The 107,567-nt window shown below is 62.1% G+C and carries 118 protein-coding genes (2 of these 118 running past the window's edge); 58 read left to right on the forward strand and 60 right to left on the reverse strand.

The features are described 5' to 3' along the window. From DJFAAGMI_RS08775 to soxZ, 3 genes are all read left to right on the forward strand, one after another. Window positions 1-133, forward strand: the end of a protein-coding gene (locus tag DJFAAGMI_RS08775) for an FAD-dependent oxidoreductase (protein WP_211456854.1). 1,199 nt of this gene lie to the left of the window's left edge; 133 of the gene's 1,332 nt are visible here — the last part of the coding sequence; its start codon lies off the left edge, out of view; its stop codon occupies window positions 131-133. A gap of 159 nt (window positions 134-292) precedes the next feature. Further along, on the forward strand, window positions 293-793 hold the full coding sequence (locus DJFAAGMI_RS08780; protein ID WP_211456855.1) for a thiosulfate oxidation carrier protein SoxY: 501 nt from the start codon (window positions 293-295) through the stop codon (window positions 791-793). 190 nt (window positions 794-983) lie between these two features. Next, window positions 984-1,313, forward strand: coding sequence for a thiosulfate oxidation carrier complex protein SoxZ (soxZ, locus tag DJFAAGMI_RS08785; RefSeq protein ID WP_211456856.1), 330 nt, complete (start codon window positions 984-986; stop codon window positions 1,311-1,313). 70 nt (window positions 1,314-1,383) lie between these two features. Here the strand turns inward: soxZ and DJFAAGMI_RS08790 are convergent, their stop codons facing one another. Continuing rightward, window positions 1,384-2,061, reverse strand: a complete 678-nt coding sequence (locus DJFAAGMI_RS08790) for a YitT family protein (RefSeq protein WP_211456857.1) — start codon at window positions 2,059-2,061, stop codon at window positions 1,384-1,386. A 356-nt stretch (window positions 2,062-2,417) separates the two neighbouring features. Next, the gene (locus DJFAAGMI_RS08795; RefSeq protein WP_211456858.1) at window positions 2,418-2,924 is read right to left on the reverse strand and encodes an outer membrane protein assembly factor BamE; all 507 of its coding nucleotides are present in this window, start codon (window positions 2,922-2,924) and stop codon (window positions 2,418-2,420) included. Window positions 2,925-3,030: 106 nt separating this feature from the next. On the opposite strand from DJFAAGMI_RS08795, the gene DJFAAGMI_RS08800 reads away from it, so the two are divergent. From DJFAAGMI_RS08800 to DJFAAGMI_RS08820, 5 genes are all read left to right on the forward strand, one after another. After that, on the forward strand, window positions 3,031-3,492 hold the full coding sequence (locus tag DJFAAGMI_RS08800; RefSeq protein ID WP_211456859.1) for a hypothetical protein: 462 nt from the start codon (window positions 3,031-3,033) through the stop codon (window positions 3,490-3,492). 62 nt (window positions 3,493-3,554) lie between these two features. Further along, window positions 3,555-3,761, forward strand: coding sequence for a DUF3460 family protein (locus tag DJFAAGMI_RS08805; protein ID WP_003051953.1), 207 nt, complete (start codon window positions 3,555-3,557; stop codon window positions 3,759-3,761). Window positions 3,762-3,831: 70 nt separating this feature from the next. Further along, window positions 3,832-4,689 (forward strand): segregation and condensation protein A, encoded by an 858-nt coding sequence (locus DJFAAGMI_RS08810; RefSeq protein WP_003051948.1) that lies wholly within the window; start codon window positions 3,832-3,834, stop codon window positions 4,687-4,689. A gap of 135 nt (window positions 4,690-4,824) precedes the next feature. Further along, a complete protein-coding gene (gene queE / locus DJFAAGMI_RS08815; RefSeq protein WP_211456860.1) occupies window positions 4,825-5,463 on the forward strand; it encodes a 7-carboxy-7-deazaguanine synthase in 639 nt (212 codons plus the stop codon). 157 nt (window positions 5,464-5,620) lie between these two features. Continuing rightward, complete coding sequence (locus DJFAAGMI_RS08820) at window positions 5,621-5,986, forward strand: 6-pyruvoyl trahydropterin synthase family protein (RefSeq protein ID WP_211456861.1); 366 nt, start codon at window positions 5,621-5,623, stop codon at window positions 5,984-5,986. A 152-nt stretch (window positions 5,987-6,138) separates the two neighbouring features. On the opposite strand, the gene DJFAAGMI_RS08825 is transcribed toward DJFAAGMI_RS08820, so the two are convergent. Beyond that, on the reverse strand, window positions 6,139-7,167 hold the full coding sequence (locus tag DJFAAGMI_RS08825; RefSeq protein ID WP_211456862.1) for a porin: 1,029 nt from the start codon (window positions 7,165-7,167) through the stop codon (window positions 6,139-6,141). A gap of 348 nt (window positions 7,168-7,515) precedes the next feature. On the opposite strand from DJFAAGMI_RS08825, the gene panD reads away from it, so the two are divergent. From panD to DJFAAGMI_RS08840, 3 genes are all read left to right on the forward strand, one after another. Beyond that, a complete protein-coding gene (gene panD / locus DJFAAGMI_RS08830; protein ID WP_003051941.1) occupies window positions 7,516-7,896 on the forward strand; it encodes an aspartate 1-decarboxylase in 381 nt (126 codons plus the stop codon). 38 nt (window positions 7,897-7,934) lie between these two features. Then, window positions 7,935-8,300: a 5-carboxymethyl-2-hydroxymuconate Delta-isomerase gene (locus DJFAAGMI_RS08835; RefSeq protein WP_167004920.1), complete on the forward strand. Its 366-nt coding sequence runs from the start codon at window positions 7,935-7,937 to the stop codon at window positions 8,298-8,300. Window positions 8,301-8,427: 127 nt separating this feature from the next. Then, window positions 8,428-9,111: a tRNA-uridine aminocarboxypropyltransferase gene (locus DJFAAGMI_RS08840; protein WP_211456863.1), complete on the forward strand. Its 684-nt coding sequence runs from the start codon at window positions 8,428-8,430 to the stop codon at window positions 9,109-9,111. A 26-nt stretch (window positions 9,112-9,137) separates the two neighbouring features. Here the strand turns inward: DJFAAGMI_RS08840 and yiaA are convergent, their stop codons facing one another. From yiaA to DJFAAGMI_RS08870, 6 genes are all read right to left on the reverse strand, one after another. Continuing rightward, a complete protein-coding gene (gene yiaA / locus DJFAAGMI_RS08845; RefSeq protein ID WP_211456864.1) occupies window positions 9,138-9,656 on the reverse strand; it encodes an inner membrane protein YiaA in 519 nt (172 codons plus the stop codon). Between the two features lie 252 nt (window positions 9,657-9,908). Then, window positions 9,909-10,481 (reverse strand): DUF4274 domain-containing protein, encoded by a 573-nt coding sequence (locus DJFAAGMI_RS08850; protein WP_043006170.1) that lies wholly within the window; start codon window positions 10,479-10,481, stop codon window positions 9,909-9,911. 49 nt (window positions 10,482-10,530) lie between these two features. Beyond that, on the reverse strand, window positions 10,531-11,163 hold the full coding sequence (locus tag DJFAAGMI_RS08855) for an aminotransferase class IV (protein ID WP_211456865.1): 633 nt from the start codon (window positions 11,161-11,163) through the stop codon (window positions 10,531-10,533). Then, window positions 11,160-12,344 (reverse strand): aminodeoxychorismate synthase component I, encoded by a 1,185-nt coding sequence (gene pabB / locus DJFAAGMI_RS08860; protein WP_211456866.1) that lies wholly within the window; start codon window positions 12,342-12,344, stop codon window positions 11,160-11,162. The genes DJFAAGMI_RS08855 and pabB overlap by 4 nt, the downstream gene beginning before the upstream one ends. Window positions 12,345-12,506: 162 nt before the next feature. Continuing rightward, window positions 12,507-12,806 carry a DUF4148 domain-containing protein gene (locus tag DJFAAGMI_RS08865; RefSeq protein ID WP_211456867.1) on the reverse strand — a complete coding sequence of 100 codons (300 nt, stop codon included), beginning with the start codon at window positions 12,804-12,806 and terminating at the stop codon, window positions 12,507-12,509. Window positions 12,807-12,938: 132 nt separating this feature from the next. After that, a complete protein-coding gene (locus DJFAAGMI_RS08870) occupies window positions 12,939-13,673 on the reverse strand; it encodes a Crp/Fnr family transcriptional regulator (protein ID WP_211456868.1) in 735 nt (244 codons plus the stop codon). A gap of 203 nt (window positions 13,674-13,876) precedes the next feature. On the opposite strand from DJFAAGMI_RS08870, the gene panB reads away from it, so the two are divergent. Continuing rightward, window positions 13,877-14,746, forward strand: coding sequence for a 3-methyl-2-oxobutanoate hydroxymethyltransferase (gene panB / locus DJFAAGMI_RS08875; protein WP_211456869.1), 870 nt, complete (start codon window positions 13,877-13,879; stop codon window positions 14,744-14,746). Window positions 14,747-14,785: 39 nt separating this feature from the next. Beyond that, window positions 14,786-15,625, forward strand: coding sequence for a pantoate--beta-alanine ligase (gene panC / locus DJFAAGMI_RS08880; protein WP_211456870.1), 840 nt, complete (start codon window positions 14,786-14,788; stop codon window positions 15,623-15,625). 118 nt (window positions 15,626-15,743) lie between these two features. Here panC and DJFAAGMI_RS08885 read toward each other — a convergent pair whose 3' ends face one another. After that, window positions 15,744-16,145, reverse strand: a complete 402-nt coding sequence (locus DJFAAGMI_RS08885) for a hypothetical protein (RefSeq protein ID WP_211456871.1) — start codon at window positions 16,143-16,145, stop codon at window positions 15,744-15,746. Window positions 16,146-16,245: 100 nt separating this feature from the next. Here DJFAAGMI_RS08885 and DJFAAGMI_RS08890 point away from each other — a divergent pair, with 100 nt between their 5' ends. Further along, the gene (locus tag DJFAAGMI_RS08890; RefSeq protein WP_043006184.1) at window positions 16,246-16,695 is read left to right on the forward strand and encodes a MaoC family dehydratase; all 450 of its coding nucleotides are present in this window, start codon (window positions 16,246-16,248) and stop codon (window positions 16,693-16,695) included. A 91-nt stretch (window positions 16,696-16,786) separates the two neighbouring features. Continuing rightward, window positions 16,787-18,268, forward strand: a complete 1,482-nt coding sequence (locus DJFAAGMI_RS08895; RefSeq protein ID WP_211456872.1) for a SulP family inorganic anion transporter — start codon at window positions 16,787-16,789, stop codon at window positions 18,266-18,268. Window positions 18,269-18,273: 5 nt separating this feature from the next. Here the strand turns inward: DJFAAGMI_RS08895 and DJFAAGMI_RS08900 are convergent, their stop codons facing one another. Continuing rightward, window positions 18,274-18,645, reverse strand: a complete 372-nt coding sequence (locus DJFAAGMI_RS08900) for a polyhydroxyalkanoate granule-associated phasin (protein WP_003051911.1) — start codon at window positions 18,643-18,645, stop codon at window positions 18,274-18,276. Between the two features lie 86 nt (window positions 18,646-18,731). Next, window positions 18,732-19,658, reverse strand: a complete 927-nt coding sequence (locus DJFAAGMI_RS08905; protein ID WP_211456873.1) for a LysR family transcriptional regulator — start codon at window positions 19,656-19,658, stop codon at window positions 18,732-18,734. 105 nt (window positions 19,659-19,763) lie between these two features. Between DJFAAGMI_RS08905 and lysA the strand changes: the two genes are divergently transcribed. Together lysA and DJFAAGMI_RS08915 are read left to right on the forward strand one after the other, a co-directional pair. Continuing rightward, window positions 19,764-21,011 carry a diaminopimelate decarboxylase gene (gene lysA / locus DJFAAGMI_RS08910; protein WP_211456874.1) on the forward strand — a complete coding sequence of 416 codons (1,248 nt, stop codon included), beginning with the start codon at window positions 19,764-19,766 and terminating at the stop codon, window positions 21,009-21,011. A 254-nt stretch (window positions 21,012-21,265) separates the two neighbouring features. After that, window positions 21,266-22,156 (forward strand): DMT family transporter, encoded by an 891-nt coding sequence (locus tag DJFAAGMI_RS08915; RefSeq protein ID WP_211456875.1) that lies wholly within the window; start codon window positions 21,266-21,268, stop codon window positions 22,154-22,156. 127 nt (window positions 22,157-22,283) lie between these two features. Here DJFAAGMI_RS08915 and DJFAAGMI_RS08920 read toward each other — a convergent pair whose 3' ends face one another. From DJFAAGMI_RS08920 to DJFAAGMI_RS08935, 4 genes are all read right to left on the reverse strand, one after another. Next, on the reverse strand, window positions 22,284-23,294 hold the full coding sequence (locus DJFAAGMI_RS08920) for an NAD(P)H-dependent glycerol-3-phosphate dehydrogenase (protein ID WP_211456876.1): 1,011 nt from the start codon (window positions 23,292-23,294) through the stop codon (window positions 22,284-22,286). 116 nt (window positions 23,295-23,410) lie between these two features. Beyond that, complete coding sequence (gene secB / locus DJFAAGMI_RS08925) at window positions 23,411-23,872, reverse strand: protein-export chaperone SecB (protein WP_003051901.1); 462 nt, start codon at window positions 23,870-23,872, stop codon at window positions 23,411-23,413. A gap of 200 nt (window positions 23,873-24,072) precedes the next feature. Next, the gene (grxC, locus tag DJFAAGMI_RS08930; protein WP_003051899.1) at window positions 24,073-24,330 is read right to left on the reverse strand and encodes a glutaredoxin 3; all 258 of its coding nucleotides are present in this window, start codon (window positions 24,328-24,330) and stop codon (window positions 24,073-24,075) included. Window positions 24,331-24,402: 72 nt separating this feature from the next. Next, the gene (locus DJFAAGMI_RS08935; protein ID WP_043006195.1) at window positions 24,403-24,810 is read right to left on the reverse strand and encodes a rhodanese-like domain-containing protein; all 408 of its coding nucleotides are present in this window, start codon (window positions 24,808-24,810) and stop codon (window positions 24,403-24,405) included. 285 nt (window positions 24,811-25,095) lie between these two features. Between DJFAAGMI_RS08935 and gpmA the strand changes: the two genes are divergently transcribed. From gpmA to DJFAAGMI_RS08955, 4 genes are all read left to right on the forward strand, one after another. After that, window positions 25,096-25,839 carry a 2,3-diphosphoglycerate-dependent phosphoglycerate mutase gene (gpmA, locus tag DJFAAGMI_RS08940; protein WP_087080735.1) on the forward strand — a complete coding sequence of 248 codons (744 nt, stop codon included), beginning with the start codon at window positions 25,096-25,098 and terminating at the stop codon, window positions 25,837-25,839. Window positions 25,840-25,965: 126 nt separating this feature from the next. Next, window positions 25,966-27,477 (forward strand): S41 family peptidase, encoded by a 1,512-nt coding sequence (locus tag DJFAAGMI_RS08945; protein ID WP_167004862.1) that lies wholly within the window; start codon window positions 25,966-25,968, stop codon window positions 27,475-27,477. Between the two features lie 75 nt (window positions 27,478-27,552). After that, window positions 27,553-28,341: a HesA/MoeB/ThiF family protein gene (locus DJFAAGMI_RS08950; RefSeq protein ID WP_211456877.1), complete on the forward strand. Its 789-nt coding sequence runs from the start codon at window positions 27,553-27,555 to the stop codon at window positions 28,339-28,341. A gap of 80 nt (window positions 28,342-28,421) precedes the next feature. Beyond that, on the forward strand, window positions 28,422-28,802 hold the full coding sequence (locus DJFAAGMI_RS08955; RefSeq protein WP_003051888.1) for a response regulator: 381 nt from the start codon (window positions 28,422-28,424) through the stop codon (window positions 28,800-28,802). 57 nt (window positions 28,803-28,859) lie between these two features. On the opposite strand, the gene DJFAAGMI_RS08960 is transcribed toward DJFAAGMI_RS08955, so the two are convergent. Then, window positions 28,860-29,492 carry a response regulator gene (locus DJFAAGMI_RS08960; RefSeq protein ID WP_003051886.1) on the reverse strand — a complete coding sequence of 211 codons (633 nt, stop codon included), beginning with the start codon at window positions 29,490-29,492 and terminating at the stop codon, window positions 28,860-28,862. Window positions 29,493-29,625: 133 nt separating this feature from the next. Between DJFAAGMI_RS08960 and DJFAAGMI_RS08965 the strand changes: the two genes are divergently transcribed. From DJFAAGMI_RS08965 to DJFAAGMI_RS08985, 5 genes are all read left to right on the forward strand, one after another. After that, on the forward strand, window positions 29,626-30,975 hold the full coding sequence (locus DJFAAGMI_RS08965) for a sensor histidine kinase (RefSeq protein WP_211456878.1): 1,350 nt from the start codon (window positions 29,626-29,628) through the stop codon (window positions 30,973-30,975). A gap of 170 nt (window positions 30,976-31,145) precedes the next feature. Continuing rightward, window positions 31,146-31,307, forward strand: coding sequence for a DUF1328 domain-containing protein (locus DJFAAGMI_RS08970; protein WP_003051882.1), 162 nt, complete (start codon window positions 31,146-31,148; stop codon window positions 31,305-31,307). Between the two features lie 161 nt (window positions 31,308-31,468). After that, the gene (locus DJFAAGMI_RS08975) at window positions 31,469-32,011 is read left to right on the forward strand and encodes a hypothetical protein (protein WP_211456879.1); all 543 of its coding nucleotides are present in this window, start codon (window positions 31,469-31,471) and stop codon (window positions 32,009-32,011) included. Window positions 32,012-32,082: 71 nt separating this feature from the next. Beyond that, a complete protein-coding gene (locus DJFAAGMI_RS08980; RefSeq protein WP_003051870.1) occupies window positions 32,083-32,403 on the forward strand; it encodes a BON domain-containing protein in 321 nt (106 codons plus the stop codon). Between the two features lie 120 nt (window positions 32,404-32,523). After that, a complete protein-coding gene (locus DJFAAGMI_RS08985; protein WP_211456880.1) occupies window positions 32,524-33,579 on the forward strand; it encodes a zinc-binding metallopeptidase family protein in 1,056 nt (351 codons plus the stop codon). A 4-nt stretch (window positions 33,580-33,583) separates the two neighbouring features. On the opposite strand, the gene coaD is transcribed toward DJFAAGMI_RS08985, so the two are convergent. From coaD to DJFAAGMI_RS09005, 4 genes are all read right to left on the reverse strand, one after another. Beyond that, window positions 33,584-34,078, reverse strand: coding sequence for a pantetheine-phosphate adenylyltransferase (gene coaD / locus DJFAAGMI_RS08990; protein WP_043006208.1), 495 nt, complete (start codon window positions 34,076-34,078; stop codon window positions 33,584-33,586). A 160-nt stretch (window positions 34,079-34,238) separates the two neighbouring features. Beyond that, the gene (gene rsmD / locus DJFAAGMI_RS08995; RefSeq protein WP_003051863.1) at window positions 34,239-34,949 is read right to left on the reverse strand and encodes a 16S rRNA (guanine(966)-N(2))-methyltransferase RsmD; all 711 of its coding nucleotides are present in this window, start codon (window positions 34,947-34,949) and stop codon (window positions 34,239-34,241) included. Further along, window positions 34,946-36,298 (reverse strand): M16 family metallopeptidase, encoded by a 1,353-nt coding sequence (locus DJFAAGMI_RS09000; protein ID WP_211456881.1) that lies wholly within the window; start codon window positions 36,296-36,298, stop codon window positions 34,946-34,948. Before DJFAAGMI_RS09000 ends, rsmD begins: the two co-directional genes overlap by 4 nt. A 177-nt stretch (window positions 36,299-36,475) precedes the next feature. Continuing rightward, entirely contained in the window at window positions 36,476-37,909 is a 1,434-nt protein-coding gene (locus tag DJFAAGMI_RS09005) for a M16 family metallopeptidase (RefSeq protein ID WP_211457400.1), read from the reverse strand. A 64-nt stretch (window positions 37,910-37,973) separates the two neighbouring features. On the opposite strand from DJFAAGMI_RS09005, the gene ftsY reads away from it, so the two are divergent. Then, entirely contained in the window at window positions 37,974-39,140 is a 1,167-nt protein-coding gene (ftsY, locus tag DJFAAGMI_RS09010) for a signal recognition particle-docking protein FtsY (protein WP_211456882.1), read from the forward strand. A 107-nt stretch (window positions 39,141-39,247) separates the two neighbouring features. On the opposite strand, the gene cutA is transcribed toward ftsY, so the two are convergent. Then, window positions 39,248-39,622 (reverse strand): divalent-cation tolerance protein CutA, encoded by a 375-nt coding sequence (gene cutA / locus DJFAAGMI_RS09015; RefSeq protein ID WP_211456883.1) that lies wholly within the window; start codon window positions 39,620-39,622, stop codon window positions 39,248-39,250. Window positions 39,623-39,664: 42 nt separating this feature from the next. Beyond that, window positions 39,665-40,669, reverse strand: a complete 1,005-nt coding sequence (locus DJFAAGMI_RS09020) for a 2-dehydropantoate 2-reductase (protein ID WP_211456884.1) — start codon at window positions 40,667-40,669, stop codon at window positions 39,665-39,667. A gap of 227 nt (window positions 40,670-40,896) precedes the next feature. On the opposite strand from DJFAAGMI_RS09020, the gene DJFAAGMI_RS09025 reads away from it, so the two are divergent. After that, window positions 40,897-41,109, forward strand: a complete 213-nt coding sequence (locus DJFAAGMI_RS09025; RefSeq protein ID WP_043006220.1) for a hypothetical protein — start codon at window positions 40,897-40,899, stop codon at window positions 41,107-41,109. 81 nt (window positions 41,110-41,190) lie between these two features. Here DJFAAGMI_RS09025 and DJFAAGMI_RS09030 read toward each other — a convergent pair whose 3' ends face one another. The 5 genes from DJFAAGMI_RS09030 to DJFAAGMI_RS09050 form a co-directional block, all read right to left on the reverse strand. Beyond that, entirely contained in the window at window positions 41,191-42,639 is a 1,449-nt protein-coding gene (locus DJFAAGMI_RS09030) for an aldehyde dehydrogenase family protein (RefSeq protein WP_211456885.1), read from the reverse strand. Window positions 42,640-42,753: 114 nt separating this feature from the next. Further along, on the reverse strand, window positions 42,754-43,683 hold the full coding sequence (locus DJFAAGMI_RS09035) for a dihydrodipicolinate synthase family protein (protein WP_211456886.1): 930 nt from the start codon (window positions 43,681-43,683) through the stop codon (window positions 42,754-42,756). 11 nt (window positions 43,684-43,694) lie between these two features. Continuing rightward, complete coding sequence (locus DJFAAGMI_RS09040; RefSeq protein ID WP_211456887.1) at window positions 43,695-44,867, reverse strand: L-rhamnonate dehydratase; 1,173 nt, start codon at window positions 44,865-44,867, stop codon at window positions 43,695-43,697. A 60-nt stretch (window positions 44,868-44,927) separates the two neighbouring features. After that, a complete protein-coding gene (locus tag DJFAAGMI_RS09045; RefSeq protein ID WP_211456888.1) occupies window positions 44,928-45,977 on the reverse strand; it encodes a 4-hydroxythreonine-4-phosphate dehydrogenase PdxA in 1,050 nt (349 codons plus the stop codon). Window positions 45,978-45,979: 2 nt separating this feature from the next. Continuing rightward, the gene (locus DJFAAGMI_RS09050) at window positions 45,980-46,957 is read right to left on the reverse strand and encodes a Bug family tripartite tricarboxylate transporter substrate binding protein (RefSeq protein ID WP_211456889.1); all 978 of its coding nucleotides are present in this window, start codon (window positions 46,955-46,957) and stop codon (window positions 45,980-45,982) included. Between the two features lie 115 nt (window positions 46,958-47,072). On the opposite strand from DJFAAGMI_RS09050, the gene DJFAAGMI_RS09055 reads away from it, so the two are divergent. From DJFAAGMI_RS09055 to DJFAAGMI_RS09065, 3 genes are all read left to right on the forward strand, one after another. Beyond that, a complete protein-coding gene (locus DJFAAGMI_RS09055) occupies window positions 47,073-48,017 on the forward strand; it encodes a LysR family transcriptional regulator (protein ID WP_043008695.1) in 945 nt (314 codons plus the stop codon). 571 nt (window positions 48,018-48,588) lie between these two features. After that, on the forward strand, window positions 48,589-49,506 hold the full coding sequence (locus tag DJFAAGMI_RS09060; RefSeq protein ID WP_249334203.1) for a 3-hydroxyacyl-CoA dehydrogenase family protein: 918 nt from the start codon (window positions 48,589-48,591) through the stop codon (window positions 49,504-49,506). Beyond that, on the forward strand, window positions 49,506-50,321 hold the full coding sequence (locus tag DJFAAGMI_RS09065; protein WP_211457402.1) for a beta-keto acid cleavage family enzyme: 816 nt from the start codon (window positions 49,506-49,508) through the stop codon (window positions 50,319-50,321). Before DJFAAGMI_RS09060 ends, DJFAAGMI_RS09065 begins: the two co-directional genes overlap by 1 nt. Before the next feature lie 8 nt (window positions 50,322-50,329). On the opposite strand, the gene DJFAAGMI_RS09070 is transcribed toward DJFAAGMI_RS09065, so the two are convergent. Continuing rightward, window positions 50,330-51,016: a GntR family transcriptional regulator gene (locus DJFAAGMI_RS09070; protein ID WP_211456890.1), complete on the reverse strand. Its 687-nt coding sequence runs from the start codon at window positions 51,014-51,016 to the stop codon at window positions 50,330-50,332. 6 nt (window positions 51,017-51,022) lie between these two features. Continuing rightward, window positions 51,023-52,780 (reverse strand): IlvD/Edd family dehydratase, encoded by a 1,758-nt coding sequence (locus tag DJFAAGMI_RS09075; protein ID WP_211456891.1) that lies wholly within the window; start codon window positions 52,778-52,780, stop codon window positions 51,023-51,025. Window positions 52,781-52,890: 110 nt separating this feature from the next. On the opposite strand from DJFAAGMI_RS09075, the gene DJFAAGMI_RS09080 reads away from it, so the two are divergent. The 11 genes from DJFAAGMI_RS09080 to DJFAAGMI_RS09130 all read left to right on the forward strand — a co-directional run bounded on the left by DJFAAGMI_RS09080 (window position 52,891) and on the right by DJFAAGMI_RS09130 (window position 64,389). Further along, on the forward strand, window positions 52,891-53,904 hold the full coding sequence (locus DJFAAGMI_RS09080) for a Bug family tripartite tricarboxylate transporter substrate binding protein (RefSeq protein WP_211456892.1): 1,014 nt from the start codon (window positions 52,891-52,893) through the stop codon (window positions 53,902-53,904). A gap of 50 nt (window positions 53,905-53,954) precedes the next feature. Further along, window positions 53,955-54,875, forward strand: coding sequence for a LysR family transcriptional regulator (locus DJFAAGMI_RS09085; protein ID WP_211456893.1), 921 nt, complete (start codon window positions 53,955-53,957; stop codon window positions 54,873-54,875). 177 nt (window positions 54,876-55,052) lie between these two features. Further along, on the forward strand, window positions 55,053-55,997 hold the full coding sequence (rpoH, locus tag DJFAAGMI_RS09090) for an RNA polymerase sigma factor RpoH (protein WP_034404796.1): 945 nt from the start codon (window positions 55,053-55,055) through the stop codon (window positions 55,995-55,997). Between the two features lie 142 nt (window positions 55,998-56,139). Next, complete coding sequence (locus DJFAAGMI_RS09095) at window positions 56,140-57,138, forward strand: Bug family tripartite tricarboxylate transporter substrate binding protein (protein ID WP_211456894.1); 999 nt, start codon at window positions 56,140-56,142, stop codon at window positions 57,136-57,138. A 248-nt stretch (window positions 57,139-57,386) separates the two neighbouring features. After that, window positions 57,387-58,130 carry a sterol desaturase family protein gene (locus tag DJFAAGMI_RS09100; protein WP_211456895.1) on the forward strand — a complete coding sequence of 248 codons (744 nt, stop codon included), beginning with the start codon at window positions 57,387-57,389 and terminating at the stop codon, window positions 58,128-58,130. Beyond that, window positions 58,131-59,051: a fatty acid desaturase family protein gene (locus DJFAAGMI_RS09105; RefSeq protein WP_211456896.1), complete on the forward strand. Its 921-nt coding sequence runs from the start codon at window positions 58,131-58,133 to the stop codon at window positions 59,049-59,051. Between the two features lie 17 nt (window positions 59,052-59,068). Then, entirely contained in the window at window positions 59,069-61,003 is a 1,935-nt protein-coding gene (locus DJFAAGMI_RS09110) for an iron-containing redox enzyme family protein (RefSeq protein WP_211456897.1), read from the forward strand. A gap of 31 nt (window positions 61,004-61,034) precedes the next feature. Next, a complete protein-coding gene (locus DJFAAGMI_RS09115; RefSeq protein ID WP_003051817.1) occupies window positions 61,035-61,973 on the forward strand; it encodes a DUF6999 family protein in 939 nt (312 codons plus the stop codon). Window positions 61,974-61,976: 3 nt separating this feature from the next. After that, window positions 61,977-62,618 carry a DMP19 family protein gene (locus DJFAAGMI_RS09120; protein ID WP_211456898.1) on the forward strand — a complete coding sequence of 214 codons (642 nt, stop codon included), beginning with the start codon at window positions 61,977-61,979 and terminating at the stop codon, window positions 62,616-62,618. Next, window positions 62,615-63,205 (forward strand): immunity 22 family protein, encoded by a 591-nt coding sequence (locus DJFAAGMI_RS09125; RefSeq protein WP_211456899.1) that lies wholly within the window; start codon window positions 62,615-62,617, stop codon window positions 63,203-63,205. The genes DJFAAGMI_RS09120 and DJFAAGMI_RS09125 overlap by 4 nt, the downstream gene beginning before the upstream one ends. 29 nt (window positions 63,206-63,234) lie before the next feature. Further along, window positions 63,235-64,389: a hypothetical protein gene (locus DJFAAGMI_RS09130; protein WP_211456900.1), complete on the forward strand. Its 1,155-nt coding sequence runs from the start codon at window positions 63,235-63,237 to the stop codon at window positions 64,387-64,389. A gap of 14 nt (window positions 64,390-64,403) precedes the next feature. Here DJFAAGMI_RS09130 and DJFAAGMI_RS09135 read toward each other — a convergent pair whose 3' ends face one another. The 5 genes from DJFAAGMI_RS09135 to DJFAAGMI_RS09155 form a co-directional block, all read right to left on the reverse strand. Next, window positions 64,404-66,176: a putative bifunctional diguanylate cyclase/phosphodiesterase gene (locus DJFAAGMI_RS09135; protein WP_211456901.1), complete on the reverse strand. Its 1,773-nt coding sequence runs from the start codon at window positions 66,174-66,176 to the stop codon at window positions 64,404-64,406. Window positions 66,177-66,412: 236 nt separating this feature from the next. Beyond that, the gene (locus tag DJFAAGMI_RS09140; protein WP_019044193.1) at window positions 66,413-67,018 is read right to left on the reverse strand and encodes an SCO family protein; all 606 of its coding nucleotides are present in this window, start codon (window positions 67,016-67,018) and stop codon (window positions 66,413-66,415) included. A gap of 6 nt (window positions 67,019-67,024) precedes the next feature. After that, window positions 67,025-67,948 carry a heme o synthase gene (gene cyoE, locus DJFAAGMI_RS09145; RefSeq protein ID WP_052223800.1) on the reverse strand — a complete coding sequence of 308 codons (924 nt, stop codon included), beginning with the start codon at window positions 67,946-67,948 and terminating at the stop codon, window positions 67,025-67,027. 74 nt (window positions 67,949-68,022) lie between these two features. Continuing rightward, window positions 68,023-68,769 carry a hypothetical protein gene (locus DJFAAGMI_RS09150; RefSeq protein WP_211456902.1) on the reverse strand — a complete coding sequence of 249 codons (747 nt, stop codon included), beginning with the start codon at window positions 68,767-68,769 and terminating at the stop codon, window positions 68,023-68,025. Beyond that, window positions 68,705-69,517 carry an SURF1 family protein gene (locus DJFAAGMI_RS09155; RefSeq protein ID WP_211456904.1) on the reverse strand — a complete coding sequence of 271 codons (813 nt, stop codon included), beginning with the start codon at window positions 69,515-69,517 and terminating at the stop codon, window positions 68,705-68,707. The genes DJFAAGMI_RS09150 and DJFAAGMI_RS09155 overlap by 65 nt, the downstream gene beginning before the upstream one ends. A 14-nt stretch (window positions 69,518-69,531) precedes the next feature. On the opposite strand from DJFAAGMI_RS09155, the gene DJFAAGMI_RS09160 reads away from it, so the two are divergent. Further along, a complete protein-coding gene (locus DJFAAGMI_RS09160) occupies window positions 69,532-69,774 on the forward strand; it encodes a twin transmembrane helix small protein (protein ID WP_003051797.1) in 243 nt (80 codons plus the stop codon). Between the two features lie 131 nt (window positions 69,775-69,905). Here the strand turns inward: DJFAAGMI_RS09160 and DJFAAGMI_RS09165 are convergent, their stop codons facing one another. The 7 genes from DJFAAGMI_RS09165 to DJFAAGMI_RS09195 all read right to left on the reverse strand — a co-directional run bounded on the left by DJFAAGMI_RS09165 (window position 69,906) and on the right by DJFAAGMI_RS09195 (window position 76,581). After that, window positions 69,906-70,787: a cytochrome c oxidase subunit 3 gene (locus tag DJFAAGMI_RS09165; RefSeq protein ID WP_003051795.1), complete on the reverse strand. Its 882-nt coding sequence runs from the start codon at window positions 70,785-70,787 to the stop codon at window positions 69,906-69,908. Window positions 70,788-70,875: 88 nt separating this feature from the next. Next, entirely contained in the window at window positions 70,876-71,073 is a 198-nt protein-coding gene (locus DJFAAGMI_RS09170; RefSeq protein ID WP_003051791.1) for a DUF2970 domain-containing protein, read from the reverse strand. Further along, window positions 71,070-71,684 (reverse strand): cytochrome c oxidase assembly protein, encoded by a 615-nt coding sequence (locus DJFAAGMI_RS09175; protein WP_003075489.1) that lies wholly within the window; start codon window positions 71,682-71,684, stop codon window positions 71,070-71,072. The genes DJFAAGMI_RS09170 and DJFAAGMI_RS09175 overlap by 4 nt, the downstream gene beginning before the upstream one ends. 35 nt (window positions 71,685-71,719) lie before the next feature. Continuing rightward, entirely contained in the window at window positions 71,720-71,830 is a 111-nt protein-coding gene (locus tag DJFAAGMI_RS09180) for a cytochrome oxidase small assembly protein (protein WP_003075487.1), read from the reverse strand. A 10-nt stretch (window positions 71,831-71,840) separates the two neighbouring features. Beyond that, window positions 71,841-73,484, reverse strand: coding sequence for a cytochrome c oxidase subunit I (ctaD, locus tag DJFAAGMI_RS09185; protein WP_003051784.1), 1,644 nt, complete (start codon window positions 73,482-73,484; stop codon window positions 71,841-71,843). 34 nt (window positions 73,485-73,518) lie between these two features. Beyond that, on the reverse strand, window positions 73,519-75,093 hold the full coding sequence (gene coxB / locus DJFAAGMI_RS09190; RefSeq protein WP_211456905.1) for a cytochrome c oxidase subunit II: 1,575 nt from the start codon (window positions 75,091-75,093) through the stop codon (window positions 73,519-73,521). A 579-nt stretch (window positions 75,094-75,672) separates the two neighbouring features. Further along, the gene (locus tag DJFAAGMI_RS09195) at window positions 75,673-76,581 is read right to left on the reverse strand and encodes a class I SAM-dependent methyltransferase (protein ID WP_043003364.1); all 909 of its coding nucleotides are present in this window, start codon (window positions 76,579-76,581) and stop codon (window positions 75,673-75,675) included. Between the two features lie 90 nt (window positions 76,582-76,671). Between DJFAAGMI_RS09195 and DJFAAGMI_RS09200 the strand changes: the two genes are divergently transcribed. The 3 genes from DJFAAGMI_RS09200 (at window position 76,672) to DJFAAGMI_RS09210 (ending at window position 78,438) form a co-directional block, all read left to right on the forward strand. Then, window positions 76,672-77,412 (forward strand): ComF family protein, encoded by a 741-nt coding sequence (locus DJFAAGMI_RS09200; RefSeq protein ID WP_249334110.1) that lies wholly within the window; start codon window positions 76,672-76,674, stop codon window positions 77,410-77,412. Between the two features lie 70 nt (window positions 77,413-77,482). Further along, window positions 77,483-77,977, forward strand: a complete 495-nt coding sequence (trmL, locus tag DJFAAGMI_RS09205) for a tRNA (uridine(34)/cytosine(34)/5-carboxymethylaminomethyluridine(34)-2'-O)-methyltransferase TrmL (protein WP_211456907.1) — start codon at window positions 77,483-77,485, stop codon at window positions 77,975-77,977. Between the two features lie 152 nt (window positions 77,978-78,129). After that, window positions 78,130-78,438, forward strand: a complete 309-nt coding sequence (locus DJFAAGMI_RS09210) for a DUF4148 domain-containing protein (RefSeq protein ID WP_003051774.1) — start codon at window positions 78,130-78,132, stop codon at window positions 78,436-78,438. A 103-nt stretch (window positions 78,439-78,541) separates the two neighbouring features. Here the strand turns inward: DJFAAGMI_RS09210 and DJFAAGMI_RS09215 are convergent, their stop codons facing one another. Both DJFAAGMI_RS09215 and DJFAAGMI_RS09220 read right to left on the reverse strand, forming a co-directional pair. Further along, window positions 78,542-79,006 (reverse strand): MaoC family dehydratase, encoded by a 465-nt coding sequence (locus DJFAAGMI_RS09215; protein WP_034366233.1) that lies wholly within the window; start codon window positions 79,004-79,006, stop codon window positions 78,542-78,544. A 132-nt stretch (window positions 79,007-79,138) separates the two neighbouring features. Further along, window positions 79,139-79,771 (reverse strand): LysE family transporter, encoded by a 633-nt coding sequence (locus DJFAAGMI_RS09220; RefSeq protein ID WP_043003361.1) that lies wholly within the window; start codon window positions 79,769-79,771, stop codon window positions 79,139-79,141. Between the two features lie 205 nt (window positions 79,772-79,976). Here DJFAAGMI_RS09220 and kefC point away from each other — a divergent pair, with 205 nt between their 5' ends. Both kefC and DJFAAGMI_RS09230 read left to right on the forward strand, forming a co-directional pair. Further along, window positions 79,977-81,869 carry a glutathione-regulated potassium-efflux system protein KefC gene (gene kefC / locus DJFAAGMI_RS09225; protein ID WP_043003360.1) on the forward strand — a complete coding sequence of 631 codons (1,893 nt, stop codon included), beginning with the start codon at window positions 79,977-79,979 and terminating at the stop codon, window positions 81,867-81,869. 16 nt (window positions 81,870-81,885) lie between these two features. Further along, window positions 81,886-82,338 carry a DUF1841 family protein gene (locus DJFAAGMI_RS09230; protein ID WP_043003359.1) on the forward strand — a complete coding sequence of 151 codons (453 nt, stop codon included), beginning with the start codon at window positions 81,886-81,888 and terminating at the stop codon, window positions 82,336-82,338. A 60-nt stretch (window positions 82,339-82,398) separates the two neighbouring features. Here DJFAAGMI_RS09230 and DJFAAGMI_RS09235 read toward each other — a convergent pair whose 3' ends face one another. Beyond that, the gene (locus tag DJFAAGMI_RS09235) at window positions 82,399-83,061 is read right to left on the reverse strand and encodes a c-type cytochrome (RefSeq protein WP_043003358.1); all 663 of its coding nucleotides are present in this window, start codon (window positions 83,059-83,061) and stop codon (window positions 82,399-82,401) included. Between the two features lie 116 nt (window positions 83,062-83,177). Here DJFAAGMI_RS09235 and DJFAAGMI_RS09240 point away from each other — a divergent pair, with 116 nt between their 5' ends. Genes DJFAAGMI_RS09240 through DJFAAGMI_RS09270 form a run of 7 tightly spaced genes read left to right on the forward strand, consistent with a single transcriptional unit; the run spans window position 83,178 to window position 92,578 of the window. After that, window positions 83,178-84,020, forward strand: coding sequence for an AAA family ATPase (locus DJFAAGMI_RS09240; RefSeq protein WP_003051760.1), 843 nt, complete (start codon window positions 83,178-83,180; stop codon window positions 84,018-84,020). A 33-nt stretch (window positions 84,021-84,053) separates the two neighbouring features. Next, window positions 84,054-84,275, forward strand: coding sequence for a hypothetical protein (locus DJFAAGMI_RS09245; protein WP_211456908.1), 222 nt, complete (start codon window positions 84,054-84,056; stop codon window positions 84,273-84,275). 11 nt (window positions 84,276-84,286) lie between these two features. Beyond that, entirely contained in the window at window positions 84,287-84,889 is a 603-nt protein-coding gene (locus DJFAAGMI_RS09250; RefSeq protein ID WP_003051756.1) for a GNAT family N-acetyltransferase, read from the forward strand. 18 nt (window positions 84,890-84,907) lie between these two features. After that, window positions 84,908-86,095, forward strand: a complete 1,188-nt coding sequence (locus DJFAAGMI_RS09255; protein WP_003051754.1) for a vWA domain-containing protein — start codon at window positions 84,908-84,910, stop codon at window positions 86,093-86,095. 4 nt (window positions 86,096-86,099) lie between these two features. Continuing rightward, window positions 86,100-88,007, forward strand: coding sequence for an autotransporter assembly complex protein TamA (locus DJFAAGMI_RS09260; protein ID WP_472924646.1), 1,908 nt, complete (start codon window positions 86,100-86,102; stop codon window positions 88,005-88,007). Between the two features lie 2 nt (window positions 88,008-88,009). Further along, complete coding sequence (locus tag DJFAAGMI_RS09265) at window positions 88,010-92,245, forward strand: translocation/assembly module TamB domain-containing protein (protein WP_211456910.1); 4,236 nt, start codon at window positions 88,010-88,012, stop codon at window positions 92,243-92,245. A gap of 57 nt (window positions 92,246-92,302) precedes the next feature. Beyond that, a complete protein-coding gene (locus tag DJFAAGMI_RS09270) occupies window positions 92,303-92,578 on the forward strand; it encodes a hypothetical protein (RefSeq protein WP_211456911.1) in 276 nt (91 codons plus the stop codon). A 45-nt stretch (window positions 92,579-92,623) separates the two neighbouring features. Here DJFAAGMI_RS09270 and DJFAAGMI_RS09275 read toward each other — a convergent pair whose 3' ends face one another. Beyond that, window positions 92,624-92,899 (reverse strand): metal/formaldehyde-sensitive transcriptional repressor, encoded by a 276-nt coding sequence (locus DJFAAGMI_RS09275; protein WP_034353877.1) that lies wholly within the window; start codon window positions 92,897-92,899, stop codon window positions 92,624-92,626. Window positions 92,900-92,970: 71 nt separating this feature from the next. On the opposite strand from DJFAAGMI_RS09275, the gene dmeF reads away from it, so the two are divergent. From dmeF to DJFAAGMI_RS09290, 3 genes are all read left to right on the forward strand, one after another. Then, a complete protein-coding gene (gene dmeF / locus DJFAAGMI_RS09280; RefSeq protein ID WP_211456912.1) occupies window positions 92,971-93,924 on the forward strand; it encodes a CDF family Co(II)/Ni(II) efflux transporter DmeF in 954 nt (317 codons plus the stop codon). A gap of 554 nt (window positions 93,925-94,478) precedes the next feature. Beyond that, a complete protein-coding gene (locus tag DJFAAGMI_RS09285) occupies window positions 94,479-94,661 on the forward strand; it encodes a hypothetical protein (protein ID WP_211456913.1) in 183 nt (60 codons plus the stop codon). Window positions 94,662-94,866: 205 nt separating this feature from the next. Then, window positions 94,867-95,451 (forward strand): YfbU family protein, encoded by a 585-nt coding sequence (locus tag DJFAAGMI_RS09290; protein ID WP_211456914.1) that lies wholly within the window; start codon window positions 94,867-94,869, stop codon window positions 95,449-95,451. Between the two features lie 54 nt (window positions 95,452-95,505). Here the strand turns inward: DJFAAGMI_RS09290 and DJFAAGMI_RS09295 are convergent, their stop codons facing one another. The 14 genes in view from DJFAAGMI_RS09295 to DJFAAGMI_RS09360 are tightly spaced (at most 44 nt apart) and all read right to left on the reverse strand, a layout consistent with a single transcriptional unit that may run on beyond the window. Then, complete coding sequence (locus DJFAAGMI_RS09295; RefSeq protein WP_211456915.1) at window positions 95,506-95,808, reverse strand: hypothetical protein; 303 nt, start codon at window positions 95,806-95,808, stop codon at window positions 95,506-95,508. After that, window positions 95,808-96,203, reverse strand: coding sequence for a hypothetical protein (locus DJFAAGMI_RS09300; RefSeq protein ID WP_211456916.1), 396 nt, complete (start codon window positions 96,201-96,203; stop codon window positions 95,808-95,810). The genes DJFAAGMI_RS09295 and DJFAAGMI_RS09300 overlap by 1 nt, the downstream gene beginning before the upstream one ends. Next, entirely contained in the window at window positions 96,200-96,661 is a 462-nt protein-coding gene (locus DJFAAGMI_RS09305) for a D-Ala-D-Ala carboxypeptidase family metallohydrolase (RefSeq protein WP_211456917.1), read from the reverse strand. Before DJFAAGMI_RS09305 ends, DJFAAGMI_RS09300 begins: the two co-directional genes overlap by 4 nt. 3 nt (window positions 96,662-96,664) lie before the next feature. Further along, on the reverse strand, window positions 96,665-96,958 hold the full coding sequence (locus DJFAAGMI_RS09310; RefSeq protein WP_211456918.1) for a hypothetical protein: 294 nt from the start codon (window positions 96,956-96,958) through the stop codon (window positions 96,665-96,667). 2 nt (window positions 96,959-96,960) lie between these two features. Next, a complete protein-coding gene (locus DJFAAGMI_RS09315) occupies window positions 96,961-97,359 on the reverse strand; it encodes a hypothetical protein (RefSeq protein WP_249334112.1) in 399 nt (132 codons plus the stop codon). 44 nt (window positions 97,360-97,403) lie between these two features. Beyond that, window positions 97,404-97,823, reverse strand: a complete 420-nt coding sequence (locus tag DJFAAGMI_RS09320; protein WP_211456919.1) for a hypothetical protein — start codon at window positions 97,821-97,823, stop codon at window positions 97,404-97,406. A 9-nt stretch (window positions 97,824-97,832) separates the two neighbouring features. Beyond that, the gene (locus tag DJFAAGMI_RS09325) at window positions 97,833-99,335 is read right to left on the reverse strand and encodes a phage major tropism determinant (RefSeq protein WP_211456920.1); all 1,503 of its coding nucleotides are present in this window, start codon (window positions 99,333-99,335) and stop codon (window positions 97,833-97,835) included. Next, window positions 99,332-102,259, reverse strand: coding sequence for a phage tail protein (locus tag DJFAAGMI_RS09330; protein WP_211456921.1), 2,928 nt, complete (start codon window positions 102,257-102,259; stop codon window positions 99,332-99,334). Before DJFAAGMI_RS09330 ends, DJFAAGMI_RS09325 begins: the two co-directional genes overlap by 4 nt. After that, window positions 102,260-102,682, reverse strand: coding sequence for a C40 family peptidase (locus tag DJFAAGMI_RS09335; RefSeq protein ID WP_211456922.1), 423 nt, complete (start codon window positions 102,680-102,682; stop codon window positions 102,260-102,262). After that, window positions 102,679-103,557 (reverse strand): DUF2163 domain-containing protein, encoded by an 879-nt coding sequence (locus tag DJFAAGMI_RS09340; protein WP_211456923.1) that lies wholly within the window; start codon window positions 103,555-103,557, stop codon window positions 102,679-102,681. The genes DJFAAGMI_RS09335 and DJFAAGMI_RS09340 overlap by 4 nt, the downstream gene beginning before the upstream one ends. Continuing rightward, window positions 103,554-104,165 carry a DUF2460 domain-containing protein gene (locus tag DJFAAGMI_RS09345; protein WP_211456924.1) on the reverse strand — a complete coding sequence of 204 codons (612 nt, stop codon included), beginning with the start codon at window positions 104,163-104,165 and terminating at the stop codon, window positions 103,554-103,556. Before DJFAAGMI_RS09345 ends, DJFAAGMI_RS09340 begins: the two co-directional genes overlap by 4 nt. A gap of 15 nt (window positions 104,166-104,180) precedes the next feature. Further along, window positions 104,181-107,132 (reverse strand): phage tail tape measure protein, encoded by a 2,952-nt coding sequence (locus DJFAAGMI_RS09350; RefSeq protein ID WP_211456925.1) that lies wholly within the window; start codon window positions 107,130-107,132, stop codon window positions 104,181-104,183. After that, window positions 107,129-107,440 (reverse strand): DUF1799 domain-containing protein, encoded by a 312-nt coding sequence (locus DJFAAGMI_RS09355; RefSeq protein WP_211456926.1) that lies wholly within the window; start codon window positions 107,438-107,440, stop codon window positions 107,129-107,131. Before DJFAAGMI_RS09355 ends, DJFAAGMI_RS09350 begins: the two co-directional genes overlap by 4 nt. 8 nt (window positions 107,441-107,448) lie before the next feature. Next, window positions 107,449-107,567, reverse strand: partial view of a phage tail assembly chaperone gene (locus DJFAAGMI_RS09360; RefSeq protein WP_211456927.1) — the final stretch only. It continues 277 nt past the right edge of the window; only the last 119 of its 396 coding nucleotides appear in the window; its start codon lies beyond the right edge, outside the window; the stop codon is at window positions 107,449-107,451.

Genomic DNA, 107,567 nt, shown 5'->3' on the forward strand with positions numbered 1-107,567 from the left:
GTTCGAATACGAGGTGGACGCCAGCGGCCAGGTCAACCAAACCCAGATCGACATGGATGTGCGCACCTCCGATCTGGTCAAGGAGGACTTTGCCTGGATCAACGGCAAGTTCGGAGATTTCCTGGGCACTTAAATCTCCCCCTGAGCGGCTTTGCCGCTTCCCCCTCTCTCTTCGGGAGGGGGACGACGCCCTCTGCTAGGCGCCCCCGCCGCGAGGCGGCTCTTGCTTGGCGTCTCTCGCTTGGAGCCGGTGCGATTTTTGAAGTTTTGTTAATTGGATTGAAGAGAAGCAATGTTCAAGAACACCACCCGTAGAAGCATGGTGCTGGGCGCGGCGGCAGCCGGGGCCAGTCTGGCTCTGCCCGCATCGGCTCTGGCGCAAGCCAGCAGCGCGGCCAAGACTCCGCTGGTCGGGCCACTGGCGCCGAACCCGGCCGAGTTCAAAAAGCTCATGGAGCAATTCACCGGCGGCAAGGCCACTCAGGCCGATGGTCTGCAGCTCGATGTGCCCGTGCTGGCCGACAACCCCAGTGCCGTGCCCGTCAAGGTCAAGGTGACGCTGCCCATCACCGAGCAGGACTGGTGCGAGGAAATCATCGTGCTGGCCGAACTCAACCCCTCGCCGCTGACTTGCCGCCTGCAATTCTCTGCGGCCGCAGGCACGGCAGAGGCGGCGGTGCGCATTCGCCTGTCCCAGTCGCAGACCGTGCACGCCCTGGCGCGCATGAAAAGCGGCAAGGTGCTGGTAGCAAAGCAGGCAACGACGGTAGCCGCCAGCGGCTGCGGCATGTGAATCTGGAAACCCCCCCTGAGTCGCTGCGCTCCCTCCCCCTCTGTTGTGCCACGCTTTGCGTGGCCGAGGGGGACACCGCCTGCGCGGCAGGGCGGCCTTTGCGCGGCGGTTGCTGGCCCAGGCCCACTTCTGGTACGGGGCGTAGCTGCATCCACATTCACGATAGATGCCTGAACTGAAAGGAATTTTGATGAATAAACCACCCCGCGTATGGGTCAGCAATGCCAACCCCAAGAAGGGCGAAATCCTGCGCGTGCGCGCGCAGATGGAACATGTCATGGAAAGCGGTCTGCGCACCGACCCTGCCACGGGCAAGGTGCGCCCGCGCAATATCGTGAGCCGTTTTGAAGCCCGGCTTGGCAACGCCTTGCTGTTCAGTTGGGAGCCCGGCATCTCGATTGCCCAGAACCCCTATATCGAGTTCACCTTTGTGGCCCGGGAAAGCGGCGAGCTGCAGATGCAGTGGAAGGATGAGCAGGGCCAGACACTGAGTGCACAGAAGACGATCAACGTCGCCTGATGGCGAGACCCATGAAAAAAGCCCCGCCCCGGTGCAGACCGGGCGGGGCTTTTTTCATGGATGACAGACCTCAGTTGCCCTGATAGCGGCCGGGGCGATGGCTGATCCACAGAAACATGCTCATGATCACCGCCGCCAGCACCGAGTACGCCACACGCTCCAGCGGCACGATGACCAGCGCCATCAGCACCACGCTGCAATCGATCATCATCTGCACCTTGCCGGCGCGAATGCCGTAGCGGTCCTGCAGATAGAGCGAGACGATGGTGGCTCCGCCCAGACTGGAGCGATGCCGTGCCAGGAACAGGCAACCCGATCCCATGAGCAAGCCGCCCGCCACGGCCGCATAGAGCGGATTCAGGTAGTCGATATGGATGAAGCGCGGGCCCACATCGGCCATCAGCGCCAGCATGGCAACCGAGACAAAGGTCTTGATCGTGAACTCCGCGCCCATGCGCTTCCAGGCGAACCAGTAGAACGGCAGATTGATGACAAAGAAGATGGCGCCGAAAGGCAGGCCCGTCACATAGTGCAGCAAAAAGGCAATGCCCGCCGTGCTGCCCGTGAGCAAGCCCGCCTGCGCAAACAGCATCATGGTGATGGAGACAAACAGCGAGCCCGTGAACAGGGCCTGTGCGTCCTCGACGCGGCCATGGCGCAGGCCCGAAGCGGCCGATGCCGCAGCAGCGGGGGCATCCATGCGGCCGGCCAGAGCAGGGCCGGCGGAAGAAGATAGCGGTGTGGACATGTCGGGTAGGACAGCAAGATGAGTGCCCGAAGTCTCGATAAAGACCAGGGACGAGCCGGCGTGGGTAACACCGGGAAACCCCTTAATTTTACGGATGGACTCATGCTCTATGTGCATTATTTGCTGCAACGCAACAAACCGTAGAGGGGCATTTCGGTGCCGATCGCTGCTGAAATTTCAGTCTTCTCGGCCTTAATCGCATGCTGGTAAAGCGCTTGAAGCTATTGATTAAGAAGCACCGCATCCCCCCTCGCACAGCAGTCCGGCACTTGGGCGGCTTCTGGATCGGGTGCAAAAAAGCCCTGTCTGCACCATCGCAGACAGGGCTCTGGCAGATCCAGCCGTCTTGCAGGCGATCAGCCGCGCGGCTCGTCGGGCAGGCGCTCGCGGTTGAGCGTACGCAGCACCCGGCCATCGGAGCCAAAGGTCACCGTGAACTGCATCTCGCGTGCGGGCGGATCGATGTAGTTCCAGTCCCAGTCGGTTTCCTGCTTGAGCTGGTAGGTCATCATCTTCGCGGGCTTGCCCAGCATGCGGCGCACCTGGTTCTCATCCATGCCGGGCACGACCTTGGCAAACACATGCGGGGCCAGCACCTGGCGCAACGCGCTCATCTTGCCGTCAGCGCCTATGGTGATCATGTAGTTCTTGGCACCGGCCGGCTGGCGGTTGTACTCGAAGGTGCGCGAGCCATCTTCCTCGTTCCAGATTCGCTCGGGCTCGCCAAACTTAGCGCGCACATCGGACTCGGTGGACAGACCTTCCTCCAGCTCCTTGATCTTCTGCTCGTCGCAGCCCAGCAGCGCCAGGGTGCTGATCGCAGCCGCCGCCAGGGCCGCCGTCATACGCGAAAAAATATTCATGGGCTTGAATCACAATGCTTGCCAGACAGAATGCGAATTCTGACAGCAAGCCACCCGCGCACGCGCGCCACTTTTGCAAACGCTTGTCAAAACGGAGCCATCCCTCGTGAACACAACCCTTGAGCAACTGTTTTCCCAATTCACCAACGCCGCGCAGGCGGCCCGGGACCAGCAGGACAAATGGCTGATCATCGATCCCGTCTACGAACACCTGGAGACACTGCAGGATGCCGCACTGGAGCAGGTTCTGCCGCATATCCTGACGCTGATCGAAACCTATCCCGAACTCGACTACGGCGGCCCCGGCCCGTTCGGCAGCCTGATCGAGGAACACCCCATGGCCACCTACACCCCGGCCTTGCTGGCGTCGCTGGAGCGTCAACCCAGTGTGCAGGTGATAGGCTGGCTGAACCGCACCATGCGCGTGGACGAGGACTTCCAGCGCAATGACCCGAACCCGGTCGGAGCCTCCGAATTTGCCGCCGTGCTGCAGCAGATCGTCGATTCGCCCCTGACCTCGGACGACTGCAAGGAGTTCGCGCAGATCTGTCTCAAGGATCTGAAATAGCCCGCAGCGGGCTTGCGGTCCGCGACGGGCTAAAATCCGCTGTTCTGAGAGGTTTTACACATATGTCTTTCTTCCGTCGCCCCGACTACCGTTCCGACACCACCAACTTCATCAACGACCTGAAGCAGCAAAAGCCCGAGCTGGACAAGCAGCAGCAAGCCGGTCGCGCCCTGCTGTGGGACAAGGACGTGAACTATGAAGTCTGGGAAGATCTGCGCGCCGGCCGCGTGGAACAACAGCCCTACGTGTACCAGACCAACCACTCCTGATCTTTTCGATGAAATCAGCCTCAAGCGCTTACTCATCAAGCGCGCTCAGCTCTGCAATTCATAGCAGACCATGAGCGAGGCTGAAGAACAGACCCTGTTGCCGGGCCAGAACCCGGATGCCCCTGACCCGTCGCCTTCGGTCGTCGATCAGGTGGCTCTGGCACGCCTGTATGGCGAGCCGCTGTTTGCGCTGCCCCAGGATCTCTATATCCCGCCCGACGCGCTGGAAGTCTTTCTCGAAGCCTTTGAAGGCCCGCTGGACTTGCTGCTCTATCTGATCCGCAAGCAGAACTTCAACATCCTCGACATCCCCATGCTGGACGTGACGCGCCAGTACATGACCTATGTGGACGAGGTGCGCAGCCGCAATCTGGAGCTGGCAGCCGAATATCTGCTGATGGCGGCCATGCTCATCGAGATCAAGTCGCGCATGCTGCTGCCGCCCAAGAAGCAGGAGGACGGCGAGGAAGCCGAGGATCCACGCGCCGAGCTGGTGCGCCGCCTGCTCGAGTACGAGCAGATGAAGCTTGCCGCCCAGCAGCTGGGACAGCTGCCCACCTACGGACGCGACTTTCTCAAGGCCACGGTCTATATCGAGCAAAGCCTGCAACCGCGCTTTCCGGATGTGGAAATCGGCGAGCTACAAGCCGCCTGGCGCGACATCCTCAAGCGTGCCAAGCTGGTGCAAAGCCACAAGATCACGCGCGAAGAGCTGTCGGTGCGCGAATACATGAGCCAGATCCTCAAGCAGCTGCAGGGCCAGCGTTTCGTGGAATTCGAGCGCATCTTCAATCCGGAAAAAGGCTCGACCGTGCTGGTCGTGACCTTTATCGCCATGCTGGAGCTGGCCAAGGAAACGCTGATCGAAATCACCCAGGCCGAAGCCTACGCGCCGATTTATGTGCGCCTGGCCTATACCCCGGTGTGAAGCCTGCGGCCGCCTGCAAGGCAAGCGCCTTGTAACCCTATGGCCACCAGAAGTTCAGCAAGGGCTTACATTCGCATCCCGGGCTGCAGCACGCCAGCCTTCTGTTCCACCGCGCCTTGACGCGACACATACGACATGACATACAGCGTCAAAGAAATTTTCTACACCTTGCAGGGCGAAGGCGGCCAGGCCGGCACGCCCGCGGTGTTCTGCCGCTTTGCGGGCTGCAATCTGTGGACCGGCCGCGAGCAGGATAGGCCCAATGCCATCTGCCAGTTCTGCGACACCGATTTTGTCGGCACCGACGGCACGCTGGGCGGCAAGTTCGCCACGGCCGATGCGCTGGCCGAGCGCATTCTGAGCCAGTGGCCTGCCGACGACAGCCTGCACCGCATGGTGGTGCTGACGGGCGGTGAGCCTTTGCTGCAGGTCGATCAGGCCCTGATCGCCGCCCTGCATGCGCGCGGTTTTCGTGTTTCGGTGGAAAGCAACGGCACGGTGGCTGCACCCGAGGGCATAGACTGGCTGTGCATCAGCCCCAAGGCTGGCGCCGACTGGATTCAGCGCAGCGGCCAGGAGCTCAAGCTGGTCTGGCCTCAGCCGACATTCGATCTGGCTGCCATTGAAGCCAGCACCGATTTCCAGCACTATTTTCTGCAGCCCATGGACAACGCCCAGCAGAGCGGCAATATTGCCGCCTGTATCGAGCAATGCATGCAACGCCCCGGCTGGCGCCTGAGCCTGCAAACCCACAAGCTCACGGGCATTCGATGAAACACCCCCTGAGTCGCTTCGCGCCTTCCCCCTCTCTCGCTACGCGGGAGGGAGACGATAGCCTCGCTGCGGGGCAGCGCGGCCGGCCCAGGCCCTTGCTTGCTGTCACTGGCATTGGTGCGCGCCAGTTGCATGCGCAAAGCCAGAAATAACGTTTATGCAGTTCACCGTTCACCAGCGTTTTTTCTTCGATGCCGCCCATACCCTGGAGCGCGCTATCGAGACCGAGAGCAGCCGCCGCATTCACGGCCATACTTACTGGGCGGAAGTCAGCGTGACCGGCCCGCGCAATCCGGACAACGGCATGGTCATCGACCTCGGCCACCTGCGCGCGCGCCTGGAGCTGCTGCGCGATCAGCTGGACCATCACTTTCTCGATGAAGTGCCGGGCCTGGGCAAGCCCACTCTGGAAAACCTCTGTCTCTTCATCGCCGGCGCCCTGGCCGACCTTGAGCCCGCGCCCAGCCGCATCCGCGTCTGGCGCGACAGCATCGGCGACGGCTGCGTGCTCGACCTGTCCTGAGGGCAGGCGCGCAGCTGCAACAAAAAAAGGCCCCGCTATTGCGGGGCCAGCTTGCTGAGAGTCAGACGGCTTTCCCACCAGGAGGCCTAACTCGGCAAGATCATCAGGCAGCAGAGTGCGGCGGCCGCCGCAGCTCTTTGCTGCCCATGCTCTTAGAAATTGTGGCGCAGGCCGATTTCGTAACCCGTCAGGCTCTTGCCCACAGCGGGTGTAGGGCTCAGCGACGAACCCAGCTTGCGGGAAGCCTTGTCGTCGTTGCTCATGCGTGCCACGGCCGCATAGATTTCGGTGCGCTTGGACAGCTTGTAGCCATAGCCCAGAGCCAGACGCTGGGAGTCCGCATCGCTTTGCTTCTTGTCCTTGTACCAGGTATAGGCGGCGCGCAGTTCGCCGGCGCCCAGAGGCATCTTCACGCCCAGGCTGTACAGATCGACACGCTTGCCGTTGCCGCGATCGGACGCTATCAGCAGCATGGGAGTGACAACACCGAAGTTGTAGGAAGCACCCAGATTCATGGTCTTGTAGTCCACGCCAGCGACAGCCGTACCGCCACGTGCGATGCCGTAGGCTGCGGCAACGTTCAGGGGACCGTTGGCATAGCCCAGACGCAGGCCGGTGGAACTGGCCAGGCTGTGGTCGCCGGCCTGCTCGCCAAAGCTGTGGGTCAGCTGACCGTAGACGCCGCCCAGCTTGGGCAGCAGATAGCTGATGGCGTTGGAGTTGCGCTTGGGGTTGGAGCCTTCGGAGGTGCCTGCAGCCGAGCCGCTGATCAGGTTATGGCCGTTGATGGCGCCCATGCCTGTGTCACCGAAGGCATGGAAGGTTTCCAGGTTCTGGTAGGCGGGGGTCTTGTCACGACCCAGGCGCACTTCACCGAAGTTGCCCAGCAGGCTGACGGTGGAGCGGCGATCGAACTTGAAGCCCGAAGCCGTGCCGTCATCCACGCTCAGGCTGCCTTCCAGCCAGAAATCAGCCTTCAGGCCGCCGCCCAGATCTTCCACGCCGCGAAAGCCCAGACGGCTGCTGGAGTTGCCGCCGTTGGCCAGACCGGACACGCTTTTGCCGGTCGTGGAGATGTGGGCCACCGACACGTCGGCCACGCCAAAGACGGTCACGCTGGATTGAGCCAGGGCGCCGGCGGAGACGGTCAGGGCGGCAAGGGCGAGAAGAGTTCGTTTCATGCTGTTCACTGTGTTTGTAGAAATGAGAAAGCCCATGCAGTACGGCTACGGCCTGCCTTGGACGGGCCCCGTCTGGGACTGAAGTCATTAAACAAAGTGAAAATGAAACATTAGTTACAACCCTTGAATTCGCAACAAAACAACAATCACAACGACAATCGTCACATCGTCCTACATCAGCGACTGGCAGAGCTTTCCACCCCGGGAATGCAAAGGCGCCGCATTTCCCTGTCAATGCCCTCAATGAACTACATGGGTTTTGCCGATCGCATTTAGACTTGCGTGATTTTTCGCAAGCACAGGCCTGCCCCATTTCAGCAACGCGCAAAGCGCCCCAGAGAGACAAACATGTTCCGCACCCTGCTCAAATCCAAGATCCACCGCGTCAAGACCACGCAATGCGAGCTGCACTACGAAGGCTCCTGCGCCATCGACGAGGATCTGCTGGATGCCGCCAACATTGCTGAGAACGAACAAGTCCATATCTGGAATATCGACAATGGCGAGCGCTTTGTGACCTACGCCATCAAGGGCGAGCGCGGCACGGGCATGATTTCCGTCAACGGCTCGGCCGCTCGCCGGGCCAGCGTGGGCGACCTGCTCATCATTGCCGCCTTCGCCCAGGTTCATGAAAGCGATGTGGCCGAGCACCAGCCGCAGCTGGTCTTTGTGGACGACAGCAACAAACAGGTTGAGCTGCGCCACAAAGTGCCCACCCAGATGCTGTAAAAACGGCTTTTGCCTCCCAAATCGAGCGAGAGAACTCCATGCCTCATCTGCATATTGAATACACCGACAACCTGACCGGCCTGAATGAACGCGAACTGATGCGCGACATCAACGCCGTGGTCTGCTCCCATCCCACCGTTCTCGATGAAGCCGATGTCAAGGCCCGCATTGCCCGTCTGAACATGGACCATGTCTATATCGGCACCCAGCCCGAGAACCGTGGCTTCGTCCATGTGCATCTGCAGCTGATGGCCGGTCGCAGCACCGAAGCCAAGAAGCAGATGTCGGACGGCATTGCCGAAGTCCTGCGCCGTCTGGTGCCCCAGCCTGCCGATGTACTGGTGCAGCTGAGCGTGGACGTGTCCGATATGGACAAGGCCACCTACTTCAAGGGTCGTCTCTAAGCCCTCGGCCGCACAAGCCATAGAGCGCCCGCAGCCATGCTTGCGGGCGTTTTTGTTTCAGGGACCTTGGTTAGAGATAAAAATCGCCTCAACCACTTACCCTAAAAGAGCAAGCAGCTCCTGAATCATGAGCAAACCCGAGCCTCGCCCCCGTTGCCCCCGCTGTCACCGGGCGCTGCGCACCTGCGTCTGCGCGCTGGCCAGGCCGGTCGCACATCAGGTCGAAGTGCTGATCCTCATGCATCCCATGGAAGTGCACGAAGCCAAGGGCACCGGGCATCTGCTGCATCTGTGCCTGCCCCGCAGCCGGGTCATGGTGGGCGAGGAATTCGATACAGCCGAGCTGGAAGCGGCTCTGCATGGAAGATGGGCCAGCCGGGCCGATACCGATAGTGCGCCCCGCCACAGCCTGCTGCTCTACCCCGATACAGCAGGCCAGGATGCCGCACTGGGGCTGGCTGCGGCCGGCCCCCTGCCTCTGCCCTGGCCGCAGCCGCCAGAGCGTCTGCGGCTGGTGATCATCGACGGCACCTGGCGCAAAAGCCGCAAGATGCTCTATCTCAATCCTGCACTGCAGACCCTGCCGCGCCTGCCCCTGCTCGGCGTGGAGGACTCCGGCTACACCATCCGCAAAGCCCATCTGCCCGGGCAGCTCTCCAGTTTCGAGGCTGCGGCCCTGGCGCTGGCACAGCTGCAGACCCGGCCCGAGGACGCGACGGCCCATGCCGTGCTGCAGGAAGTCTTCAAGCAGTTTGTGGCGCAGCAACTGCAGCTGCGCCAATGCAATCAGGCGCCCCCAAGGGGCGCCTGAGATTCAGCGGTAAAACGATTTTCAGCTTAGCGGTTGTTTGCCACCTGCTCCGGCACATCGGCGGACTTGGCGGGATCGGTCACCACCAGAGCGGGCCCGCTGCGCTCGCTCTTGCCGCGCTTGCGCTCTGCAGCTCCATCATCGGCGCTCAGGCTGTCGCGGGTGTTTTTCTGCACGGCAATCGCACCGAACAGGGCCAGTGCAAAAGCCATGGCATAGAAACCTTTTTCGCTGAGCTGCAACGTGGCATTGAAGAGACCTGTGCCCAGCAGCAGCACCGCGATGATCAGCGCCACCCAGCTGATGCCGTAGTAGATACCGGTCACGGAAACACCCTCGAGCTTGTCGCGCACGGTTTTCTGCAACGAGATGGCCGAGTACAGACCCAACACCAGCACGGCAAAGTAAAAGCCTTTCTCGTTGAGCTGCATGGCTGCATTCCACAGCCCGGCCATGAAAGCGACGACACCCAGCAGCAAGGCGGCCCAGGATGCGCCGACAAATGCGGAGGAAGGCTTGTGGCTGGTGATGGCTTGGGGGTTCATGAGCGGGTCTCGAAAGTTGTGGTGAACGAATAGTAGAAAATTCGCTCGTTCAAGCCAAGCTCTTCTTCGCAAGGTATCGTAAAATGATACCTAAAGAGCTGTTTTGCTCGCCAACCACTGGATGGCCTGAACCGGCCCGGCCGCGCCCCTCGGTGGCAACTGCTTCAACCGCAGCACGGACATCTGCCGCTTCATGCGCCACAGTGCCTCACGCAAAGGCTTATGTGAGCGCAGCAATCGGGCACGCAGGCGCTAGTCCTCGTCCTCGACTTCATCTCCATCCATGGCCGCATTGAGCTCTTCCTGGACATGGGGCGGCATGCCGTCTTCCCAGCCATGCTCGTCGACATAGGCATAGATATCGGGTTGCTCGCCGGGCACTGCCAGCAGCATGATGGCCGGGATCTGCCATTTGGCCTCATCGCCCTTGACGGCTTCGCTGGTCCAGTCATAGCCCGGGTGCTTTTCATTGCCCGTGGGCGAGGCCAGATCATTGGCCGGGTCCCAGCCGATGGTGGCGGGAGCCAGATTGCCCTGCTCGAAGCGCTGGCTCAGCGCCTGTATGCGGGCCCAGCCCGGGCGGTTGATGCCGGGCACCTTGTCCTGCGAGGCATAGTGCTGGAAGTAGCCCGGCTGCTGATACCAATACAGCGCCTTGGCAACGGCGGGCTCCAGCTTGGGATGCTTGCTGATCCAGTCGGGCAAGGCGCTGCCGTTGTCGTAGTTCATGGTGGTGACCACGGCCAGCCATTGCAGTGGTGTCGCAGTGGCCAGGAATTCCTTCATCAGGTCCAGGTACAGGGCATCAAAGTCGTCGTCATCCATGGCTGAGACTCCTCCAGGTTGCTTACGTCAGCACAATAACAAACCGCCCCTAGGCGATCAAACGAGCATCCAGCCAGCCGCGCAGGCTATTGATGAAGGCCCAGCCGCCGGCATGACGCGCCTGCTCCAGCGTCACCACCTGCTCCGTCAGCCGTCCCTGCGACAAGGCCAGCGCCCGCCCCACGCCCGGAAGCAAGCCACATTGCAGCGGCGGCGTGACCCAGCGCCCATCGAGCTGCACGGCAATATTGCCGCGCGTGCCTTCGGTGATCTGGCCGTCCTCGTTGAAAAGTACGATATCGAAAATGCCGGTGCTCTGGGGTCTGAAAGCGTCGTAATGCTGACGTACCGAGGTTTTGAAACGCACCACATCGCTGTACGCCACCGCATTGACGATGGGCCGATGCGCCAGCTGCAACGCAACGGGCTGAGCAGTGGGCGGCAGTGGCTCTGCCGTGATCTGCATCTCGCCCGTGGCCGAAAGGGCCAGCCGCACGCGCCAGTCGCCCATGGAATGCGTCTGACTGGCCATGCGTTCCATGTCGGACTCCAGCTGCATCTGCATCAACGGATAGCGAAAATGCTGCGCCGTGATCTGCAAACGGGCCCAGTGCAAAGCCCAGTTCTGCCAGCGGCCATCCTTGAGTGCCAGGGTTTCGAGGATTTCAAGATTCGTATTCATACGCCGACGCCTTGTTCAAGCACCTTGAGAAAAGCCTGCTTGTGTTGCCATTCCATCCATTCATCGGCCGCATTGGCGCTAGCCGTTATGCCGCTGCCTATGCCGCAGCTCAGATGCCCATTCTTGAGCACCACGGTGCGAATGGGAACATTGAAGCTGGCGTGAATACGCCCCGGCCCGGCCCCCGGCCGCACCACGCCCAGAGCGCCGCAGTAGACGCCTCGGGGCTCGGGCTCCAGCTCGCGAATCAGACGCATGGCCTGACGCTTGGGCGCCCCGGTGATCGAGCCGCAGGGAAACAGCGCTGCGAACACATCCACCAGCCGCACATCCGGGCGCGTGCGTGCCACCACATCCGAGGTCATCTGCCAGACAGCCGGCAGCGCCTGGACCTGAAACAGCTGCGGCACTTTCACGCTGTGCGGCACGGCAATGCGTGACAGATCGTTGCGCAGCAAATCCACAATCATCACGTTCTCGGCCTGCTCCTTGACCGACTCGCGCATGGTTTGCGCAGCCCGTGCATCAGCTTCCGGGGTCTTGCCACGCGCCGCGGTGCCCTTCATGGGGCGGGTCAGAATCCGCTCGCCGTCCCAGTCGAAAAACAGCTCCGGGGACAGCGACAGCACCTGCATGTCGCCGCAATCGACCAGGGCCGCATAGCCTCCGGGCTGGGCCTGCTGCAGCCTTGCAAACAGCGCCTGGGCCAGTGCGGAAGAATCCGGCTCTTGCGCCCCCGCAATCTCGGCGGACAGAGGGGCCGTGTAATTGATCTGATAGCAGTCGCCCGCCGCGATGGCCGCATGAATGCACGCCACATCGGCATCGAACTGTTCGCGGCTGAGCGCCGTTTGCCAATGTATCGCCGCGGCATGCACTGGCCGGGGCGATACTTCCATCGCCAGCGGCGCGCGGTGCAAGCCGAACCAGGCCAGGGGCTGGCCAGCGGCGGCCTCATGCACGGCCTCGGCATAGGCGCGATCAAAAGCGCTGGCCGCCTCATAGGCCAGCCAGCCCACGCACCACAGACCTTGCTCGGCTGCCTGCTGCACGGCCTCCAGCACAGCAGGCACGTCCTCAGGTCGATGCGCTTGCAAGACTTGTTCGGGAACGCCAAAACCATGCTGCAGACGGGCTGCTCCAGCCTGCCAGGGAGCGGTGAAATCAAGAACGGTTTTCAAGTCAGATCACCTGCAAGCGCACTGTCGACATGCGCCGAATGCTATCAAACTTGCTAAATCCATCCGCCTGGCATTGCCGGCATAAAAAAACGCGCTGAAGGAATCCCTCAGCGCGCATCCACCAATGGGCCATCTCTGTCGGATGGCTAAGAGAGAACTCTGTTACTTGCCGCCCAGTTGCGACTGGTACTTGGCCACGGCAGCCGTGTAGGCAGGGCTGGCCAGCAGTCTTTGGTATTCGGCGTAAGCCTTGCGGTACTCGCCGCTGAACTCGGTCTCGACATAGGCTGCGGGCGTGGGCATATAGCCCAGACCCGCACGCTGGTACATCTCAAGATCGGCCATCACTTCGGCACGGCTTTTGCTGGAGGTTACAGAAGTTTGGGGGAGGTCTTGAGCCATGGCCGCAGCGGCGCTGGCGGTCAGCACGGCGGCGGTCAACAAACGGGTAAGGGCACGCATTTTTCAATCCTTTCAACGGCGCAGCAGCGGAAAGAAGACCTGTCTCGCTGCTGTATGGCTGAACTATGCGCCCGGCCCCGCAGGCCGTCTGTGCGTTTTCTCACGCAAAAACTCATTCCACATTACGGAAAATCAATGCGCTTCCTCTAGCAGAAGTCGCAGACCATCCACACGGCACAGACGCAGATTGCGTCCCTCGCGTCTGAGCAAGCCCAGACGCGTGAGCCGCGACATCTCGCGTGCGACCTCTTCGCGGCTGGTGCCCAGCATCAGGGCCAGATCGTTCTGGCGCGGAGCCGGCGACAGCAGTGCCTCGCCGTTCTCGACGCCCGCCATCTCGGCGCGCTCCAGCAACTGGGCATGCAGACGGCCGCGCACCGAGAGGGTGCCGAGACTGACCACGCGCCGCGCCAGCACCCCTGCCAGTTCGCTGAGCCGCTGGACCACGGCCCGCATCACCAGAACATCGCTCATGATCAGCGCTTCAAGCTCGGCATTCGATAGAGACGCAACCAGGCTCTCATGCGTGGCCTGCACCTGCACGGAGACATGGCGAACCGGCGGCTGCGGCGCGAACGCGCCAAAAAAGAAACCGGGCTCCAGATAACCCAGAATCATGGCCCGCCCGCTGGCGCTGTAGCTGCCGACACTGAGCTGGCCGTTGATCAGCATGTACATGCGTTGATCGGTATAGGCACCGTGCAGCACCTGTCCCGCCTCCAGCCGGTGCCACAGGCATTGCCCCGCCAGCACCGACAGCCTCTCGTCGGACAGCGACTCCAGCCAGCTCACGTTGCGCAGTCCCTGCCAGGCCACGGCTGGCACAGGCGCTGAAACCGACGGCTGCAGGGACTCGGGCATGGACATGAACAACCTTGTGCAAAAAGAAATGAAAGGCCGGAAAACGCAGGGCCATGCAAAGCTGAGCCCACAGCATAGTAAGGCGGACGACAGCAGCCATACCCTGTTTTAACGTGGCGCTGCAGCGCAGCATCGCATAGACTCGCGGGCAAATTTGCCTGCAGGCTTTTTCTGCGGGGCCAGGCCATAGACATATCAGGAGACAGCTCATGACCGCTACCGGCACGCCTTACGGCACCATCCCCCCCTCTTCGCCCCAGCCCCAGCGCCGCCCCGTCAGCCTGCCGCGGCTGAGCCAGATGCGCGCTGCCGGTGAAAAAATCACCATGCTGACCGCCTACGACGCCACCTTTGCCGCCGTGGCCGACGCGGCCGGTGTGGAGTGCATTCTGGTCGGCGACTCGCTGGGCATGGTCTGCCAGGGCCTGCACAGCACCGTGGGCGTGACGCTTCAGGATATGGCCTATCACACGGCCAGCGTCACGCGCGGCCTGCACCGCGCCCAGGCCACGGCCTGGGTGATTGCCGACATGCCTTATGGCAGCTATGCCGAAAGTCCCGAGCAGGCCATGCGCAGCGCCTGCCAGCTGATGCAGGCCGGCGCCCATATGGTCAAGCTCGAAGGCGGCGGCTGGACCGCTCCCACCGTGCGCTTTCTCGTCGATCGCGGCGTACCCGTCTGCGCCCACCTGGGACTGACGCCGCAGACCGTGCATGCACTGGGCGGCTACCGCGTCCAGGGCAAGGACGAGCAGGCCGCAGCCACGCTGCGCCAGCATGCGCTGGAGCTGCAGGACGCCGGAGCCTCCATGCTGGTGCTGGAGATGGTGCCCGCCGCCCTGTCCGCCCAGCTGACCGAAGAGCTGCCGCTGTGCCACACCATCGGCATTGGCGCGGGCAATGGCACGGCCGGCCAGGTTCTGGTGCTGCACGATATGCTGGGCGTCAACCTGGGCAAGATGGCCAGGTTCGTGCACAACTTCATGGCCGACGCAGGCAGTGTCAAAGGCGCCATGGAAGCCTATGTGCAGGCTGTCAAGAATGGCAGCTTCCCCGACAATGCCCTGCACGCCTGGTGAGTCCGGGCCCTTGTTTTCGTTTTCCCCACTGTTTGAGTCATGCAAATCGTTCACACCATCGCCGACCTGCGCGCCGCCCTGGCCGGTCGCGGCCGCCCTGCTTTCGTGCCCACCATGGGCAATCTGCATGAAGGCCATCTCTGCCTGGTGCGCCAGGCCCGCCAGCACGGCGATGTGACCGTGGCCAGCATCTTCGTGAACCGCCTGCAGTTTCTGCCTCACGAAGACTTCGACAGCTACCCGCGCACCTTCGATGCCGACTGCGCCAAGCTGGAGGCCGAAGGTTGCGACATCGTCTTCGCCCCCAGGGAGAAAGACCTCTACCCCGAGCCGCAGACCTTCAAGGTCCAGCCCGACGCGCAACTGGCCGACATCCTGGAAGGCCACTTCCGCCCCGGCTTCTTCACCGGCGTCTGCACCGTGGTCATGAAGCTGTTCCAGGCCGTGTTTGCCACCACGGGCGGCGGTACGGCCGTTTTCGGACAGAAGGACTATCAGCAACTGATGGTGATCCGCCGCATGGTGCAGCAGTTCGCCCTGCCCATCGAGATCATCGGCTGCGCCACGGCACGCGCCGACAGCGGCCTGGCCCTGAGCTCGCGCAACGGCTACCTCAGCGACGAGCAGCGCGTGCAGGCCATGGCGCTGTCCCAGGCACTCAAGGCCCTGGCCGATGCCGCGCGCCAGGGCGGCAATCTGGCCGATCTCGAAGCGCAGGCCATGGCCGCGCTGCGCGCCAAGGGCTGGGAGCCCGACTATCTGAGCGTGCGCCAGCGCAGCGATCTGCAGACACCTGTCGATGCGCGCAGCGGCGAACTGGTGGCCCTGGGCGCGGCGCGTCTGGGCAACACCCGGCTTATCGACAACCTGGAGTTCTAGGATTCCGCATCCCTCTTGGGCGCTGTGCGGCAAGGACATGCCGGCCCTTGCCCGGCGCCTCTGATTCAGGCCGCGCCGGTGTCCGGCATCAAGCGCAATGCAGAGGCCAGGAGCGCTTTCAGCACTGGTAGGAGTCCACCGACGACTGGCTGGGCAGAGCCTGCAGCGCAAGCCCCTGTCCCTTGAGCCGGCACCACAGACCGTCGCCCATTTCCAGCTCCAGCACAAAACCCGCATCGCTGGCAAAAGGCAGGGGCAGACGGCGCAGGCGCTGCCCGGCGATATGCAGCTGCGTTTGCCGGACGCGGCCCACGGCGGCCATAATTGGAGTCAAATCCGCCTCCAGCCCTTTATTGGACTTCGCAATTTGCTCGCATATCAATAGCAATGGCTGCCACAGGCCCTGACCGGCCCCTGTTCGCTCACCGTCATGCACACGGGCGGCGGAAAAGCGGATCTGCAACGCGCCGTTCTGCAGGCTGATTGCCGCGATCTCGGAATCTTCAAACTCGAAATTCATGTGTCCGAGCATAGCGCCATGGCACCTTGGCAACAGCGGCCCGGACCGTCGCCGCGCATACTGTCGGCCACCCCATACACCGGCATGAAAGAGGACGCCAATGAGCGAGAAACTGTATCTGGATGACCTGTACGTAGGCCAGAAGTTCGTCAGCGAGGGCTACCCGCTGGATGAGGCGCAAATCATTGCCTATGCCAGGCAGTTCGACCCCCAGGTCTTTCACCTCGACCCCGAAGCCGCCAAGCACACCTTCTTCCAGGGCCTGGCCGCCAGCGGCTGGCACACGGCCTCCATCAGCATGCTGCTGGTGACGCAGAGCATTCCCCTGGCCGACGGCGTGATCGGCGGCGGCATGGAAGAGCTGGCCTGGCCCCAGCCCACCCGTCCCGGTGACGTGCTGCAGGTGGAGTCCGAAATCGTGGAGATCATTCCCTCCCAGTCCAAACCCAACCGGGCCCTGGTGCGCGTGCTCTCCCACACCAGGAACCAGCGCGGCGAGGTGCTGCAGCGATTCCGGCCCAAGATGGTGTGCTTCAAGCGCCCGGCCTGACCCTCAGGCAGCAAAAGTCCTGGGCACTGCGTAATATCGCCCACCGGCGCTGTCTGCTTTGCATGGGCAGCGCCTCACTTGCTGCTGCGATATGAATCCCCATTTTTCCCTGAGCCGATGGCGCGCCGAATGGGCGCCCAGCGTGCCGCGTGAGCTGCTGGCCGGCGCCGTCGCCACGTTTGCGCTGATTCCCGAGGTCATTGCCTTTTCCTTTGTCGCGGGCGTGGACCCGGCCGTGGGGCTGTATGCCTCCTTCATCATCAGCATCGTGATTGCCGTGTTCGGCGCGCGTCCGGCCATGGTCTCGGCAGCGGCCGGCTCGGTGGCCCTGGTGGCGGCTCCGCTGGTTGCCTCGCATGGTCTGCAATATCTGCTGGCGGCAGGCCTGCTGGCCGGCGCCATGCAGATCGCCTTCGGCCTGTGCAAGATGGGCTCTCTGGTGCGCTTTGTCTCCAGCTCGGTGCGCACGGGTTTTGTCAACGCGCTGGCCATTCTGATCTTTTCAGCCCAGCTGCCGCATCTGCACGGCGCCAACACCGCCACCTGGGCCATGCTGGCCCTGGGCCTGGCCCTGATCTACGGCCTGCCCTGGCTGGGACAGAGACTGCAGCTCAAGGCACTGACCGCCATTCCCTCACCGCTGATCTGCGTGCTGGTGCTGACGCTGCTGGGCAGCTTCATGGGGCTGCCGCTCAAGACCGTGGCCGATCTGGGTCATCTGCCGGACAGTCTGCCGCTGTTCGCCCTGCCCGAAATCCCTGCGAGTCTGGAGACACTGCGCATCATCGCCCTGCCGGCCCTGGCGATTGCCATGGTGGGCCTGCTGGAGTCGGTTCTCACAGCCGCCGTGGTGGACGACCTGACGGACACGCCCAGCAACAAGAGCCGCGAGTGCACGGGCCTGGGCCTGGCCAATGTCTCAGCCAGCCTGTTCGGCGGCATTGCGGGCTGCGGCATGATCGGCCAGGCCGTGGGCAATGTGAAGTACGGCGGTCGCGGCCGCTTGTCCACCCTGTTTGCCGGGGTGTTTCTGCTGATTCTGATGGTCGCCCTCAAGCCCTGGGTGTCCCGGGTGCCGGTGATTGCTCTGGTGGCCATCATGGTCATGGTGTCGGTCTCGACCTTCGACTGGAAGTCGCTGGGCAATCTGGTGCGCCACCCGCGCCTGTCCAGCTCGGTGATGCTGGTGACGGTGGTCATCACCATCGCCACCCACAATCTGGCCGCCGGCGTGGTGGCCGGCGTGCTGCTATCTGGCGTGTTCTTCACCTTCAAGGTGGCCAATATGCTGCAGGTCCGGGGCAGCCTGAACGAGGCTGGCGATCTCTATACCTGGACGGTGAGCGGCCAGGTGTTTTTTGCCTCTGCCGATGCGCTGATCGAGGCCTTCGACGTGCGTGCCGCAGCCGGCAAGCAGGCCCGCATCGATGTCAGCGGCGCGCATTTCTGGGACATCACCGCCGTGGGCGCGCTGGACAAGGTGATGGAGCGCCTGCGCCAGCATGGCTGCCGCGTGGAGCTCAAGGGGCTGGATGACGCCAGTCAGCGGCTGATAGAGCGCATCCGGGTCTAGCTTGCCTATTTCAGGCGGGTCTGCGACAGGCGCTTGGCATTGGCCACGGCCTTGCGGCGAATCGGCGCCAGGCTTCTGGCCGCCACCTTGTCGGCGGCCACGGGCAGCTTCTGGCCCATGGTCCAGGGGTTGCGCATCCAGGCCAGACACAGCTGCTGCTGCACCTTGAACATCTCGGCCCCCATGGTCAGCCAGGCCTGGCTGAAGGCCACCTGCTTTTCCACCACCATGCGGGTGAACTCCTTCTGATCGCGCGCAGAAAGTACCGGGCCGCTGAGCGCCATGCGCGTGAGCCGGTGGTTGATGACCTGAGGTGCAGCCATGCTGATGTCCAGCAGTTCGCTGGCCGTGCGATGGGGAATGGCGGATTCAGGCATGTGTAACTCCTTGCGTGCAGGTGTTTATTGTGCACTGCAACATGGAAGTTTGCGCAAGCTCACTTTCGAAAGCCCTATCGACAACTTCAGGGCCTGCCATCCAGCAGGCTGAGCGCCTCCTGCTCCAGCGCCGCGATCAGCCACGACAGGCCCGCATCCGCGGGCCGGTGCAGCGGCAGCAGCATATGCACCTGAAACGCTATCGAGAACGCCAGCGGTCGCACCACCAGCTGCGGGCCCGCGCAGGCCCGCGCCGTCAGCGGGTTGACGATGGCCAGACCCAGACCCTGCTGCACCATGGCACAGACGGCAACGGCGCTGGCGGTCTCCAGACTCAGCCGGCGCTGCACGCCGGCGCGGGCAAACACCGCATCGATCTGGGCCCGGTAGGGGTCGTCGCGTGCCAGGCTGATGAAGGACTCGTCTTCAAAGTCCCGCTCGCTCAGCAGCGCCTTCTGCGCCAGCGGATGGCCTGCAGGCAGCACGGCCACTTCATCCATGGCCGGCAAGGGCTGGCTGCGCGTGCCCGGTGGCGCATCGGCCAGCTCGGACAGGCCCAGATCGAAGCGCTGGGCCGCCATCCATTCCTGCAGCAGCGGTGCCTCCTGGGTGCTCACGCTCACAGCCACCGCGCCGTGACGGGACTGCAGACGCGCCAGCGCGCCCGGCAGCAAGGCGTGGCTGAGGGCCGGCAGGCACAGCACGCTGATGCTCGCCCCTTGCGGGCGCCCCAGCTCCACGGCGCGGTCGATCACGCGCTCCAGGCCCTGCCAGCTGCGCCGCACCTCGTCCCAGAGCAGCAAGGCCCGCGCATTGGCACGCAGCCGGCCCTGCACGCGCTCGAACAGCGCATAGCCCAGCAGTTGCTCCATGCGCGCCAGCTCGCGGCTTACCGTGGGCTGCGAGGTATAGAGCAGCTGCGCCGCACCCGTGACGCTGCCGGCCGTCATGACGGCACGGAACACCTCGATATGGCGGTGGGTGATGCGCTGCGAAGCTTCTGAATCGGTCATGCGCAGAGCATATCAATATTGAATAATCTTCATAAATCAAGCTATTGGACTGAATAGATAGCCGCATGCATGATGCGCGGAACTAATCCCTTTCAAGAGACCGCCATGGCAAACCCCTTCTCTCCCGCACAGCTCTGGAACCTGGCTGACCAGTACGGCACGCCGCTGTGGGTGTATGACGCCGCCACCATCCGCGAGCGCATTGCCCAGCTCAAGGCTTTCGACACCGTGCGCTTTGCCCAGAAGGCCTGCTCCAACATCCACATCCTCAAGCTCATGCGCGAGCAGGGCGTGAAGGTGGATGCGGTCTCGCGCGGCGAAGTCCTGCGCGCGCTGGCGGCCGGCTTCACACCCGGCTTTGGCGAGCCTGCCGACATCGTCTTCACGGCAGACGTGATGGACGAGGCCACGCTGGCCACCGTGGTCGAGCACCAGGTGCCCGTGAACGCGGGCTCCATCGACATGCTGCACCAGCTGGCTGCCGTCTCCAAGGGCCACCATGTCTGGCTGCGCATCAACCCCGGCTTCGGCCACGGCCACAGCAACAAGACCAACACCGGCGGCGAGCACAGCAAGCACGGCATCTGGCACAGCGAACTGGAAGGCGCGCTGGACGCCATCAAGGCCGGCGGCCTGGTGCTGGCCGGCCTGCACATGCACATCGGCTCGGGCGTGGACTACGGCCATCTGCAGGAAGTCTGCGGCGCCATGGTCAAGCTGGTCGAGCGCACCAAGGCTGCGGGCGTGGACCTGCATGCGATTTCGGCCGGCGGCGGCCTGTCCATCCCCTATCGTGCGGGCGATGCCACCATCGACACCAACCACTACCACGGCCTGTGGGATGCGGCGCGCAAGCAGGCAGAAGGCATCTTGGGCCACAGTCTGGGTCTGGAGCTGGAGCCCGGCCGCTTCCTGGTGGCCGAGTCCGGCGTGCTCTTGGGCACCGTGCGCGCCACCAAGAATGCGGGCAGCAACCACTTCGTGCTGGTCGACACCGGCTTCAACGAGCTGATGCGCCCCAGCATGTACGGCAGCTACCACGGCATGGAAGTGCTGCGCCGCGACGGCCAGAGCCTGCCCGCGCAGGACAGCGTGGTGGCCGGCCCGCTGTGCGAATCGGGCGACGTCTTCACCCAGGGCGACGGCGGCGTGGTGCTGCCGCGCTCGCTGGCCGGCGCCAGCGTGGGCGACCTGCTGGTGATTCACGACACGGGCGCCTATGGTAGCTCCATGTCCAGCAACTACAACACCCGCCCGCTGGCCGCCGAAGTGCTGGTCGATGGCGCGCAGAGCCAGCTGATTCGCCGTCGCCAGACGGTGGAGGAACTGCTGGCCCTGGAATTGGGCTTGTAAGCTCCCCCTGAGCCGCTTTGCCTGGGCGGCCCCGCGGCTTCCCCCTCTCTCTATGCGCTGCGCGCTATGGGAGGGGGACGCAGCCATCGCTGCGGGGCGGCCCTTGCTTGGCTGCTCTTGTTTGGCCCGCGCCCTTTAGCAATTGCCTCTTCAAGTTAAATAGCAGCTAGCGCTTATCTTTAAAGGGTTTCAGGCCAGAATCACCTGAATTTCTTTTCTCTATGGCACCGCGCAGTGCCCAATGAGCTCTCTCCATGTCACAGCAACCCGCCACTTCCCCCCATCGCCACACGCTGACGGGTATTGGCTTCACGGTGCTGGCCTGCGCCTGCTTTTCGATACTCGACACGGGCTCCAAATACGCGGGCGCCCTGCTTCCGCTGCTGATGGCGCTATGGCTGCGCTATGCGCTGCAGTCAGTGCTGACCGTGGGCTTTGGTGTGGCTCGCCATGGACTGGACATCTTTCGCACCCGGCGCCCGGGCTTTCAGTTTCTGCGCGCCATTCTGTTTTGCCTGAGCAATGCGCTGGCCATGCTCAGCCTGCGCTATCTGCCGCTGGCGGAGTTCACGGCCATCGTGGCGCTGACGCCGCTGGCCCTCACCTTGCTGGCCGCTCTCTGGCTGGGCCAGCAGGTCAGCCCCTTGCGCTGGGTGCTGGTGGCACTGGGCTTTGCGGGCACGCTGGTCATCCTGCGACCGGGCGGCAGCCAGTTCAGCGGCTGGGCCCTGGTCTGGCCTGCGCTGCAGCTGCTGGCCAACACGGCCTATCAGATCCTGAGCAGCCGCATGGCGGGCAAGGAGCGCCCGCTGACCACGCAGATCTACACCAGCCTGCTGGCCCTGAGCCTGACCTGCATGACCCTGCCCTGGGTCTGGCAGCTGCCGGACAGCGCCGCGCTCTGGCTGGCCGCGATTGCCATGGGTGCAGGCAGCGCCGTTGGACATCTGATGCTGCTCAAGGCCTATGAAAAAGCCGAGCCCGCGACCATCACGCCGTTTCTCTACAGCCAGATTCCCTGCGCGCTGCTGGCAGGCTGGCTGGTCTATGGCCATATCCCCGACCAATGGGCCGTGCTGGGCATGGTCATCATTGCGCTGTGCGGGGCAGCGAGTGCCTGGCTCAGCATCAGAGAGGCAAAGTAGCGTGCCTGAATCCAACGGCCACCGTCATAAAAACAATAGCTGCTACCGCCTTTATCCATTGATTTTCAGATAAAAAAGTATCTGAAATCTATGAATACCAAGCGCTAACAGCTATCGTTTTATGGGCTTACTCGCCGCGCGGATCGCGCACCATCAGATGCTGCACGGCTTCGGTGACCGGCAGGTGGCCGTCCAGCAAGGCCACCACGGTTTCGGTGATGGGCATTTCCACGCCGACCTGGCGTGCCCGGGCGAGCACCGTGCGGGCGCTGTACACGCCCTCTGCCACATGGCCCAGCGATGTCACGGCCTGCTCCAGGCTCTTGCCTTCGGCCAGCAACAGGCCCACCTTGCGGTTGCGCGAGAGATCGCCGGTCGCCGTCAGCACCAGATCGCCGAGGCCGGACAGGCCCATGAAGGTTTCGGCGCGCGCGCCCAGCGCCACGCCCAGGCGCGTCATCTCGGCCAGGCCACGCGTGACCAGTGCCGCGCGCGCGTTCAGCCCCAGCTGCAGGCCATCGCAAAGACCCGTGGCAATCGCCAGCACATTCTTGACGGCACCGCCCACTTCCACGCCCACGATGTCCTGATTGGCATAGACGCGCATGGCCTCGCCATGAAAGGCCGACACCAGCAGCTCGCTCACGCCCTCATGGGCGCTGGCGGCCACCAGAGCCGTAGGCTGCTGGCGCGCCACCTCGGCCGCGAAGCTGGGGCCGCTGAGCGCACCGCTTTGCAGCTGCGGCGCCACCTGCTGGCAGACTTCATGCGCCATCAGCCCGTAGCTGCCGGCAGGGGCATCGGCGGCCACCGCCTCGAAGCCCTTGCACAGCCAGACCACGGGCCGGCGGCAATCCCTGAGCTGGCCCAGCCACTGGCGCAGCGCCGCCATGGGCGTGCCCAGCACGATCAGATCGGCATCCGCCACGTGGGACATCACATCGCCGCTGACCACCGCGAGCGCATCCGGAAAGCGGATGCCGGGCAGATAACGGCTGTTGGCACGCTCGGCCTGCATGAGCTGCGCCTGCGCCGGATCCCGCGCCCAGAGGCTGACGCGATCCTGGTCCTTATGGGTGGCCGCGCTGATGGCCATGGCCGTACCCCAGGCGCCAGCGCCGATGACAAGAATTTTCATACCTGAATTTTGATAGCAGTTTGCGCACAACCCACAATAAAAAGAGGCCTCTAGGGCCTCTTTTTTGCCTGGCTGCCGATTCTTGCACATCGCAGGAATCGGAAGCTGCCGTCAGCTTACTGGGGCAGTTGGCCTTCGGTCTGAGCGGCGGCAGCGGCTTGCTGCTGCTCGTACATGGCCTGGAAGTTGATTTCGGCCAGGTGCACGGGAGGGAAACCGGCGCGGGTCACCACGTCGGCCACGTTGCCGCGCAGATAGGGGTAGATGATCTGGGGGCAGGCAATGCCGATCACGCCGCCCATCTGGTCTTCGGGCACGTTGCGGATTTCGAAGATGCCGGCCTGCTTCGCTTCGACCAGGAACACGGTCTTGTCCTGAATCTTGGTCTGAACCGTGGCGGTCACGGCCACTTCGTAGACGCCTTCAGCCACGGGAGTGGCTTCCACGCCCAGCTGGATGTCCACGCTGGGCTGCTCCTGCTCCAGCAGGATGGCGGGAGAGTTGGGCTGCTCCAGGGACAGGTCCTTCAGATACACGCGCTGGATCTGGAACACGGGGCTGTTGTCTTGTTCGGCCATGATGAGCTAGGTCTTTCAGAAAAATCTTGGGAGGGAAATGAAAATGCCTGCACGGAGAATCAGCACGCAGCTATCCTCACAGCAGGCATTTCCCAGAAAATAGCATTTGGCATTATGCAGTGGCCGCCCATGGCTGCATCCTGGCAGCCGGCACAAAGTGCAAATTCATGTCCTGGGACAACATGGGCGGCACAGATGCGTCAGCCTTGCAGCAGAGGCAGCAGACCGCCCTTGGCATCGAGCGCCATCAGATCGTCGCAGCCGCCCACATGGGTGTCGCCGATGAAGATCTGGGGCACGGTGCGGCGGCCCGTGGTCTGCATCATGTGCTCGCGGGCGGCGGTATCGAAGTCGATGCGCACCTCCTCGATCTGCTCCACGCCCTTGGATTGGAGAATCTGCTTGGCACGGATGCAGTAGGGGCAGACGGCGGTGGTGTACATCTTCACGGCTTGCATGGCAACTTCCTTGGTGTTTTTGCACTGCAGCATGCAACGCTGCAGTCGTCAGGGTTCTCAGTTGGGGCCGGATCAGGCTTTTTCAACCGGCAGGCCGGCATCGCGCCAGGCCTTCATGCCACCAGCCAGCGCCTGGGCCTTTTCGTAACCCAGCTTCTTGGCTACGGCTTCGGCACGCGCGGCGCGGGCGCCCGTTGCACAGACCAGCACCACGGGCAGCTGCTTGTTCTTGACGGTGGTGGGCAGCTTTTCTTCCAACTGGCTCAGCGGCAGGTTCTTCGCGCCGTTGACATGGGCGGCCGCAAACTCTTCGGGCTCGCAAACGTCCAGCACCACGGCTTTTTCGCGGTTGATCAGATGCACCGCAGCCGCTGCCGACAGCGAGCCGCCGGTCGCGCCGCGCAGTGCGGGCAGGAGCAGCATCACACCCGAAGCCACGGCAATCAGGATCAAATACCAGTTATCAATGATGAATTTCACGTCATTCCTTGGGATGGCAAACCGGACGATTTTAGAGGCAGGCTTGACAGCGGGCCGCGGCAGCAGGCCACGGACCTGCGGCCCGCAAGCCCATAGCCATTGCCGATGCGCCACGCACCGCAAGTGGGTGCTCCGCACAATCCCCGAAGAGCCCCACAGGAATAGCCTGCCGCCGGCGGCTCGCCCCAGCCGGCTTTCCTTGCCTCAAGCCCGGACAAAGCCCAGCCCCTAAAATGCACGCTTTTGACTTTGTGTCATTACTGCTTTGCTACTTTGAGAGAATCCATGTACAAGCTCGTTCTGATCCGCCACGGTGAATCCACCTGGAACCTTGAAAACCGCTTCACCGGCTGGACCGATGTGGATCTGACTGCCACCGGCGTCGAACAGGCCAAGAAGGCCGGCCAACTGCTCAAGGCAGAAGGCTATGACTTCGATGTGGCCTACACCAGCGTGCTCAAGCGCGCCATCCGTACCCTGTGGCATGTGCAGGATGAAATGGACCGCACCTGGCTGCCCGTGGTGCATAGCTGGCGCCTCAACGAACGCCACTATGGCGGACTGCAGGGCCTGAACAAGGCCGATATGGCCAAGCAGTACGGCGACGAGCAGGTGCTGGTCTGGCGCCGCAGCTACGACGTGCCACCTCCCGCCCTGGAAGCCACCGACCCGCGCAGCGAACGCAGCGATGTGCGCTACGCCAAGCTGCAGCCCGAGCAGATCCCGCTGACCGAGTGCCTCAAGGACACGGTCGAGCGCGTCGTGCCGTTCTGGAACGAGTCCATCGCCCCCGCCATCAAGGCCGGCAAGCGCGTGGTGGTTGCCGCTCACGGCAACTCCATCCGCGCCCTGATCAAGTATCTGGACAACATCGCCGACGACAAGATCGTGGGCGTGAACGTACCCAACGGCATTCCTCTGGTCTATGAGCTCGACGCCGATCTCAAGCCCATCCGCCACTACTACCTGGGCGATGCCGAAGCCGCCGCCAAGGCCGCAGCGGCAGTCGCGGCCCAGGGCAAGGCCTGAGACCTGTCACCACCCCGGTTCGGACGCTGACGCAGTCTGAACCGGGCTGACACTGCAAAAGGCCTATGGAACCTCGTGGGCCTTCTGCCGTCGAAGGTGTATATTGCGAATGGTTTAAGGGGTGCTATGGGTCAAAAAATCAAAATTGCAGGCTGGATCTCTGTGGGCGTGGTCGCCGGTGCGTTGACCACCGTATCCCTGCAGACGCTGGCCCGCGGGGGTGTGACACCTCTGCCACTTGAAGAAATCCAGCAGTTGTCGGCCGTCTTCGGCCTGATCAAGACCGATTACGTCGAGCAGGTCAGCGACAAGAAGCTGATCACCGATGCCATCTCCGGCATGGTCTCCAGCCTGGACCCGCACTCCCAGTACTTCGACAAGAAGACCTACAAAGAATTCAAGGAAGGTACTTCCGGCAAGTTCGTGGGCGTCGGCATCGAGATCACCATGGAAGATGGGCTGATCAAGATCGTCTCTCCCATCGAAGGCTCGCCCGCTTTCCGCGCCGGCCTCAAGACCGGCGACCTGATCACCAAGATCGACGACACGGCCGTCAAGGGCCTGACGCTCAATGACGCCGTCAAGCGCATGCGCGGTGAACCCAATACCAAGGTGCGCCTGAACATCCTGCGCAAGGATGAAAGCCGCAGCTTCCCCGTCACCATCACCCGCGAAGAGATCAAGACCCAGTCGGTCAAGGGCAAGGTGATCGAGCCCGGCTATGCCTGGATTCGCCTGAGCCAGTTCCAGGAACGTACCGTGGACGACTTTGTGCGCAAGGTCGAGGAAATCTACAAGCAGGAACCCAATCTCAAGGGCCTGGTGCTGGATCTGCGCAACGATCCCGGCGGACTGCTGGATGCAGCCGTGGCCATCTCGGCCGCCTTCCTGCCACCCGATGTGCCCGTGGTTTCCACCAACGGCCAGCTGGCTGAAAGCAAGGCCGTCTACAAGGCATCGCCCGAGTTCTACGCCCAGCGCGGTTTTGGCGATCCCCTGCAGCGCCTGCCTGCAGCCCTGAAAAAGCTGCCTCTGGTGGTTCTGGTCAATGAAGGCTCGGCCTCGGCCAGTGAAATCGTGGCCGGAGCGCTCCAGGATCACAAGCGCGCCACCGTCATGGGCAGCCAGTCCTTCGGCAAGGGGTCGGTGCAAACCGTGCGCCCCCTGGGCCCCGATACCGCTCTCAAGCTGACGACGGCGCGCTACTACACGCCTAGCGGAAAGTCCATTCAGGCCAAGGGCATCGTGCCCGATGTGATGGTGGACGAAACGGCGGATGGCGACTTGTTTGCCGCACTGGGCATGCGCGAGGCGGATCTCGAGAAGCATCTGTCCAGCGGACAGGGTGCCGAGGTCAAGAACGACGCCCTGGAAAAAGCACGCGAGGAAGCCCGCAAGCGCCTGGAAGAGGAAGCGAAGAAGCCTGCTGCCGAACGCCGCCTGCCGGAATTCGGAACTGACAAGGACTTCCAGCTGCAACAGGCGCTGAACAAGCTCAAGGGCCAGCCCGTCAAGGTCAGCAAGACCCTGACAGAGCGAAAGGCCGAAGAAAAGCCCGGGGACGCGACGGCTGCAGACAAAAAGCCCGCTGAGAAGAAAGCCCCCGAAAAGGGCGACTCCGACAAGAGCAAAAAATAAGCACCGGGTTGTCAAACCCGCTCAAAATCAGCCGGGCTTGCCCGGCTTTTTTCTTGGAACCATGGACGCAAACCGATGAATGACGATCAATTGCTGCGCTATTCCCGTCACATCATGCTCGACGAGATCGGCATCGAAGGCCAGGAACGCATTCTGGCAACGCATGCAGTGATCATCGGAGCCGGCGGCTTGGGCTCGCCCGCCGCACTCTATCTGGGCTCGGCAGGTGTGGGCCGCATCACCATCGTCGACAACGATGTCGTGGACATGACCAATCTGCAACGCCAGATTGCCCACACGACCGAGCGCATAGGCATGGCGAAGGTGGAGTCGATACGCACCGCCGTGCATGCCATCAACCCCGGGATAGAGATTCGCTGCATCCAGCAGCGTGCGACCGAGAGCCTGCTCGACGAGTTGCTGCCCGAGGCCAGCATCGTGCTGGACTGCACCGACAACTACAAGACCCGCCAGACCATCAATGCGGCCTGCGTACGCCATGGAGTGCCCCTGATCGAAGGAGCGGCCATCCGTGTCGATGGCCAGCTGATGGTCATTGATCCGCGCGACCCCGACAGCCCGTGCTATGCCTGCGTCTTTCCGCCAGAGGCCGAATTCGAAGAGGTCCAGTGCTCGACCATGGGCGTCTTTGCACCGCTGGTCGGACTGATCGGAACCCAGCAGGCAGCGGAAGCACTGAAGCTGATTGTCGGTTTTGGCCGATCTTCTGTCGGACAACTTCAAATGCTTGATGCACGTTCCATGGAGTGGAGTAGGATGAAAATTGCTAGGGTTAAAACCTGTGATATCTGTGGAACGTCAAGCACAAATCACAAAAAACATCAATACAATGATTTTTCATAGGCCGTAATTGATTCCCCATACCGAGAATTGAACGACTCTCACAGCTTGATCCATGGCATCTACCTCAACTTGCTACCGTCGTGAAACTGCGTACCTTTTTTGTTGAAGACAACCCTACGATTCGCGACAACCTGATTGCGACGATGGCGGAGCTTGCCGATGTCGAGGCTGTGGGGGTGGCAGAGACCGAAGCCGATGCCGTACGCTGGCTCAGCCATAACCCGGATGCCTGGGATCTGGTGATCGTGGATCTGTTCCTGCGCGAAGGCAGCGGCCTTGGCATTGTCACCAGCTTTCAACAGCGACCGAGGCAGAAAAAGCTGCTGGTGCTGAGCAATTATGCGACTGCCGATATCCGCCAGCGCTGCCTGGAACTCAATGCCGATGCCGTATTTGACAAGTCCAATGAAATCGATGCGCTTATCGATTTCTGCATGGATTTGAATACCAGCAAGTCTTGATAATAAAAAAAAGTAAAAAAGGCTTGAATCTTTCAAGCCTTTTTTATTGGAGCCTCATTAATCAATGAGGCGGTTTTTCAACGCATAGTAGGTCAGGTCACTATTCGAGGAAAGCCCCATTTTTTCCATGAGTCTGGTTCGGTAAGTACTCACTGTTTTCACACTCAGGGAAAGCGACTTGGCAATATCTCCGGCAGTCTCGCCGCGAGCAAGCTTCAGAAACACCTGAAACTCGCGCTCCGACAATTGCTCGTGCGCCGGCACATCATCCTTGCGATTGAGCTGCTGGGCCAGGAGGTCGGCCACTGCCGGCGTCAGATAGCGCCTTCCCAGAGCCACGGTGCGGATGGCCTCCGCAATATCCTGGGGATCGCACTCCTTGTTGAGATATCCGCTGGCCCCCTGACGAATCAGGTTGATCGCGTAATGTTCCTCAGGGTATCCACTTAGTATCAGGATGCCCATGTCGGGCGCCTTGGCCCTGAGCATGGCCAGGGCATCTATGCCGCTTTGCCCGGGCATGGACAAGTCCATCAGCAGCACATCGATTTCATGTTCCCGAACCAGGTCGATGGCTTCCCGCCCATTGCCGGCCTCTCCCACGACCCTCAGGTCCACATGCTCCGACAGGAATTGGCGTAATCCCGAGCGAACGATCGCATGGTCATCCACTATGCCTACTTTTATCATGAACACCTCTTTTCATGAAACCGCGCTCGTCTCCAGGGCGCATAACATTTTAAGACCCGCACTATGATGTCAGTCGTTGACGCTACGGTTATGCAGAATATCAGGTAATTGCCTTGTCGGTGAGAGGATGTAGATGCGCTGGACCAATATCCGCAAAATTGCAGTCAGTTTGACGATCGCAGTCGTTGCGGCAGTCTTAATGGTAAGCATTAATGAGGCAGGCTATAAGCGCTCCTTGCAGGCTCTGGATACGCTCACCAAGACACAAAGCACCAGAGCCAAGCTCAGCTTGCTGATGCAGCAGATGCTGGACGCTGAAACCGGTCTGCGCGGCTATCTGCTGACGGGAGAAGAGCGCTATCTCGAGCCCTACAACTCCGCTTCTGCCGCCATCAGCAGCAGCATGGACGAGCTGCGCAGCATCTTCATCATGGACCCCAAGGAGCTGGCCACCTTCACGCCGCTGGCCCGCCAGGTCGAGCGCAAGACCAGTGAAATGGAGCTGAGTCTGCGCCTTTATCGCCAGGGCAACGACGAAGCATGGCGCTTTGTGATGTTCACCGATGTGGGCATGGAAAACATGGATGCCATACGGGGCCACATCAAGACCCTGATGGACAGCATCGACCAGCGCGTCAAGTCCAATCTCGCAGACATCGAGCAGACGCTGGGCCTGTCGCGCCTGGGCATTGCGACCGTGACGGCGCTCGGGATTCTGGGCTTCTTCATGTATCTGCGACAGGCCAATGCACTGCAGCACTCACATCAGCGCGAGCAGGAGATCCAGCGCGACGAACGCAATCGCCTGGAGGAAGTCGTGCGTGACCGCACAGCAGCGCTCACCGAGCTGGCAACCCATTTGCAGCAGGTACGCGAAGACGAGCGGGCGCATCTGGCACGCGAGCTGCATGACGAACTGGGCTCGCTGCTGACCGCAGCCAAACTCGATGTTGCGCGGCTCAAATCCAAGATCGACACCTCGGCACCCGAGGTCTCCGAACGCGTCACCCATCTGATCGAAACGCTCAACAGCGGCATTGCACTCAAGCGCCGGATCATCGAGGACCTTCGCCCTTCCTCGCTTTCCAACCTGGGACTGACCACGGCACTGGAAATCCTGACCCGGGAGTTCGGCGACCGCAGCAACATCGATGTGGAATGCAGCCTGGAACAGGTGGACCTGCCCGAGTCCACGCAGCTGACGGTCTATCGCGTCGTGCAGGAGTCGCTGACCAATATCGGCAAATACGCCAGGGCCAGCCATGTCATCGTCACGGTGCACAACTACCCCACCTATGTGGCCGTGCAGATTCAAGACGATGGTCAGGGGTTCGAGCCCGCCAGCATGCGCCCCAACTCCCATGGCCTGGCAGGCATGAAGCACCGTGTCGAAGCCGTTGGCGGCAGGCTCACCGTGGCCTCGCAACCCGGCAAGGGCACCACCATCTCGGCAGTCATTCCCCTGAGCGTAGCAACTGCCTGAAATCGGGTAGCGCTCGGCCGCGCAAGTCGATGTCGTCCTACACGGCTGTCTCTAAATACCCCGACCCAGGTGGCAGAAGCTCACCGTCAGGCACGGGCTGCACAGTTCTCTACAGTCAATACATGGCCGCACAGCAATGCCTGTCGGTCTGCATTCGAAAGGAGAAAACCATGTTGCACTACGCCATTGTCTTTCTGGTGATTGCCTTGATCGCTGCAGTTTTCGGTTTCGGCGGTATTGCGGCCAGCGCCGTAGGCATTGCCAAGATCCTGTTTTTCGTCTTCCTGGTCATGGCCGTCATCACCTTCCTGATGGGCCTGGTGAAGAAGTAGCAACGGCACCCAATGTGTAGAACTTTGTTCGCTCACATTGCACAAACCACCAGTATTCGCCATGATCACACACAACCTCTGCCTCCTGGAGGCAGGGTTCCGCAGACTGGCGTTACTGCACGCTGTCACGAAAATTTCTAGATTTCAGGGAGTTCCAAACAATGAGCCAAGCCGTAAAAGACGCCAAGGACACGGTTGAAGATCTCAAGGGCGCCGCCAAGGATGTGGCTGCAGACGTCAAGGACACGGCAAAGCACGCCGCCCAATCCGCCCAGAATGCTGCACACAAGATGGCCGATGCAGCACAAGACGCCGTGGACTCCGGCAAGCAGGCTGCCCAGAAAATGGTGAACGAAGCTCGGGATGTGGCCGAGGACATCGCCGACCAGGTCGAGGACACCGCACGCCGCTCGCGCCGCACGGCTTCCGAGGCCATCGACTCTACCGGTCGCCACATGCGCAATGTCGAAGACAGCGAAAACCCGCTGATCGACAATCTGGCCAACCGGGCTCAGGATCTGGCCGAGCGCAGCATCAACTTCTGGGCCGACAGCTCGCACCGCGCACGCCGTCAGTTCAACACCGCAGCGGATGCGACCACCAAGTATGTGTCCGAACAACCCGGGCGTTCCGTGCTGATCGCAGCAGCGACCGGCGCGGCCCTGGCGACGGCCTTCTTTCTGGGTCGCTCGCGCAGGAAATAACTCTGGAACGTGCGACGTTCCCAGCTTTCGCAGGCGTGCTTTGCGCCTTTTCAAAACCAAGGGAGAACCATATGAAAAATCTGACTCGTGCTTTGGCTTTCAGTCTGGTCGCCGCGACGACCGTGCTGGCTACCACAGCCTGTTCGGTGGCTCGTGACCAGCAGACTGTGGGCTCCTATGTGGATGACGCCGGCATCACCACTGCGGTGAAGGCCAAGATGGCCGAAGACAAGAGCGTCTCGGCAACCGCCATCAGCGTGGAAACCATGAACGGCACCGTGCAGCTTTCGGGCTTTGCCAAATCCGAAGCGGAAAAAGCCCGTGCCGGCGAAATCGCCCGCACGACCAAGCATGTGCGTGAAGTGCGCAACAGCATCGTGGTCAGGCCTTGACGATGCGCACCTGAGGCCAGCCCCTGTCTGAGGGCTGCGCTTCCAGCCCAAAGCCAGCTTTCGAGCTGGCTTTGTTTTTTCCTACACCCTGGCAGCCAAGTTCGCCATTAAAGTGTCCGCATGCAAGTTTTCAACTGCGAGGCCTGCGGCCACCTGATCTATTTTGAAAGCCTGCAATGCGTGCATTGCGGCGCCAGCCAGGCCTTTCTGCCCGACCAGCTGCGAGTCGGCATTCTGCCGCCTGCCGCAGCCCCCAACGCCCGCTACCGCCCCTGCGCCCACCGCCACAACATCAGCCTGTGCAATTTTGCGATCGAGGCTTCAGACCCGCAGCCGCTGTGCGTCTCCTGCCGCCAGACCGAATGGCTGCCCGACGGCAGCGATCCCGCCAACGAGCTGCGCTGGGCCAAGATCGAAGTCGCCAAGCGCCGGCTGTTCTACACCCTGGCCAGACTGGGCCTGCTGGACCCGCATGAGCACCGCGTGGCCGAGCCGCGCTTTTCCCTGCTCGCAGATCTTCCCGGTCAGAACCCCGTCATGACCGGCCATGCCAGCGGCATGATCACACTCAATGTCGTCGAAGCCGACGACGACGAGCGAGCCAAGCGCCGCCAGGCCTTGCACGAGCCTTATCGCACGCTGATCGGGCATCTGCGTCACGAATCGGGTCATTTCTACTGGGATCAGCTGATAGCCAACAGCGCGCATCTGGAGCGCTTCAGAGCATTGTTCGGCTATGAGAATCAGGACTATGCCCAGGCGCTGCAGCGCCACTACGACAAGGACCCGCTGGACAACCGCTGGCGCGACCAGTTCATCAGCGCCTATGCCACGGCTCACCCCTGGGAAGACTGGGCCGAAACCTGGGCCCACTACCTGCACATGGTGGACTTGCTGGAGACTGCAGCCAGCTACGGCACCTGCATTACCGTGCCAGACATCCCCAGCACCGGCCAGCAGCTCATTCAGAACCCGCTGGGACCGGTACCGCCAGACTTTTCAGTGATGCAATCCCAGTGGGTGCCGCTCACGCTGCTGCACAACAGCCTCAATCGCAGCCTGGGCCATGGCGATGCCTATCCGTTTGCGATTTCCGGCCCTGCCTGGGACAAGCTGCGCTTCGTCCACGAGACCATCAGCAGCTATCGCAGCAGATCGCCCAGCCAGGGCGACTGACTGCTCAGGCCGCGCGGCCGACCTTGACCATCAGGCGCTCATGCACGCCCTTGGAGACAAACTTGTCCACATCGCCGTTGAGCGTGGCAATCTCGCGCACAAAGGTGGAGCTGATGAACTGATAGCGATCGCTGGGCGTGAGGAACACGGTTTCCACTTCGGGCATCAGCGTGCGGTTCATGCCGGCAAGCTGGAACTCATAGTCGAAGTCCGTGACCGCGCGCAGGCCGCGCACCATGGCCTTGGCGCCGCGTGCGAGCACGAAATGCGCCAGCAGCCCGTCAAAGCTCTCCACCTGCACCTGCGGATAATTGGCGCAGGCCTCGCGCACCATGGCAATGCGCTCCTCCAGCGAAAACAGCGTCTTTTTGTGATGGCCTGCCGCCACCGCCACGATGACCTTGCCAAACAACTGTGCAGCCCGGCGCACCACATCTTCATGCCCCAGCGTAATCGGGTCAAAGGTTCCGGGGTAAACAGCGATCAGGTCCTGGCTCATGGCTTATCTCTCTCCTGCGGGTCTTGATGAGTGTGAGGGCTGCTGCAGTGCAGCGTAAAGAGATTATGCATTCAGGCCTGCGCAGTGCTGAACCATGCAAAAAAGAGCTGCTGGCGCCTCTGCTCGAAGCGCCAGCAGCTCCCGGTTCGGCAGCAAGGCTTTACTGCTTCTTCAGCAGATGCGCATGGACGGCGCCGGCCTTCAGATAGCGGTGCAGCTCCAGCCCCATTTCCAGCAAGCGGTCCTCGGCCCAGGCTTCGGGAGCTTCCAGATAAATGAAGCCGCCATCATTCAAGGCCGCCGTGGCGGCCTTGAGCGCGGGCTCGAACAGCTCGGTCTGACCGAATGGCGGGTCCAGCAAGATCAGATCCTGCCCCGCCACGGTCTTCAGGCAGCTCAGCGCATCACCGCGCTGCACCTTGACCATCCTGGCATCGAGCTTTTGCTGAAGACGCTGCAGCTGCTGCACCAGGGCTGCATCCTGCTCGTTCATGATGACGCTGCTGGCGCCGCGCGATGCGGCCTCAAAGCCCAGTGCCCCCGTGCCCGCGAAGGCATCGATGCATTTCCAGTTGCTCAGGTCCTGGCCCAGCCAGTTGAACAGGGTCTCGCGCACGCGATCGGGCGTGGGCCGCAGACCGGGCTTTTGCGCCACGGCAAGACGCGTGCGGCGCCATTGCCCGCCGATGATGCGGATTTCACCAGCCCCGGTGGCCGCCGGCTTGGCGGCGGCAGGTTGGGCAGCCTTGGCTCCGGGGCGGGCCGGGCGGCTGGCCGCCAGCTCCTGCGCCTTGCGCTCGGACTCGTGAATCATCTTGTCCAGCGCCTTGCGGCCTGCGGGTGTGTGTAGCTTGATGGCACTGCGGCTCATGGCTTGGCTCCGAGAGTGATGGTGACCATGCGATCGGGCTGAACCATGCGTTGCATCGCCTCCTTCACGTCCTTGGTGGTCAGAGCCTGAACGCGATCGGTCCAGTGCTCCAGATAATCGAGCGGCAGGCCATTCCAGGCGATGTTGGCCACATTGCCCAGCAGCTTGCGGTTGCTGTCTATGCGCAGGGCAAAGCCGCCGATCAGATTGTCCTTGGCCGCCTTGAGTTCCTTGTCGCTAGGACCTTCGGCAATGAATTTGCGCAACACGTCCTGCGAGACCTTGAGCGCCTCGGCCGCCTGATCGGGACGGGTCTGCAGGCCGATGATGAAGGCACCGCGATCCAGTCCCGGCGAGAAGTCGCTGGAGACCCCGTAGGTCAGGCCCCGCTTCTCACGCACTTCTTCCATCAGCCGCGATGTGAAGCCGCCGCCGCCCAGAATGTGGTTGCCCACCATCACAGCCAGAAAATCGGGGTTGTTGCGCGCAATGCCAGGCTGGCCTATGAGCACCTGGGCCTGGGCCGACTCGAACGGAATGTTCTCGACCTTGGCTTGCTTCAGGTCCTGCACCTTGCTCACAGCAGGCAGCGGCGGGCAGTCGTTGCCATTGGTGGCCTGTAGCGGCCCCAGCAACTGCTTGACCATGGCATCGGCCTGCTGGCGATTGACCGCCCCCACCACGCTGACCTTGGCGCGGCAGGCGGCAATCAGCTTGCGGTGAAAGTCCTGCATGGCCGAAACATCGATCCGGCCCAGGCTGTCGACCGTGGTCTGATAGCCGTAGGGCGAGCTGCCGAACACGGCCTTGCGAAAGGCCTTGGAGGCCACGGTGCCGGGACGGGTGTCGGCTTCCTTGATGGAGGCGCTCCAGCGCTCGCGGTCACGCTGCCACACGGCCTCGGGCCAGCTTGGCGACGCGATCTGGCGCGCCGCCAGGGCCACGGCTTTTTGCTGCAGATCGGGCACGGTCAGCGTGCGCAGGCCGAAGCTGAAGCTGTCGCGCCCCGCGCTGGCGCCAAAGCTGGCACCCAGGTCGGCCCAGGCCTGGCCCAGGCCGTTCTCATCCAGCGCAGGCGCATCGCCCGCCGCCTTGATGCCCTTGGAGGACATCATGGCCACGGCTGCCGCCAGGCCCAGCTTGTCCTCGGGATCGCGGCGGCTGCCGGCGTCAAAATCCACCTGCACATCCACCATGGGAATACCGGGACTTTGCACCAGCCAGACCTGGGCACCGCTGGGCTGGGTCCAGTGCTCTATAGGCAGCAAGGCCCAGGCAGACTGGGTCAGAAAACCCATGCCAGCGCTCACCACAAAAGCGCCAGCAGCTATTTTCTTCATAGTTTTCATGTGTTCAACCTCTGTTTTCCATGTCGCCGCATCAGCGAGGGCATGCCCCATGCGCAAGCAGCCCGGCATGGGCCGCTCTGCAGCGAAGGCTGCGTCCCCCGCCCCTGGCGCGCAGCGCGCAGAGAGAGAGGGGGAAGGCGCGGGGCCGCCCGGGCAAGCAGCTCAGGGGGTGTTTCATCAATGCACCGAACCGCCTGCATCGGCCTTGCCGGACATGGGACGCTGGGGCTTGGCGCCCGCGGGCAGCGGCTGGGGCACCAGAGTGCCGACGGTGAGCTGGTCGTCGCCGAAATACTTGGCGGCCACGGCCTTCACATCGTCGGAGGTGACTTTCTGCAGCTCGGCCAGCAGCTTGTCCTCGGCATCCAGCGGCATGTTCTGGATCCAGTAATTGCCCAGATTCTGGGCCTGGCCCATGACGGAATCGCGCTCATAGACGTTGGAGGCCATCCACTGCGTCTTGACGCGCTCCAGCTCGTCAGCCTGCACGCCCTCCTCGGCCACCTTCTTGATCTGGGCGCGCAAGGCAGCTTCCACATCGGCCACGGTCTTGCCCTGGGCCGGCACGCCGGTCAGCATGAACAGGCTGGGCCCGCGCCCCATGATGTTGGCCGAGCTGCCGGCGCTGTCTGCCACACGACCGTTGGCCTGGCCTTCGCCCTGCACCAGGGCGCGTTCCAGACGGGCTCCGTCATAACCGTCGAGCACCGCGGACAGCACCAACAGCGCCAGCGCGTCCTTGTCGTCGGCCTGCAGCTTGTCCACGCTCTTCAGCGTGGGCGTGCGATAGGCCATGGCGATAAAGGCCTGCTCGGCAGGCTGCTTGACCTCGATGCGGCGCACGCCGATCTGCCTGGGTTCGGTCTGCGGCTTGCGCTGCGGCAAGGCGCGCGCAGAAATGCTGCCGTAATACTTCTCGGCCCAGGCTCGCACCTGGTTCACGTTCACATCCCCCACCACGACCACGGCGGCATTGGACGGCACATACCAGCGCTTGTGGAAGTCGCGCACATCTCCGGGCGTCATGGAGTCCAGATCGCTCATCCAGCCCACCACGGGGCGGCGATAGGGCGAGGCCATGAAGGTGGCCGCCATCAGCTGCTCCATCAGCATGGCGCGCGGCTGGTCGTCGGTGCGCATGCGGCGCTCTTCCTTGATGACCTCGATTTCCTTCTTGAATTCGGAGTCCGGCCACTGGTTGTTGGCAAAACGGTCGGATTCCAGCTTCATCACGTCTTCCAGACGGTTGGACGGAATCTGCTGGTAGTAGCCCGTGTAGTCACGCCAGGTGAATGCGTTTTCCTGGCCGCCCAGCGCCGCCACGCGACGCGAGAAGTCTCCCGGCTTGACGCTTTTGGAGCCCTTGAACATCATGTGCTCCAGCGCATGGGCCACGCCCGTGGTGCCGTCGACCTCGTCCATGGAGCCCACACGCACCCAGACCATGTGCACGGCCGTGGGCGCGCGACGGTCGGGCAGCACGATCAGCTGCATGCCGTTCTTCAGCGTGAACTGCTGCACTTGCGGCGCGGCCGCCGTGGCGGCAGCAGGCACAGGTTGCGACGATGCGCCCGGCGCAGCCAAGGCTGCCCCAGCGCTCAAACAGGCCATTAAGCCCAGTACAGGGAGTGCGCGTACATGTTTCATAGAATGATGCGATTCTAAAAACCCGCCAATGTTCAGTTTTTTCAAGAAAAAGCCCAATTCACCCGATGCGGTGAACACCACGCCCGCTGCCGAGGCAGCCGCGGCGCCTGCGTCTGCTGCGCAAACCAGGCCCGCTCCACAGGATACGCCTGCTGCGCCTGCCGAAAACGGCAACAGCTCCTGGTGGCGCAAGCCCTTTGGCGGCGGCGCGACGGCCAAGGCCGGCGAAGATCAGCCTGCTACTCAGGATTTTGTAGCAGCCCCCGAGCCTACCGCAAAGCCGCAAGCCCCAAATTCCCGTCAAAGCTGGATGGAACGCCTGAAAGCCGGTCTGCGCAAGACCGGCTCCAGCATTGCCACCGTCTTTACCGGCACGCAGATCGACGACCGGCTCTATGAAGAGCTGGAGGACGCGCTGCTGATGGCCGACACCGGCGTCAAGGCCACCCAGCATCTGCTGGAAGACCTGAAGCGCCGCGTCAAGGAAACCAAGACCACCGAGCCCGCCGCCGTCAAGGCGCTGCTGGCCGATGCGCTGACCGATTTGCTGAGGCCCCTGGAAAAGCCGCTGACCATCGGCGAGCACACACCGACCGTCATCATGGTGGCCGGCGTCAACGGTGCGGGCAAGACCACTTCCATCGGCAAGCTGACCAAGCATCTGGCCGACGGCGAGCAGTCCGTGCTGCTGGCCGCTGCCGACACCTTCCGCGCTGCCGCGCGTGAGCAGCTGGGCGTCTGGGCCAATCGCAACACCGTGGAAATCATCAGCCAGGACGGTGGCGACCCCGCCGCCGTGAGCTTCGATGCCGTCTCCGCCGGCAAGGCGCGCAAAAAGGATGTGGTGCTGGTCGATACGGCCGGACGCCTGCCCACGCAGCTGCATCTGATGGAAGAGCTCAAGAAGATCAAGCGCGTGGTGAGCAAGGCCGACGGTACGGCGCCTCATGAGGTGCTGCTGGTGATTGACGGCAACACCGGCCAGAACGCGCTGACCCAGGTGCGCGCCTTCGACGATGCGCTGCAGCTCACGGGTCTGATCGTCACCAAGCTCGACGGCACGGCCAAGGGCGGCGTGCTGGCCGCGATTGCGCAGGAGCGCCCCGTGCCTGTCTACTTCATCGGCGTGGGCGAGAAGATCGAGGATCTGGAAACCTTCAGCGCACGCGAGTTCGCCCAGGCTCTGCTGTCCTGAAGCACAAGAACCATAGCTGTCAGCGCTTTATCTATCGAGTTTTCAGATAGATTGAGCACTGAAACCCAATGAAGGAGCGCGCAAGGCGCTCCTTTTTTATTCAGGCTTCAGAGCTGCACCTGCTGCTTGAGCCATTTGGCATAGTCGTTCAGGCAGCGCTCGGTGCGCATGGTGATCTGGGGCACCTCATAGCTGTGATGGCTGCGCAGCAGCGCGGTCAGCCGTGGCAGTGCCTCGGGCAGGGTCTTGCAGATCAGCCGCCATTCGGGAGCGGTCTGCAGCACGCCGTCCCACTCGTAGTACGAGGTGATGCGCTCGGTCTGCACACAGGCCGCAGCCTTGGCCGCGACCAGTGCCCGCGCCATGTCCTCGGCCTCGGCCGAATTCCCCACGGTCGTCGTCACCACGCACAGCGTGGCCCAATGACTGTCCTGCGCGGACTTGGACTTGAGAGTGGCGGTCTGGGTAGATGTGGTGCTCATGCTGCCTAGTCTAGGCCCAAGACCGCCCTGCCCGCCACCGCCTTACACCGGATACAGACCCAGCTGCTGCGCGCGCAGCCGCGTCAGACCCAGCAGTGCATCGGTGAACGGCGTGCTCATGCCGCACATGGCGCCCATCTCGCGCACGGCGCCCACCAGGGCGTCCAGCTCCACCGGCTTGCCGGCTTCCACATCCTGGAGCATGGAGGTCTTGAAGCCGCCCAGCTTGAGCGTGACCTGATGGCGGTCCTGCGGGCTGTCGGCAATCGGCAGGCCGATGCGCGCGCCGATTTCCCGGGCCTCCAGCATCACGGCCGTGATGAAGTTGCGCACCAGCTCGTCGCCCAGAATCCTGTCCGTGGTCGCGCCCGTGATCGCACTGACGGGGTTCATGGTCATATTGCCCCAGAGCTTGTACCAGGCATCGCGCTGGATGTTGTCGCTGAGCCTGAGCTCGATGCCGCCCGAGCGCAGCAGCTCGGCCAGCGCCAGCAGACGCGGCGTGGGCGCATCGCCGGGCAGGGCCGTTGGCTCGCCGACGATGAGGCTTTTGCCGAAGTGCCGGCGCACCACACCGGGCGCGTCGAGCGAGCAGCTGGCATGCACCACCGAGCCGAGCACCTGCCCGGTGGGAATGGCGCGCGCAATCTCGCCCTGCGGATCCACGGCCTTGAGCTGCAGGCCGCGCAAGCCGGCATCCACGCCACCGGCCAGAAACCACCAGGGCACGCCGTTCATGGCGGTCAGCACCAGAGTCTGCGGGCCGATCAGCGGTGCGACGGCACGGGCCACATCGGGCATGGACGGCGCCTTGACGGCAATCACCACCACATCCTGCACGCCCAAGGCGGCCGGGTCCTGCTGCGCATTGACGGCTACGGTCTCGCTCTCCTCGCCATGCACCAGCGTCAGGCCGTTGTGCTGCAGCGCAGCCAGCGTCTGGCCTCGCGCCACGGCGCTCAGCTCGCAGCCCGCCCTGGCCAGCGCCACGCCCAACCAGCCGCCAATGGCTCCGGCACCGTAAATACAGACTCTCTTCAGACGCATGCTTTTGTCTCTCCTGTCTTATAGAACTCTCAAAAACAGTAGCTGCCGGCGCTTTGCCTGAGAGCGCTCGGGCACTTCCTGATCACCCAAGCCGGCGGCCGCCGCTCATTGTTGATACGTTAACAGCAGTATCCACCCGCGCGACACTGAAGGCCGTTGACAGCTGGGCACCCCGCACTGCGCGCCATGCCAGCTGCCCTGTTCATCGACATTTCAAGGACCGATTCATGAGCTCCAACACCGCCGTCGTCAATCTCACAGCCCAGATCACGGCACTGGCCACCGCCTTGCGCATCGTGCTGGACGCCAGCCCCCAGGCTGCCCAGACACGCGAGCAACTGGCAGCAGCGCTGGACAAGACCATTCATGACGCGCTGGAAGAAGGGGTCTGGGACAACGCCGACGGTGTCAAGACCATCAGGGCGGCGCTGCTGGGCTGATCCCCACCGCGCCATGAAAAAGCCGGGCCCAGGGCCCGGCAAAGAGAAGCAACAATCAACGATCTCGCTCAGGCCAGCGCATCACGCCAGCGTATAGGCCGTCTTCACCGTGGTGTAGAACTCCTGGGCATAGCGCCCCTGCTCGCGCGGGCCGTAGCTGCTGCCCTTGCGACCGCCAAACGGCACGTGGTAGTCCACACCCGCCGTGGGCAGGTTGACCATGACCATGCCAGCCTGGCTGTGGCGCTTGAAGTGCGTGGCGTATTTGAGGCTGGTGGTCGCAATGCCGGCCGACAGGCCGAACGGCGTGTCGTTGGATACGGCCAGTGCTTCGTCGTAGTCCTTGACGCGGATCACGCTGGCCACGGGACCGAAGACTTCTTCGCGGTTGATGCGCATGCCGGCTTCGGTGTCCACAAACAGCGTGGGCGCCATGTAAAAGCCGTCCTTGCCGCTGCCCGTGTGGCAGGCGACGCGGGCACCGCCAGCGGCCAGGCGGGCGCCTTCGGCCTTGGCGATTTCCACGTAGCTCAGGTCCTGCTCCAGCTGGGCCTGGCTGACCACGGGGCCCATGTCGGTGCCGGCGGCGCGTGCGTCACCGACCTTGATTTGGGCCATGCGCGCCTGCAGGGCCTCGATAAAGGCCGGGTAGATCTTGTCGGTGACGATGAGGCGGCTCGATGCCGTGCAGCGCTGGCCGGTGGAGTAGAAGCCGCTCTGGGCCGACAGTTCCACGGCCTGGTTCAGGTCGGCATCGTCCAGCACGATCTGGGGGTTCTTGCCGCCCATTTCCAGCTGCACCTTCTTGCCGCTTTTGACGCAGGCCTCGGCAATGCCGCGGCCCACGCCGGTCGAACCCGTGAAGCTGATCGCCGCCACGTCGGCGTGGTTGACCAGGGCCTCGCCGATCACGCGGCCACGGCCCATGACCAGGTTGAAGACGCCGGCGGGGATGCCAGAGCGGTGGATGATGTCGGCCAGGGCCCAGGCGCTGCCGGGCACCAGGTCGGCGGGTTTCAGCACCACGCAGTTGCCAAAGGCCAGGGCCGGGGCGATCTTCCAGGCGGGGATGGCGATGGGGAAGTTCCAGGGCGTGATCAGACCGACCACGCCGATGGGTTCGCGCGTGATTTCCACACCGATGCCGGGGCGCACCGAAGGCACGGTCTCGCCCGTCAGGCGCAGGCATTCACCGGCAAAGAACTTGAAGATCTGGCCGGCGCGGCCGACTTCGCCAATGGCTTCTGGCAGGGTCTTGCCTTCTTCGCGGGCCAGCAGCTCGCCGAGCTCCGCCTTGCGCGCCAGGATCTCCGTGCCGATCTTGTCCAGGGCGTCGGAACGCGCCTGGATGCCCGAGGTGGACCAGGCCGGGAAAGCGGCGGTGGCGGCGGCCACGGCGGCCTGCACATCCTCGGCACCGCCCTGGGCGTACTCGCCGATCACATCGGACAGATCGCTGGGGTTGGTGTTGGGGGAGTAGCTGTCAGCAGCCGTCCACTGGCCGTTGATCAGGTTGTGGTGTTGGGTCATGGATATGCTCTTGATAGAGGAGCTTGCTGCGCACGTTATTCATAGAACTCAGCATGAAAAATATCTGAATTCACGAATAAACAAGCGCAACCAGCTCCTGTATTCATAGTCGTCTCAACGGGCCCAGCGCAGCACCAGCGGATCCAGCCGGCGGGCAATGTCCAGCAACTGGCGTCGCACCTCGGGATGCATGGGCGGCCAGGGCGAGCGCGGCGCATCGCAGGCGATCACGCCGCCTTCCTTCATCAGCGCCTTGGCGGCGAGGAAACCGGCCTGGCGGTTTTCGTGGTTGATCAGTGGCAGCCAACGCTGGTATTGCTCGAAGGCCTTGTCCTTGTCGCCTGCGCGGTGGGCTTCGAGGATGGGGCGTATGCCGTCGGCAAAGCCGCCGCCGGTCATGGCGCCGGTCGCTCCGGCCTCCAGATCGGCCAGCAGGGTGATGGCTTCCTCGCCGTCCCAGGGGCCTTCTATCGCTTCTCCGCCCAGCGCGATCAGCTCGCGCAGCTTGCCCGCCGCACCGGCAGTTTCCATCTTGAAGTAGCTGACCTGCGCTATCTCCCTGGCCATGCGGGCCAGAAAGGCCGGCGACAGTGGCGTGCCTGCGGCCGGCGCATCCTGGACCATGATGGGGATGTCGATGGCGTCGGACACACCCTGGTAGAAGGCCTGCACCTGGGCTTCGCCGAAGCGGAAGGTCGCACCGTGGTAGGGCGGCATGACCATGACCATGGCGGCGCCCATGTCCTGGGCGCGGCGGCTGCGCTCGGCGCAGATTCTGGTACTGGTGTGCGTGGTGGTCACGATCACGGGCACACGGCCGGCCACATGCTCCAGGGCCGTGCGCGTGAGGATTTCGCGCTCCTCGTCCGAGACCAGGAACTGCTCGGAGAAGTTGGCCAGGATGCACAGACCATGAACGCCCGAGTCGATCATGAAGTCCAGGCAGCGCTTCTGGCTGGCCAGGTCCAGCGTGCCGTCCTCGTGGAAGGTGGTGGGCACGACGGGGAAGATGCCCCGGTAACGGGGATTGGAGAGTCCGGGCATGCTGCGTCTCCTCAATCGATGATGTGGAACTGGTCGAGGTACTCGGTCTTGAGCGTGAGGCCCAGGCCCGGCACGTCGTCGCGCAGCTGCAGGAAGCCGTTGTCGGCAACCGGTTCGCCGTCGAAGATGTACCAGAACAGCTCGTTGCCCACTTCCACGTCGAAGATGGGGAAGTACTCGGCCATGGGCGAGGCCAGCGTGCTCATGGTCAGGTGGTAGTTGTGCATCTGGCCGGCATGCGGGATCACGGGTACGGAATAGGCTTCGCACAGGGCATTGATCTTGTGCGCCGCCGTGATGCCGCCCACGCGGTTGGTGTCGTACTGCACGACGGAGACGGCCTTCTTGTCCAAGAGCTGTTTGAAGCCGTAAAGCGAAAACTCGTGCTCGCCGCCCGAGATGGGGATGATGTTCATGGCGTTGAGCTCGGCATAGCCGTCGATATCGTCGGCGATCACGGGCTCTTCCAGCCAGCGCGGCTCGAACCTGGCCAGCTTGGGCAGCATGCGCTTGGCGTACTCCAGGTTCCAGCCCATGTAGCACTCCAGCATCAGGTCGGTGTCGTAGCCGATCACTTCACGGATGGCTTCGACGGACTTGAGGTTCTCGCGCACACCGTCCTGCAGGTGGGCGGGCCCGTAGCCGAAGCGCATCTTGAAGGCCTTGAAGCCCTGATCCAGGAATTTCTGTGCTTCGTCCTGCATCTCTTTCAGGTCGGTGCGGTAGAGCTTGCTGTAGTAGCAGGGAATCTTTTCCTTGGTGCGCCCGCCCAGCAGCTTGAACACGGGCTTGTTCACGCTCTTGCCCAGGATGTCCCAGATGGCCAGGTCCACGGCAGAGATGGCGGCCATGGTCACGCCCTTGCGGCCCCAGGCATGGGTGGCGCGGTACATGCGCTGCCACAGGTATTCGTAGTCCCAGGGGTCCTGGCCGATGACCAGGGGCGCCAGGTACTCGTCGATGATGGCCTTGGCGACCTTGGGCGCCAGGGCCACGTTGCCCAGACCGATGATGCCGTCATCGGTTTCGATCTCGACCACGGTCCACGAATGGAAGCGGAAGGTGCTCATGGACTCGGTGTTGGAGTACACCAGATCCATGGCGTTGGAGCAGAAGTTGCCCTGGGGCGGAACGGTCTTGCCCTTCCATTCAAAGACACGGGCGCGGACGGACTTGATCTTCATACAGACCTCGGAAGAAAAGAGTGAGTAGGACAGGCGACCCAAGCCGCCCGGAAAGTAGGCTCAGACGGCTGGGGCAGCCTGGCGAGTGCGGTGCGCGGCCCCCATGCGTGCGGCAATCTGCAGCGCCTGCCAGGTGGCTTCCACATTGGCCTTGCCCTGGCCCGCGATGTCGTAGGCCGTGCCGTGGGCCGGTGTGGTGATGGGAATCGGCAGGCCGCCCTGCACCGTCACCCCGCGCGAGAAGCCCAACAGCTTGATGGCGATCTGGCCCTGGTCGTGGTACATGGTCACGATGGCCTGGTACTCGCCGGCCTGGGCCTTGAGAAAGATCGTGTCGGCCGGGAACGGGCCGTGGAACGGCGCATCGCTGGGCCAGTCGCGCGCCTGCAGGGCCTGGACGGCGGGCGCGATGATGTCGATTTCCTCGCGGCCGCAGGTTCCGCCATCGCCGTTGTGCGGGTTGAAGCCGGCAATCGCCACCTTGGGAGCAGCCAGGCCGCTGGCGCGCAGGGCGTTGTAGATCAGCTCGGCCGCCTGGCTGATGCGCTCCTGGCTCAGATAGCCGGCCACATCCTTGAGCGGCACGTGGGAGGAAATACGCGAGGTCCAGAGATCGCCGAGCGTGTTGAACTCGCAGAAGTAGCCGGTCACGCCCAGGTACTCGGCAAAGTGGTGCAGCTCGTCCTCGTGACGCAGGCCGCCCAGCTTCATGGCCTGCTTGTTCAAGGGCGCAAAGCAGATGGCGTCGATATCGCCGGCCAGGGCCGCATCCATGCATTGGTCGAGCACCTGCAGCACCGAGCGGCCGCCTGCCGCTCCCACCTGCCCCTGCACCACATCGGTCTGGGCGACGGTGTCCACGGCCACAAAGGCCGGCAGCCGCGTATCAACACGCTCGCGCGCAGCCGACAGATCGGCCAGCGCCACGGTTGCCACCTGCAGGCCTGCGATGCGCTGACCCTGCTCCCAGAGCCATGGATCGCCTATCAAAACCAGGTTCGCCTGCTCGGTGGCTTGCGGCCTGGCGAGCAAACGTGCAATCAGCTCGGCGCCGATGCCGGAAGGATCGCCCAGGGTCAGGGCGACAACGGGAAGAGAAGCCTTGCTCATGCTCAGTCCAGCTTGATGTTGTTCTTGCGAATGATGTCGCCGAAGCGCTTGTACTCGGCGAGGTGAAAACTGCCGAAATCTGCCTGAGCCATGGGCCGCAGCTCGGCACCCACGGCCTCGAGACGGGTCTTGGTCTCGGGCATGGCGATGACCTTGTTGACCTCGTCATGCACTTTTTGCTGAACCGCCTTGGGCGTGGAGGCCGGCATGTAGATGCCGTACCAGGCACTGATTTCCACATTGCGCAGACCCGCTTCGGCCATGGTCGGTACCTGGGGCAGCTGAGGGTTGCGCTGGGGCGAAGTGACCGCCAAGGCACGCAGCTTGCCGGCCTTGATCTGGCCTATGACCGAGGGCATGGTGTCGAAGCTCATCTGCACCTGGCCGCTGACCAGATCGACCAGGGCCGCGGCGCTGCCCTTGTAGGGCACGTGGGTGATCTGGATGCCTGCGGCATCCTTGAACACCTCGGCAGCGATATGCTGGGTGCTGCCCGTGCCGCTACTGGCGAAATTGATCTGATTGGGATTCTTCCTGGCCATGGCCACCAGCTCCGCCACCGTGTTGGCGGCAACGGAGTTGCCCACCACCAGCACATTGGGCACCGAGCCGACAAAGGCTACGGGAACCAGATCCCGGTTGTTGTCATAGCCGAGCTTGAGCAGATGCGGCGCGATGGCATGGGCCGTGACCACGCCCATGACCATGGTGTGCCCATCCGTGGCCTTGGCCGTCATATCCACCGCCAGCGTGTTGGAGACACCGGGCCGGTTCTCCACGATCACCGGCTGCTTGAGCAGCGGCCCCAGCCTGTCGGCCACGGCGCGGGCCATTGCATCGGTGCCGCCTCCGGGTGCAGAACCCACCAGCATGCGCACGGGCTTGACGGGCCAGTTAGCCGAGTCCTGTGCCTGGACCTGCCAGGGCAGTGCGGCGGCGCCGCACACAGCGGCTATGGAAAGTAGATGACGTCTTTGCACATTTGTCTCCTTGGCTTTTTTATTGCATCGCAGCCCGATCCTAGGGAAGCCGCTGATATGCGTAAACTGAAAGTTATTGATTAATCGATAACCTGAAGCAATAAGAAGCCATGCCATGGGATCGATAGACAAACGCGACAACACGCCACAGCTGCTGAACCGGCTGCGCATGCGTCAGGTGGCCTTGATACTGGCCATCGACGAGCGCCAGACCTTGCGTGCTGCAGCGGCCGAACTAGGTCTGACCCAGCCGGCAGCCACCAAGATGCTGCAGGAGCTCGAAGACGCCCTGGGTCAGCCGCTGTTCGAGCGCGTGGGCCGCCGGCTGCAGCGCAATGCGGCCGGAGAGCGGGTGCTGGAATATTTCCGTTCGCTGCGCGGCAATATCGAGGCCCTGAATCGCGAACTGGGCGAGCTGCGCCAGGGAAGCTCGGGGCGGCTGGCCGTAGGCAGCATCATGGCCGCATCGCCCGGGCGGCTCACCCAGGCCTTGCTGGAGCTGAAACAGCAGTTGCCCCTGCTGGAGCTGGAAGTGGCCGTGGACACCAGCGATCGCCTGCTGGCGCAGCTGCGCGAGGGCGTGCTGGAGGTGGTCGTCGGGCGCATGACGAATGAAGCGGGCAGCGATTGCCGCTTTTGCCCGATCGACGACGAGCAACTGGCCTTCATCGTGCGCAAGGAGCATCCTCTGCTGTCGCTGCAGCGGCCCGGTCTGCAGGCCTTGCAGGGACATGGCTGGGTGATGCAGCCGCCTGGAAGCCCCATGCGCAGCTTGATAGAGCAGGAGTTCCGCGAGCACAGTCTGCCGCTGCCGCGCGGCCTGATTGAAACCGGCTCCATACTCACCACCATCAATCTGGTGCGAAGCTCCAATATGGTGGGCGTGATTCCGCGCACGGTGGCGGACCTTCATGCCGCACACGGCATGCTGCATATCCTGCCGTATCGGACCAAGCACAGTCTGGAGGCCTACGGCAGCCTGGTACGCAAGGATAGGCCCATCAGCCGCTCGGCACAGATGTTCCTGGATCTGCTGCACCGTCACGATGCAGCGGCCTGAAGCGTGGCGTGGCCGGTCGTGACAAGCGGCCCTTTTTCAAGACCGTCAGACCAAGACCGCTGAGGTTCGGTGAAAGACCCCGGTCCTCAGGAAGCACTGGCCGCCAGGGCCCGGCTCCCTGCACATGCCACATCAACCCCGAAGCATCGATGAATGAGTGCCGTGCCTGTTAGATACAACGCTTGCGGTATGCAAAACCGTCATGGACGTTGAGCACATCAAGGCCTCGGCAATGCGTGCTCGGATGGCCAGAAGACTCGCAGACCACCGCACATCAGTTACATGCTGACAAACGAACGCCAGGGCTTTCGGCTGCTGCGTCAGCACGGCCCTGGCGCGCTCGTACTGCGCCGTGGCCTTGCCTAGTCACGCCGGCGGAAGCACAGCAATATATTCAAGAAACAGGATAGTCATCCCAATAAATTTGCTTAACAAATTTATTGCCAGCATCCAGACTGCCTCCAGGATTCTTAGAACTTGGAGACACCCGTTGAAGCAAACGATTTTCAGAGCGCCTGGGCATTTTTTCCGCCCCTCGCGTTCACACGCTGTGGTTATTGGCGGCGGAACAATGGGAGCCGATGTCGCGGTCGTTCTTTGCCGCGGAGCTTGCAGAACGACGGTGATCGAACCCGATGCCGACCGGGCCGCCAAAGTCCCTGAGCGAGTCCGCGAGGGATTGATCCAGCTGGGCGCGGCTCAGCACCTTGCTCGGCTGTCCGTCGTATCGTCCTTGGACGATCTTGACTGGAACTCTGTGGACCTAGTGATCGAATGCATCCCGGAGCGTCTGGACATCAAGCAAGCGCTTTTCAGGCAACTCGAGCAGCGCGCCCGCAAGGATGCATTGCTGGCCAGCAACAGCTCGAGCTTTCCCATCACCGCAATTGCACAAGGCCTGCAAACACAGGAACGCATGCTGGGTCTGCATTTCTTCATGCCTGCGCACCTGACGCCTCTTGTTGAAGTGGTGTGCGGCGAGGCGTCCCGCATGGAATGCGCAGAGAACCTTCATGCCTTCATGCGCCAGTGCGGCATGGTGCCGGTGCTGGTCAAGAAGGACTTGCCGGGCTTTTTGGCAAACCGTCTTCAGCACGCGCTGGCTCGCGAGGCTTTTGCTCTGATTGAAGCGGGCATTGCTTCAGCCGAAGACGTGGATTCAGCCGTGCGCTTTGGCTTCGGATTCCGCTTTCTCGCAGCAGGTCCCGTGCTTCAGCGAGACCATGCGGGTCTGGAAGTCCACTGCGCCGCTGGAGCGACGATGTATCCATCTCTGGCGGCCAACAAGGAGCCTAGCCCATGCCTGTCGCAAAGAGTGGCTGAAGGAAAGTTCGGCATGAAGTCCGGTGAAGGTTTTTTCAAGTGGACTCCAGAGAGCATCGCCCAAGAGAAACAGCGCTACCAGAGGACACTGCTGGCAGGTCTCGAACTTCTCAAAAGCGAGCTGCCTGCCGTGGGCGATGCCGCAGAGCAAGAAGAGAGCGCATGATGAATACACCGCTGATCATCACCGTTGCGCCCAACGGAGCCTACAAGACCAGGGAACAGCACCCTGAGGTTCCATTGACTGCCGCCGATCTGGCACAGACCGCCAAGGAATGCCTGGACTGCGGTGCATCCATGATTCATATGCATGTGCGCAAGCCTGACGGCAAGCATTTGCTCGATGCCCACGCCTACCTTGAAGCCACTGCCGCAGTGCGCAAAGCGGTGGGCCAGGAACTGGTGGTTCAGGTCACCACTGAGGCGGCTCAGGTCTACCAGCCATACGAGCAGATGCGGGTCGCACGAGAAACGGCGCCGGAAGCGATCTCCGTCGGCTTGCGCGAGATACTCAAACCTGAAGTTCCCGAAGCGGATATCCGCTCCTTCTTCACATGGCTCAAGCAGAGCAATGTGATGACCCAGATCATCCTGTATGACGTGGCGGACGTACAGGCCTGGCAACGCCTGCGTGCAGGCGGAATCATCCCGGAAAACAAATGGTTTCTGCTTTTTGTACTGGGCCGCTACTCTGCCGGTCAGACCTCTTCGCCCATCGATCTGCTGCCGTTCCTGAATGCCCATGACGATGTCTATCCATGGGCGATGTGCGCCTTCGGCCCTGAGGAAAATGCGTGCGCGATGGCTGCAGCAAGCCTTGGAGGGCATGCACGCGTCGGCTTCGAGAACAACCTGTTCCTGAAGAGTGGTGAGCCGGCGGCAAGCAATGCCGCCTTGGTCGCCCAGGTCTGCCAGGGAGCCGCAGCGCTGGGCCGTCCGCTAGCCACGGCTCACGATATTCGCAGCCTGTTCCTGAACTGATCAGCACGTCAAGGCAGCAGCGCCTCTTGTGTCTTCAGGTAATGGTCTCTTGGAGGCACAAGATGCTCTGCCGTCAGACGGATCAGGCGCTCCCTCGACCCCTCCCCCTGCGCCAGTACCGCCAGCAACTCGTGATGCTCCTGTTGGGATTGCAGCTGACGCTCTCTGGACATCAGCGTTCCAAATCGAATCGCATGCGTTTGGCGGGCGAAGTCTTCGATGGATTGCGACAAGAAAACATTGCCGCATTGGGCAAACAAAAGCCGATGAAACTCCTGGTTGGTTCGAAAAATGCCGCGCGGATCCTGTTGCTGGATCGCTGCGTCGTGCCCGGCCTGAATGCGCCTGAGTTGCTCCAGGGCATCACGGTCCAGAGGCAGCGCAATTCTGCGCATCGCCTCCAGCTCGAGCAGCTCTCTCATTTCATAGAGATGAATGACTTCATCTCTGCTGAAAGCCTTCACCATGGAGCCAATATTGCGTCTGCGCTCAAGCAGGCCAGCGCTTTCGAGCTGAGCCAACGCGTCTCGCACCACATGGCGTTTGGCTGCGAACCTTTCCATCAGATCGTCTTCAACAAGACGCACTCTGGGAGCCAAGAGGCCCAGAACAATGTCTTCCTCCAATGTCGCGGCAATCATGGATGCACCGTCCTCGGATGGACGGCGCTCCTTGGCAAAAGCGCCCGTCGGCATATGAACTTAACTCCTTGGAATCGAACCCTTGCGCTGCGTCGCAGTCAAGAAATCAAAGTCTGCGCCACGATCAGCCTGCAAAACAGTTTTCTTGAACAGATGCGCGTAACCACGCTCTGCCTCAGGAACTTGAACAGGCTTGGCATTCTGACGCATAGCCAGCTCTTCCTCACTGACCAGCCATTTAATACAGCGCTCGCGCACCGACAGGCGAATTCTGTCCCCGGTTTGCACCCAGGCCAGGGGACCGCCAATCGCCGCCTCGGGCGTCACATGCAGGACGATGGTGCCGAAAGCAGTGCCACTCATACGGCCATCGGAGACACGCACCATGTCTTTCACGCCTTGAGCAGCGAGTTTCTTGGGAATGGGCAGGTAACCCGCTTCAGGCATCGCCGCTGCTTTGGGACCGATATTCTTGAGCACCAGAACATCCTCGGCCCGAACATCCAGCTCGGGCGAGTCGATACGGGCGGCCAAATCCTCCGCATTCTCGAAGACGACGGCACGGCCCTCATGCTCCATCAGCTCGGGGTTGGCCGCGGACTGCTTGATGATGGCTCCTCCTGGAGCAAGATTGCCGTGCAGCACGGCAATGCCGCCCTGTGGATACAAAGGGGCATCCAGAGTCTTCACCACATGCTGCTTGAAGCCGGGACCTGCCGCCTCCAGTTCCTCGCCCAGGGTACGCCCCGTCACGGTCAGAGCATCCAGATGCAGCAGGGGCTTGAGCTCTCGAAGCAGGGTATGCATGCCGCCCGCGGCATGAAAGTCCTCCATGTAGTGGTCGCCGGACGGCTTGAGGTCGAGCAACACAGGAGTATTGCGGCTCATGACGTCCAAGGCCTTGAGATCCAGCTCGTATCCCAAACGACCTGCGATCGCGGCCATATGCACGATGGCATTGGTCGAGCCTCCCATGGCCAGCAGCACGCGCATGGCGTTCTCGAAAGCAGCTGGCGTGAGAATCTTGTCAATGCTCAATCCTGTACGCGCCATGTGCACGGCAACTTCACCGGACCGTTCAGCAATCCGGATGCGGTCGGCAGTGACCGCGGGAGGGGTCGCGCTACCAGGAAGACCAATTCCCAGAGCCTCTGCGATACAGGCCATCGTGCTGGCAGTGCCCGCCACCGAGCAGGTGCCCACACTGGCGACGAGCTGATTGTTGACGTCGGAAATTTCCTCCGCATCAATTTCTTCGGCACGGAATTTACCCCAGTAGCGTCGGCAATCGGTGCAGGCTCCCACTCTTTCGCTTCGATGCGATCCGGTGAGCATGGAGCCGGTCACCAGCTGAACCGCCGGCAGTCCGACCGAAGCCGCGCCCATCAGCTGAGCCGGCACTGTTTTATCGCACCCCCCAATCAGCACGACTGCATCCATGGGCTGCGCTCGCAGCATCTCCTCTGTGTCCATGGACATGAGGTTGCGCAGATACATGCTGGTCGGTTGGGAAAAGCTCTCGTGCAAGGAGATGGTCGGGAAGTCCATGGGAAGCCCACCGGCCATCAGGATGCCTCGCTTCACCGCCTCAATCAGTTGCGGCATGTTTCCGTGACAAGGGTTGTAGGAGCTGCCGGTGTTCGTGATACCGATCACAGGCCTGTCCAGCGCCTTGTCGGTATAGCCCGCTCCTTTGATGAAGGCCTTGCGCAAAAAAAGAGAGAAGCCGCGATCACCGTAGTTGGTGAGTCCTTTGGAGATGCCGCTCGATGCGGCTTCCGGATGAATCGTGGCTTGCTGGTCTGGCTTGTTCGTCATGGAAGGGTTAACCATTGTTGATGCATTGATTATTAATAATATTATTGATTAAAAGAAAAATCGAGCGCTCGAACAAGAAAGCGCATACCTGAAAACCCTAAGGAGACTTCATGAAACCCACAGAACCCGTCAATCCGGGCATGCGCCGCCGCAAGCTCTTTAACCTGCTTGCAACCGCCCTCGTTGCAGTCGGCGCATCGGGAGCAGCCATTGCGCAGACCGACTACCCCAACAAACCCGTGAGGCTGGTGGTTCCCTATGCGCCGGGCGGAGCGACCGATGTCATCGGCCGCGTTCTCGCCAAGCAGCTTTCAGACACACTCGGGCAGCAGTTCGTCGTCGATAACCGTGCCGGAGCTGGCGGCAGTCTGGGGGCGGGTCAAGTCGCCAAATCACCTGCCGATGGCTACACCTTGCTGATGGGCGCCTTCACGAGCCACACCATCAATGCAGCGCTAACGCCTGCGGTGACTCCTTTTGACATCCACAAGAGCTTCGCTCACATTTCGGTGGTTGGCAGCGTTCCGCTGGTATTTGTGGTCAATCCCAATGTTCAGGCGAAATCCGTCAAGGAACTGGTGGCCCTGGCCAAGGCCAGCCCTGGCAGCGTCACCTTCGCTTCCGCAGGCAATGGCTCACCCCAGCATCTCTCGATCGAGATGTTCAAGCGCCAGACGCAGGTGGAAGTCGTTCATGTGCCCTACAAAGGCAGCGGCCCCGCTCTTTCCGACCTGCTCGGCGGTCAGATCAATGCCATGATTGACACCGTTCCTGCCGCACAAAGCCAGATCAAGGCAGGCAAGCTCCGGGCCTTGGCCACCACAACCAAAGAACGCGTCGCCTCGGTTCCCGATATCGCTACTGTGGTGGAGGCCGGATTTCCAGACATGCAGGTCAGCTCCATGTTTGCGCTCTCGGCTCCTGCAGGAACGCCAGTTGCAGTCATTCAGAAGGTCAATTCGGCGTTGAAAGTGATTCTGTCCAGGCAGGATGTCAAGGACTCCATGCTCGCCCAGGGCGCCATTGCCACCTACAACACGCCTGAAGAGTCGGCCAAGATCATCAATGCCGAGTACGCCAAGTGGGCCAAATTGATCAAAGACAGCAATATCACTGCTGAATAAGCCCAGATGGCGGAGTTGCAAAAAGCTGCAGCTCCGCTACCTATACTGCGGTGGTGGAAGCCAATCTATCAACCAAAGACCTGAGAGCGGTAGTCGCTCTGAGCCAGACCAAGAGCTTTGGCCAAGCCGCCCTCCAGGTTCATCTCTCGCAATCTGCGCTGTCGGCCCTGATTGCGCGTGCAGAAGCCCAGATCGGGGCAAGACTGTTTGAGCGCACCACTCGCGCCGTCGAGCTGACCGATGCGGGCCATGTCTTTATCGCTCATGCCCAGGAGATCTTGCGCGACACGCAGCGTGCCTTGCGCGCCGTGACGGACACCGTACAGCTCAGAACAGGTTCGGTGACCGTTGCCGCACTTCCCTCCCTGGCCGCCTCGCTGCTGCCAAAGGTCTTTGCCGAATTCACGCGGATTCACCCCGGGGTGCGCCTTGCCTTGCTTGATACCTTGTCGGGCCCGGCGTTTGATCTCGTTCGTGATGGCAAGGTCGACTTTGCGCTCACGGCAGCCGATCCCAAACAGGAAGACCTCGCCTATGAGCAACTGATGGAGGACCAGTTCTTTCTCATCTGTCCCGATGACCATCCTCTATCCAAGCAGGCAGGTCCCGTCGCGATCGAGAGCACTCTGGACTATCCACATGTCTCCATGCCCAGCTCTGCCAGCGTGCGCCAGTACATTGATGCGGACCTGATCTCAAAAGGGCTTTATTTCGCTCCTGTCTTTGAAGTTGACCATATTGCAACCATAGGAGCTCTGGTCAGTGCGGGCCTGGGCATTAGCGCACTCCCCGAAACAGCCATATCGCTGCTACAGGCCGGCCGCCTCGCGCAGATTCCTTTGTCGGCCCCTGGAATTCAACGTCCCTTGGGCATGGTGATGCGCCGCCACGCACCTCGAAGCTCGGCGGCCAGGAAATTAGAGACATTAATCAGAGCGAGCCTGCACAACCTGGCCTCTCATTCCAGCTAGAGCACTGCTCTGGATGCCGGAAAAGGCCAGGATGGATGGGAATGTGAAAAATTCTCGATGAATCGCTACGAGCCGCCTGCGCCATCAGAAAACCAACAAAAGCTGTGGGAACTTTGTCTTTAGCACTCTCTCTAATGGAGTGCTAATATGAAGATCATGGAAGAAAGGAAACCTGCAATGAAAACTGCCTCCGGCTCCATTGCTACTGCCTTGGCGCCCGCGAACCCCTGGGCGCTGGTACCTCCGCTGGGCAACCTGGATGCCTATATCTCGGCGGTCAATCGTATGCCAATGCTCACCCTTGAGGAAGAGCAGGACTACGCTCGCAAACTCAAAGAACACAATGATCTGGACGCCGCCGGGCGTCTGGTGATGTCTCACCTGCGTCTGGTCGTCTCCATCTCGCGCCAGTACCTGGGCTATGGCCTGCCTCACGGCGACCTGATTCAGGAAGGCAATGTGGGCCTGATGAAGGCTGTCAAACGCTTCGACCCTGATCAGGGTGTGCGTCTGGTCAGCTACGCCATGCACTGGATCAAGGCGGAAATCCACGAATACATTCTGAAGAACTGGCGCATGGTCAAGGTCGCCACGACCAAGGCCCAGCGCAAGCTGTTCTTCAATCTGCGCTCGATGAAGCATGACCTGAAGTCCGACGCCGCCATGGCCGACGATGAACTGGCCCTGCGCGAAACCCTGACCTCGAACGAAATTGACGCTGTCGCTGCCAAGCTCAACGTCAAGCGCGAGGAAGTCATCGAGATGGAAACCCGTCTGGCCGGCGGCGATGTGCTGCTGGATCCTTCTCCCAGCGATGACGGAGAGCAGGCCTTCGGCCCCATCGCCTACCTGGCCGATGCCAGCCACGAGCCTACCGCCATGCTTGAATCGCGTCAGCGCGATCATCTGGCGACCGATGGTCTGGTCATGGCCCTGGAGGGTCTCGATGACCGCAGCCGCCGCATCGTTGAAGAACGCTGGCTCAAGGTCAATGACGACGGCTCCGGCGGCATGACACTGCATGAGCTGGCTGCCGAATATGGCGTGAGCGCCGAGCGCATTCGCCAGATTGAAGTAGCTGCCATGAAAAAGATGAAAAAAGCGCTGGCCGAGTTTGCGTAAACGCCAACTTGCGCACCAAGTCATTAAAAGGCTGAAATGCTGAACCTCAAACCCGGATAATTTCCGGGTTTTTTATTTTTCGGAATCGATGCATGTTTTCATGCACACCGATCACCCATCAAAAATTCAAAAGAGACCTGCCATGCCTATTCGCACTTCGCAAATTCTGAAGAGTCTGTCCCGCCGCAGCCTGATTGCTGCAGGCGTCGCCATGATGGCGACTGCCATGGCTCCGGCCGCCGTGGCGGCTGACAACTGGCCCGACAAGCCCCTGCACCTGATCGTGGGTTTCCCCGCCGGCTCCTCGCCCGATCTGAGCGCGCGCGCACTGGCCGAGCCTCTGGAAAAAAAGCTGGGCCAGACCATCATCGTGGAAAACCGTGTGGGTGCAGGCGGCAATATCGCCGGTGAATACGTGGCCAAGGCCGACGGCTACACCTTCAGCGTGATGATCAACGGCAATATGACCATTGCCAAGATGCTCAACCCCGCTGTGCGCTACGACCCCATCAAGGATCTGCAGCCCGTGAGCCTGATTGGCGTCGCACCGCTGGTATTGGTGGCCCCCTCGTCGGCCCCTCAAGGCAAGGCCTTCATGGAAGCGGCCGCCAAGGCTGGCGACAAATGGAGCTATGGTTCTCCCGGCGTCGGTACCGTGGGCCATCTGGGCATGGAATTGCTCAAGAGCCGCTCGGCCATCAAGGCCGTGCATGTGCCCTATACCGGCTACCCACAGGTGTTCAACGGCATTCAGGGTGGAGATTTGAAGCTGTCCATGCTGCCTCCGGCACTGGCCATGGCGCAGATTCAGGCCGGCAAGCTGCACGGCATTGGCGTGACCTCTGCCGCACGCAGTCCGCTGGCTCCCGGCCTGCCCAGCCTCAAGGAACTCGGCGTCAACAACTTCGACCTGGAAATCTGGAACGCCGTGGCAGCACCCAAGTCCATGCCCAAGGCCCATGTGGACAAGCTGGCGGCGGCCGTCAGCGAGATCGTGCGCACACCAGAAATGCGCCAGAAGCTGTCCATGCAAGGCTGGCAAGCCGTGGGCAGTTCGCCTGAAGGCCTGAGCAACCGCATACAGCAAGACGTAAAGGCGCTGGGCACCATCATCCGCGAGCAGGGCATCACGGCGCAGTAAACACGCCCTCTGAGCCACTTTGCGGCTTCCCACAAGGGGGACGGCAGCCTCGCTGCGCGGCGGCGCTTGCTCGCTGTCACGCAGATGAGGTGCGCCAGTTCTCCTCCATCCCACACGCTGAAGCTACTCCGGGTATCGACTGAAGCTACCGCAGCGTCCTTTATCATGCGCCCGACAGGCATGGGTTTACGCTATGCCGTCGGGCGCATTGACGTTTCTGGGGCTGCGCCACCGCTTTTGGAGCCTTCATGGACGCTGGTACCTGGTTCACACAGCTCAATGCCTGGCAAGTCATGGCTTTGGGTCTGGTTTTTTTCGGGGGTATTTATCTGCTGGGCGGCCTGCTCATGGACGCTCTGACAGCATTTCTCGCCCGAGCGGGCATCGGCAGACCACTGGATACGCGCCCGCTCAAGCCCGATCAATTGCAGCGCGAATGGCGCCAGTCCTTTCATTCCATTCTGATCTTCGGCATCGGCATGATCGTCCCCTGGGGCTTGCTGCAGCTGGGCTGGGCGCAGCTCTCGCCCACGGCCAGCGCCGGACGCATTGCTCTTGAGATCTTTGCGCTGCTGATCTGGAACGATGTGCACTTCTGGATCAACCATCGCCTGCTGCACACCCGCCGCCTGGTGCGCTATCACGGTGACCATCATCGCTCCGTGGTGACCACGCCCTGGTCCACTTACAGTTTTCACCCCATCGAAGCGCTGATGCTGGGCAACATCATCTTGCTGCCCATGCTGGTGCATGACTTCTACTTCTGGTCGCTGGCCTCGGTACCAGTGCTAAGCCTGATCCTCAACCTGATCGGCCATTCCAACTACGATTTTTTCCCCAAGGTCTCCGACACGCACCCACTGGCTGCCAGCCGCCGTCACCATCTGCATCACGCACGCCCTGCCGGCAACTATGGCTTTGCACTGGCCTTCATGGACCAGATCATGCGAACGCGGGTCACGGACAGCGTTCACCAAAGCCCTCGTCGCTGAATGAGCAGGCGCCGCTATCCCGCACTGCGTCATTGGCGCGACTGGCAATCCGTCTTCTACATGCTGCTGCTGCCGCTGCTGGTGTGGTGGCAATGGACGCAGGGCTTCAGCTTCATTCTCTACGGCGTCGAGCTGTTTCTGACCCTAGGTGTGGGCGTGATTCACCACAACCACACCCATGCGCGCATGTGGCGGGGGCGCTGGACCAACCGCCTGACCGATTACTGGCTGACCCTGCTTCAAGGCCATCCCACCTTTGTGTTCTGGCCTGCTCATGTGGCCAACCACCACCGCTTTCGCCACGGACCGCGCGATCTGGCGCGCACCTACCGGCCCGAATGGGGTGGCGATACCAACCATCTTTGGGGCTACCTGATTCACCCGGTGCAGGCGGCTTGCGTGCTGTACCCGCTGTTCTTTCGCTGGCTGAACAATCTCCGTCGTCACTGGCCTGGAGCGTTTCGCTACTGCATGGGGCAATACCTGCTGTGGCTGGGCAGTTGGGGCTTTTTTCTCTGGCTGGACTGGCAGAAGGCCCTGATTTTCATCATCGTTCCCCAGTTGCACGGCCTGCACTGGCTGCTGGCCACCAACTATCTTCAACATGCCCATGCCGATGGAAGGCCGCTGACCAGAGCACTGCGCAATACCCCGGGTATCGAGCTGAACTACGCGCGCAACTTTGAAGGCTTGGTCAACCCACTGCTTTTTAATATTGGCCTGCACACCGCGCACCATGAATGCCCGCATGCCCACTGGTCCGAACTCAGCGGACTGCATGAGCGCATTTACCGCCAACGGGTCACTCCCGCATTGAATGAAGGCGGCCTGCTGCCTTATATGGGACGCGTGTTTGTATTGGGTCTGGTCTGGCCTGCGGCAAGAACCGAGCCGCAGATGCCGCCCGACGCTGTGAAGTAAAAACCTGTTGAGGATCTATGCCTGTCGCCTATTCCAAGGTTTATCTGCAATCTGCCGGCATGTTTCTGCCTGGCGCCCCGGTGGACAACGCTGGCATGGATGCGTTTGTCGCACCGCTGAACCGCATCTCCGAGCGCATCAAGCGCCGCATTCTGGCCGAGAACGGCATCCAGACCCGCCACTACGCCATTGATGGTGAAGGCCAGACGGTCTTCAGCAACGCCCGCATGGCTGCCGGCGCGATCGAGGAGACCCTGGCCCTGGCTGGCAAAAAGCTCTCCGACATCGGCTTTCTGTCCAGTGGCTCCTCGGGGGGCGATGCGCTGATGCCCGGCTTTGCCAGCATGATTCAGGGCGAGATGGCCGCCCCGCCCATGGAAACGCTGTCCGTGCATGGGGTCTGCGCCGCCAGTGTGGGTGCCATGCAAGCCGCAGCCCTGGCCGTGGAAAGCGGCGCCCATGCGCTGGCCCTGTCAGTAGCCAGCGAAATGCCTTCGCGCCTGTTCAAGCGTTCACGCTTTGCGGCCCAGGGCTACGACACCGACTTTGACGCCCACTTTCTGCGCTGGATGCTCTCCGACGGCGCAGGCGCCGTGTTGCTGGGCGGCCCCAAGGCCCTGCCCCAGGCCAACGGACTGCGCCTCAAGCTCAAGTGGACGCACCAGCGCAGCTTTGCCGGCGACTACCCCGTGTGCATGCAACTGGGCATGACGGCCGATCGCGGCAAAAGCCATCTGGACTTCCCTGCCTGGAGCGACGCCGAAGCCGCAGGCGCTCTGGCACTGCGCCAGGACATTCGTCTGCTGCCGCATCTGTTCGATGTCTGCATTCACGAATATGCAGCCCTGGCCCACCAGGGCTGGGTGCCCGAACGCGGCATCGACCACTTTCTCTGCCACTACTCGTCGGAGCGCTTCATTCCCGTGGTCGACGAGCTGCTGGGCAAGGCCCAGCTCAGCATTCCACGCGAGCGCTGGTGGAGCAATCTGGCCTGGCGCGGCAACACGGGTGCAGCCTCCATCTTCATCATGCTGTCGGAGTTTCTGCAAAAGCAGGGCCAGAGCCTGAAAGCTGGCGACACCGTGCTTTGCTTCATCCCCGAGTCGGGCCGCTTTACCGCCGGCTACATGCTATGGGAAGTAGAGCTGGATACGCATACCCAGCAATCGATTGAGGCCAATTTTCCTCAAAAATCCGTGCAGACTGCGACGCTAGCCGATGATGCGCTTCCCGATGTTTCTAGCATCGCCGCACCGCATGACCCGGCCACCGCTCCAGCACAGCTGGCTCCATTGCTGACCGAGCTGGCCAGCATCTGGCAGGACTACCGCAGCAATGTCTGGCGCACTCCCCTGCTGCAGCGCATGCGCACGCGCCAGTTGCAGATCACCGACTATCTGCGCTGGATGAGCCACTGGATTCCCCAGGTGCGCGAAGGCAGTCTGTGGATGCGAGAAGGCGCTGCCTCGCTGACCGGGGACTACGCCACGCTGGCTTCGCTGATCGACCTGCATGCAGGGGAGGAGCAGAACGACTTCAAGATTCTGCACAGCGACTATCTGAAGGCCGGCGGCACCGAGACCGACATCAGCCGCCTGCATCGCAACCCCGGCGGCGAAGCGCTCAATGCCTATCTGCACAGCCTGGCTGCCACGCCCAACCCAATCGGCCTGTTGGGCGCCATCTACATCATCGAAGGCACAGGTCAGCGCATCGTTCCGAGCCTGCTGCCCCTGCTGCGCCAGAGCCTGCCGCTGCCGCCCGATGCCTTCCGCTTTCTCGAGTACCACGGCGCCAACGATGAGAACCATCTGGAGCGCTGGCTGTTGGCCGTTCAGATGGCACTGGAGCTGGACAGCGAAGGCACGGCCCAGCAGGCCATACTGCAGACCGCACGCAACACCGCAGCCATGTACCTGATGCAGTTTCAGCATGTGCTGACCGAGCGCTAACCAGAAACAGCAAGAAGCACCGCGAGGAGCCATGAAGAACGAATTCAACGACCATGTCTGGGACGAGCGCGACCCCAGCCCCTGGCTGGCGCTCTACCTCGACCAGAGCACGCCTCTGCCCGATGACGTCAAGGCCGCCTGGCTGCGCGACTGCAGCAGCAGCTCGCGCCAGTTCTTTCTGCCCGCCATGCGGCCGCTGGCGCGGCTGTCCATGATCATCATTCAGGCGCTGAAGATCTTTCTGCCCAAGCGCTGGTCGCACTCCATGCTGCTGCACCGCCTGCTGGCCTTCGGCATGAAGAAATTTCTCTCTCCGGAGGCCAACTGGCTCATCATGCGCCACTTTCATCTGGGCTCCCAGGTACTGGCCTTCGTCGCCGCCAATGCCCCGACCAAGGTCAGCACCGCGCCCTTGATGCCCATGGAAATCGACGATGTAAAGGACGAGCTGTTTCTCAAGCACGACCTCAACCTCTTCAACTTCGTGATCCGCCTGAACAAGGCACTGCGTGAGAATGGGCAGGAGCTGGTGCCCGTGGCCGAGCCCGACTTCTCGATGATCCGCGAGCCCGATCTCAGGCTCGAAGACATGCCGCGCGGGCGCTTCAACGTCATTGATCTGCAAAGCGCCATCGAGCTGTACACGCCCATCTACCAGTTGCTGCTGACAGACAACGACTTCTGGCGCGCCAGCAACTCGCTGCAGCTCGACGAAACCGTTGCCATCTACTGCGCCAAGATCCTGGCCTCGCCCGAGCATCTGGTGCTGCTCAACAACAAGCACCCCATGGTGCCGCTGTCCACCCTGTATGCAGCCTACCGTCTGGTGCTGCACGGCCTCTCCACTGAGATGCTGCACTCGCTGCTGACACGCATGGCCAACGGCGAGCACCCCATTCCCGCGCGCGAGCTGGCCAAGATGCACCGGGCCGCCGAGACGGTGATGGATCAGACCGCCGCACAAAGCTGAACCATGGACTCACGAAGCAACCGCATCACAGGCGTTCGCATCGACGGGCAGACCATCTGGCTTGCACTCGCGGATGGACGTGAACTGGCCGAGCCCATCAAGCGGCATATCCGCCTTGAAAAAGCCACACCCGAGCAACGCCTGGCATGGGTGCTGACCGATGAGGATCACGGTCTGAACTGGCCGGCACTGTGGCAGCCCTCTGCTGCAGGCATGGTCAGCGTCTGGGACCTGGATCAGGACGGTCTCTACAACCAGGCCATGGGCGCGCTGATCGCCGCCCAATGGGACATCACCCGGATATCCCCGGTCCAGCATGAGCTGGTGGCTCTATGGCGCATGGAAGCCGATATCAACAATGGCGGCTTTCTGCAGTTTCTGGGCAACTGGGGGCTGGCCAACCATCAGCTCACCCTGCAGGCTCTGCAGGCCATAGGCGCGCCCATCACGTGCCAGTGTCTGCAGGACATGTTTGCGGTGCTCAAGCGCTTCGAGGAGGGGCCAGAAAATGTGGACTACTCCGATCTGCCGGCACTGCTGACGGATGCCGAGCATGAGCAGTTGCAGGAGCTCGAAGAAGCCTTCTGGGACTCCCCGGAGCCCCTGAACAAGCTGGTGGTCATGCACTACGGACCCGCCCAATGAAATCTGAAAACAAATCCGGCAAGACCTATTCGCTGGCATTTCGCAAGGCTCTGGTGGACGAAGCGCTGAACCGCACACCTGGCGGCGGCTTTCCGGAACTGGAAAAGCGCCACCGCCTCAAGCCCGGAACCCTGTTCGACTGGGTCGAGGAGCTGGGTCCGACACCGCCGCCCGCGCCTTTTTCCGCATTGCATTTCTGGATCGGCAATACGCCGCTGGGCGAGGCGGAGTTTGGCCGCTACTTCGACTATGCAGACAGCTACTGGGAGCTGGAAGTCGAAGATATCGAAAGCAGCAGCGAAGATGTCACAGGCTGCGGCTTCTGTCAGGATCTGGGCAGGAAGTTTCTGTTCGACGAAGACCTCCTGCTGATGATCTGGCTGCCCGAGCCTGTTCCTGTCGCCGCCTTGGTGCGCCACAGCACTCTGGACTCCGACGCATCGCTCGCACTCATCGTGCAGGCCTGCGAGGCCCAGGGCATTCAGACGGCCAACGCCATGTTTGTCTATGCCGACCCCACCGAGCCAATCGCCGATCCGGACAAGCTCTACAACGGACTGAGCTACATCGGTCTTTTTGACGACTGACGCAATTTCGACGCTTTTTCATCTTCTTCATGCAAGACTTCATCGCCCAGATTTCGCAGCAATGGCTGCAGCTGCCGGATTGCCGGGCCGAACACAAAGACGCTGCCAGAACACGCATCAGCAGCAGCGCAGCAGCCGGCTCCATGGATGTCGAATTCTTTGTGCACCACGGTGGCAACGGCGCTTTCTCGGCCACCAGGTATGAGGAGGCCATGCAGTTGGGCGCGGAGCATCGGCTTCATGCCTGGATCACGCTGCGCGATTCGGCCGGTGAAGTCATACACCATGAGGTCAGCTGCAACCCCGGGCGCTTTGCACAGTTGCTGCACGAATGGCGCACCGCACCTGATGCGGCACCGGCGCAAGTCACGATCCGGGCCACGGCCTGCACGCCATCTCCCGCGGAGACTGAAGCCCGAGCCCCGTCAATAGGTCAGGACCTGAACCTCGCCCTTCTGGACCAGCTCGCGGATTCTCACCAGGCGCTTGAACAGCTCAAGGCCGATGTGTCCACTGTCGACCTCATGCGCCTGCTTCAATCCTGGCCGCGCGATGATCGCGGGCGACTGGCGACACGCACCACCGCCGTGCTCGCGGCCTATGGCCCCGCCACCCGCAAGCGCCAGCCCTGCCTGCTGGTTCGATCGGTGATGCAGTCAAAAATGCCCGGCTGGCAATTGCTTCTATCGTCCGAATTTCTCTACAACTGCCGCCATCAATGGAGCGATGCCCGCTGGCTGTGGTCGCCAGCAGACGTCCCCAAGGACTCCGCGCTGGAGCGCAAGGCACGCCGGCTGATGGCGCAGGGCAGGATCAGCGAGGCCTGCGCACTGTATGGCGTCGAGCTGCACGAACGCGTGCGAAGACTGGCCGCAGGCCAGTCATTCCAGCGCTTCTCGCCTGTACCAGAGCCTTGGGTGCAAGAGCTGCAAGCGGCGCTTCTGCAATTGGCACCATGGCGTCTCGCTGCGGGGCTGCAACGCGTACAGGAGCATCTGACTCAGGCCAACCGCAAGCCGCCCAAGCCCGGGAGCTGGGAGCGCAAGCTGTTCTGGTTTTCGGGCCAGCGGCAGCAGGCACGCTGGGGCCCCGGTGTGCGCCTCGACAAGGAGGGCAAGCCGGTGCTGGACCTGATCGTCACCGCATCCAACGAGCATTTTCCCGAGCCTGACTGGAAGCAGTAGCCACACTCCTTGCGTCACGCCGCCAGCCAGTCCCGCACCTGCTCGGCAGGCATGGCGCGCGAATGCAGCCAACCCTGGAAAAACTCGCAGCCGATATCGCGCAGCAACTGCAGCTGATCGGCCTCTTCGACGCCTTCGGCCACCACCTCCAGATCCAGTGCATGGGCCATATGCACAATGCCGCCCATCAACCTGTCACGGCTGGGCGAGGGAAACAGGAATTCCCGCCCCAGCTTGACGCGCTGCAGCGGCAAATACTGCAGATAGGCCAGTGAAGAATGGCCGGTGCCGAAATCATCCAGTGCAATCGTCACCCCCAGCCGCGCCAGCCCCTGCAGCACCTCACACCCCTGATCGGGATTGATCATGGCCTGGGACTCGGTCACCTCCAGCTCCAGCCATTGCGGCGGCACCTGATAGCGCTGCAGACAGCTTCTGACCTGCTCGACCAGATTTACCTGCCGAAGCTGATAGGCAGAGAGATTGACCGCCACCCGCAGCGGCGTACCAGCCTTGAGCCACAGGGCGATCTGCTTGCAGGCGGCGTCCAGCACATAGTTGCCCAGAGTCACGATCTGGCCCGAAGCCTCTGCCACCGGAATAAAGCGCGCCGGACTGACATTGCCGAGCAAGGGATCATGCCAGCGCAGCAAGGCCTCCACTGCCACCACGGTGGCGCCCTCGACCTTGACCTGAGGCTGGTAATGCAGCTGCAGGCCACCATAGCTGAGCGCCATGCGCAAGCGCTCGGCCAGTTGCACACGCTCGGCCATTTCCTTGCCCATACCGGGTTCGAAAAACACCGCGTGGCCGCGTCCCTGGGCCTTGGCGCTGTACATGGCCATATCGGCGAAACGCATCAGGTCGTCACCGGTCTGCGCATTGTCGGGATAGAGGGCAATGCCCACGCTGGCCCCGAAATCCAGCGCCAGCCCGTCGTGCTTGAAGGGGATGGAGAGCGCCGCCAGTATCTGCTCGCTCCAGAACCGGGCCCGGGTCGCGTTCTCGCCCACCAGCAGCACCATGAATTCGTCCCCCCCCAATCGCGCCAGAGTGCCTTCGCTGCGTAGCTGGGACTTCAGCCGCCTGGCGACCTCTCTAAGCAGTTGATCACCTGCGGCATGTCCGTAACCGTCGTTGATGGCCTTGAAATTGTCGAGATCCAGCTGCAGCAGGGCCAGGGCCTCGCCCCCGGCCTGCGCCAGCTTGAGCTGCTCCTGCAGTTCCTGGCCGAACTGCCAGCGATTGTTGAGTCCGGTCAAGGTGTCCTTGGTGGCCTGGAACTTCAGGCGCTGCTGCATCTGATGCAGCTCCGTCACATCGCGCACAAAGGCAATCGCCAGGCCTTTGTCGTCATCCCCGAAATAGCCCAGGGCAATGTCCACCGGCACGGCATTGCCCTGCTTGCGCTGCAGCCACAGCACGCCGCCCAGACCCATGGGCCGGCGCGATGGCCGGGCAAAATAGCTGCTCAGATACTGGCCGTGGCCTGCCTGAAACTCGGGCGGCAGCAGCATGTCCAGCATCCGGCCTTCGAGCTCGTCGCGCTCATAGCCGGAGATGGCCAGCATGGCGGCGTTGGCCGTCACCATCTTCCCGTCTCGGTCCACCAACAAAATGCCGTCGGGCGCAGCGTCCAGCGCCTGGCGCTCGCGCCGGCTCAACATGACGGAAAGACTCACCCCCTCCTGCCGAGCCGACATGGCTAGTCCCAAGCGGCGCTGGCAATCCGCCAGCGCCAGTTCGGACACGGGTTTGAGCATCGAGGAAAAAGGGCACTCGGCCATACGCAAGCTCCAGACATCCACTCTGGCGTTCCTGCGTGCAGCCACTCCCCATGCCGCATCCACGGCCTGCATGCCCGGCTTCCGGAAGCCGGATCGAGCCTTGCCAAGTGTTTGAAGGCGCCCACTATGCGCGCGGCATCACGGGCTCCCCTTGCGCTATATCAAACACCAACATGTAACAACAGATTTCAAGAAACTTCGGCACCCGTGGCCCATGCGGCCATGGGTGCTTTGCTTCAGCCCAGCAGTGCCTTGACGTCCTGGGTCAGCAGCTGCGGTCCCGCGCCATAGCGCTCGTAGACGCGCAAGCGGCCCTGAGGATCGAAAAGATAGGTGCCAGCCGAATGGTCCAGGGTGTAGGTGCCTTCGACCTTGCCTGGCACCTTCTTGAAGAAGATCTTGAAGTCCTTGGCCACGGCTGCAATTTCGTCGGCCGTACCGCTCAGCCCCACAAAACTCTCGTCGAAGTTGGCCAGATAGGCCTTGAGCACCTCCGGCGTGTCACGTTCGGGGTCCAGCGAGACAAACACGGCCTGCAGCTTGTCGCCATCGGCGCCCAGCGCCTGCTTGACCTCAAGCAGCTCCTGCAGCGTGGTGGGGCAGACATCGGGGCACTGGGTGTAGCCGAAGAACACGGCCACCACCTTGCCCGAGAAGTCCTTGAGGCTACGCTTCTTTCCGTCGACATCGGTCAGCGGAATGTCCTTGGCGTAGTCTGCGCCCGTCACATCCACGCCCTGAAATTTGGGCTTGCTATCGTCCTTGCAGGCGGTCAGTGCGAATGCGGCCGTGCAGGCCAGTGTTGCAGCGCCCATAGCGCGCAGCGCAGCTCGTTTATCCATGGTCGGTCAGGCTAGGTAGTGATCCACCAGCAGCGCGGCAAACAGCAGGCTCAGGTGGATCAGTGAAAAGCGGAAGGTCTTGCGTGCCAGCGCATCCGAGTAGTTGCGCAGCAGTGCCCAACCATAACCGCAAAAGCCCAACCCCAGAATCACTGCGGCAAAAAGGTAGAGATAGCCGCTCATGCCCACCACAAAAGGCAGCAGACAGCCGGCAAACAGCACCAGGGTGTAGAGAAACACCTGCAGCCGCGTGAAGGCATTGCCATGCGTGACCGGCAGCATGGGCAGGCCGGCGCGGCGGTAGTCCTCCACGCGGTACAGCGCCAGCGCCCAGAAATGCGGCGGCGTCCAGAGGAAGATGATGAGAAACAGCAGCAAGGCCTCATGGCCGACCTGTCCGGTCATCGCCGCCCAGCCAAGCACGGGCGGCATGGCGCCCGATGCCCCGCCGATGACGATGTTCTGCGGCGTCAGGGGCTTGAGCACCAGGGTGTAGATCACGGCGTAGCCGATGAAGGTGGCCAGCGTCAGCCATAGCGTGAGCGCATTCACGGCCAGCAGCAAGATGGCGGAACCTGCGGCGCACAGCAAGGCCGAAAACAGCAGGGCCTGGGAATGCGAGAGCTCGCCGCGCGCCGTGGGCCGCCAGGCCGTGCGCTTCATGCGGGCATCGATGCTGCGCTCGACCAGGCAGTTGAACGCCGCTGCCGCCGCGGCCACCAGCCAGATGCCTGTGCAGGCCGCCAGCATGCGGCCCCAGTCCTGCCAGCCGGGAACGCCAGGCACAGCCAGCACCATGCCGATGAAGGCGCAGAAGACGATGAGCTGCACCACCTTGGGCTTGGTCAGCGCGTGGTACTGCGCCCAGCGCGAGGAAGCCGCCATGGCGTCTGGAACAACCACTTTCAACTCCGAGATGTCTGCCTGCATACGGCCCTCCTCGCTGACCATGATTCAGATCACTGATAGCGCTGGCGAGAGCCGGCTATCGCGGATTTCAACAGCTATTTCTGCGCCGTTTCAGCCGTGGCTCGCCCGGCCTCGTCCCAGGAGGCAGAGGCGCGCAGCAGCCGCTCCAGATCGCGCTTGGCCTTGCCGGCCGTGGCTTTGCCCATATCGGCAGGAAAGCGCATCATCCAGTGGCCCTGGGGATCGACCACATACAGATGCTCGTCCAGCGCATGGCCGGCCTCGGGCTTGAGCCAGTTGCCGATGACCGCAGCCGGCACGCGCAGCGTTGTCGCCTGTTCGGCCGCGGGCAGGATGGCCTCGGGCACGGGCTGCTGGTCATCGATGAGCCAGACCCAGTCCAGCCGGTCTTTTTCACGGCCCAGGGTTTCACGCAGCTGGCGCTGCAGATAGAGATGATCCTGACAGCGTTGCCCACAGTCCCCGGCACTGGTACTGATCAGCAACCACTGGCCCTTGAGGCTGCTCAGATTCACGCCGCGCCCGTCCAGCGTCTGCACCTGCACATCGGGCAGGCCTGGCTGCTCGGCAATCAGCTCGCCATAGCTGCGCTGCTGCGAGGGACGCAACACGTAATAGGTGAAGTAGGAGGCCAGCACCGGCGCAGCACAGACCAGCAGCACGGCCAGCATCTTCCAGCGACCGCTGCGCGCCTGCATCTGCCGTGCCTGGCTCTGCGCGGGATCGGGCAGGCTGTGGACCGCAAAGCTCAGCGGTTCATCCTTCGGGCTGCGCTGCGCGGCGGCGGGGGTAAAAGCGTCGGACGAGTTGAAACCAGACATAGAGCAACACCACCAAGACACTGAGTCCGAACCACTGAAAAGCATAGCCGTAGTGCTTTTGCACACCGGCATTGATCTGCGGCCAGTCGCGCAGCAAGCCTTCGCTGGCGCTGCCGCTTTGCACCACGCTCAGGGCCAGCAGCGGCAAGCCGCCTTGCTGCGCCCACAAGGCGATGTCTGCATTCTGTCGGATGCGCGACTTTTGCTCATCAGGGTCTGCCCCGCCATGGGCCGTTTCCAGCTCCATCAGCCTGGACGGCGGCGCCTCCAGCCGGCCCTCGATGCTGACCGTGCCTTCAGGCGTCTGCACCTCTGGCAGGACCGAGCGGTCCATGAAGTTGCGCGGTGCCCAGCCGCGCTGCACGACGACAACCCTGTTCGCGTGAGGTGCACTCAGCCTGAACGGTGTGAGCACATAGAAGCCGGCCCGGCCCTGCATCTGCCGGTTGTCCAGAAAGAGGGTCTGCTCGGCCAGCCACTGGCCCTGCAGTTGCACAGGTCTATGCAGCAGCGTCGCCTTCTGTGCCTCACCGGTGGATTCGGTTGCCAAAGCCACCTCGGCGGCCAGCTCTGCGTTGTGCCAGGGCTCCAGCGCCTGCTGGCGCTCGATGGCATCGAAAACAGCCTGCTTCTGCGCTGCCCGGCCCAGCTGCCAAAAGCCCAGCGATGCAGTGACGGCCACGCAGGCCAGGGCCGCCAGGGAGATCAGGAGAAACCGCCAGAGGTCTGGAAATCGGGAAATGCGCACCAGATAATCCGTTCATGAAATTCGTGATCATTCTCGCTTTTCTCGCCATCTTGGCGAGCCTTGGCAGTGCGCTGTTCTTCATGATGCGCAGGGGCGACGGCGGCGAAAGCTCGGAGGCCGACGATGCCGAACGCAGCCGCAAGATGTTTCGCGCCCTGGCCCTGCGTGTGGCGTTGTCGGTTGCGCTGTTTCTCTGCGTTCTGATGGCAGCCAAGCTGGGCTGGATACAGCCCACGGGCTGGCAGCCCGGGCAATAGCCGGTTGCACGCAGCGTTTTTTGGCACTACAAAAATAAAAGCGCCTTGCGCTTTCCATTCAATGATTTCAGTGCTATTTGATGCTGAAATCAATGCTGGACTTGCGCAAGGCGCTTCTATTTTTGAGTGTCCTACATCCAGTACACCAGGATGTAGAGGAAGACCCAGACCACATCCACAAAGTGCCAGTACCAGGCCGCACCTTCAAAGCCGAAATGGTGCTTGTCAGTAAAGTCGCCCTTCATCAGGCGGATGGTGATGAAGAACAGCATCAGCATGCCGACCAGCACGTGGAAGCCGTGAAAGCCCGTCAGCATGTAGAAGGTGGAGCCGAAAACGCCCGAGTTGAGCTTGAGGTTGTAGTCGTTGTAGAGATGGTGGTATTCGTAGCCCTGCACGCAGAGGAAGACGAAGCCCAGAATCACCGTCATCCACATGAAGCTGATGCAGCGCGCGCGGTTGTTGACCTGCAGCGCATGGTGGGCGATGGTCAGCGTCACGCCCGAGGTCAGCAGCAGCGCCGTGTTGATGGTGGGCAGCCAGAACGGCCCCACGGTCTTGAACGGCTCGACGATATTCGCGGGCGACGCCGTGGCACCGGGAGCCACGCTGGGCCACACGGCCTGGAAGTTGGGCCACAGCAGCTCGTTGGCCAGACTGCCCAGCGCCGGCACCGAGTGCGCGCGTGCCCACCACAGCGCGGTGAAGAAGGCGCCGAAGAACATCACCTCCGAGAAGATGAACCAGCTCATGCTCCAGCGGTAGGACAGGTCGATCTTGCGGCTGTTGAGCCCGGCCTCGCTCTCGCGCGCCGCATCGCGGAACCAGACGAACAGCACGGCCAGCCACCAGACCAGACCGAAGAACAGGGAATACATTCCCCATTCGTGGCCGTTGATCCAGGTGCCGGCACCCAGGATCACGAAGAACAGGCCGATGGCCGCCATCACGGGGTGGCTGGATTCGGCTGGCACATAGTAGTAAGGGGTTGCGCCCTGCGGGATTGCACTCATCACTCGGCTCCTGACTCTGTTGATCGTTGTTTTGACCGACGCTCCACTATCACTGGCACTGCATTCGCCACCTGCCCTCAGCCAGAGGCTAAACGACCAGGTTGACGATCCATATCAACGCTAATACCAAGGCAAAAATCGCCACCAGCCCCACGGCAATCACATGCAGCGGCGTGATGCTGGCGAAATCCTTCTCGTACTCCTTGCCCTTGCGCACGCCCAGCATGGCCCAGGCGACGGCCACGATGCTGCGCCAGAAGCCTGTCTTCTTGGCATCCTGCGTCATGAGCTGCCTCCGGGCGTGACGACTGCAGCCGTGCTGCCTTCGGGCGCTGCAGGGGTCTTGCCGCCCACCTCGAAGAAGGTGTAGGACAGCGTGATCGTCTTCACATCCTTGGAGATGCGCGGATCGATGACAAAGGCCACCGGCCACTCACGCTTCTCGCCGGGCTCCAGCGTGTACTGCGAAAAGCAGAAGCACTCCATCTTGTTGAAGAAGGCCGTGGCCTGGCGCGGCGCATAGCTGGGGATGGCCTGAGCGGCCATGCGCCGGTTCTGCACGTTCTGGAATTCATACATCACCGTGGCCAGCTCGCCGGGGTGGACCTGCACCGAACGCTTGGCCGGCTTGAAGTCCCAGGGCCCGCGTGCATTGGCATCGAACTCCACGGTGATGGTGCGGCTGGTGTCGATCTGGCTGTTGGGCGGAAGCTTCACGTCGCGGCCCGCCACGCCGGCACCGGGCACCTGCTTTTCGGACAGCGACAGGATGTTGATGCCCGTCAGCTCGCAGATATGCTTGTAGATGGGAATGAGCACATAGCCGAACGCAAACATGCCCAGGGCAACGATCGCCAGCTTGCCCACCATCTTCGCGTTTTCCTTGGCTATGCTCACCTCAAGCTCCTTCACTCGGTTGCCGTCGGCCTGCCTCAATGCAGCCAGGCCATCTTCACCACAAAGCCGATAAAGAACACGGCAGCCGTTGAGGCCAGGATCAGCCCCAGCCTCCGGTTCGCCTTGCGTTGCTCCTGTGTCGTCATGCGCGCCTCCTCAACCGATCACCTTGGTGGCGGTTTCATCGAGCTTGGGAGGCGTCTCGAAGGTGTGGAACGGAGCCGGAGAAGGCACTTCCCATTCCAGGCCTTCGGCCGCTTCCCAGGGCTTTTGCGGCGCCTTTTCTCCATGGCCGCGCATCGCGGGCCAGACGACGAACAGGAAGAAATACACCTGCATCAGACCGAAGCCAAAGCCGCCCAGGGAGGCAATCATGTTGAAGTCGGCGAACTGCATGGGGTAGTCGGCATAGCGACGCGGCATGCCGGCCAGACCCAGGAAGTGCATGGGGAAGAAGGTGATGTTGAAGAAGATCAGCGAGCCCCAGAAGTGGATGCGGCCGCGCGTCTCGGAATACATCACGCCCGTCCACTTGGGCGACCAGTAGTAATAGCCGGCGAACATGGAGAACAGCGAACCGGCCACCAGCACATAGTGGAAGTGGGCCACCACGTAATAGGTGTCCTGCAGCTGGATGTCGATGGGCGCCATGGACAGGATCAGTCCCGTGAAGCCGCCCATGGTGAACACGAAGATGAAGCCCACTGCGAACAGCATCGGGGTTTCAAAGCTCATGGAGCCGCGCCACATGGTGGCCGTCCAGTTGAACACCTTCACGGCCGTGGGCACGGAGATCAGCATCGTCGCGTACATGAAGAACAGCTGTCCCGTGACCGGCATGCCGGTGGTGAACATGTGGTGCGCCCAGACGATGAAGGACAGGATGGCAATCGCCGCCACGGCATAGACCATGGAGGTGTAGCCGAACAGCCTCTTGCGGCTGAAGGCGGGCACGATCTGGCTGACGATGCCGAAGGCCGGCAAGATCATGATGTAGACCTCGGGGTGGCCGAAGAACCAGAAGATATGCTGGTACATCACCGGATCGCCGCCGCCCGCAGGATTGAAGAAGCTGGTGCCGAAGTGGCGGTCGGTCAGCGTCATGGTGATGGCGCCGGCCAGCACCGGCATCACGGCGATCAGCAGATAGGCGGTGATCAGCCAGGTCCAGGCAAACAGCGGCATCTTCATCAGCGTCATGCCGGGCGCGCGCATGTTCAGGATGGTGACGATGATGTTGATCGCGCCCATGATGGAGCTGGCGCCCATGATGTGCATGGCAAAGATGCTGGTGTCCATGGACGGACCCATCTGCAGCGTCAGCGGCGCATACAGCGTCCAGCCGGCTGCGGGCGCACCGCCGGGCATGAAGAACGAGCCCACCAGCATGATGCCGGCAGGAATCAGCAGCCAGAAGCTGAAGTTGTTCATGCGCGCAAACGCCATGTCTGAAGCACCGATCTGCAGCGGCAGCATCCAGTTCGCGAAGCCCACGAAGGCCGGCATGATGGCGCCGAACACCATGATCAGGCCGTGCATGGTGGTCAGCTGGTTGAACAGCTCGGGGTTGACGATCTGCAGGCCGGGCTCGAACAGCTCGGCACGGATCAGCATGGCCAGAATGCCTCCCACCATCAGCATGGTGAAGGAGAACAGCAGGTACATCGTGCCGATGTCCTTGTGATTGGTGGCAAACAGCCAGCGACGCCAGCCCGAGGGCATGGCGTGGTGATGGTCGTCGTGCCCATGGTCGTGACCATGACCCTCATGGGTGTGGACGGGAGGAACTACGGCGCTCATATTCTTTTCTCCAATCGGTCTCTATACCCGGGGCTTACTTCGCAGCCGTGATGTCAACACGGCGTGCCTGCTGGTCCGCGCCTGCTGCAGCCGTGATGGTCTCGGGCTTGCGCAACTCGATGCGGTCACCCGCAATGCCGCTGTCCTCCAGCAGCTTGGCCACCGCCTTGGCTCGCTCCTTGGCCAGCTCCGCGTTCTTGTCGGCGTTGCCGGTGGAGTCCACAAAGCCCGACAGGGCAATCTTGCCGTCCTTGTGGGCCTTCCAGTACTCGGCCGCCTTCTTCACCGCAGCCTGAGCCTGATCGTCCAGCGCGCTCTTGCCGGTCTCGAAAAAGACCTGATAAGGGCCGGCGTCGCTGGCAGCAGCGGCTGCACCTTGTACGGGAGCAGCTGAGTCGGCAGCCGAAGCTGCGGGTGCCGCACTGCCGCCGCCTTCAGGAAACTTGCCGCCGCGCGCAGCCACAAACTGGGCGGGCTGCACCAGCTGACCGGTCTGGTTGCTCCAGTGGTTCTTGGCAAAAGTCACCACTGCAGCCAGCTCGGTGTCGCTCAGCTGCTTCCAGGCCGGCATGGCGCCGTTGGCGCGGCCTTCGAGCACGGCATGCATCATGTCGGCCGTGGGACCCAGCACCACGGGACTGCCGTCCAGCGGCTTGATGGGACCGGCGCCCTTGCCATTGGCCTGGTGGCAGGCAGCGCAGTTGGCCGCATACACTTTTTCGCCACGTGCCACCAGATCGGCCAGCACCCAGACCTTGTTCGGATCATCAGCCTTGGCGGCCAGCTTCTTCTTTTCCTCGGCCACCCAGGCGCTGTAAGCCTCCGCAGACAGCACCTTCACGTGGATGGGCATGTAGGCATGTTCCTTGCCGCACAGCTCGGCACACTGACCGTAGTAGTCGCCAGTCTTCTCGGCCTTGAACCAGGTGTCGCGCACAAAGCCGGGAATCGCGTCCTGCTTGATGCCAAAGGCCGGCACCATGAAGGAGTGGATCACATCGTTGGCCGTGGTGATGATGCGCACCTTCTTGCCCACGGGCACGACCAGCGGGTTGTCGACTCTCAGCAGATAGTCACTGGGCGCGTTGCTCACATCGCCGCTGTTGGACATCTGGCGCTGTGCGTTATCCAGCGTGGACACAAAGCCCAGGCCTTCGCCCTCGCCGCTCAGATAGTCATAGCCCCATTTCCACTGGTAGCCGGTGGCCTTGATGGTGAGGTCGGCGTTGGTCGTGTCTTTCTGTGCCACCAGCACCTTGGTGGCAGGCAGTGCCATCAGAATCACGATGATGAAGGGGGCCACCGTCCAGGCCACTTCCACCTTGACCGATTCATGGAAGTTCGCGGCCTTGGCTCCCTGGGATTTGCGGTGCTTCCAGATGGAATAGAACATCACCCCGAACACCGCGATGAAGATCACCGTGCAGATGATGAGCATCATCCAGTGCAGCCAGTGCTGCTCCACGGCAATGCGTGTCACAGGCGGATGCAGGTTGAGTTGGTTGACGGCAGGACCTCCCGGCAGATCCTGCGCCGCATAGGCCATGGAACTGCCCCACGCCGCCAAGGCCAAACTCCAGGGAACCAGCTTGGTGGAAATGTTTTTCATCGTTTTCACTTACCTCAAAGCCTCAGTTGTCCACTCGCTCACACCGCTTCCGCCGCTACTGGCCAGAAGGCTGTGACACTCACACTACCTCGCGAACTTCAACGCAGCATGCCCCAGAATTTGATAGCACTGTCTGCGCGCATTCACTAATGCATGTACCGGAAACCCATGCCAACCGGGCTTGCGCAGGCAAGCCTCGCCGGACTTGAAACTCGTACTGGCAAGCGCATCTCACGGCAAGTGCCGGACATGGCTGGAACTGGCCTGGCAGCCAAAACAGAAAGCGGGGAGATGGGACGCTGCCGTACCGCGGTCACCGCCGGGCACAGGGATGCGTCAGCGCAGCAGGAGGCTGGCTTGTGGTGATGATGAAATGCGAAAACCGGCCGCTGTCGAACCCGCTGGCCAGTCCCCTTGGCAAAGCGAAACACCCGATATCTCCCCTGGCGGCTTGGGCCGCACTGTCTGTTGTCCTTCAGGCAGGAGAGAAGCCCGAAGGATTGCTGCTATCCATGAAGTAACTAGGGGAAATTGTAGGCAGCTTTGTGTCGAATCAATGACCGGAAAACGACAGATGTGCTATCGCAAACCCGTGTTGCGCGGCTGCTTGAGCATGGCCTTCATGTCTTCCAGCGACACGGCGCTATTGGCCTCCAGACGCAGCTTGGGCTGCGGTTTGTAGGCGTGGCCATAGACGATCTCGAAGGTCAGCGAGAGCTGGCCATCGGGCTGCTTGTCGGCCCAGCGCTCCTCAATTTTCTGCAGCAGCCCGGCCTTCCAGCCGCGACCGCGCAGGCCGGCAAAACGCCCGGGGTGGAAATTGCGGCCCAGTTCGCGCAGCTCCTGCAGCAGACGCTGCGGCGTGGCAAAGGTCAGGGTGATGCGCTCCATGTCCATCACGGGCTCGGCAAAGCCGGAATGCACCAGCATGTCGCCCCAGTCATGCATATCGGTAAACGTATGACCTGCCGGCCCCCAGCCGAGTTCGGCGTAGAGCCTGTGCAGCTGCTGCACGGTATCCGGACCGAGGCAGGAGAACATGACATAGCCATCGACCTTGAGCGCCTTGTGCCAGCGCTCGATCAGGGTCTGCGGGTCGGCTGCCGTATGCAGCAGCATATTGGCCCAGAGCATGTCCATGCTGCCGTCCGCAGGCTCGGCCATGTGCACGGCCGCCCCCTTCCAGCGCGAGAGCTGCCACCAGCGGCTGCCGAGCTTGTCCTGCGCCACTGCCTCGCGGCGGGCCACGGGTTCATGGATCGTACATTCGGCCTGCGGATAGCGCTCGCGCAGCAGTTGGTGTGCCTGCATGCCACCTCGCACCGGCTCCCAGTGGCACCAGGTCTCGGGCGGCTTCACGATCCAGTCCAGGCGCTGCTGCATGCGGCTGGCCACCTCCTCGTGCAACCAGGGGGATTCGGCCGGAGCGGCCATTTGCCAATGGTTTGCAGCGATGGAATCAATGGTGGGTGGCAGGGCGTGGGACATGGGCAGACAGAAGCGGGCAGATGGCCGAATAAGCGTTCAGCTCACCAACTGCCGGAAAGAAGATCAATGCGGCGCGAGTATATTGATTCCATGCCCGACCTTCATGCGACATGGCTTTCGCACCTGCAGCGCCAGCAGCAGCGCTGGCTGGATGCTCTACCCAGCCAGTGCGCAGTCTGCGGACGCTGGCCCGGACCACGCATCTGCCACGACTGCCAGGCGCGCTGGGCGCAGCAAAAGCACCGCTGCCATAGCTGCGCCCTGCCGCTGCCCTCCCTGGTCAGCCTCTGCGGTAGCTGCCTCAAGCAGCCGCCCCGGCTCAAACGCTGTACCTCCGTGCTGGACTATGCCTACCCCTGGCAGGACCTCATCACGCGCTACAAATTTCAGGCCGATCTGGGGTTGGCGCGCAGTCTGGGAAGGCTGATGGCCGGCCATCCCGAAGTCAGAGAGCAGTTGCGGGCCTGCGCTGCCTTGCTGCCCATGCCTGCCTCCGATGAGCGCGTGCGCGAGCGCGGCTTTGACCACTGCCTGCTGCTGGCACGCGCCCTCAGCGCGCAGTACGACACCTGCTTGCCCTTGCTGAGCGGGGTGGTGCGGCGCAGACATCTGGAGCTGCCCCAGCATGCCTCCAGCCGTGAGCAACGGCTGCGCCAGCTGCGCAATGTCTTCAGCCTCGACCCTGCCCGGAAGCCCCTCATCGAAGGGCAAGCGATTTTGCTGCTGGACGACGTGATGACGACCGGCGCCACGCTGGATGCACTGGCCCGCTGCCTGCTTTCGGCGGGCGCCGCCTCGGTCAGTGCCGTCGTGCTGGCGCGCACGCCTTGACCCATATTTGCCAGTCTGGAACTGCGGGGCCCGCAGCGCAGGTAAAAGCCGGGCGGCACAATAGCGCCCCATGTTTCATATCGTTCTTGTGGCGCCCGAAATTCCCCCCAACACGGGCAATGTCATCCGTCTGGCCGCCAACACGGGTTGCAGCCTGCATCTGATCGAGCCACTGGGTTTTTCCATGGAAGACCGGCATATGCGCCGTGCCGGACTGGACTATCACGAGTACGCCAATGTGGCCCGCCACGCCAGTTGGGAAGCCTTCCTCGCAAGCTGCCAGCCCCAGCGCGAGCGCATGTTTGCCATGACCACGCACAGCAGCAGTCCGGCCCATGCCATGGAATTCAAGGCGGGCGACTGGCTGGTCTTTGGCTCTGAAAGCAAGGGTCTGCCGCCCGAGGTGCGCGCCCAGTTCCCCAACGAGCAGCGACTGCGCCTGCCCATGCTGGCCTCTCAACGCAGCCTGAACCTGTCCAATGCCGTAGCCGTGACGGTGTTTGAAGCCTGGCGCCAGCAGGGTTTCGCGGGTGCTGCCCTTGCAGAGCCCAAGACTGCGCTTTAAGTTCCCGCTTATTGTCTCTAATTTCGGAACAATAAGTTGCGCAGCAGGGGGTTTTTCTCCTGATTAGATCGTCCTAAAGTACGACTCATGGACTTGCAGCCGACCGACGATATCCGCCAGGACTGCAGGCCCGACGTACCAAAGGACGAATCATGAAATACGCCAACCGCTTTGCCATCGTTGCCGCCCTGGCCATGTCCGCCGCCGCTGCACAGGCTGCAAGCTTTGACTTCACCGGCGATCACTACCCTCCCGAAGTTGCAGGTCAATCCACCCTGACCCGTGCTCAGGTCAATGCCCAGGTGCAGGACGCCATGGCCAAGGGCCAGCTGCAACTCGTTGGCGATGCCTATCTGCCCCTGTCCCAGCAACAGCAATCCAGCAACCTCAGCCGTGAGCAAGTGCGCCAGGAAACCATTGCCGCAGGCAAGGCCGGTTTGCTGGACAACTATGGCGAATGACGGACTCTGCGCAGCACCCTGCTTTGCGAGGTGCGGCTCAATAACAAAGCCCCAAGGCGCAAGCCAAGGGGCTTTTTTCATGGCCTGAAAATTACGCTGCGAATCAGGCCGCCGCACCAAAGCTGCGCGCCAGCGACTCGGCCACGCACACAGGCTTGTCGCTGCCTTCGCGCTCCACCGTCACCAGCCAGGTCATCTGAATGCCCTCAGGCTCGATGCGTTCCGCCGCCTGCAAGGTCATGCGCGCCCGCAAGCGGCTGTTGACAGGTACGGGAGCCATGAAGCGCACACGGTTGAGCCCATAGTTCACCCCCATCTTGGCTCCTTCGATCTTGAAAGTGCCTTCGAAGAACTTCGGCAGCAGGGACAGCGTGAGAAAGCCATGGGCAATCGGCGCACCGAACGGCCCCTGGGCAGCTCGCTCGGGATCGGTATGAATCCACTGCTGATCGCCCGTGGCATCGGCAAACATTTGAATCTGGGCCTGGGTGATGGTGATCCAGTCGCTGACGGCGACTTCCTGCCCAATCGAGGCCAGCACTTCGGAGTAGGAGCGAAAGGTTTTCATGCCTCCAATGTAGAAGCCCCCCGCCCCATGTCATGTCTGACGCGGGACAAGGGGCTTACCCTAGATTATTTAATCAAATATGCCGAACACCCAATATATTCAAGCGTTAAAAGCTATGCTTTTAGAAGCATCTCAGGCTTCACTGGAACGCTGAACAAAGAACAGGCCTGTACCCACGGCCATCAGCAGGCCGCCGAACACGCGGTTCTGATTGCGCATGGCGCGTGCGCTGCGCATCAGGCCGCGCAAGGCGCTGGCACCTGCTGCGTAGCTGTGCATCACCGTGGTGTCCACGGCCAGCATGGTCACGGCCAGAATCGCCAACTGCGGAGCCAGGGGACGGCTGGTGGTCATGAACTGGGGCAGCACGGCAACCATGAAGATGATGCCCTTGGGATTGGTGGCATTGGTCAGAAAGCCCGTCAGCACGCGCTTTTTGAGACTGGCCTCGGGCGCGGCCTCTTGCGCTGCCAGCGGCGAGCCGCCCGAACGCCACTGGCTGATGCCCAGATAGATGAGATAGCCGGCGCCCACGATCTTGACGGCATTGAAGGCCCACTCGGACGCCATGAGCAGCGAGCCCACGCCGGCACCTGCTATCAGCAAGATGAGCAGCAGCCCGAGCTGCAGACCCATGATGGTGGCGCTGGTCTTGCGCACGCCATAGGACAGCCCATGACTCATGGACAGCACAGCCCCCGACCCCGGCGAGACCGCGATGATCCAGGAGGCCACAAAAAAAGCAAACCAGGTGTGCAGATCCATACTCACTCCAAACGCCGATCTAAAGCGCCAGTCACAAAACGCTTATCTTAAAAGTTGCGCTGTCAACTTGCAGACGCATGGTTGACCAGGCGCTATAAGCATCAGGTAAACATTCATCTGCTTTTTTCTTTCTGTCAAAAATCTGACGCTTGGCTGCGGGTGCCAAAATGGAATCTCTCTAGGGTTAACACCACATAACATTCCCATGGAACACGGCTCTCCCATCTGGCTGACTTACGGCTTCATTTATCTTACGGCAGCAGTTCTGGCCGTCCCCATCGCCAGAGCACTGGGCCTGGGAGCCATCATTGGCTACCTGGGCGCCGGCATTGCCATGGGCCCCTGGGGCTTTGGCCTAGTCCGCAATGTGGACGACATCCTGCACTTTGCCGAGTTTGGCGTGGTGCTGATGCTGTTCGTGATCGGACTTGAGCTGCAGCCCAAGCGCCTTTGGGAGCTGCGGCGCCCCATCTTCGGCTGGGGCATGGCCCAGATGGTGGTCTGCACCGGCATTCTGTTCCTGGCCGCCTGGGCCTTCGGTCTGTCCTGGCGCGTCAGCCTGATCGCAGGCATGGGCCTGGCACTGTCATCCACTGCCGTCTGCCTGCAGATCATGGCCGAGCGCAATCTGATGCGCACTCCCAGCGGACAGGCCGCCTTCTCCATCCTGCTGTTCCAGGACGTGGCGGCCATCCCCATCCTGGCGCTGATTCCGATTCTGGGCGCCTACAAGGCCGCCCATGCCAGCCACGGCGACAGCCATGTCTGGCTGGCCATTCTGAAGACCGTGGGCACGATTGGCGCCGTCATCATCGGCGGCCGATTGCTGCTGCAGCCGCTGCTGCGCTGGATTGCGCGCAGCAAGACCCCCGAGATCTTCACCGCCACCTCCCTGCTGCTGGTCGTGGGCATTGCCATGCTGATGACGCAGGTGGGCCTGTCCATGGCGTTGGGCGCCTTCCTGGCCGGCGTGCTGCTGGCCGACAGCGAATACCGCAGCGAGCTGGAAACCAATATCGAGCCGTTCAAAGGCCTGCTGCTGGGCCTGTTTTTCATGGCCGTGGGCATGAGCATCGACTTTGGCGTCATCCTCCAGTCCCCCTGGACCATGGCCGCCATGGTGACGGGCTTTATTGCGCTGAAGGCAGTGATGATCTTCGGTCTGGCCAGATTCATGCAGATTCCCTGGCGCGAGCGCCCGGTGTTCACGCTGATGCTGGCGCAAGGCGGCGAGTTCGCCTTTGTGGTGTTCCAGACGGCGGCGCAGTACAAGGTGTTTCGCCACAGCGTCTCGTCCATGCTGGTCGCGGCCGTGGCCCTGTCCATGCTGCTGGGCCCGCTGCTGCTGGTGCTGCTGGACAAACTGCTGCTGCGCCGCTTCTCCACCATCAGCGACGAGGAATGCGGCATGGAGAAGGCCCAGGAAATCTCCGAGCCTCAGGATTCGCCCATCATCATTGCCGGCTTCGGCCGCTACGGCCAGATCGTGGCTCGTGTGTTGCTGGCCCAGGGCATACGCCCGACCATCCTGGACCATAGCGTGGAAATGCTGGAGGCCGCGCAGATCTACGGCCACCGCGTGTTCTACGGCGATGCCACACGCATGGACCTGCTGCGCATTGCAGGCGCGGCCCAGGCCCATGTGCTGGTGATTGCCGTCGACACCACCGAGCAGTCCCTCAAGATAGCCAGTCAGGTGCGCAAGCATTTCCCCAACCTCGAGATCGTGGCCCGTACCCGAGACCTGGATCACTGGTTCCGCCTGCGCGATCTCGGAGTCGAGCATGCCCAGCGCGAAGTCTTCGAGTCCAGCCTGATCTCGGCCCAGTCGGTGCTGGAGCTGCTGGGTCAGAGTCCGGCCGAAGCCCAACGCATCACGGCACGGTTCAGGGAGCACAATCTGGCGCTGGCCGAGCGCATGTACCCGCACTACAAGGACAAGAACCAACTGATTGCAGTGGCCAAGCAGGGCCGCCAGCAACTGGTGGAGCAGATGGCCAAGGAGCGTGCCGATCTGCTGGCCGACAACGCAGATGTACCCGATACGCCCCTGGCCAGCGAGCAAGACCACAGTCCAGCCGACGCCCGGCAGCCGTGATACGCTGCGCGCCATCATGTTCAACCCCAGTCAAGCCGACGTACGGCGATTTTTTTGCGGTGTGCGCGCCAAGATGATCAGCGGCGCGCCCATGGAGGCCATCGAGACGCTGGCCAGCCTGTGGATAGACGAGCACCCCGAGTATTTCGACGAGCTCTCCGACGTGGATGCCGCAGTGGCGCGCAACTACGATGCGGAGACCGAGCGTACCAACCCGTTTCTGCACCTGTCCATGCATCTGTCCATCAGCGAGCAGTGCAGCGTGGACTCGCCACGCGGCATACGCCAGGCCGTGGAACTGCTGACCAGAAAGCGTGACCTGCATGACGCCCATCACGCCGCCATGGAATGCCTGGGCCAGATGCTCTGGGAAAGCCAGCGCTCGGGACGCCCGCCCGATGGCGAGGCCTATGTTGCCGGAGTGCAGCGTCTGGCGACCACCGACGGTAGTTTCAAAAGCAGCCTCTGAGGTGCCCTCTGAAAAACACAAAGCCCGCCTTGGCGGGCTTTGTGTTTGCCGAAGCTCGATTTATTTCTGGCCCAGACGGAAATGCGGTTGCGCCACCACCTGCATCTCGCTGTCCAGACTGCCTATGTATCGGGCCAGTTGCTGCAGCTCGTCGTTCTTGAACTGTTTGGCAATGCCGGCCATCACGCCATTGCTGCGCCCGATGATGGGATTGCCCTCGGTCCTGTAGGCCTGCAAAGCCCGGAACACATAGTCCGAATACTGCCCTGCCACCTTGGGATAGGACGGATCGATGGGCTTGGAAAAGCCTTCGCCATGGCAGGAGAAGCAGGCGCCTTTTTGCAGCAGCGCCGTGACGGCCGGGTTGGCTTCCTTGGGCTTGCCGTCCTTGGCCTTGGCATGCCCCGCATAGTAGGCTGCCACATCGGCCATGTCCTGCTCGCTCAGCGAGTCTGCAATGCCGCGCATGGTGGGGTGTTTGCGTTCGCCTTTCTTGTAGGCGTTCAGGGCCGAGACGATATAGGCCTCGTTCTGCCCACCGATCATGGGTACCTTGTATACCTCAGGGAAGCTGGCCTGATAACCGGTGATGCCATGACAGCCTATGCACATGGCGATCTTGCCTGCGCCAGCCTTTGCATCGCCCTTGACAGCCTGGGCGTTCGCCGCGCCGGTCACTGATGCGACAACTACTGCCAATACCGTGGTCCAAGTTTTTATCATTTTGCGCGCACAATCCTTCAAGAGTTCAGACGGGTGCTCAAATGCCTTGCTGCAGTGCAAACGATTATGGCAGTGAGAATTTCGCACGCTTATCAATACTTACGCTGATACCGCCCATGAAGTTTCAAGGTTCCGACAAATACGTGGCCACGCAAGATCTGATGCTGGCCGTCAACGCTGCCGCTACCCTGCAGCGCCCTCTGCTCATCAAGGGCGAGCCCGGCACGGGCAAGACCATGCTGGCCGAGGAGGTCGCGCAGGCGCTGGACATGCCGCTGCTGCAGTGGCACATCAAGTCCACCACCAAGGCCCAGCAAGGCCTGTATGAGTACGACGCCGTGAGCCGCCTGCGTGATTCGCAACTGGGTGACGAGCGCGTCAAGGACATTCACAACTACATCGTCAAGGGCGTGCTCTGGCAGGCTTTCACGGCGGAACGCCCCGTAGCCCTGCTGATCGACGAGATCGACAAGGCCGACATCGAGTTCCCCAACGACTTGCTGCGCGAAATCGATCGCATGGAGTTCTATTGCTACGAGACCCACGAGATGATCCGCGCCAAGCACCGCCCGCTGGTCTTTATCACCTCGAACAACGAAAAGGAACTGCCCGACGCGTTCTTGCGCCGCTGCTTCTTCCACTACATCAAGTTCCCCGATGCCGACACCATGCGCCAGATCGTGGCCGTGCATTTCCCCAAGCTGCAGGGCGAACTGCTGAGCGCCGCGATGAAGGTCTTCTACGACGTGCGCAATCTGCCCGGCCTCAAGAAAAAGCCTTCGACCAGCGAGCTGATCGACTGGCTCAAGCTGCTGGTCGCGGAGGAGATTCCCGCATCGGCCCTGCAATCCGAGGAAGGCAAGGTCAGCGTGCCACCCCTGGTTGGCGCATTGCTGAAGAACGAACAGGATATGAGCCTGTTTGAAAAGCTGGTCTTCATGAACCAGCGCAATCGCTGAGCCGACATCAAAAAACCGAGGAGACACCGCCCCATGAGCACCGCACAACAACTGCTGCTGGAAGGCGGCTCCGACGCCGTCGGCTTTGTGGGCGGCGCCCTGCTGGGCTGGGGCCTGTCCCATGTGCTGGGCCTGGATCTGTTCGCCCAGGGTTATGGCGCCGGTAGCATTGCCGCCATCGCCATGGTGGGCCTGGGTGGAGGTCTGGGTCTCAAGTTGGCCCGATTCTGGCGCAGCAAGCGCAAATCTCATTGAGTGAGCAAGCCATGACTTTTGTAGAAACCGTGACCCTGCGCGACCGCGGCGTGCGGCTGGAGCCGCTGGCCCTGAGCCATGAGGCAGGTCTGGCCGCAGCCGCTGCCGATGGCGAGCTGTGGAAGATTCGCGTGACTTCCGTGCCCGAGCCTGGCGAGGTTCGCAGCTATATCGAGGCCGCGCTGCTGGGCCGTGACCAGGGCCACCGCTTTGCATTCGCCGTTCTTGACGATGCCAGTGGCAAGGTGCTGGGCACGACCAGCTATCACGACATCGTGCCGGCCATTCGCCGCGTGGAGATTGGCTACACCTGGTATGCCAAAAGCGTGCAGCGCACCCATGTGAACACCTCGGCCAAGCTGCTGCTGCTGGCCCATGCCTTCGGTACGCTGGGCTGCCATGTGGTGGGCTGGCGCACGGACAACTTCAACTTCGCCAGCCAACGCGCCATCGAGCGCCTGGGTGCCAAGAAAGATGGTGTGATCCGCGGCCATGCGCTGCGCCGCGACGGCACGATTCGCGACACCGTGATGTACAGCATGCGCAGTGGCGAATGGCCTGAAGCCCGTGCACAACTGCTCTATCTTCTGGAGCAACATGCACCCGCTGCATAAGCGCTGGAGGCATTTTTCATGCTGATCGATTTTTTCTATACCCTGCGTGCAGCCAAGCTGCCTGTGTCGGTCAAGGAGTTTCTGGCCCTGCTGGAAGCGCTGGACGCAGGCCTGATCGGCCCCAAGAGCGAGGATCGCTGGAGCCTGGACGACTTCTACCACCTGGGCCGAACCATTCTGGTCAAGGACGAGAAGCACTACGACAAGTACGACCGCGCTTTTTCCGCCTATTTCAAGGGCGTGGAGATGCTGGCCGACCTGACCAAGGAAATTCCGCAGGACTGGCTGCAAAAGCTGCTGGAGCGCGAACTCAGCCCCGAGGACAAGGCCAAGATCGAAGCCATGGGCTGGGACGAGCTGATGGAAACGCTCAAGAAACGCCTGGAGGAGCAGAAGGAACGCCACGAAGGCGGCAACAAATGGATCGGGACAGGCGGCACCAGCCCCTTCGGCCACGGCGGCTACAACCCGGCAGGCATACGCATTGGCGGGCCGGGCCGCAACAAGAGTGCCGTCAAGGTCTGGGAGCAGCGCGCCTACCGCGACTATGACGACACCCAGGAACTGGGCACGCGCAATATCAAGGTCGCGCTGCGCCGTCTGCGCAAGTTTGCGCGCCAGGGCAGCGAACTGGAGCTGGATCTGCCGGACACCATCCGTTCCACGGCAGCCAATGCGGGCTATCTCGACATCAAGATGATTCCCGAGCGGCACAACAATGTGAAAGTGCTGCTGCTCATGGACGTGGGCGGCACCATGGACGAGCATATCCAGCGTGTGGAGGAGCTTTTCTCGGCCGTGAAGAGCGAACTCAAGCATCTGGAGTTCTATTACTTCCACAACTGTGTCTACGACTTCATGTGGAAGAACAACCGCCGCCGATTTGCCGAGAAGTTTCCGACCTGGGACATCATTCGCAAGTACAACAAGGACTACAAGCTGATCTTTGTCGGCGATGCGACCATGAGCCCCTACGAGATCCTGCAGCCCGGCGGCTCGGTCGAGTACATGAACGAGGAGCCCGGTGCCGAATGGCTGCAGCGGCTGACGAATGCCTTCCCACACTTTGCCTGGATCAATCCGGAGCCCCAGGGCGTATGGCAGTACCGCCAGAGCATCAGCATCATCCAGCAGCTGATGGGTGACCGCATGTACCCTTTGTCGCTCAAAGGCTTGGAAGACGCCATGCGCATGCTGTCAAAATAGGGCCATGCCCCAGACCTTGCCCTTGAAAAAGCCGGCCTTGAGGCCGGCTTTGCTTTTGGGAGCCGCCTTGCTCCTCAGCGGCTGCAGCCTGCTTTCCCCCAAAGACAAAGAAGCCGAAGCCATGGGCATCGATACCAGCGGCCCGCCGGCCTTCACGCTGGAAGTCGATGCCCCCAAGCAAATCCGTGCGCTGCTGGAGCAGCATCTGGAACTCAAGCGCTTTCGCCACCAGCCCGATCTGCAGCGCCGCGAGCTGACACGCCTGCTGGGCGCGACCGATGCCAATGTGCGCGAGTTGATAGGCACCCTGGGCTACTTCAGTCCCACGGTGACTGTCGAGCTGACCGATACCCCCGAGGAAGAGGCACCACGCAAAGTGGTGGTCAAGGTCGACCCAGGCCCGCCCACCATCATTGAAAAATCCGATGTGCGTTTTACCGGCGTCAATGCCAGCGACGAGCTGGGAACCTCGCAGCGCCTGCAGATCGAGGAAACCTGGCCGCTGCAGGCTGGCGAGCAATTCTCGCAATCGGCCTGGAGCAGCGCCAAGAGCGGTGGCCTCAAGGAGCTGCAAAAACGCCGCTACCCGCTGGCACGCATAGATACCAGTCTGGCCGATGTGGATGCCGATACCAACAAGGCACAGGTCAGCGTGAGCTATGCCCCCGGCCCTGCCTATACCTTCGGTCCGCTGCAAATTGATGGTGCCGAGCGCTACGACCCGGTGCGCACGGCCCGTATCGCGCGCCTACCCGAGGGCCAGGAATACGATCTGCAAAGCATGCTCGATGCGCAGCAGCGTCTGGTCAGCAGTGGCTATTACGACTCGGTATTTCTTTCGCTGGCCGACTCCCCGCAACAGGCCGCCACCGAGGCTGAACGTGACGAGCAGCGCAAGAGCCAGGGCGCAGCCATCACCTCGCCCGTGATTGCCAAGGTGCGCGAAGCCAAGCTGCAGAAATGGGTGTTCGGTGTGGGCCTGAGCACGGACACCGGACCGCGCCTGTCCATCGATCACACTTACAACAAGGTGCCCGGTCTGAACTGGCGTGCCGTCAGCAAGCTGCAGCTGGACAGGAAGAACCCGCTGATCTCCACGCAACTGGTCGGCCTTCCCGGCGAGGATCTCTGGCGCTGGTTTGCCAGCGGCAAGCTCGAGCGCGCACCTGCGGGCGACTTCTACACCAACAGTGCGCAAATGCGCTTCGGCCGATCCAAGGCCGAAGACCGCATAGAACGCAATATGTACCTGCAGTACGACTATGCCAAGACCCAGGGTGCAGGTGCTCCGCCCGGTGCCTCCTCGTTGCTGGCCAACTATGGATGGACGGCCCGCTATTTCGACAACAATCTGCTGCCTACCTCGGGCTTCGGGCTGGCCCTGGAAGCCGGTGCAGGCACCACGCTGACGCCGCAACGCTCGCCGTTCGGGCGCCTAACGGGCCGCTGGCTGAGCCTGATACCGCTGGGCGAGCGTGACGAGGAAACCAGACGCCGCAGTCGTCTGCAGATCAAGGCCGGAGTCGGCGCCGTCATGGCCAAGAAAGATGTGGATCTGCCCACCACCATCATGTTTCTGACCGGTGGCGACAACACGGTGCGCGGCTACGGCTACCAATCGATTGGCGCACGCACCGACAACGGCCGCGTGATTGCCGGCCGCTATCTGGCCATGGGCAGCGTGGAGTGGCAGCGGCCCATCACCATCAAGGGCAATACGCAGGACTTCGAGCACGCCGTCTTTATCGATGCAGGTACGGTCGGCGACGATATCAACCGGCTCTACACCCGCGTCGGCTTTGGCACCGGCATCCGCTGGAAAAGCCCGGTCGGTCCGATTCAAGCAGATCTCGCCTGGGGCGCTCAGGAGCAGCAACTGCGCCTGCACCTGCGCCTGGGCTTCACGTTTTAAGCATGGCAGAAAAAGACACAACCCCTAGCGCCAAGGCCTCCTCCCCAGCCCCCAGACGCCGCCGCTGGCTGCGCGCGCTGGGCTGGACTATTGCAGCGGCCCTGCTCGCCCTGGCGCTGGCACTTGGCAGCCTGCTGTGGTGGATTGGCAGGGATGACTCGCTCAACCAGACGCTGCAGCGCGTGGCGGGCTGGCTGCCCGCAGACCAGAGCCTGGTGGCCAAGGAGGTCACGGGCAGCGTCAAGAACGGCGGCCGTATCGGCTGGCTGAAATGGCAAAGCCCGACCATGCAGGTCGAGGTCAATGAAGCACAGATCGGCTGGCAGTTCAGGCCTTTGCTGCTGTCCCGTACGCTCAAGCTGGGCGAAGTCCATATCGCCGAGTTGCGCATTGCCAGCACCCCCGACCCCGACAAACCCGCCAGCGAACCACTGCAGTCGCTGACCCTGCCAGTGAAGATAGAGCTGCCCTTCAGGATCGATCAGATCATCTGGCAAGGCCCGCCCGAGGCCGTGGTTCAGGACCTTCGCGGTCGCTATGAATACACGGGCACAGACCATGAACTCAAGGTCAGCAGCCTGCGTTTTGCCGAGGGCGCCTACCAGGCCCAGCTGAAGCTGCAGGGCGCCGCACCCATGGCGATGCAGGCCGAAGCAACAGGCGATGTGCAAGTGCCCAATCCTCTGGACAAGGACGGCGATGCCGGCACCACCATTGCCGTGCAAGCCAAGGTCACGGTCGAAGGCACGCTGGCCACCGAAGCGGCCAGGCTGGCAATCAAGGCCAATGCCAGCGCTGAAGCATCGCCCCCCGGCCCGGGAACTCAAGACCCGCAGGCAACCGAGCCGAAGCGGGAGAAGAGCGGGAGGCCGTCCAAAGCAGCAACGGCAGAGGTGGGCCCCATGCAGGCCGATGTGGAGGCCAGCATCATGCCCTGGCGCAGCCAGCCGCTACTGGCAGCCAAGGCCCTGCTCCAGAATCTCGATGTCTCGGCTTTCTGGCCTCAAGGGCCACGCACTCTGTTGACCGGCCAGTTGCAGGCCGGCCCAGACGAGACCGCTCCCACAGCTGCGAGTCTGGAAGCTCAGCCCTGGAAGCTCAACACCCGCTTCAGCAACGCACTGCCCGGCCCCTGGGACAAGCAGCGCCTGCCCGTGGCCGAGCTGACAGCCCGAATCGATTTCGATGGCCAGCAATGGCAGATGGACGACTCCCGTATCCAGATTGGCAAGGGCCATATCGCACTCGGCGGTCAGTTCACTCCGAGCACCCGCTTGTTCGAAGGCCTGGCCACGGTGGAACAGCTCAACCCGGCCGATCTCTACAGCACGCTGGAAGCCTCGCCCTTGCAGGGCCGGATCAGTGCCAAGGCCGTGCAGGCCGATGTCGACAGCAGCGACACAGCAGCCAGCAAGATAGTGTTTGACGCCAACCTGCAAGCGGCAGGCGGCAAGCGCGACAGCTCGGCGCTGCGCATTCAGACCCTGGCTGCCAGCGGCCAGTGGCAGGCCCCGCTCCTGCAGTTGGAAAAGCTGCAGCTGCAAGCACTGCAGGCCAGCGTCGATGCCAGGTCCGTGGAGTTCAATACCGAAACCCAGCAGGCCAAAGCCAGGCTCAAGGCCGCTGCTCCCGGTGCGCAACTGAGCATCGAAGGGCAGATGGGCCCCGCCAGCGGCGCTGTTCAAAGCCAGCTGCAGCTCGGCTCCATGAGCACGCTCACGCAATGGCTGCGCAAGCTGCCGGGCATCAAGGACCCACTGGGCGGTGCGCAGCTTGATGGCAGCGCAGATTTGCAACTGGCCCTGAAGGGCGGTTGGGAAAATCTGCTCAAGCGCCTGAGCGCCGCCCATGGTTCGGCCATTCCCGCCAGCGGCTTGCAGATTCAGGCCAAGCTGCGCGCCGAGAAAATTCGCTATCTGCCCGCCGGCACCGCAGTCGAGCAGAGCGCCGTCCTGCCTGCGCTGGCATTGAGCATTGACGGCAGCCCCGAAAATGCCAAGGTCGGCCTGACTGCGCAGGCTCAGCAAGCCGGCAAGAGCATTCTGCTCGACACCGCTTTGCAAGCCGGCCTGGCCAGCGGCAAGGGCATGGCCCCGCTGGACTGGCAGGCCAGCCTGGAAAAGCTGCAGGCCCAGCTCACCCCCGACAAGAACAAGCCCGGCCCCTGGGTCGTGCAGCTTCAGCCCGGTGCCCCCGTCCAGATCCAACAGTGCACCAGCGGCAGCACGGTGCTCAGCACCGTCTACCAACTCAGCGCCGGCAAGCTGCAGATCACGCCTCCGAAACTGGACCTCCGGCGTACCAGCAGCGAGCCACTGCCTCCCGCCCAGCTGACATGGGAGGCGAGCTCCGTCACCCGTGCCGGCAGCGGCCAATGGGGTGTGCGCAGCACAGGGCAGGCACTTGGAATTCCACTGGCCTGGGTCGATGCCTTCAGCCTGGGCGATGACGATCCGCCACTGGAAGCCGCCGGGATTTCCGGCGACCTGAGCTTCAACGCGCGCTGGAACCTGGACACCCTGGGCAAGGATCTCAAGGCCGATCTCACGGTCGAGCGCGCCGCAGGCGATCTGCGGCTGGCGGTGGACGATGGCTCCAGCACCACCGTCATCCAGACTACCGGACCCACTGCCACACGCGCCGGCGGCACGCGCACGCGCCAGATCGGCGGTGCAGGCATGCGCTCGCGCATCAAGGACATGCGCCTCAACGTGCAGGCCCAGGGCAGCCAGGTCAACGCCAAACTGCTTTGGGACAGCGAGCGCGCAGGCAAGCTCAGTGCCGACCTGCGCACCCAGCTCAGTTACCAGCAAGACGGCTGGACGCTACCCGCCACAGCGCCTCTGTCCGGTCAACTGCACGCCAATATGCCCGATATGGGGCTGTGGTCCTTGTTTGCGCCACCAGGCTGGCGCATTCAGGGCAGCCTGGCGGCGGATGCCAGCATCAGCGGCACCTTGCAGGACCCAAAGTGGCAGGGCGATATCAAGGCCGATGGGCTCAACATCGTGTCCTTGCTCGATGGCGTGGACCTGCGCGACGGCATTCTGCGCGCCAAGCTGCAAGGCACCAGACTGGACATTACCGAACTGCGCCTCAAGGGTGGCAAAGGCAGCCAGGCGCGCATTCTGGGCTATAGCGGCAATCTGACCCGAGCTCCTGAAGATGGCGGCCAGCTTACCGGCTCGGGCTACGCCCAGTTCACACCACCAGGTACGGAAGCCGAATCGGGCCTGAGCATGAATCTGCAGGCCAAGGCCAGCAAGCTGCAAGTACTGGTGCGCGCCGACCGTCAGGTCAGCGTCTCCGGTGATCTGCAGGCCCGGCTGGAGCAAGGCCAGTTCACGCTGCGCGGCGACCTGACGGTCGACAGAGCCTCCATCATCCTGCCCGAAGAATCCGCGCCATCGCTGGACAAGGACGTGGTGGTGCGCTCGGCGGCATCGCGCAAGGCCGAAGAGGAGGAGCGCCGGCGTAGCGAACAACAGGCCCGCAAGGAGCAGGCCCGCGCCACGCCACGCAAGGTGCCAGACATTCTCGTCAAGCTCGACATGGGACGTGACTTTGCGCTGCAAGGCTTTGGCATCACCACGCGACTGCTGGGTCAGCTTGAAGTGCGAGGCGCCAGCTACATCGGCGGCCCGCCCAGCGTGACCGGAGAAATCCGTACCGAGGAAGGCCGCTACCGCGCCTGGGGACAGTCGCTGAATGTGGAAACCGGACTGATACGCTTCAATGGCCCCTACAACAACCCCTCGCTGGACATACTGGCGCTGCGCCCGAATATTGCCGTCAAGGCCGGTGTGCAGGTGCTGGGCACAGCCAGTGCGCCACGCGTGCTGCTGTACTCGGACCCGGCCCTGCCCGACGCGGAAAAGCTCTCCTGGGTAGTCATGGGCCGCGACCCTGCCTCAGGCGGGGCCAGCAGCGCCCTGCTTCAGCAGGCCGCCATGGCCTTGCTGGCTGGTGGCAACAGTTCCAGCGGCAAGATTGCGGGCAGCCTGGGGCTCGATGAAGTCGGCTTCAAGGGCGGAGGGGACGGAACGGATGCAGCGGGCGCTGCGCTGACCATGGGCAAGCGCATTTCGGACAAGCTCTATCTGACCTACGAGCAGAGCCTGTCGGGAGCCATGGGCATCATCTACATCTTCTACGACCTGTCTCGCAGCGTCACCTTGCGCGCTCAAACCGGCATGACCAGCGCCATGGACATCGTCTATACCGTTCGCAAGGATTAAGCATGAAATATGCCTCTAGCCCTTTACTGGTAAGCGATAGCAGCTATCAGTTCTGAAATGCCACGCAGCCGCACTGCGCTGGAGCAAGCCGCTGGCAAGCTCATACTTCGCATCCAGCAGGAATGGATGCAGGAACTGGGCGAGCCTGCGGCCGCAGACAGCGAGCAAGTCATGAACCGCGCTCATGACTTGCTGCAGGCCGCATCGGCCCGCCGGCCCGGCCTCGGGCTACAGCAGCAGTCGATCGAAGAATTTCTGGGCAGGCAATGGCTGCACGGCCATCCTGGCGTGCAGCCATTCGTCAATGATCTCGCGGCGCTGGTGCAGCCCTGATCCACCGCTTCATCCATGCAGGCCGCCCACGCCTGCAGCCCAGCCCTATTTGACGTAGGAACGCAGCACCTTCACGACCAGCTCCAAGTCCTGTTCACGCTGCTCGGGCTTCGCGGCCTCGGCACCCAGATGCTCGCGCACATGGCCTTCGAGCAACTCCAGCATCAAGCCGTTGACGGCCCCGCGCACGGCCGCCAGCTGCTGCAGCACCACGGCACAGTCCTGCCCCTCTTCCAGAGCCCGCTCCAGAGCCTGCGTCTGCCCCTTGATGCGGCGGATGCGCGCAAGCAACGGTTTTTGATTCGAAACGGTATGCGACATATGCAGGAATTGTAGTCCTCCTGCCGGCATGGAAAATATACTGGGGTAGAGTATATAAAACCAAGCCAATCATGACCTCATACACCGACTCCCCCCTGTCCCGACAACACTCCCACAGCTTTGACCAGGGCAATCCGCTGGGCGAAAAAAATGCCAAGCTGGCGATGCTGCTGACGCTGGCCATGATGGTGCTGGAAATCACCGCCGGCTATTACTTCAACTCCATGGCCCTGCTGGCCGATGGCTGGCATATGAGTTCACACGCTCTGGCACTGGGCCTGTCCGTCAGCGCCTATGCCGCGGCCCGCAAGCTGGCCAATGACAGGCGCTTCAGTTTCGGCACCTGGAAGATAGAAATCCTGGCGGGATACACCAGCGCCATCTGCCTGCTGCTGGTTGCCGCCCTGATGGCTTTTGAGTCGGTACAACGCCTGCTCTCGCCTGCCGCCATTCACTATCAGCAAGCCATAGGCGTGGCCACTCTTGGCCTGCTGGTCAACCTGGCCTGTGCCTGGCTGCTCAAGGATGGTCATCACCATCACCACGGCCATGAGTCCCACCACGATCATCACCATGAACACGACCATGCGCATGGCGATCTGAACCTGCGCTCGGCCTATCTGCATGTGATTGCAGACGCGGCCACATCGGTCATGGCCATCGCAGCCCTGCTGGGCGGCATGTTGCTGGGCCTGGCCTGGCTGGATTCGGTCATGGGCCTGGTCGGCTCCGTGATGGTCGCTACATGGGCCTTCAGTCTGCTGCGCGATAGCAGCCGCGTGCTGCTCGATGCCGAAATGGATGCCCCCGTCGTGCAAGAGGTACGTGATGCCATCGCGCAAGGCCCGCAGCCCGTCAACATCACTGATCTTCATGTCTGGCGCGTGGGCAAGAATCACTATGCCTGCATCATCGCAGTCGAGGGCGCTGCCACCGTCACCCCCGACTACATTCGCCAGTTGCTGTCGGTGCACGAAGAACTCACCCACGTCTCTGTCGAAGTCAACCGCACAGAGCCGGCATAAATACGTCGGTTGAAATCAGCAAGCTGGTAACGCAGGTAGAATCCAGCGTCCCTCCCCGTAGTTCAAGGGGAGTACTACAGAGACAAATCATCAATCTCGTATCACTTTGATATCAGTAGCTATAGAGAAGCGGCTGCTGTATCAAGCCCGTATCACCCAGAGACCTGTACGCATATAGATGCATACAGGTCTTTTTAATACTGTATAAATGAACAGTATGTGGTGCACTATCTATCAACTGTACGAAGACGGCCAGCGGCTGCCGCCTGAAATCGCGCAGGCGAACGGCGCGTATGGATGGCTGTACATGTATTCAAAGCTTCCCGGCATCGGGATGCCCAAGTGCCAAGCGCACCTGCTCCAAGACCCAGACGCTCCCCCAGGCATCAAGGACGTCATTGAGCCACTGAACTGTTGCCATCTGATGGCCATCGATAAGGGCAGCATGAGGCTGAACGGCAGTCGCTCGTACACGCAGAGCTTTATCAGGCAAGCATGGATATGTGTTCCAGGGGAGAGAACTGATGCGCCGCGCTGATGCAAGAGAATCCATCTTGAGCCATTGGATCAGTTGGTCGCACCTGGTCAACGAGGAAGGCGCCTATCCTCGGCCAGGCACGGCCATGCATCTGTTCTATGAATACCTGCAAGCACGACACCCCGAAGTCTTGGACTTCGCCAGCTACTCGCCATACCTCGAAATGAGACAGTGGATTGCCGAAGACAACGAGCCATAAAGCTGCGCGGCACGAAAAATAAGCCTCCCCGGTGCGGAAGCAACAGGGAGGCTTTTTAAACAGAGTGAAAAATTAGAACAAGCCACGGAACCCCGAGCTATTTCTACTAACTGGTTCATAAATTTCCAAAATACCACCTTCGACACTTGAAACAATTAGTTAATTAATGTTCAATAGTATTTTCATTCTTTATTGAGACGTATCGATGAATCTGACGCCTGCTGAAAAATTAATTATTGAACTACTCTGTGATTCGCTTAAGGGTAAAGATAGTGTTTACGATGTTGAATTCCTCAGCAAAGTGATCTCCTCTAATGAGACTTGGGCGATTTCTAAGAGATACCAAAGCCTGGAGGATAAGAGCCCTGAGCCCGCCTATGTGACAGAGGTGTATGCGATTCTTGAGGCATATCGGTGGGTGTATGACACCACACAGGAACTTGGCCCGAGAGTCTCTGAAATCAGAAGCATCGTCCAAGAGAAGGGGCAAGTCCATGTTCAAGAAAAGTTCGATGGCTTTGATGGGAACAATGAAAGCGATCACCTGAGTGCTGCTCACATCATTGTCGATGATCTCCGCTTGTACGAAGAACAGAAAGGGCGTGTCAACAATACTCATGGACCACGCCGTGACGCGTATGTTCGAGTGGCTAATGCGTATATGAAACTACGCGAGGAGGCTCCCGATGGAATTCTCCCTAGAACCTATGAGAGCCTTTTGGAAGTCTTTCGTGAGGCCGCAAAACTGAAGCTCGATATTGTCTTGTTAGACCCCCGCTGGGCTAGGTAACAGCTTTATATAAAGCAGAAAAGCCTCCCCGATGCCGAAGCACCGGGGAGGCTTTCATTTTTCATTGACCGTTTTGAGCGGCCGCTTGCAGTTGGCCAGGGCCGTTCGCAGCAGGATCTCATAGCCCTCGCGGCGCTCAAGCTCGGCGCCTGAGGCTTGGACATACATATCCACGTCTGCACCAGCCGGCAGATGCTCGGTCGGCATATTGGGCCGTTCAGGCTCGGGCTCATCGCAAGGCACCGGCACAGCGACCTTGACCTGCTGAATCTCGACCCTCGCCGGCGGTGCCGCACCGCAACCAGCCAGGAGGACAGCGGCCGCCAGCGCAGCCGAGAGTAGGGGTAGACGGCGCATCACTGACCTCCACCAGACTTCCGGGACGCCAACAGCTCAGCCACACGGGCCTGTGCGCTTGCGCATGCATCACCAGGCACTGCCGCCGGCGTGCTCAGGATCTTGTCTGCGCGGGCCTTATGCCCAGCTGCGACCGCTGCCGCTTGTGCCCGGGCCTGGTCGCGTTCCTGCTTGAGCCCTTGACCGATCAGCTCCAGTGCCTCAACGGCTTTTGTGCACACGTCTGCACTTGCGCGCGCCAGCGATTCCTTATCGCCGGCATGATCGGCGTCGGATCTAGCCAAGGTTGCTTCGTCGCGCTGCACCACGTACATCCAGGCCAGGCCCACATTGCCCGCTAAGCTCAACAGCAGCGCCATTGCAAGCGCGGCTGCAGCTTTTGCTGCGGTCGTCATACTGGCTGGACCCCCACCATAAAGGTCTTGCCATGCTGGGTGATCACGCGATTGACGGCTTGTGCCGGAATGCGTGTGGAAAGATGGACCCAGCGCGAGCCCTTAGAGCTGACCTCATAGATAAGCTGCCCGATGCCGAGAGCGGCCATATGAGGTGCAAGCGCCTTAGCCACCTCATATGGAGTGCCGAATCCAGGCACCACCACATCAGCAGCCATCCCTTGCATATGGTCGCTGGTCGTAGTTCCCCCGACAGCCTCATTGACGCGACGATTACGGAATCCACTGGTAGGCGTCATGGGATGCCCACCGAGGTGCGCACGCACGCGCTCCAGCATCTGCGCGGTGCGGTGGAGTTGCTGCAGGGCATCTGGCCCTGGCGTGTTGTCCACGCCAAGTTCCCTTGCTTTATTGCTGTCGGTCAGCTCTTTGAGTGTGAAATGTTCTGTCAACTTCATGGATCAACCCTCCTTAAAACGGGTGCGAATGATGAGAAAAGTGAAGCCTGCGATGACGCAGACATCGGCAAGGGTTGGGGGTGTCGGCCGCAGCCATGGCGCCACCAGGGCGCCGGCACCACCCAGCGCGAGCAGCGCCCAGGCGATGGCCTTGAGCCAGGCCACCAGGCGAGTGCGAGGGGAAAGCCCCGGCCTGCAGGGCGCGGTGCGCTCCAGCTTGTTAAGCGCCTCGGCCACCACGACCAGGCCGCAGAGCCAGTGCAGTACGCCGAGCAAAGTGATCACGGGATAAAACATGGTCAGCCCCCTTCCGCCTGATCAGGCTTTGGCAGGTACTTGCCAATGAGTGCCCGCAAAAAGCTCTGCGCGCCCGCGCCCACCAGGCAGGCCATGGGCAGCAGGACGGTCTCGGGAACGATGGCGACCAGCAGCACCAGAGGCGTGAGGTAACCCGCCGTGATGGAGCTTGCCCAGGCCACGGCCATGCGACGCATAGCCAGGCGCACCATGTCCCGCCATGTGTCGCTGCTGCCTGGCACGGTGTTCAACAAGATGATTGCGATCAGGCTGCCCAAAAAGCCGGCGAGCAGCACGTCAGCACGCAGACCCAGCGGCACACCGAATGCCGTGAGCGCTTGCGTGGAGACGGCGGTGCCGACGAGGGTCACTGCCGTCGCGGTCGATGAAGGTTCTGCCATCTGATGCCCTCCCTCGGGCAGAAAAAAACCCGCCTGTGCGGGTGTCAAAGAGTGATTGCCAATCTAAAAAGGTCATCCAGCGCCTCTGTCGGCCTGCCGAGCTGGCGCCATATCTCCTGCAGAAACGGGTTCGTGCGCTCCCAGGTGGCCGCCTCGTACTCGATCAAGGCAGCCTCGCGCTGGTCCTCATCAGCAACGCCATCGATCAGCGCCTCAATGGCTGCGCGCTTGATGCCCAACGACAGCAACGCAAGCAGCCCTTGCCTGCGGGTGCAGGTGTCGGGCGCCGGCGGCAGGTAGGGCTTGGCCTCGACCAGCTCCCATGCCCCCTCGCGCCAGAAGCAGCCGTGGGTTTGACGGTTGTAGGCGGGCGCCTCGCCGTCCGCAGCGCCCATCCAGTCGGCTGCCGGCGTATCGGCGGGCACATGCTCCAGGGTGTGCAAGCTGTATTTGTTGTCGTCCATGCTGGTGCCTCACAAAAAGTCGCATGCCGCACGCAGGCCCACCGTCCAGAAGGTGTGCCAGGCGTTGTGATTGAAGTTGGCGCAGCGGGAGCCGGACATCGTGCCGTCCGCCCGGGTGCCACCGAACAGCACCGCATAGGGAACCCCCAGCGTGTAGCCCCGGTTCACGCCGGCGGACCAACCGGAGCCCCCAGCCGCATGGGCGGTATTGCCCCAGCTCCAAAGATGGCCGGTCATCTGCTCCCCGCCCCATTTGCTGGTGTAGCCGGCCTGCCGGGCCGTGGCCGGGATGGTGGCCTCTGCACCGCCAATCGACTGCAGCTCGGTGACGCCAAAGGCCGCTGCAGAGAACTCCTGATAGCTCAGCAACCGTTTGCCATGGCTCATGGCCAGCTCGGCAGCCTCATGCCAGGTGAACGTCGAATACTTGGAGCTGCCACTGCCGCCAAACATCAGAGGGATGAGAGGCAGCACGGTGCCGCTGGCCACATCGCTGTTGTAGCGGGACGTTCCCTGGGTGATGTGCTGAGTACCGCAGTAGTAAATATCCAGCCAGAAGCGCTGGCCCACGCAGCACATGCCACGCGGGTCGCATCGGGGGCGATAGCTGAGGTCCCAGAAGCTGTAGGCGTTGATGCCCGCGATCTTGTCCACATCGGTCTGGGTCCAGATCATCCCCACGCCTGCGGTCGCAAAGCTGCCGCCGGCGACCGTGGTCGCAGGGGCCACCAGCCCGTAATGGAAGCCAGCAAACTTGCGCGCCCCCGGGGTGGGTGCTGCAGCCGGGGCCGTGATCGGGTCGGCCACCGCCGTCAGAGACCCATCGGCACCGATCCAGACGCTGTAGTCCTCACCGGGCACCCAGGTGGCCGGGGGCGTCACCTCGGTATCCACCGCAAACTCATGCTCATAGATGGTGCTGCCTGCCACCACCGAGAGAGCTTGTGCGCCAGTCTTCTTGAGCACTGGCGTGTGATGCACGGGCGGCACCACCACTGCCCCGCCACCGCCGCCTCCACCACCACCGCCACCGGCTCCCGGTACCCACTTGCCAAGATCGGCCGAGAAAACCAGCGCCTGGCCGTCTGAAGGAGAGCTCACAGACACATCAGACAGGGAGGCCAGTGATGTCGATGATTCCGCCACGCTGAGCACGCCGGCCGTGCCGCAGCGCCAATCCTCCACCAGAGAGACGGTCGCTGGCCCCACGTCCAGGCGGTACACCCGCGCATAGCTGCCAGTGTCATTCCAGTGCACCGAAGAGCTGGAGGCAGACAGCACGCCGGTGCTTCGGTTCACCACTAGGTAATTGATGGCGGAGGCCGTCAGCGCAACGGTGCTTGCAGCCACCGCAAATTCCGACCAGCGCCCGCCCAGGTAACCCCAGGTCAGGCCCGCCGTGCTGGTGGCATCGCGGCCGTAGACCGCCACATGCTCCAGTGCTTCAAAGTTCTCGTTCACCGGCACCTGCGGATCTGCTTGCGCCGGCAGCCAAGGTTGCAAAACGCTCATACGGTTGTTGCTCCTACGAAAGAGGGATAGCCAGGCCCCACGGTGGCCGAGAGCTGGCAGATTTCAAATTGCACGGCCGTGCCGCTGACCAGACCGTCAGTGGCCTGCATGTCGGCGCTGTAGCGGTACAGGGTTTCATTGACCACATCGGAGCGCAGCAGCGTGCTGCCGGCGAAGACGCGCACGCGGTAGGCCTCAACAGCCTCGCCCAGCGGCACCACCGGCGCCGGGCCGCTGTATTGGTAGCTGCGCCGGGTGCGGCGCTGCCAACTCACCACCAGATCCGGGCCATCGGGCAGGGCCCGAGGATTGGCTGGGCTGAAGGGCTTGAGCGCCACGCCCGTATCGATGAAGTCCTCGGCCGTGCCAGCAGACAGGAACTGCCCCAGGGTGACGGCCTTGATATGACGCTGCAGCCCGATCTCGTTGGTCTGCGATCCGACGCGGCGCAGGCTGTTGCCCAGCAGCACACAGCGCTCACCGGCCACATGCCCGCCCATGGCCCACTCCGTGCCCCGCTGACCGCGCAGCAGGCCGCTGAGCAGATAAGTGCCCACTGACAACAGCGCCGCAGACCTGAAGCGTAGGATCTCGCTGCCCAGCAGCAAGGCATTGATGGACTCATCGAGCAGCATGGCTGCGCGTGTGCTGGAGGCCAGCTCACCCGAGACCTGCACCGTGACCGTGCTCGACTCATCGAACACCGGGCCGCCCACCCAGGCCGGCAGCGCCGTGGTGGCAGTGCCCATTACGCTCTGCGCCGTGGTCGTGAGCAGCTGCACGTAATTGACCTCATCCCAGGCCTGCGCCACCACGGCCCCGGGCCATTTGTCGGTGTCGGCTACCCGCTGAGGAGCGACTGCCACGTAATAGCCAGGTGCATCGTTGGCATCGTTCAGGATGGGGATGTCCAGCGCCGCAAACAGGGTTGCCGCCGGCTGGATCACGGTCTCCGTGTTCACATAGCCTGTGTCCGTGACCGCCGCACTCTCGATGGCCCCCACGTCGTCCAGCACACATTGCAGCTCGATGATGGGCATCGCATCGGTCTTGCTCTGCACCCGCAGGCGATAGCTGCGGCCGTCGCTGTTCAAGGCGCTCACCACATCGCCCGGCTCCAGGAACGAATACTTGAGCGGCAGCTTGAGCGTGGCCGTCGCCAGTCCCGCCACACGGTCCATGAGCAGGCCGTCCACGATGGCCTTGGCTTCGGCAGGCAAGAGACCCAGTGGGGTTTGAATCGTCTCCGTGCTTTGCTGGCCCGACAACAGACGGTCAGAGAACTCCGTCGCCGTCTGGTAGTCGCCCGCCACATTGGCATAGCTCAAGGCCAGCTGCGCGGGCAGCTCCAGGTCATTGCCCAGCGTCAGCGATAGAGGCTCATCGTCGCCGCCGCTACCCGTGCCCATGCCCAGGTCAGCAAACGGAATCGAGGCCACCGGGTCCTTGGACCTGGCGCGGATGGAGATCTGCTCGCAGGCACTGACTTCCAGGAAGAACCCCTGGGCCAAGGCCTCCAGGGCTGATCGGGTGTTGGAGATGCTGCCAATCGCCAAGGCCCGCACCGGCTTGTCTTGCAGCGACGCCTGCAGCGCATAGTCGGCGCTGCCATAGCCGCAGCGCTGCATCAAGCCATCAACCACCTGCTGCAGAACGGCAACCGATCCCGCGGCCGAGCCAACCGAGATCCGCTGAAAGCGCACATAGGCATAGGGGTCCTCAATGGGCCCGCTGTAGGTACTTCGTGCAAAGACACCGATTGCACGCACGGACCTGATGGACAGGGCATCGCATGCGAAAGCAAAGTCGTCGTTCGAATAGACATCGATAGCCAGCCTGTCGCGCGTGAACTTGAGCGCCCCGTCCTCAAACGTCACAAAGCCATTGGTGCAATGGGGCGGCGAGCCGATGAATGTGCCGCGCTTCAGGCTTGCGTAGCTGCTCCCATAGAAAAGGTAATGGCTGAAGGCCTCGCCACTCATTCGGCCGTCCGATCTGACGATGGCCACCAACTCGCCGGCGGCGTTCAGGAATTCAAGGCTGAACAGGCAATCGTCTCCGGCCCAGAACGCATTGAGCGCTGAAAGCCGATACGTCGCACCGACGTCAATAGCCATGGGGGAAAGACTGGACACACTGCCGGCCTCAGCGCCCCCCTCTTCGGTCGTGTACCTCTTGAAGGCCATGGCGCCAATGGCGTGAAACTCAGAAAAGTATGAGTCCCAAGTCGGCTGCCCCGTTGCCAGTGGGTCCCACTCGATGAAAGCATCGGTATCGGCCCGGGTCGCCATGACCGACACCAGAACGCTTTTGCCATCGTTGCCGCCCACGCCGATCTCAAACGTCAGATTGGGGATGTTGCCGCTGTTGCCCAGTTGCAGACCCTGAATCAGCACCGTGCCCATGCCGCGATAGGCCGGCGCATTGCCAACGCCCACGGCTGCTTCATAGGTCGGGTCGGGCAACTGCGATGCTGCGCCGCTGTACACGCGCAGGTCCACCCATTGCCCAGACTTTGAAACCCCATTGGCCAGCACCAACTCGCCGTTGAGCCACACCCGAGATATGTCATCGATCTCGTTCTCGCTGAGCAGAATCAGCAGATCGACGTCATAGGTGTAGCTGGTATAGGTTGGGCCACCGCCCTTGCCCTGCTCCTCCTCGGTCGCCGTCTCCCGGCGCTCACTGGCCCAGATGACCTGCCCGGCCACGCGCGGACTGCCTGCAATCCAGGGGATGGGAGAGCCGTAGTCTGTTCCCGTGACCTTGAGGTCATTGAGCCGAGGTCCATAGGACTTCTGCCCCGGCGCCATCAGCGAATAGGCCAAGCTGCCCAGCATGAAGCCGGTGCCCGCCGTGGTCAGGCCCAGGCCCACCGGCCCCAGGGCCAGCGCCCCCACGGCCGCAATTGCTAGTTGTGCCATTTATTCAGTCTCCGGGAACCGAAAGGCCGCCACAAAGCGCATAGCCTTGGTGAACAGCAAACGGGTTTCCAGCACCCGCCCGTGGGCGCCGCTGGCGTGAATGATGGACAGGCCACCGTGCAGGTAGTCGCCCACAATGCCGACATGCTGCGGATGACTGTCAAATGCCACCAGCACCACATCACCGGGAGCCATGTGGGCCTGGGCCACGGGCGCCAGGCGCTCGCTCAGGTGGTGCACCAGCTGCTTGCCATCGGGCACCCGTCCATAGCCACCCACATCCCAATCCGCCGGCACGGCACCGATCTCGCGGGCCACGCTGATGACCAGGCCCACACAGTCCACACCCACGCCCTCGACGCGGGCCTGGTGGTGAAACGGCGTACCCACCCAGCGGCGGGCAATGTCTACGATTTGCTTCATGGCGTCTTGGTCAGGTCGTCCGTGGTGGGCCGATGTGGCTCGCCCCGGAAGTTGAGAACATTGCCGAACTTGTCGCGGCAGTCTTCAAGAAGGCGCTTGCGGCAGCCGGCCACGATGGAGAACTGGTCGCCCACCGCCACGGCCATCACCATGGGCAGCACCAGCGTCAGCACGCCGCCAGCGGCATGGCTGCGCACTTTCTGCGACAGGCCCGCATTGGCACCCGTGGCGAAGGTCAGCACGCCCTCGCCAAAGTAATCAGCGGCCTGGGCCAGGCCTGCGGCCGTGAAGCTGCGCTTGTCGGCCACGGCTGTGATCACGCCAGCATGGGTCCAGGGCGCCAGATCCTCTTTGCAGCGGCCGTCGCCCAGCCGGTTGCGGCAGGTCTTGGTCGATACCTCCCCAAAGCTTTGCTGCAGCAGCTGCTTGAGGCCGCGCAGCTCCACCTTGATCGTGGCCGCGTTCAGCGTCACCTCGCCAAACCAGCCCCGGGTCAGGGTCTCCACATCGCTAGCAACCGTGGGCGCAGCCACATCCCAGCGGTAACGGAAAATCCGAAAGCTGGCATTGCGCCAGACCCCGGCCACCACCTCGTCCCGCTGAAACAGCGAGCCATCATCCAGCGTGGTCAGCTCCAGGTTGTCTACGGCAAAGCCCGAAGTGCTGACCAGGTTGCTGGCAGACAGCCCCTGCCTGGCATCAAACACCAGGGCGGCGCTGCCCAAACCCCAGGGCGTGACATCGAGCACAAACGGCAGGTCATGGCTGGTGAAGCCGTAGAGCTGGCCATCGGTTCGCGCGATCACGATGGCATGGGCCACGCTGGTGCCGCCACTGTCATAGTGGGCCTGCAGGGCCACAGGGATCTGCTTCATACCCGAATCTCCTCCAGCTCGATCCCGGACCATTCGGTGATCAACTTGGTGCCGCCCAGCACCTTCCAGACGGCGGACGGGTCTTTGAAAGCCACCGGCACATGAAAAGTGCCCATCCAGCGGTAGCTGTCACCAGCCATGTGGTCGGCAATGACTACCCGGCCCGTGCTGATGTCCGGCACAACTGCCAGCATGCTGGGCACGCCGGCGCGCAGGCGCTCCACCTTGCAGCCCTTGGCGGGCTTGGAGATGGGGCGCACATACGTGCGGCTACCAAAGACATAGGTGCGGCAGAGCTGCCAGGTGTTGGCAATACCAGCCACCACGGTCAGCGTGGTGTTGGCGTCGGTGGCCTGAAAGTCGCTCCAGTCCTTGAAGCGGAAAGCATCGGCATCGCCGCCCACGACATAAAAAAAGGCCCGTAGGGCCTCAAAGTCTTCCTGCTTGCGCGGCGGGTGCGCAATGTTGTACTCATGCAGCGGGTACTTGGCTTCACGGTTGGTGATGCGTTGCCCCGATGCAGAGTAGGCCTTGCTGTTGATAAAGCGCGGCCCGCCCTCTGCTTCCCGGCTGATTCGCGGCGGGAACAGCTCTTCAAAAAATGCCATGGCGTTTCCGTTTCTCTAGCCGTTTCTGGACTGTGCGATAGCAATCTGCCGCCCCACCGTCAGGCCAAACTGCACCGCCGTCTCCCGGCTTCCGCCTTGCGGCATCTGCACAGTGACGTTGATATTCGTCGGGCCACTGCTTGCACTCGACAGCGCTCTTACACCCAGATTGCCATCCGGCGCTCTGGTCAGCGGCATGATTGCCTCGGGCCCGGCCTCTCCAAACACCCCCGCCCCCTTGGCGAATGCAAAGAACTGAGGCGTGTCGTGGATCTGGTTGCGGTAAGCACTCAGACTATGACTGTCGTAGACACCGCCAAGCGCATTGGTCTCCACGCCAAACGCCGCTGCCAAGCCCTCTGCGCTGTAGTCACCCCAGCCTGCATTGCCGACAGAAGACGCCCCCGTCAGCAGTCCCAAACCCTGGCCCAGCAGCCCCATGAGGCCGCTGCCCGAGCTCCCACTAGAGCCGGCCACGCCCAACGCGTTGCTGAGCTGCTGCTTGATGATGATGCGGGTGATGTCGGCCACGATGTTGTTGGCCAGATCCGTGAACGACAGCTTGCCCGTGGTCACGAACTTGACCAGCGCATCCTCCATACCCCTGAAGGCATTGGCAAATGCATCGGCCGACTGCTGCGCCACATTGGCCGCCTGGTCCACATAGTTCTGCATGGCAAAACCTGCGCCCAGTTCCCACTTTGTCTGCAGCTGGTCCAGTTCCGCATAGGTAGCCTCAGCGATGCGGATGCGCTCTTCCTTTTCCGCCTTCAGGTCAGCCAAGCGCTGGTCAATCTGTGCCTGCTGCTCCTTGGAGAGGTTCGCCGTGAACATGCGCCGGTCGCGCAAACTGCGCTCTTCGGAAAGGTAGCTGTCCTTGATACCCCATATGCTCTCAGCCCGCTGGCGATCCTTGCTTCCCATCCAAGCCGAGCTGATGGTGCGCTGCTGCTGCTCCCGCATCTGCTCCATGGCACGCTTGTGCGACTCCGCCAGAGACTCCATGGCCATACGCTGGCGATCAGTGGCCAAGGTTTCCTCAAAGGACAGGGCCTTGAGCTTTTCGCCAGTCTCCAGCCGCTTGGCGGCCAGCTTGGACTCGGTATCCGCAATCTGCTTCTTGACGGCCAGCGCATCGCTGCCCTTGACCTTCTCCTGCTGCAGACGGGCTATCTGCTCCTGCAGTGCGGTTTCCTCGACTTTGCTGGACTCCTCGATCAGCGAGCGCTTTTGGCTGTAGTAGCCCTGGTCATCAATCAGGCCGGACTGGCGCAGGCGGTCAAGATCCTTTTGCTTGCCATCGATGATGCGCACTTCCTCGCGGGCGGCGTTCTGAATCTCGGAGAGGTCAAGCCGGCGCGCGGCCGGTGCCGTGCTGCCACCCCGGCCGCCGCCCTTCTCCTTGAACTGCTCCTCAATACTGGCCTTGGTTTTGGCAATCAGCTTGGGATCTAGCAGCGCGTCATTGGGGTTGGCTGCTCTGATCTTGGCGATGTTGTTTGCATAGTCCTCAAGCGCCTTTACCTTCTGCTCCTGCTTGGTCAGCGCGCGCTCATTGGCTTTGCTCACGGCCTCAATGGCTTTGATTCCGGCCTTCTGAACCTGCTGAGCATGACCTTCAGCCATGGCTTTTGTCGTAGCTTCATTGACCTCACCCTGCAGCTCGATCATGCGCGCCTGGGCTGCACCGAGTAATGCCTCGCTGTTGTTTCGGCCGCTGCCGTAGCGCGCGACGTAGTCATCATGCTTTTGCTGCAAAGTCGCAACGACCTGGACTTGCCGCTGCAGCTGCTCTTCAACAGTCGTGCCACGGCCGATACCCGCCATGGCGTCCCAGGCAGCTTTTGCGCCCTTGGCCAAACCTTTCCAGGCCTGCTCCAGCAAGCCCACATGCTCCTGCAGCTGGGTCGTGCGACCGATGATGGAGTCCGCATAGGCTTCCTGAGCCAGCTTGGCGGCCTCGGCTTCGCGCCCCTGGTCTTGCAGGGCCTTGATCTGGCTGAAGATCTCGGCAGTGAGATAGCGGTGCTGCTCCGTCAGCTTCAAAGAAGCCTCGACGGGAGACTTACCCAACTCCTCAAAGTCCTTGACCGTGTTTTTGATAGGCACGCCCACCTGGTCAAAGCGCAAAGCCGCCTCGGCGGCCTTGGAAATGGTCTCGGTCGCCACATTGCCAGTCGCAGCAATCTGCGTCAGCGCCTCGGCCGCTCCGGACTGGGTGAGGCCCTTCTTGGAGCCCAGACTTTCGGCCATGAGGGCCAACTGTCCCGCCGTGGTGCCGGCAGCGTTGCCCGACAGAATCAAGGCTTTGGAGTATTCACGGGCCTCCTGGCTCCCTTGGTAGAAAGCAACAGCAAGCAGACCCGCAGCAGTCCCAAGGACCGTCAGAGGGTTGACCAGGCCAAGGATGTACCCACCCAGGCCTTTGATCATTTCAGCAGCAGTGCCGAACGTGGTGAGTAGCTGCGACCCCTGTTGCAAGAACACTGTCATGGCGTTTTGACCGCCTGCCAGCGAAACAACCACGTCCTGAAGCTGGGCGGGAACGCCGCGCAGTGCCGCATTGCGCTGCCCCTCGCTGATGCCTCCGGACTGCTTTAGGGCCTTCTGCGCGGCCTCGGCCTGGCGCATTTGGTCGATATAAGGCTTAAGTACGTCACCCGAGATGCCGCGCTGTTTTGCCAGCATGTCGTAGTAGTCAGATCCGGCTTTGCCACCGGACTGCAGAGCCACGGTCGCGCGCTGGATGCTGCCGACCATATTTTTTTCAGCCCGAGACATTGCTGCGGCGGACTGCTGTGACTGAGTCTCTAGAGGCTTAAGTCCCTGTGCAGCCTTTTGGCCAGCAGCCTCCACGCCTGCAGCCATTTCCCTGGCTGCGGCCACTGCATCGGCGCCCCCCTCGCGCACGCCGGTGGCGTCCATCGAAGCCTCAATCTGGACTTTACGGCGGTCGGTATCGCTCATTTTTCAGCCTCAGCATAGATTTCTTGAAGTGCGGCAGCCTCCATGACACGCACCTCGGCACGCAGCCGCTCGTGGTCTTCATGGGGGATTTCGCGCGCGCGCAGTTCGTCGGCCAGCACGCCATAATCCAGGCCCACAATCCCGCCTGCGCCAACGCGCCACTGCGTCTGCAGGGCATCGAACAGGCCCCAGGCGGTCCAGTTTTCGGGCCAGACCTCGACGCGGAACATGTCGGCGTACTGGCTCACGGGCAGCCCCCAGTCCTTGAGGTACTGGGCATCCGGGAGCTGCGTGTACCGGGCGCGCACTGCCGCAATCAGTTTCCCAGGCGGCCCTCGATGCAGATCTGTCGATAGGTCTCCATCACCGCCTGCACGGCTGCTGGGATCTCACGCGCCAGTTGAATGCAGTTGTCGAGAGTCAAGGGAACGTCAA

This window comes from Comamonas brasiliensis, assembly GCF_018292285.1.
Classification (GTDB): Bacteria; Pseudomonadota; Gammaproteobacteria; order Burkholderiales; family Burkholderiaceae_C; genus Comamonas; species Comamonas brasiliensis.

What these genes read in the sequence shown, in the direction of transcription:
- DJFAAGMI_RS09125 (WP_211456899.1), top strand. Translation starts at nt 62,615, where the DNA reads ATGAAATCTGAAAACAAATCCGGCAAGACCTATTCGCTGGCATTTCGC.
- gpmA (WP_087080735.1), top strand. Translation starts at nt 25,096, where the DNA reads ATGTACAAGCTCGTTCTGATCCGCCACGGTGAATCCACCTGGAACCTT.
- DJFAAGMI_RS09340 (WP_211456923.1), bottom strand. Translation starts at nt 103,557, where the DNA reads ATGAAGCAGATCCCTGTGGCCCTGCAGGCCCACTATGACAGTGGCGGC.
- DJFAAGMI_RS09300 (WP_211456916.1), bottom strand. Translation starts at nt 96,203, where the DNA reads ATGACGACCGCAGCAAAAGCTGCAGCCGCGCTTGCAATGGCGCTGCTG.
- yiaA (WP_211456864.1), bottom strand. Translation starts at nt 9,656, where the DNA reads ATGAACCCCCAAGCCATCACCAGCCACAAGCCTTCCTCCGCATTTGTC.
- DJFAAGMI_RS09335 (WP_211456922.1), bottom strand. Translation starts at nt 102,682, where the DNA reads ATGAAGCAAATCGTAGACATTGCCCGCCGCTGGGTGGGTACGCCGTTT.
- DJFAAGMI_RS08890 (WP_043006184.1), top strand. Translation starts at nt 16,246, where the DNA reads ATGAGCGAGAAACTGTATCTGGATGACCTGTACGTAGGCCAGAAGTTC.
- DJFAAGMI_RS09255 (WP_003051754.1), top strand. Translation starts at nt 84,908, where the DNA reads ATGCTGATCGATTTTTTCTATACCCTGCGTGCAGCCAAGCTGCCTGTG.
- DJFAAGMI_RS08855 (WP_211456865.1), bottom strand. Translation starts at nt 11,163, where the DNA reads ATGAATACGAATCTTGAAATCCTCGAAACCCTGGCACTCAAGGATGGC.
- DJFAAGMI_RS09240 (WP_003051760.1), top strand. Translation starts at nt 83,178, where the DNA reads ATGAAGTTTCAAGGTTCCGACAAATACGTGGCCACGCAAGATCTGATG.
- lysA (WP_211456874.1), top strand. Translation starts at nt 19,764, where the DNA reads ATGGCAAACCCCTTCTCTCCCGCACAGCTCTGGAACCTGGCTGACCAG.
- DJFAAGMI_RS09075 (WP_211456891.1), bottom strand. Translation starts at nt 52,780, where the DNA reads ATGACGAACAAGCCAGACCAGCAAGCCACGATTCATCCGGAAGCCGCA.
- DJFAAGMI_RS09135 (WP_211456901.1), bottom strand. Translation starts at nt 66,176, where the DNA reads ATGGCCGAGTGCCCTTTTTCCTCGATGCTCAAACCCGTGTCCGAACTG.
- DJFAAGMI_RS08805 (WP_003051953.1), top strand. Translation starts at nt 3,555, where the DNA reads ATGTCTTTCTTCCGTCGCCCCGACTACCGTTCCGACACCACCAACTTC.
- ftsY (WP_211456882.1), top strand. Translation starts at nt 37,974, where the DNA reads ATGTTCAGTTTTTTCAAGAAAAAGCCCAATTCACCCGATGCGGTGAAC.
- DJFAAGMI_RS08915 (WP_211456875.1), top strand. Translation starts at nt 21,266, where the DNA reads ATGTCACAGCAACCCGCCACTTCCCCCCATCGCCACACGCTGACGGGT.
- DJFAAGMI_RS09095 (WP_211456894.1), top strand. Translation starts at nt 56,140, where the DNA reads ATGCCTATTCGCACTTCGCAAATTCTGAAGAGTCTGTCCCGCCGCAGC.
- DJFAAGMI_RS08965 (WP_211456878.1), top strand. Translation starts at nt 29,626, where the DNA reads ATGCGCTGGACCAATATCCGCAAAATTGCAGTCAGTTTGACGATCGCA.
- panC (WP_211456870.1), top strand. Translation starts at nt 14,786, where the DNA reads ATGCAAATCGTTCACACCATCGCCGACCTGCGCGCCGCCCTGGCCGGT.
- DJFAAGMI_RS08905 (WP_211456873.1), bottom strand. Translation starts at nt 19,658, where the DNA reads ATGACCGATTCAGAAGCTTCGCAGCGCATCACCCACCGCCATATCGAG.
- panD (WP_003051941.1), top strand. Translation starts at nt 7,516, where the DNA reads ATGTTCCGCACCCTGCTCAAATCCAAGATCCACCGCGTCAAGACCACG.
- DJFAAGMI_RS08795 (WP_211456858.1), bottom strand. Translation starts at nt 2,924, where the DNA reads ATGAATATTTTTTCGCGTATGACGGCGGCCCTGGCGGCGGCTGCGATC.
- DJFAAGMI_RS09215 (WP_034366233.1), bottom strand. Translation starts at nt 79,006, where the DNA reads ATGAAAACCTTTCGCTCCTACTCCGAAGTGCTGGCCTCGATTGGGCAG.
- DJFAAGMI_RS09265 (WP_211456910.1), top strand. Translation starts at nt 88,010, where the DNA reads ATGGCAGAAAAAGACACAACCCCTAGCGCCAAGGCCTCCTCCCCAGCC.
- DJFAAGMI_RS09055 (WP_043008695.1), top strand. Translation starts at nt 47,073, where the DNA reads ATGGGATCGATAGACAAACGCGACAACACGCCACAGCTGCTGAACCGG.
- DJFAAGMI_RS09275 (WP_034353877.1), bottom strand. Translation starts at nt 92,899, where the DNA reads ATGTCGCATACCGTTTCGAATCAAAAACCGTTGCTTGCGCGCATCCGC.
- DJFAAGMI_RS08825 (WP_211456862.1), bottom strand. Translation starts at nt 7,167, where the DNA reads ATGAAACGAACTCTTCTCGCCCTTGCCGCCCTGACCGTCTCCGCCGGC.
- DJFAAGMI_RS08985 (WP_211456880.1), top strand. Translation starts at nt 32,524, where the DNA reads ATGCAAGTTTTCAACTGCGAGGCCTGCGGCCACCTGATCTATTTTGAA.
- DJFAAGMI_RS09245 (WP_211456908.1), top strand. Translation starts at nt 84,054, where the DNA reads ATGAGCACCGCACAACAACTGCTGCTGGAAGGCGGCTCCGACGCCGTC.
- DJFAAGMI_RS09150 (WP_211456902.1), bottom strand. Translation starts at nt 68,769, where the DNA reads ATGTCTGGTTTCAACTCGTCCGACGCTTTTACCCCCGCCGCCGCGCAG.
- cyoE (WP_052223800.1), bottom strand. Translation starts at nt 67,948, where the DNA reads ATGCAGGCAGACATCTCGGAGTTGAAAGTGGTTGTTCCAGACGCCATG.
- DJFAAGMI_RS08790 (WP_211456857.1), bottom strand. Translation starts at nt 2,061, where the DNA reads ATGTCCACACCGCTATCTTCTTCCGCCGGCCCTGCTCTGGCCGGCCGC.
- DJFAAGMI_RS09160 (WP_003051797.1), top strand. Translation starts at nt 69,532, where the DNA reads ATGAAATTCGTGATCATTCTCGCTTTTCTCGCCATCTTGGCGAGCCTT.
- DJFAAGMI_RS08835 (WP_167004920.1), top strand. Translation starts at nt 7,935, where the DNA reads ATGCCTCATCTGCATATTGAATACACCGACAACCTGACCGGCCTGAAT.
- DJFAAGMI_RS08840 (WP_211456863.1), top strand. Translation starts at nt 8,428, where the DNA reads ATGAGCAAACCCGAGCCTCGCCCCCGTTGCCCCCGCTGTCACCGGGCG.
- DJFAAGMI_RS08950 (WP_211456877.1), top strand. Translation starts at nt 27,553, where the DNA reads ATGAATGACGATCAATTGCTGCGCTATTCCCGTCACATCATGCTCGAC.
- DJFAAGMI_RS08970 (WP_003051882.1), top strand. Translation starts at nt 31,146, where the DNA reads ATGTTGCACTACGCCATTGTCTTTCTGGTGATTGCCTTGATCGCTGCA.
- DJFAAGMI_RS09210 (WP_003051774.1), top strand. Translation starts at nt 78,130, where the DNA reads ATGAAATACGCCAACCGCTTTGCCATCGTTGCCGCCCTGGCCATGTCC.
- rpoH (WP_034404796.1), top strand. Translation starts at nt 55,053, where the DNA reads ATGAAAACTGCCTCCGGCTCCATTGCTACTGCCTTGGCGCCCGCGAAC.
- DJFAAGMI_RS09020 (WP_211456884.1), bottom strand. Translation starts at nt 40,669, where the DNA reads ATGCGTCTGAAGAGAGTCTGTATTTACGGTGCCGGAGCCATTGGCGGC.
- DJFAAGMI_RS09260 (WP_472924646.1), top strand. Translation starts at nt 86,100, where the DNA reads ATGCCCCAGACCTTGCCCTTGAAAAAGCCGGCCTTGAGGCCGGCTTTG.
- DJFAAGMI_RS09350 (WP_211456925.1), bottom strand. Translation starts at nt 107,132, where the DNA reads ATGAGCGATACCGACCGCCGTAAAGTCCAGATTGAGGCTTCGATGGAC.
- DJFAAGMI_RS09105 (WP_211456896.1), top strand. Translation starts at nt 58,131, where the DNA reads ATGAGCAGGCGCCGCTATCCCGCACTGCGTCATTGGCGCGACTGGCAA.
- DJFAAGMI_RS09230 (WP_043003359.1), top strand. Translation starts at nt 81,886, where the DNA reads ATGTTCAACCCCAGTCAAGCCGACGTACGGCGATTTTTTTGCGGTGTG.
- DJFAAGMI_RS09310 (WP_211456918.1), bottom strand. Translation starts at nt 96,958, where the DNA reads ATGTTTTATCCCGTGATCACTTTGCTCGGCGTACTGCACTGGCTCTGC.
- queE (WP_211456860.1), top strand. Translation starts at nt 4,825, where the DNA reads ATGACATACAGCGTCAAAGAAATTTTCTACACCTTGCAGGGCGAAGGC.
- DJFAAGMI_RS08780 (WP_211456855.1), top strand. Translation starts at nt 293, where the DNA reads ATGTTCAAGAACACCACCCGTAGAAGCATGGTGCTGGGCGCGGCGGCA.
- DJFAAGMI_RS09060 (WP_249334203.1), top strand. Translation starts at nt 48,589, where the DNA reads ATGGGAGCCGATGTCGCGGTCGTTCTTTGCCGCGGAGCTTGCAGAACG.
- DJFAAGMI_RS09345 (WP_211456924.1), bottom strand. Translation starts at nt 104,165, where the DNA reads ATGGCATTTTTTGAAGAGCTGTTCCCGCCGCGAATCAGCCGGGAAGCA.
- DJFAAGMI_RS09315 (WP_249334112.1), bottom strand. Translation starts at nt 97,359, where the DNA reads ATGGCAGAACCTTCATCGACCGCGACGGCAGTGACCCTCGTCGGCACC.
- DJFAAGMI_RS08850 (WP_043006170.1), bottom strand. Translation starts at nt 10,481, where the DNA reads ATGGATGACGACGACTTTGATGCCCTGTACCTGGACCTGATGAAGGAA.
- DJFAAGMI_RS09000 (WP_211456881.1), bottom strand. Translation starts at nt 36,298, where the DNA reads ATGAAAACTATGAAGAAAATAGCTGCTGGCGCTTTTGTGGTGAGCGCT.
- DJFAAGMI_RS09005 (WP_211457400.1), bottom strand. Translation starts at nt 37,909, where the DNA reads ATGGCCTGTTTGAGCGCTGGGGCAGCCTTGGCTGCGCCGGGCGCATCG.
- DJFAAGMI_RS08960 (WP_003051886.1), bottom strand. Translation starts at nt 29,492, where the DNA reads ATGATAAAAGTAGGCATAGTGGATGACCATGCGATCGTTCGCTCGGGA.
- DJFAAGMI_RS09270 (WP_211456911.1), top strand. Translation starts at nt 92,303, where the DNA reads ATGCCACGCAGCCGCACTGCGCTGGAGCAAGCCGCTGGCAAGCTCATA.
- DJFAAGMI_RS09140 (WP_019044193.1), bottom strand. Translation starts at nt 67,018, where the DNA reads ATGGATAAACGAGCTGCGCTGCGCGCTATGGGCGCTGCAACACTGGCC.
- DJFAAGMI_RS09045 (WP_211456888.1), bottom strand. Translation starts at nt 45,977, where the DNA reads ATGAGCAAGGCTTCTCTTCCCGTTGTCGCCCTGACCCTGGGCGATCCT.
- DJFAAGMI_RS09325 (WP_211456920.1), bottom strand. Translation starts at nt 99,335, where the DNA reads ATGAGCGTTTTGCAACCTTGGCTGCCGGCGCAAGCAGATCCGCAGGTG.
- DJFAAGMI_RS09065 (WP_211457402.1), top strand. Translation starts at nt 49,506, where the DNA reads ATGAATACACCGCTGATCATCACCGTTGCGCCCAACGGAGCCTACAAG.
- DJFAAGMI_RS09220 (WP_043003361.1), bottom strand. Translation starts at nt 79,771, where the DNA reads ATGGATCTGCACACCTGGTTTGCTTTTTTTGTGGCCTCCTGGATCATC.
- DJFAAGMI_RS08945 (WP_167004862.1), top strand. Translation starts at nt 25,966, where the DNA reads ATGGGTCAAAAAATCAAAATTGCAGGCTGGATCTCTGTGGGCGTGGTC.
- DJFAAGMI_RS08980 (WP_003051870.1), top strand. Translation starts at nt 32,083, where the DNA reads ATGAAAAATCTGACTCGTGCTTTGGCTTTCAGTCTGGTCGCCGCGACG.
- DJFAAGMI_RS08975 (WP_211456879.1), top strand. Translation starts at nt 31,469, where the DNA reads ATGAGCCAAGCCGTAAAAGACGCCAAGGACACGGTTGAAGATCTCAAG.
- DJFAAGMI_RS09025 (WP_043006220.1), top strand. Translation starts at nt 40,897, where the DNA reads ATGAGCTCCAACACCGCCGTCGTCAATCTCACAGCCCAGATCACGGCA.
- DJFAAGMI_RS09200 (WP_249334110.1), top strand. Translation starts at nt 76,672, where the DNA reads ATGCCCGACCTTCATGCGACATGGCTTTCGCACCTGCAGCGCCAGCAG.
- DJFAAGMI_RS09080 (WP_211456892.1), top strand. Translation starts at nt 52,891, where the DNA reads ATGAAACCCACAGAACCCGTCAATCCGGGCATGCGCCGCCGCAAGCTC.
- soxZ (WP_211456856.1), top strand. Translation starts at nt 984, where the DNA reads ATGAATAAACCACCCCGCGTATGGGTCAGCAATGCCAACCCCAAGAAG.
- DJFAAGMI_RS09040 (WP_211456887.1), bottom strand. Translation starts at nt 44,867, where the DNA reads ATGAAGATCAAGTCCGTCCGCGCCCGTGTCTTTGAATGGAAGGGCAAG.
- coxB (WP_211456905.1), bottom strand. Translation starts at nt 75,093, where the DNA reads ATGAAAAACATTTCCACCAAGCTGGTTCCCTGGAGTTTGGCCTTGGCG.
- DJFAAGMI_RS08895 (WP_211456872.1), top strand. Translation starts at nt 16,787, where the DNA reads ATGAATCCCCATTTTTCCCTGAGCCGATGGCGCGCCGAATGGGCGCCC.
- DJFAAGMI_RS09305 (WP_211456917.1), bottom strand. Translation starts at nt 96,661, where the DNA reads ATGAAGTTGACAGAACATTTCACACTCAAAGAGCTGACCGACAGCAAT.
- secB (WP_003051901.1), bottom strand. Translation starts at nt 23,872, where the DNA reads ATGGCCGAACAAGACAACAGCCCCGTGTTCCAGATCCAGCGCGTGTAT.
- DJFAAGMI_RS09130 (WP_211456900.1), top strand. Translation starts at nt 63,235, where the DNA reads ATGCAAGACTTCATCGCCCAGATTTCGCAGCAATGGCTGCAGCTGCCG.
- coaD (WP_043006208.1), bottom strand. Translation starts at nt 34,078, where the DNA reads ATGAGCCAGGACCTGATCGCTGTTTACCCCGGAACCTTTGACCCGATT.
- DJFAAGMI_RS09195 (WP_043003364.1), bottom strand. Translation starts at nt 76,581, where the DNA reads ATGTCCCACGCCCTGCCACCCACCATTGATTCCATCGCTGCAAACCAT.
- DJFAAGMI_RS09110 (WP_211456897.1), top strand. Translation starts at nt 59,069, where the DNA reads ATGCCTGTCGCCTATTCCAAGGTTTATCTGCAATCTGCCGGCATGTTT.
- dmeF (WP_211456912.1), top strand. Translation starts at nt 92,971, where the DNA reads ATGACCTCATACACCGACTCCCCCCTGTCCCGACAACACTCCCACAGC.
- DJFAAGMI_RS09030 (WP_211456885.1), bottom strand. Translation starts at nt 42,639, where the DNA reads ATGACCCAACACCACAACCTGATCAACGGCCAGTGGACGGCTGCTGAC.
- DJFAAGMI_RS08810 (WP_003051948.1), top strand. Translation starts at nt 3,832, where the DNA reads ATGAGCGAGGCTGAAGAACAGACCCTGTTGCCGGGCCAGAACCCGGAT.
- kefC (WP_043003360.1), top strand. Translation starts at nt 79,977, where the DNA reads ATGGAACACGGCTCTCCCATCTGGCTGACTTACGGCTTCATTTATCTT.
- DJFAAGMI_RS09320 (WP_211456919.1), bottom strand. Translation starts at nt 97,823, where the DNA reads ATGGACGACAACAAATACAGCTTGCACACCCTGGAGCATGTGCCCGCC.
- DJFAAGMI_RS08900 (WP_003051911.1), bottom strand. Translation starts at nt 18,645, where the DNA reads ATGCCTGAATCCGCCATTCCCCATCGCACGGCCAGCGAACTGCTGGAC.
- DJFAAGMI_RS09035 (WP_211456886.1), bottom strand. Translation starts at nt 43,683, where the DNA reads ATGCCCGGACTCTCCAATCCCCGTTACCGGGGCATCTTCCCCGTCGTG.
- DJFAAGMI_RS08920 (WP_211456876.1), bottom strand. Translation starts at nt 23,294, where the DNA reads ATGAAAATTCTTGTCATCGGCGCTGGCGCCTGGGGTACGGCCATGGCC.
- DJFAAGMI_RS09330 (WP_211456921.1), bottom strand. Translation starts at nt 102,259, where the DNA reads ATGGCACAACTAGCAATTGCGGCCGTGGGGGCGCTGGCCCTGGGGCCG.
- DJFAAGMI_RS08865 (WP_211456867.1), bottom strand. Translation starts at nt 12,806, where the DNA reads ATGCGTGCCCTTACCCGTTTGTTGACCGCCGCCGTGCTGACCGCCAGC.
- DJFAAGMI_RS08820 (WP_211456861.1), top strand. Translation starts at nt 5,621, where the DNA reads ATGCAGTTCACCGTTCACCAGCGTTTTTTCTTCGATGCCGCCCATACC.
- DJFAAGMI_RS08870 (WP_211456868.1), bottom strand. Translation starts at nt 13,673, where the DNA reads ATGTCCATGCCCGAGTCCCTGCAGCCGTCGGTTTCAGCGCCTGTGCCA.
- ctaD (WP_003051784.1), bottom strand. Translation starts at nt 73,484, where the DNA reads ATGAGCGCCGTAGTTCCTCCCGTCCACACCCATGAGGGTCATGGTCAC.
- DJFAAGMI_RS09250 (WP_003051756.1), top strand. Translation starts at nt 84,287, where the DNA reads ATGACTTTTGTAGAAACCGTGACCCTGCGCGACCGCGGCGTGCGGCTG.
- DJFAAGMI_RS08885 (WP_211456871.1), bottom strand. Translation starts at nt 16,145, where the DNA reads ATGAATTTCGAGTTTGAAGATTCCGAGATCGCGGCAATCAGCCTGCAG.
- grxC (WP_003051899.1), bottom strand. Translation starts at nt 24,330, where the DNA reads ATGCAAGCCGTGAAGATGTACACCACCGCCGTCTGCCCCTACTGCATC.
- rsmD (WP_003051863.1), bottom strand. Translation starts at nt 34,949, where the DNA reads ATGAGCCGCAGTGCCATCAAGCTACACACACCCGCAGGCCGCAAGGCG.
- DJFAAGMI_RS09165 (WP_003051795.1), bottom strand. Translation starts at nt 70,787, where the DNA reads ATGAGTGCAATCCCGCAGGGCGCAACCCCTTACTACTATGTGCCAGCC.
- cutA (WP_211456883.1), bottom strand. Translation starts at nt 39,622, where the DNA reads ATGAGCACCACATCTACCCAGACCGCCACTCTCAAGTCCAAGTCCGCG.
- DJFAAGMI_RS09170 (WP_003051791.1), bottom strand. Translation starts at nt 71,073, where the DNA reads ATGACGCAGGATGCCAAGAAGACAGGCTTCTGGCGCAGCATCGTGGCC.
- panB (WP_211456869.1), top strand. Translation starts at nt 13,877, where the DNA reads ATGACCGCTACCGGCACGCCTTACGGCACCATCCCCCCCTCTTCGCCC.
- DJFAAGMI_RS09100 (WP_211456895.1), top strand. Translation starts at nt 57,387, where the DNA reads ATGGACGCTGGTACCTGGTTCACACAGCTCAATGCCTGGCAAGTCATG.
- DJFAAGMI_RS09180 (WP_003075487.1), bottom strand. Translation starts at nt 71,830, where the DNA reads ATGACGACACAGGAGCAACGCAAGGCGAACCGGAGGCTGGGGCTGATC.
- DJFAAGMI_RS09070 (WP_211456890.1), bottom strand. Translation starts at nt 51,016, where the DNA reads ATGCCGACGGGCGCTTTTGCCAAGGAGCGCCGTCCATCCGAGGACGGT.
- DJFAAGMI_RS09295 (WP_211456915.1), bottom strand. Translation starts at nt 95,808, where the DNA reads ATGCGCCGTCTACCCCTACTCTCGGCTGCGCTGGCGGCCGCTGTCCTC.
- DJFAAGMI_RS09120 (WP_211456898.1), top strand. Translation starts at nt 61,977, where the DNA reads ATGGACTCACGAAGCAACCGCATCACAGGCGTTCGCATCGACGGGCAG.
- DJFAAGMI_RS09115 (WP_003051817.1), top strand. Translation starts at nt 61,035, where the DNA reads ATGAAGAACGAATTCAACGACCATGTCTGGGACGAGCGCGACCCCAGC.
- trmL (WP_211456907.1), top strand. Translation starts at nt 77,483, where the DNA reads ATGTTTCATATCGTTCTTGTGGCGCCCGAAATTCCCCCCAACACGGGC.
- DJFAAGMI_RS09235 (WP_043003358.1), bottom strand. Translation starts at nt 83,061, where the DNA reads ATGATAAAAACTTGGACCACGGTATTGGCAGTAGTTGTCGCATCAGTG.
- DJFAAGMI_RS09290 (WP_211456914.1), top strand. Translation starts at nt 94,867, where the DNA reads ATGAATCTGACGCCTGCTGAAAAATTAATTATTGAACTACTCTGTGAT.